Source organism: Ovoidimarina sediminis (assembly GCF_032586175.1).
Lineage (GTDB): Bacteria > Pseudomonadota > Alphaproteobacteria > Rhodobacterales > Rhodobacteraceae > Ovoidimarina > Ovoidimarina sediminis.
Genome location: NZ_JAWHTE010000003.1, coordinates 1 through 110,163, shown reverse-complemented (window position 1 = coordinate 110,163; position 110,163 = coordinate 1). Strand labels below are relative to the sequence as shown.

The following is a 110,163-nucleotide window of genomic DNA, read 5'->3' as shown; positions in this document are numbered from 1 at the left end:
GGATCACCACGTGATCGAGCACCGAGTAGGAATTGGTGTGCACCATGGTGAAAAGCAGCGAATTGCGGATCTCGGTGCCCGAGATGATGCAGCCGCCCGAGACGAGGGAGGACACCGCGCTGCCGCGCCGATCTTTCTGGTCGTGGATGAACTTCGCGGGCGGCACGCTTTCGGAATGCGTCCAGATCGGCCAGTTCATATCCCACAGATCAAGCTCGGGGTCGAAATTGGTGAGGTCGATATTGGCCTTCCAGAAGGCATCGACCGTGCCCACGTCGCGCCAGTAGGCGGGCGCGTCGGCGCTGTGTTTCACGCAGCTGTCGCTGAAGCGGTGGGCCACCGCCTTGCCGTTGGCGACGATGTAGGGGATCAGGTCGCCCCCGAAATCGTGGGTCGAAGCTTCGTCCTCCGCGTCGCGCAGAAGCAGTTCGCGCAGGTAGGACCACTTGAAGACATAGATCCCCATCGAGGCCAGAGTGCGGGTGTCGTCGCCCGGCATGCCCGGCGGATCGGCGGGCTTTTCGAGGAAGGACTTGATCGTCAGATTGTCATCCACATCCATCACGCCGAAGGCCGAGGCCTCTTCGCGCGGGACCGTGAGGCAGCCCACCGTCACGTCGGCGCCGGTTTCGACATGCTGTTCCAGCATGATCTCGTAATCCATCTTGTAGATGTGATCGCCGGCGAGGATCAGGATGTAATCGACGTCATAGCTGTCGACGATATCGATGTTCTGGCGCACCGCGTCGGCGGTGCCCTCGTACCATGTCTTGTCGTCCATCCGCTGCGAGGCGGGCAGGATATCGAGGAATTCGTTCCGTTCCGCGCGGAAGAAGTTCCACCCGCGCTGGCAGTGCCGGATCAGCGAATGCGCCTTGTATTGCGTGGCGATCGCCATTTTCCGGATCCCGGAATTCAGCGCGTTCGACAGCGCGAAATCGATGATCCGCGTCTTGCCGCCGAAATAGACCGCGGGCTTCACGCGCCGGTCGGTGAGTTCCTTCAGGCGCGAGCCGCGGCCCCCCGCCAGGACGAACGCCATGGTGCGCTGCGAAATACGTCGTGAACTGTGCTGCATCCGGTCCTCCCCGACCTCGTCTTATCCCTTGTAGCGTAGGATGATCGTGCCCAGCGGGGGAAGCGTAACCTCCGCGCTGGCGGGCTGGCCGTGCCAGCCCTCATCCCCGGCGGTAACGCCGCCCATGTTGCCCCGGTTCCCGCCGCCGTAGATCCCGGCATCGGTGTTGACCGCCTCTTCCCAGGCCCCGGCCAATGGCAGGCCGACGCGGTAGCCCGTGCGTTCGACCGGCGTGAAGTTCGAGATCACGACGGCGGGCGCGTCGCCCTCGTCGCCCCAGCGGATCCAGGAGAAGGTGGAATGTTGGGCATCCGCCCCGTCGATCCACTGGAACCCTTCGGGCATGGCGTCTTTCACGTGCAGCGCCGGCGTTTCGCGGTAGACGCGGTTCAGATCGCCGATCAGGCGGCGCACCCCGTCATGGAGCGGCCGGCCCGCGGCATCCCAGTCAAGCTGGCCCGCGTGGCTCCATTCCGTGCCCTGGGCGAATTCCTGTCCCATGAACAGAAGCTTCTTGCCCGGATGGCCCCACATGAAGCCGTAATAGGCGCGCAGGTTGGCAAATTTTTCCCACTCGTTCCCCGGCATCTTGGCGAGCATCGAGCCTTTGCCATGCACCACCTCGTCATGGCTGATCGGCAGGATGAAATTCTCCGAAAATGCGTAATGCAGGCCGAAGGTCATCTGGTTGTGGTGGTATTTGCGGTAGACCGGATCCTTCTCGATGTAAGACAGCGTGTCGTTCATCCAGCCCATGTTCCACTTGAACCCGAAGCCAAGCCCGCCCGCGTCGACGGGTTTCGAGACGCCGGGAAAGGCCGTCGATTCCTCTGCCACCGTCATGATTCCGCCAACCTCTCCGTAGGTGGTGGTGTTCATACGCTGAAGCATGGCGATCGCTTCGTAATTCTCGCGTCCGCCATCCTTGTTCGGCACCCATTCGCCGGCTTTCCGCGAATAATCGCGGTAGAGCATCGAGGCCACCGCATCCACGCGCAGCCCGTCGATATGGTATTCCTCAAGCCAGTAAAGCGCGTTCGAGACGAGGAAATTCGCCACCTCGGTGCGCCCGTAATTGTAGATCAGCGTGTTCCAGTCCTGGTGGAAGCCCTCGCGCGGGTCGGCATGTTCGTAAAGTGCCGTGCCGTCGAACCGGCCAAGCCCGTGGGGATCGGTGGGGAAATGCCCCGGCACCCAGTCGAGCAGAACGCCCAGCCCCTTCCGGTGCGCGGCATCGACCAGATCGCGAAACTCGTGCGGCGGGCCGAACCGGATCGTGGGCGCGAAAAGGCCCACAGGCTGATAGCCCCAGGAGCCGTCGAAGGGATATTCGCTGATCGGCAGAAGCTCGATATGGGTGAAGCCGAGGTCCGAGACGTACGTGACGAGTTCTTCGGCGGCTTCCTTGTAGGACAGGGGTCGCCCGCCCTCGTCCCAGCGGCGGCGCCAGGAGCCGAGATGCACCTCGTAGATCGAGATCGGGGCCTCGCGGCTGTTCCGGGGGCCGCGCGCCTTCATCCAGCCCGCGTCTTTCCAGCCATAGCCGCGGATATCGCGCACGACGCTGGCGTTGTCGGGCGCGTGTTCCGAGCCGAAGCCAACCGGATCGGCCTTCAGGGGCTGGATCGTACCGTCGGCGGCGACGATTTCGTACTTGTAGGGCACGCCTTCGCCGATGCCGGGCAGGAAGATCTCCCACACCCCCGTGCCGCCCCGGCGGCGCATCTGGTGGCGGCGGCCATCCCAGAAGTTGAAGGCGCCCACGACCGAGACGCGCGCGGCATTGGGCGCCCAGACCGCGAAATGGGTGCCGCTGGCGCCTTCGTGTTCCATCACATGGGCACCGAGGGTGTTCCAGATCCTCAGATGCGTGCCTTCGCCGAGGAGGTGTTCGTCAAGCTCGCCAAGGACCGGGCCGAAGCGGTAGGGATCCTCGATTTCCCATGTGGCGCCGTCATGGCCGGTGGCGGTGAGGGTGTAGCCCGTGGGCGCCGGAATCGGGCCCGCGAAGGCCCCCGGGGCGTCGGGCACGGGGGCGAGGGGGCAGGTCTCGCCCTTCGCCTCTGCCGTGACGCTTGCCGCGCCGGGATCGAAGACGGTGAGCGTGCATTGCCCGCCGATCTCGTGGGGGCCCATGATGCCGAAGGGATCGTCGGAGCGTCCTTCGACGAAGGCCATAAGCTTTCTGTGGCCCTCGCTCTGGACCGGGTGAATGTCCGTACTGTCGCGCATGGTGTTAAGCCTGAAGTGTCTGTCGGAAAGGTCAAGGGGGGTGGGTTGAACTTATGTATCGGCCGGGGTGGGGCTTTTGTTTCCGGGGCAGGGCGGTGCATAACGCTTTTCGACCCCGCGACCGAGAGGAAAGACCATGGCCGCCCATCCCCCCGTCTGCGATTTCGGCTGGCCCGCGCCGGATTTCACGCTGCCCGCAACCGATGGCCGCAGCTATTCTTTCGCCGATATCGCCGGGCCGAACGGCACGCTGATCATGTTCATCTGCAACCACTGCCCCTATGTGCTGGCGGTGATCGACCGGATCGTGCGCGATGCGCGCGATCTGGCCGAGCTGGGGGTGGGCGTGGCCGCGATCTGTTCGAACGATGCCGTGGCATATCCCGCCGACAGCTTTGAAAACATGGGGAAAATGGCCGATAAGATGGGCTTTCCCTTCCCCTATCTGAATGATGCCGATCAGGCGGTGGCGCGGGCTTATGACGCGGCCTGCACGCCGGATTTCTTCGGGTTCAATGCCGAGGGCGGGCTGCAGTACCGGGGCCGGCTCGACGCCTCGCGGCGGGAGGCGGCGGCGGGGGACGCGCGGCGCGATCTTTACGAGGCGATGCGCCAGATCGCGGAAACCGGCCGCGGCCCGGCGGAGCAGATCCCGTCGATGGGATGTTCGATCAAGTGGAAGGCGGCGTGATGCGGGTGGTGTTCGATCTTGACGGTACGCTGATCGATTCCGCGCCCGATCTGGCGCGGGTGGCGAACGAGCTTCTGGCCGAATACGACCGCGCGCCCCTGTCGGAGGCGCGGGTGCGGGGGTTCATCGGGGAAGGCGTGCCGAAGCTTGTAACCCGGGTGGCGGAGGCGGCGGATCTGCCGCTGACCGAAGCGGTCATCGAGCGTTACCGCGTGCTCTACCGCGCGGATCCTCTCGTGTTAACAAGGCCTTATCCGGGGGTGGCGGGCGCGTTGGAGGCGCTGGCGGAACGCGGTGCGACGATGGCGATCTGCACCAACAAACCCGAGGCGCCGACGCGGGATATCCTCGACCGGCTGGGCTGGGCGGGGTTCTTCGATACTGTGGTGGGGGGCGATACCCTGGCCGTCAGGAAGCCCGACCCCGAACCCCTGCGGCAGGCGATCAACGGGGCGGCGCGGGAGAGCGTGCATTTCGTGGGCGACAGCGAGGTGGACGGGGCGACGGGCGCGGCGGCGGGGGTGCGGTTTCTGCTTTACACCGAAGGCTATCGGAAGGGGCCGGTGGAGGCGATCCCGCATGATGTGCGGTTCTCGGATTTCGGGGTTCTGGGGGATCTTCTGGGGTAGGAACACACGGTGGGTTAACCGGTTGCGGGGCCGGAAACGGCGGTGTGCACCCGGCGTACACCGGGCGTACACAGCGCGTACACAGAAAATCCGCGAAATGGCGATCGGGCGGTTTCTGAACCGGGCGTACGGTCCGGAACTGATAGCGAGTCGCTACTACCGGGCGAGATGATAGCGAGTCGCTATTACTTTCGCCGGCCCGGAATCGAAGCCCGAAGGGCCGCCGGGCCAGCGCATGCCCGTTCGGGCGGGCAGGCGCTTTTGCGCGGTGGTTTTGCCGCTTTAGGTGGCGCGGGGTTGAGAGATAAACTGTGCCGTCCGGAGGTCGCGAGCACCTGCCCACGGGCATGCCCTGGCCCGGCTATGCGCGAGGGAGCGGCGGGGCGGTTTCCGGCCCGGGACAAGGGGCGTGAGCCCCGCCGGGCCAGCGCATGCCCGTTCGGGCGGGCAGGCGCTTTTGCTTGGGGGTCTCTCTGCTCTGGGTCTTTCGGGATTGCGGGATAAACTGCGCCGTTCGGAGGGTGGGCGCGCCTGCCCACGGGCATGCCCTGGCCCGGCTATGCGCGCGGGAGCGGCGGGGCGGTGTCCGGCCCGGGACGAGGCCCGTGAGGGCCGCCGGGCCAGCGGTTCCGAGGGTCCCGCGAAAGGTCCGGTGGACCTTTCGCCCGAGGGACGCCGCCCCCTCGGGCGGACGCTATTGCAACGGTGGCGTCCTGCGTGCCGTCGTTCGGTTTTGAGAGATAAAGTGCTCCGTCGTGATCTTGGCGCGTCCCCCCGGCGGTCGGACGCTGACCCGGCTCAGCGCGAGGGGGGCTGCAGCGCGGGCAGGCGCTCTTGCGCGGGGATTTCTCTGCTCTGGGTCCTCCGGGGTTTCGGGATAAAGCGCGCCGCTCGGAGGTGGAAGGCGCCTGCCCACAGGCCTGCGCCGGCCCGGCTCAGCGCGCGGGATCCGGCGCGCCCTGCCAGGTGACCACCCAATCGGCCGCGCGCCGCTCGGTCACCACGGTGCGGGCGTTGGGCAGGTCGTTGCCTTCGAGCTTCGCCGCGATATCGCCGGGCGTCATGCTGTAGCCTTCCCAGCGCGCCCTCAGGCGGCGTTCGAGTTCCTCGAGCGGCACGTCGAGATAGGCCGTCCGGTCATAGAGCGGCAGAAGATCCGTCCAGGGCGCGCGGTCGAGGAGGAGGTAGTTGCCCTCGGCCACGATCAGGCGCACCGAGGCGGGGATGATGCGGGCGGCCGCGCGCGCGACCTCGAGATCGCGGTCGAAGACCGGCACCGCCACCTCGGGCTCATCATTCGCCCGAAGCCGCGCCAGCATCACGCGAAACCCGCCCACGTCGAAGGTGTGCGGCGCGCCCTTCACCGCCCGGTGCCCGCGCGGGTCCAGCACCCGGTCGTCGAAGTGATAGCCGTCCATCGGCAGGATCGCGGCAAGGCCCGGATCGAGCCGTTCGACAAGGTGTTCGGCCAGCGTCGACTTGCCCGATCCCGGCGCGCCCGCGATCGCGAGCACGCGGCGCTCCCCGTCGGGGATGCGCCGGGCCCAGTCGCGGACGGCGGCGAAAAACGCGTCTCCGTCCATACGGTCTTCTCGGTCAGCCGGAATAGGCGACGGTCCTTTGTTCCTGTTCCCCGAGGTTCTCGATCCCCAGCCGCACCGTCTGGCCCGGCTTGAGGTAGACCGGCGGCTTCTGCCCCAGCCCCACGCCCGGCGGCGTGCCGGTCGAGATCACATCGCCCGGTTGCAGGGACATGTATTGGGACAGGTAGCTCACCAGATGAGGGACCCCGAAGATCATCGTTTCGGTCGAGCCATTCTGGTAGCGGTGGCCGTCGACCTCAAGCCACATCTTGAGGTTCTGGGGGCAGGTTATTTCGTCACGGGTGACGAGCCAGGGGCCGATCGGGCCGAAGGTGTCGGCGGATTTGCCCTTGGTCCACTGCCCGCCATGTTCGATCTGGAAGGCCCGTTCGGAGATGTCGTTGACGACGCAGAACCCCGCGACGTGGTTCATCGCGTCGGCTTCGGAGACATAGCGCGCCTCGTCGCCGATGATGACGCCCAGCTCGACCTCCCAGTCGGTCTTTTCCGAGCCCTTGGGGATGATCGTGTCGTCATAGGGCCCGCAGATCGCGGAGGTGGACTTGGCGAAGATGATCGGCTGGTCGGGCGGCTCGGCCCCGGTTTCGGCGGCGTGATCGGAGAAGTTCAGCCCGATGCAGATGAACTTGCCCACGCGGCCCACGCAGGGGCCGATGCGGGGCGTGCCCTCGACCGCGGGCAGGCTGGCGGGATCGACCCCGGCAATGCGGGCGAGACCGGCAGAGGTGATCACATCGCCCGCGATATCGTCGACGACGCCCGAAAGATCGCGGATCGTGCCCGCGCTGTCGAGGAGGCCCGGCTTTTCCTGGCCCGGGGGGCCGTATCGCAGTAGTTTCATGTCACTCGTTCCCTATGTGTTGGACCACCCGCCGTCGATGGCGATGGCCTGTCCGGTAATGAAGCTCGACCGTGGCCCGGCGAGGAACACGGCGAGGTCGGCAATTTCCTCGGGCGCGCCGATGCGGCCCATGGGCTGGCGGGCAACGAAGGCGGCGCGGGCCGTTTCGTAATCGCCCTGGGCGCGCATGCGGCCCTGAAGAGAGGGGCTTTCCACCGTGCCCGGGCAGATCGCGTTGGCGCGGATGCCCTGCGTCACGTAATCCGCCGCGATGGATTTCGTCATGCCGATGAGGGCGGCCTTGGTGGCGCTGTAGACGAAGCGGTTGGGCGCGGCGATGATCGAGGAGGCGACGGAGGCCACGGTGATGATCGAGCCGCCGCCGTTTTCGAGCATCGCGGGCAGGAGCGCGCGGGTCACCCGGTAGGTGCCCTTAACGTTGAGGCCCATGGAGAAATCGAAATCCTCTTCGTCGCAGTCGAGGATCGTGCCGTGATGGACGAAGCCCGCGCAGTTGAAGAGGATGTCGACCGCGCCCACGCTTTCGGCGAGCGCCGCGACCGCCGCCCCGTCGGTGACGTCGAGGCGGTGGGTTTCGATGCCCTCCCCGGCGAGGGGGGCGAGGGCGTCTTCGCTGATGTCGGTTGCGATGACGCGGGCGCCTTCGGCCCTGAGCGCGCGCGCCGTGGCCAGCCCGATCCCGGCCCCCGAGGCCGTGCAGAACGCTGTCAGTCCGTCAAGCTGCATCTTGTTCCCTACATCACAGCGCCGATCTGCCAGGGCACGAATTCGGCCCCGCCAAAACCCAGCTCTTCACTTTTTGTCCGTGTGCCACTGGCGACGCGGATCAGAAGCTCGAAAATCTCGAGCCCCTTTTCCTCGACGCTCACCCCTTCGGATACGATGTCTCCGCAGTTGATGTCCATATCATCGGACATCCTGGTAAACATTTCGGTGTTGGTGGCGAGCTTCAGCCCCGGGGTCGGCTTGAAGCCCGAAACGGAGCCGCGCCCGGTGGTGAAGGCGATGAGGGTGGAGCCGCTGGCGATCTGCCCGGTGACGGAGCAGGGATCGTAGCCCGGGCTGTCCATGAAGTGGAAGCCGGGTTTGGTGACCGGTTCGCCGAATTGCAGGACGTCGGTCAGGGGCGCCGTGCCGCCCTTGGCGACCGCGCCCAGGGATTTTTCGAGGATCGTGGTGAGGCCGCCGCGCTTGTTGCCGGGCGAGGGGTTGTTGTCCATCTCGCCGCCGTTCCGGCGTGTGTAATCCTCCCACCAGCGGATGCGTTCGATCAGGCGTTCGCCCACCTCGGGGCTGACCGCGCGGCGGGTGAGGAGGTGTTCGGCGCCGTAGATCTCGGGCGTTTCGGCCAGGATCGAGGTGCCGCCGTGGCGCACCAGAAGATCGGAGGCCGCGCCGAGGGCGGGGTTCGCCGTGATGCCCGAATAGCCGTCGGAGCCGCCGCATTGCAGGCCGAGGACCAGTTCGCTGACGGGGGCGGGGGCGCGAGTGGCCGCGTTGGCGCGGTCCGCGAGCGCCGTCACGATCTCGAGCCCCTTGTCGATCGTCGCGCGGGTGCCGCCCGTCTGCTGGATCGTCATGTAGCGGAAGTTGCCGTCTTCGCGCATCCGCGCCTTGCCGATCAGATCGGGGATCTGCATCACCTCGCAGCCGAGGCCTATGAGGAGGATGCCGCCGAAATTCGGGTGCCCGGCATAGCCCGCGAGGGTGCGGAAAAGCGCGGTGTAGCCTTCGTTGGCGTTCGACATGCCGCAGCCGGTGCCGTGGACGAGGGGCACGACGCCGTCGACATTGGGGAAGGCGTCGAGGAGCCCCGATTTCTCGACCGCCTCGGCGATGAAGCGGGCGACGGAGCCCGAGCAGTTCACCGAGGTGAGGATGCCGATGTAGTTGCGGGTGCCGACGCGGCCGTCGGCGCGGTGGTAGCCCTGGAAGGTGCGGGGTTCGTCCACCGCCGGCAGGGGCCGGCATTCGGAGCCGTGGGCGTAATCCTGCGCGTGATCCCCCATGCCGAGGTTGTGGGAATGGACATGGGCGCCGGCCGCGATGGCCTCGGTCGCGACGCCGATGATCTGGCCGTAGCGGAGCACGCTGGCGCCCGGGGCGATGTCGCGCAGCGCGATCTTGTGGCCGCGGTTCACCGGGCCGGACAGCGTGACGCCATCGGCGACCTTGGTGCCTTCGGGAAGATCCTGAAGTGCGATGACGACATCGTCGTCAGGGTGCAGTCGGATCGTGCGGGACGTCTCGTGTGACACGCGCCTGTCCTTTCTTGAGTGCCCGTTTTCTTGACAGGGCAACCGGCATGGCTAGCATTCTAACATGTTACAGAACCCGTCAGACCAAGCGCAAGGGCCGGAACTGCCGCTCAGGCCCCTGTCGGAGTTCGACGGCTCGCTGTCGCAGCGCACCTATCTGGCGCTGCGCGAGGCGATCATGGCGCTGGCGATCCCGCCCGGCGCGATCCTGAGAAAGCCCGAGATCTGCGAGGCGCTGGGCGTGTCGCGCTCGCCCGTCTCGGAGGCGATGGCGCGGCTGGCGGGCGAGGGGCTTGTCGATATCGTGCCGCAGGCGGGATCCTTCGTGTCGCGGTTTTCGATGGCGGAGTTGCGCGAGGGCGCGTTCCTGCGCGAGGCGATCGAGCTTCACGCGGTGGCCCACGTGGCCGGGACGATCACCGACGAGACGCTGACGATCCTGCGGCGGAACATCCGCATCCAGGAGGCGCTGGTGGAAGACGCTGATTTCGCTGGGTTTTATGCGCAGGATGCGGCGCTGCACGCCGTGATCCTGGATGCCACCGGGTTTCGCCGGATCGCGCAGGTGGCCGAGACCGCCTGGGTGCAGGTGAACCGCGCGCGCCAGCTTGTGCTGCCGGTGCCGGGGCGGGTGGCCGAGACGCTGGAGGAGCACCGCGCGATCCTGGCCGCGCTGGAGGCGCGGGATGCGGAGGCCGCGCGGGCGGCGATGGGGCACCACCTGCGGCAGCTGATGACCTTCCTTCAGCCCCTCGAACGCGCGCATCCCGAGTATTTCACGTCAAGCTGAGGAGACGCCTTTGGCCCATCGCCCGAACCGCGCCCGCTACGCGGCCCGCCTGAACGCCTTCAAGCGCGCGAGCGATGCCGCGAAGCCGACGATTGCCGACATGATCGGGGCGGCGGGGCGCGTGGGCGGGCTGGATGCCGCCGACCTGAATTATCCCGATCATTTCGAGGGGCATGGGGCGGCAGAGATCGGCCGGATGCTGGGCGATGCGGGGATGGCGCTGAACGGCCTTGCGATGCGCTATTACACCGATCCCGGGTTCGCCATCGGGGCCTTCACCAATCCCGACCCCGCGGTACGGCAGGCCGCTTTGGACGTGACGCGCGCCGGGCTGGATGCGGTGGCAGAGATGGGCGGAACCCTCATGACGCTCTGGATGGGGCAGGACGGGGTGGATTACGCCTTTCAGGGCGATTACGGGCGGATGTGGGACGATACGATCGCGGCGCTTCAGGCGGTGGCCGATCACAACCCCGATCTGAGCATCGCGCTGGAATACAAGCCCAACGAACCCCGCGCCTTCGCGCTGATGCCCGATGTGGGCCACACGCTTCTGGCCGTGAAGGAGGCGGGGCGGGGGAATATCGGCGTGACGCTTGATTTCGCCCATGTGCTTTATGCCGACGAGATGCCGGCCCATGCGGCGCATCTGGTGGCGCGGCATTCCAGGCTTCTGGGGGTGCATCTGAACGACGGCTACGGCAAGCGCGACGACGGGCTGATGGTGGGGACGGTGCACGCGATCCAGACCGTGGAGCTGTTCGTGGAGCTGGAGCGGATCGGGTATGACGGGGTGATCTATTTCGACACCTTCCCCGATCATGGCGGGCTTGACCCGGTGGAGGAGGCGCGGACGAACATCCGGCTGACCGAGCGGTTGCGCAGCGTGGCGGCGGGGCTGGCCGGGGACGCGGATCTGACGGCCGCGATCGCGCGGCAGGATGCGGCGCTGAGCCAGCGGATCGTGGCCGCCGCGCTTTACGGCGCATGAGCGTTCTGGTTCTGGGCGCGCTGCACCTCGACGTGGTGGTGGATGCGCCGCGCCTGCCCCGGGTGGGCGAGACGCTGATGGGCAGCGCCGTGGATTACCGCTTTGGCGGGAAGGGCGGGAACCAGGCGGTGGCGGCGGCGCGGATGGGCGCGCGGGTGCACATGGCCGGCCGCGTGGGGCGCGACCGGTTCGGGGCGGAGGTGGAGGCGGCGCTGGACCGTGCCGGGGTGGAGCGGAGCCGGGTTCTGCGGGTCGATGCGCCGACGGGGATGAGCGTGGCGATTACCGAGGCGGCGGGGGAGTATGGGGCGGTCGTGGTGTCGGGCGCCAATCTGGAGAATGACGGGGTGGTGGAGGTGCCGGCGGGCGTGCGGGTCTGCGTGATGCAGAACGAGATCCCAGCGGCGGCGAATGCGGCGCTGGCGGCGGCGCTGCCTTCGGGGGTGACGCTTGTTCATAACGCGGCGCCGGCGCGGGCGGGGGCGGGGCTTTCGCCCGGTATCCTTGTGGTCAACGAGATCGAGGCTTCGGACATGACCGGGCTCGCCGATCCAGAGGCGGCGGCGCGCGCCCTGCGCGAGGGGGCCGGGGCGGTGATCGTGACGCTGGGGGCGCGGGGGCTGATCCTCTGCGACGACGCGGTGGAGGCGATGCCGGCGGCGGCGGCGAGGGTCGTGTCGGCGCACGGGGCGGGGGATATGTTCGTGGGGGCCTTGGCGGCGGAGATCGCCCGGGGGGCGGCATTGCGCGCGGCCGCGCGGTTCGCACAGAGGGCGGCGGGGGTGTTCGTGGGGCTGGAGATCGCGGCGCGGGAGGGGATGGGACGGGAGAGGGTGGCCGGGCCCTAGCCGCTGTGCGCCCGGGCGCGAATAGCGGCGAAGCCGCCGCGCGATCCCTTGCCCGGCAGGCGAATTCCTCGGGGACAGGCAGGAGCGCCCGGCGGGGCTGCGCCTTTGGGGGGCGGGCACGGTGACGCGGCTCCCTTGCGCGAATAGCGGCGCAGCCGCCGCGCAATCGCCAGACCGTCCCCCGGGCTGGCGATAGGGTGAGGCTGGGGGCTTCGTTTCCGGGGTGTGCGGGCTTGTGGGATAAAGCGCGTCGTGGCGCCGTCAGGGTCGCCAGCCCACGGTCTGGCGATCGCGCGGCTTCCTCCCTCAGATCCCCAGCCGGTCCCGGAGCGAGAACCATGTCATCGCGAGCGTGAGAAGCGGCGCGCGGAAGGCGGCGCCGCCGGGGAAGGGCTGCGAGGGCACCGTGCTCAGAAGGTCGAAGCGTTCGGCGTGGCCCGCGATGGCCTCGGCCATCACCGTGCCCGCGAAGCCCGAGAGCGCGACGCCCTGGCCCGAGAAGCCGCTGGCGTTCAGCACGTTCTTGCCGACCCGCGCCACGAGCGGCATGCGGTTCATCGTGATCCCCAGCGTGCCGCCCCAGACATGGGTGAACTTCACGCCCTCGAGCTGCGGGAACAGCGCCAGCATCCGGCGGTAGAGGGCGCTTTGGATATCCTCGGGGAAGCCCAGTGAATAGGCCTCGCGCCCGCCGAAGAGAAAGCGGTTGTCCTCGCTCATGCGGTAGTAGTTGACGACGAATTTGCTGTCGCCAACCGCCACGTCCTCGCCCAGCACCGCGCGCGGGTCGTCGAGGGGTTCGGTGGCCGCGATGAAGCTGTTGATCGGCATCACGCGGGCCGCGACATGGGGCACGAGATCGGTCATGTAGCCGTTGCCGGCCATGATCACGTGATCGGCCGTCACGGTGCCTTTCGGCGTGGTCAGGCGGCAGGGCGCGCCATCCTCGAGCCGGGTGACTTCCGTCAGTTCGCAGATCCGCCCGCCCGCGGCCTCGACCGCGCGGGCAAGGCCCAGGACGTAGCGGAGCGGGTGGATGTGGCCGCCGCCCCTGTCCATGATCCCGCCGACATAGCCTTTCGTCTTCACCACCGCGCGCATGGCGTCGGTGTCGAGCATGGTGGCGTCGGTGTAGCCGTACCTGTCGGCGATGAATTCGACCTCCTCGGCAAGCTCGGCGGTTTCCGCGTCGCTTGACGCGGCGGCGACGAGGCCGGGGGTGTAGCGCGCGTCGGGCGCGTGTTCGGCGCTCAGCCGGCGGACCTGGTCCTTGGCCGCTTCCGACATGTCCCACATGGCGCGGGCGGCGTTGCCGCCCAGCTTCGCCTCGACCCATTTGGGCGACTGGCGGAAGCCAGTCCAGACCTGCCCGCCGTTCCGCCCCGAGGCGCCGAAGCCCGCGCGGTGCGCGTCGAGCACGATGACGGAAAAGCCGCGCTTCTGAAGCTCGAGCGCCGCCGAGAGCCCGGTGAAGCCCGCGCCCACCACAGCGACATCGGCGCGCGCGTCGCCGTCGAGCGCGGGGCGCGCGGGCGGGATCTCGGCCGAGGCGGCGTACCAGCTTTCGGGGAAGACCCCCGTCTTGTCGTTCCGGTAGAGAATGCTCATCACACGTTCAGGAGAAGATGCTCCCGCTCCCAGGGGCTGATGACCTGCAGGAATTCGTCGTATTCGGTCTGCTTGACGATCTCGTAGACCTGGCAGAACCGCTCTCCCAGCACCTCGCGGATCGCCTTGGCATCGGCCAGCAGATCGAGCGCCTCGTGCATCGAAACGGGAAGCGTGCTGTCGCTGTCGTCCTCGGCATAGGCGTCGCCCTTGAAGGAGGGGCCCGCCCATTCCTCGTTTTTCAGCCCCAGATAGCCGCAGGCCAGCGAGGCCGCGATGCCGAGATAGGGATTGCAATCCATCCCTGCGAGGCGGTTTTCCACCCGCCGGCTTTCGGGTTCGGAGACGGGGATGCGCAAGCCCGTGGTGCGGTTGTCGCGCCCCCAGGCGAGGTTGATCGGGGCCGCGTGATCCTTCACGTAGCGGCGGTAGCTGTTCACATAGGGCGCCATGATCGCGATCACTTCGGGCAGGTGCTTCTGCAGCCCGCCGATGAAGTTGAAGAACGCATCCGTCTCGCCGCCCTGGGGCCCCGAGAACAGGTTGCGCCCGGTCGCGACATCCGAAATCGAGTGGTGGATGTGCATGGCAGAGCCCGGTTCGCCCGCGATCGGTTTCGCCATGAAGGTGGCGAAGCAATCGTGCCGGAGCGCCGCCTCGCGAATGAGCCGCTTGAAATAGAAGATCTCGTCGGCGAGCTTCACTGGGTCGCCGTGGCGGAGGTTGATTTCAAGCTGGCCCGCCCCGCCTTCCTGGGTGATGCCGTCGATTTCGAACCCCTGCTGTTCGGCGAATTCATAAATGTCGTCGATCACGGGGCCGTATTCGTCCACCGCGCTCATCGAATAGGCCTGGCGTGCCGCCGCGGGGCGGCCGGTGCGGCCCATCATCGCCTCGATCGGCTGGCGCGGGTCTGTGTTGCGGCCGACAAGGTAGAATTCCATCTCGGGCGCCACGATCGGCTCCCACCCTTCCTTGCGGTAAAGCTCGCAGACCCGTTTCAGCACGTTCCGGGGCGCCATCGGCACCGGCTTGCCCTTCTGGTCGAAGGCATCGTGGATCACCTGCACGGTCTTGTCGGTGGCCCAGGGCGCGGCCGTGGCCGTATCGAAATCGGGCTTCAGGATCATGTCGGGTTCGGTGAAGCCCTCGTCGCCCGCGGCCTCGCCCCAGTCGCCGGTGATCGTCTGGTAGAAGATCGAGTTCGGCAGGAAGAAGCGCGACTGGCGGGCGAATTTCGTGGCTGGCGTCGCCTTGCCGCGGGCGATGCCGGGCAGGTCGGAGATGATGCATTCGACCTCGTCGAGGCGGCCGCCGTCGAGATAGTCGCGCACGGCCTCGGGGCATTTTTCAAGCCACGCGGTCATGGGAAGCTCCTTGATTGAAGAACGCGGCGATCCGGCGCGCGAGTTCCGTGTCGTGGTTGGGGTCGTCGATCGTGGTGAGCGCTTCCTCGATCAGCGGCGCGGGCACGACGCCCGGGGCGCGGGTTTCGAGAAGCTTGCGGGTTTCCGACGGCCCGAATTCGGGATGGGCCTGCACCGTCAGCACGGTGTCGCCATAGCCCACCGCGGCGAAGGAACAGAAAGGCGAGGAGGACAGCACGCGCGCCCCTTCGGGCAGCTTCGTGACCTGATCCTGGTGCCAGGCGTTCAGCACGATCTCCTCGCCCTCCCACTCATAGACATGGCGGCCCACCGCCCAGCCGCCGGTGAATTTCTCGACCGTGCCGCCGAGGGCCCTGGCGATGATCTGGTGGCCGAAGCAGATGCCGACGAGCGGCACGCGGGCCGCGACGATTTCGCGGATGAGCGCTTCGAGGGGCGGGATCCAGTCGTGATCCTCGTAGGCGCCGTGGCGCGAGCCGCTGATCAGCCAGCCCGCATGGGCGCGGGGCCCCTCGGGAAAGACGCCGTCGACCACCGGGTAGGCGGTCATCGTGATGCCGTGGGGGTTCAGGAGCCGGCCGTAAAGCTCGGGGTAATCTCCAAGCTCGGCCTGAAAATCCTCCGGCAAATGGCCGGTCTGGAGTAATCCGATGTGCATGACGCACCTGTTATAACATGTATGCCCTCACCTCTAGGCGGGCCCGGCGCCCGGGGCAAGGGGGTCTCTAATGATCCTCAGACGGTGTCGAGGTAGAGATCGATCCGTTCTTCCTCGGACAGTTCGGCGAAATACTGGCGTTCCTGTTTCTTCGTCATGGTGTAGTTGCGGATCAGTTCGCGCGGGAAGATGCGGCGCAGGAGGCCCGAGGTTTCGAACTGCCCGATCGCGCGGCCCCAGTCGTCGGTGACGCGCGGCAGCTCGAGCGCATAGGCGTTGCCGGTCACCGGCGGGGGCGGGGTGAGCCTGTCTTCGATGCCGACAAGCGCGGCGCCCAGGACGGCGCCCATGAAGAGATAGGGGTTCACGTCGCCGCCCGCGACCCGGTGTTCGACCCGGCGCGCCTTGCCGGGGCCGGCGGGCACGCGGATCGCCGCGGTGCGGTTTTCATAGGCCCAGGAGATGCCGGTGGGGGCGTGGGCGCCGGGCACGAAGCGGTCGTAGCTGCTGCCATGGGGGGCGAAGATCAGGGTTTCGTCCTGCATCGCGTCGAGGCAGCCGGCGATGGCGGACCGCAGCGTGTCCGACCCGGCCTCGGTGCCGTCGTCGAAGATGTTGCGCCCGTCCCGGTCGAGAACCGAGAAATGCATGTGAAGCCCGGTGCCGGAATAATCGGCATAGGGTTTGGCCATGAAGCTGGCGGCGAAGCCGTGCTGGCGGGCGAGGCCCCTGACCAGCATCTTGAAAAGCCAGGTGTCGTCGGCGGCCTTCATGGCGGGGCCGTGGCTGAGGTTGATCTCGTACTGGCCCATGCCCGCTTCGGAAATCGCGGTTTCGGCGGGGATATCCATCGCCTCGCAGGCGTCGTAGAGCGCGTTGAAGAAGCTGTCGAAGGCGTCGAGCGCGCGCATCGACAGGATCTCGCCCCCCAGCCGCCGGCGGCCGGAGCGGGGCGAGGGCGGGGGCTGAAGCTCGGCCCCGCTGTCGTCGATCAGGTAGAATTCAAGCTCGGTGGCGCAGATGGGCGTCCAGCCATGGGCGCGGTAGCGCGCGAGGATCGCGTCGAGCGCGTGGCGCGGGTCGCCCATATAGGGCTTGCCGTCCTCGCCATACATCCAGAGCGGCAGAAGGGCCGAGGGCGCCTCGAGCCAGGGCACGGGCAGGAAGCCGCGTTCGGTCGGGCGCACCTCGCCGTCGCGGTCGCCGCTTTCGAAGACGAGCGGGCTGTCTTCGATATCGTCGCCCCAGATATCGACGTTGAGCGCCGAAAGCGGCATCTTCAGCCCGCCTTCCAGCACCTTGTCGATGGCACGGACGGGGATGCGCTTGCCGCGCGCCTGCCCGTTCAGATCGACCATCGCGGCGCGGATCGTCCGCACCTCGGGATGCGCCTCGAGCCAGTCCTTCACGCGCGCCCCCTCCCTTCATTTTGGCAAAAATACTCACACGCGCGCGGGGGCGCGAGCCCCCGCGCGCGGATCGGCGCCGAAGGCGTCGAACCATGCGCTCTCATCGTATGAGCTGCGGTCTGATCTTCATCCGCCCTCGGCGCGCCTCGGGCAGATGCCGGTTGAGCCGCCGGTTCACCAGCCCGAACACCCCGATCACGGTCAGCGTCAGAAGGATGAAATAGCCCGCCACGATCGGGTAGGCCACGAAGGGGTTGAAGGTCTTGTCGGCGAAGTAATTCGCGTAATAGAGCGCGTCGCCGCGCTGCTGCCAGGCCGGGAAGCCCGAGAAGAAGACAAGCGTCGTGGCGTGGAACAGGAAGATCGCCTCGTTCGTATAGGCGGGCCAGGCAAGCCGCAGCATGGTGGGCCAGGTGATCTTGCGGAACTTCATCCAGCCGGTGAAGCCATAGGCATCGGCCGCTTCCATATCGCCCTTCGGGACGGAGCGGAGCGCGCCATAGAAGATCTCGCCCGAATAGGCGGCGGTGTTCAGGAACAGCACGATCGCCGCGCCGAGCCAGGCGGAGGTGAAGGCGTCGAAGGCCGGGTACTGGCTTTTCAGGCTGAGAAACAGGAAATAGGCGAAGAAGAACTGGATGAAGAGCGGCGAGCCCCGGAAAAGGAAGATGAACCATTCCGAGGGTTTGCGGTAAAGCGGGTTTTCCGCCGCCTTGCCCATCGCCACGGTGGTGGCGAGCAGGAACCCCAGCGACAGCGCGATCACCCCGAAATAGATGTTCCAGATCATGCCCGAGCCGATCAGGGTGAAGTGCTGGCAGAGCGTGAAATCCTCGCGCGGCAGAAGCCGCTCGCCGATCCCGATGGAGCGAAGGCCGTAATCGGCGATCGTCTGAAGGCAGCTCATCCCCGGTCCTTTCGCAGAAAGGACCGCGTGCGCGACAGCGATTGCCCCGCAATCGCGTGCAACACCCGGTGAAGATGGGACACCACCATCAGGCCGCCGCCTTTCGCTGGCGTTCGCCGCCCATGGTGGCCTGGCCGTGGGTCAGCTTCAGCATCACCCGCTCCAGCAGGATCTCGGAAACCCGGGTGAAGCCCAGGTAGAAGATCAGAAGCACCAGGAAATACCACATCCGCCAGTCGCCATGGGGGTAGTCGGTGAAGCGCGGGTTCGCCGTGCCGCCGAGTTCGCGCGCCCAGTAGACGATATCCTCGACCCCGAGGAGGAAGAGAAGCGGCGTCGCCTTGATCAGCACCATCCAGAGGTTCGAGAGCCCGGGCAGGGCGAACACCCACATCTGCGGCACGAGGATGCGCCAGAAGGTCTGGCGGTGGGTCATGCCATAGGCCTCGGCGGTTTCGAGCTGCGCGCGGGGCACCGCCCGCATCGCGCCGTAGAGCACGTTCGCTGCGAAGGCGCCGAAGACGATGGAAAAGGTCAGCACCGCCAGGAAGAACCCGTAGGTTTCGTGCACCCATTGCGGCGAGGTCGACAGCGGCAGCTTCGCCTCGGCGCAGACGATGAAATCGTTGCCCTGGCGGATCGGCTCGGTCCAGTCCGGGCATTTCACCTTGTGGCGCAGGAATTCGAACATCTGGTCGAGCGCGATGACGAAGAACAGGAAGAAGGCGATATCGGGCACGCCGCGCACGATGGCGGTATAGCCCTGGCCGAACCAGCGTATGGGCAGGATGTGCGAGCGCGCCGCGATCGCCCCGCCGAAGCCGAAGGCGAGCGCCGTGGGCGCCGTGATGCCCAGAAGCAGGAGCACCGTCCCGAAGGAGACGTAGAAATTCGCGTGCTTGCCCGTCGTCAGGTAGCAGGCGAGCCAGCGCAGCCGGTCAAGCGTCTCGGGATCTGTGCAGAACGAAAATATGATGCGCCATCCGGTTGTTGTTGCGCTGCGGCGAAAAGACTAGCCGATCCGGTGGGATATGGAAGAGGCCCCGTGCAGGGGAGGGTGCGGTTTGTGCTTTCGGTGCCCCGTTCGGGGCCGGGCTCAGGCGGGGGGGCGTTCGGCCTCCACCGCCTCCGCCTCCGCCTCGGCCTGTTCCGCCGCCCAGGCGCCCGCCGCCTCGACCGCCACGGTCGAGGCCGTGGGCAGGACGCCGAGATAGCTTTCGGTTTCCTCCACCGGCGCGATGGCGCGCTGGGTCATCCGGTAGAGCGCGTAAAGCGCGATGGCCGCGAAGGTCGCCCCGAGCACGAGCCAGAAGGCCCCGGGGCCCACGACCTGCATCGTCCAGCCGGTGAGAAGCGGCCCCAGGATCGCGCCCAGCCCGAAGGTGAAGACAAGCCCGCCCGAAGCTGCCGGCATCTCCTCCACCGACAGGAAATCGTTCGTATAGGCCAGGAACAGCGCGTAGAGCGGCGTCGTGACCCCGCCCGCGAGGAAGGCCGCCGCCATCAGCGGCCAGAGCGCGCCGCCGGTGAGCCAGCCCAGCGCACAGGAGGCCCCGCCCGCCAGCGCCGCGCCGAAGATAAGCTGCCGCCGGTCGACCCGGTCGGACAGCCAGCCGATCGGGTACTGGAAAAGCAGCGCGCCGGCGAACAGCATCGCGACGAAGAGCGAGATCTGCGCCGCCGAAAGCCCGATCTGCGTGCCATAGACCGCGCCCATGCCCGATTGCGTGGCGTAGACGCCGCCCAGAAGGAAGATCCCCACCGTGCCGAGGGGCGAGCTTGTGAAAAGCTTGCCGAGCGTCATCGGCCTGGCCACCTCCACCGCCGGGGCGGGGGTGACCGACAGCAGGATCGGCGCGAAGGAGATCGAGACGAGGATCGAGGCCCCGATGAACAGCGCCGCGTTCGCCGCGTCGCCCAGTGTCAGAAGCCACTGCGCCCCGATGATGCCGAGCGTCTGGGCGATCATGTAGGCCGAGAGCACCTTGCCGCGCGTTTCGTTCGTGGCGGCGTTGTTGAGCCAGCTTTCGGCGGCCACGTAGATGCCCGACATGCAGAAGCCGATCAGGATCCGCAGGATCGTCCAGGCCCAGGGTTCGGCCAGAAGGGTGAAGGCGATGAGCCCCGCCGACATGAAGCTGCCCAGTGCCGCGAAGACCCGCACATGCCCGACCCGGCGGATCAGGAGCGGCGTGAGGCGCGCGCCCGAGAGAAAGCCCATGAAATAGCCCGAGGTGACGACGGCGAGTTCGGTGGCCGAAAAGCCCTCGATCCCGCCGCGGAGGCCGATCAGGGTGAAATGCATGCCGTTGCCGAGCATGATCAGCACGATGCCGAGCAGCAGCGCCCAGATGCCGGAGAGGACGTGGATCATGGCGGGGATCCCCCTGTCGTTCGTGCGCGCCGTGCGTGGCCCGTGGTGTCAGGCATCGCATGCTGTGAGCGCAAAGGAAAATGCTGCAGCGCCGCATGAGGGGGCGTTTGCGACGGGGGGGTGGGAGGCGGGTGGGAATGTCGGCTGGGCGGACATTGCCAACACATGCGAAAAGCCGGGCAGGGCCCGCCCGCGGGTGGGCCCGCCGACGCGCGCTCAGTGCGCTTTATCTCTCAAAACCGAACGACACGGCGTTGGTTTGCACCGTGGCAGGAGGGCCCGCCCGGGGGGCGGTCGGGCCCTGCCCGGCGGGGCTGACGCCCCTTGACTCCGGGCAAGAGGGGGAGGCGTGGCGTCCCTCGGGCGAAAGGTCCACCGGGTTTTTCGCGGGGCCTTCGGGACCGCTGTCTGGCGGACCGGGCCCGCCCGGACATGAAAAACCCCGCCGCAGAGGCTGCGGCGGGGCGTTTCCCGGGTGCGTGCCCCCCCTGATCGGTGAGGGCCTCAGAAGGTCGAGGACACTTCCCATTTCTCGATCATCGCATTGAGCGAGCCGTCGTCTTTCATCGACTGGATCGCCGCGTCGAACTTGGCCTTCAGCTCGTTATCGGACTCGCGGATGCCCATGCCGACGCCGCCGCCGAGCGGCACGTCGTCGCCCACGAACATCAGATCGGCTTCCGCCTCGACGATCGGCGCGAGGAAGGATTTGTCGGCCAGAACCGCATCGGCCTCGCCGTTGCGGACGGCGGCGATGGTTTCCTCGGGTGTCGCGAATTCGACGAGCGTCGCGCCCGACTCGGCGATGTAGCCGGCCTGGATCGTGCCGGTCTGCGCCGCGATCACGCCGCCTTCGAGATCGACGCCTTCGGAGGCCCCGACATAGGCCGACGGATCGGGGGGCGTGTAGTTCTGGGTGAAGTCGATGACCTGATCACGCTCGTCGGTGATCGACATGCCCGCGATGATCGCGTCGTAGTTGCCCGAGACGAGGTTGGGGATGATCGAATCCCACTCGTTCGTGACCCATTCGCAGGTGAGTTCGGCGCGCTTGCACAGCTCGTCGCCCAGTTCGCGTTCGAACCCGTCGACCTCGCCGGCGTCGTTGAGGAAGTTCCACGGAGGGTAGGCGCCTTCCGTGCCGAGCCGGACGACCGAGTGGCTTCCGGCGTATGCCACGCCCGCCGCAAAGGCCAGCGCCGCCGTGGAGAGGATCAGTTTTTTCATTTTATGGTCTCCCGAGTGAACGCTCTTTTCATTTGGTCAGGCCGCGACACCTGCGTTCAAGAATTGCCGCAGCCGATCTGTCTTGGGATTGCCGAAGAGTTCGGCCGGGGGGCCTTCTTCCTCGATCTTTCCAAGGTGAAGGAAGACGACATGATCGCTGACGTCGCGCGCCATGTTCATGTCGTGGGTGACGATGATCATGGTCCGCCCTTCGGCGGCCAGATCCTTGATGACGCGCACGACCTCCTGTTCCAGCTCGGGATCGAGCGCGGAGGTGGGTTCGTCGAAGAGAAGCGCGCGCGGTTCCATGCAGAGCGCGCGGGCGATCGCCGCGCGCTGTTGCTGGCCGCCTGACAACTGGGCGGGGAAGACATCGCACTTGTCGCCGATGCCGACCTTTTCGAGATATTCGCGGGCCTTCACCTCGACCTCTGCGGGATCGCGTTTCAGCACCGTCACGGGGGCTTCCATCACATTCTGCAGGATCGTCATGTGGGCCCAGAGGTTGAACTGCTGGAACACCATGGAAAGGTTGGTGCGGATCCGCGTGACCTGCGCCTTGTCGGCGGGGTGGCGGCCGAGGCCCTGCCCGCGCCAGTGCACGGCTTCGCCTTCGAAGAGGATTTCGCCCTGCTGGCTGTCTTCGAGGAGATTGGCGCAGCGCAGGAGGGTGGATTTGCCCGAGCCCGAGGAGCCGATGAGCGAGACGACATGGCCCCGGGGGGCGACGAGATCGACGCCCTTGAGCACTTCGAGCGCCCCGTAGCTCTTGTGGAGATCACGTATTTCGATAACGGGTTTGTCTGTCACGCGCGGATTTTCCCCTCTTCGGGGAAGAGAGTAGGGCCGAGGCTCGCCCGAATGCAACGCTTTTGCCCGATTCTAGGGGCCGTCGGGGCCGATCTGTGGCGCCGGAGCGGGGGGTAAGGGCAAATCATAGGCACTTGTGGGCAGTGAAACGGCGCTGATCATCCTTAAATTTTCCTTATAGAGTGGGGAGAGCCCTGAAATCGCGGTGTTAATTGCCGCGAGGTAAGGCGCGGGATCCTGCCCGGCGCGGGTGATGAAGGTGATTCCGGGCGAGGGTTCGGTGGCGCCGATCACCCTGAGGTTGCGTGTGAGCGTGGTGTGGCGGGCGAGGATGCGGAAGGTCTGGGCGTCGATCGTCGCGAATTCGGCCTGGCCGCGGCTGACGGCCTCGGCAGAGCCCGCGTGGCTGCCGGTCTGGAGGGTGGGGCGGTAGCGGCGGCCGGCGGCGCGCGCCTCGGTCGCCGCCGCGCCCCAGCCCGAGTGGCTGAGCGGTTCGCTATAGGCCATGGTGGCGCCGTCGAGATCCTCGACGGTTTCCGCGGGGTGATCCTGGCGGACGACGTAGAGCGCGCGGTATTCGCCCGGCCCGCAGCCGTCGAGCCCGAAATCGGCGGCCCCGATCAGCGTCACCCGGTCGCGGAACCGGGCGCGGTAGGGCAGGTTGCAGATGTGGCCGAGCACGAGATCGGGGGCGGCCCAGCCATCCATCGGCGGGATATCGTGGGTGAGGGCGTCGGGCGCGTCTATCGCGGTATCGCGGAGCGCGTCGCGGATGCCATCCCAGAGCGCCTCGTACCCCGCGCGCGTCTCGGGAAAGAGATACATCGGCAGGGTGGCGATCACCCCTGCCGCGCCTCGGCCCGCTGGCGCGCATGGGCGGAGTCGCGGTCGTTCACGCCCAGAAGGCTGGCGACGAGCCTGAGGATCGCGTTTTCCTCGGGGTCGCGTTCGCCATCGGCGAGGACGACGGACCAGAGCGCTTCGACCACCGCCTCGCGATCCTCGTAGGCGACCGCATCCTTGATGGCGCGGGTGAAGCGGACGGTATCGGGGGCTTCGGCTTCGAGCGCCTCGGCCTCGCCGCGCAGCTTCGCCGCCTCGAAGGGCGAGAGGCCGAAGCGGCTGGCGGTGATCCGGTCGATGAGCCCGATCTCTTCCGCGGCATAATCGCCGTCGGAACGGGCGATGCGGACGAGCAGGGCGGTGAGGGCGAGCCGGGCGTCGGGATCCGACAGCGGTTCTGGCTCGGGCTGGACGAGGCGGGCAATGAAATCGGCAAACATGCGCCTGATATAGGCGCATGTTCGGGGCTGTGAAAGGCCGCTTAGCCGCCGGTGCGGAACCGCGCGGAGAGACGGCGGAGGATCGAGCTTCTGTCCCGATCCTCGGGAAGCTGCGAGACGTATTCGACATCGCCGCGCGTCACGCCGATGTCGCGCAACACGTGATCGTCGAGATCGAGCATTTCGCGGAAGCCCTGCCGTTCAAGCCGGCGGCGGTCGGCGGCCTCCTGCCGGGCGTGGAGGCGGCGGTAGACTTCGGAGACGTCGAACGGGGCGTAGGGGATGGAGGGAAGCATCGGGTTAATCCTTTGTCTGATCTCAGGTCATGACTGGACAATGGGGGTTGGACGTGGTTCAATCAAACGAATAGATTTCAGCCCAGCTATCAGAAAAACTGAGAGATGCCATGAACGCCCCGTCGACCCCCACCGTGCCGCTTCTGGAGCTTGACCTGCTGCGCACGCTTGTCGCCATTGCCGAGACCGGGAACTTTTCCGCCGCCGCGGAGGTGGTGCACCGCACGCCGTCGGCGGTGTCGATGCAGGTGAAGCGGATCGAGGAGCTTCTGGGCCGCCCCGTCTTTCTGCGCGACAGCCGGTCGGTCACGCTGACCGCCGATGGCGAGGTGTTGCTGGAACACGGGCGGCGGCTTCTGGCGCTGAACCGGGATGTGGTGTCGCGGTTCATCCAGCCGGATCTGGCGGGCGAGGTGCGGCTTGGGGCGCCCGATGACGTTTCGGAGCGGTACCTGGCGCCGATGCTGCGGCGGTTCGCCGAGACGCATCCCTGTATCGCGGTGACGGTGGTTGTCGACGGCACCGACCGGATGATGCAGATGGTGCAGCAAAGGCGGCTTGACCTGTCGATCGTGACGCGGAACGCGGGCTTCATGGGCACCGATGATACCGATGTGCTGATGCGCGAGCCGCTGGTCTGGGCCGTGCTGAAGGGCGGGGTGGCAGCGGAGAAGGAGCCTTTGCCGCTGTCTGTCTGGGAAGAGACCTGCGTCTGGCGGCAGGCGGCGATCGAGGGCCTGAAGGCGCAGGGGCGCGATTTCCGGGTGACGTTCGAGAGCGCCCATATCTCGGGCCAGCGGGCGGCGATCATGGCCGATCTTTGCGTCGCGCCGATCCCGCGGTCGTCGCTGGGCGGCGAGATCATCGAGGCGCCGGCGCATTACGGGCTGCCGCCCCTGCCGGATTACACGCTGGGATTGCTGGTGGGCCAGAACCCGAGCGCGCCGGTGCTGGCGGCGGCGGATCACCTGAGGGCGTCGTTCGCGCTGTGCTGCTGAGGGGGGCATAAAAAGGCGCGCCGGGATCGCTCCCGACGCGCCCACACACACGGCTCACTCTTTACGGTGCCCAATAAGCAGGCAGTCTGCGGCGAGAGCAGGACCGGAATCCTCGCACTCGTGACGTTTTCTGGAACGCGGCGCCTCAGTTCGGGGCGGCGGGGTGCATGGTGCATTTCCCCGATGGCTACAATTCAAAGCGGATTTTGCCGATCTCCCTGAAATGTGGCGGGACTGTCGACGGAGGCGGGACAGTGGCGGGGGCTGAATGTGGCGCGTTTCACAAAGCGGTTTTGCCACATTCTTCGCGGGCGGCGGCGGGAAACTGACTGTTTCCGGTTTGCGGGGCGGCCCCCCCGGTCAGACGAGGCGCGAGACGTCTTTCGCGGCCCGCACGAAATCGGCGAAGAGGGGATGGGGGGCGAAGGGTTTCGACTTGAGTTCGGGGTGGAACTGGACGCCGATGAACCAGGGGTGATCCTTCACCTCGACGATTTCCGGCAGCCGCCCGTCGGGGGACATGCCCGAGAAGCAGAGGCCCTTGGCCTCGAGCCGTTCGCGATACTTGATATCGACCTCGTAGCGGTGGCGGTGGCGTTCCTCGATCACCGTTTCGCCGTAGACCCTGGCGACCTTCGAGCCTTCCGCGAGGTTCGCGGTATAGGCGCCGAGGCGCATGGTGCCGCCCTTGTCGTCATCGACCTTGCGCCTGACCGCGTGGTTGCCCTTCACCCATTCCTTGAGGTGGTAGACGACCGGTTCGAAGCGCTTCTTGCCGGCTTCGTGATCGAATTCCTCGGACCCCGCCTTGTCGAGCCCGGCGAGGTTTCGCGCGGCCTCGATCACCGCCATCTGCATGCCGAGGCAGATCCCGAGATAGGGGATCTTGCGGGTGCGGGCGAATTCGGCGGCGCGGATCTTGCCTTCGGTGCCGCGTTCGCCGAAGCCGCCGGGCACGAGGATGGCGTGGAAGCCTTCGAGCCAGGGGGCGGGATCCTCGCGTTCGAAGATTTCCGCGTCGATCCATTCGGCCTTGACGCGGACGCGGTTGGCGAGCCCGCCATGGGTGAGCGCCTCGGCGATGGATTTGTAGGCGTCTTCAAGCTGGGTGTACTTGCCGACGATGGCGACCTTGACCTCGCCTTCGGCATGTTCGAGCCGGTCCTGCACGTCGAGCCAGCGATCGAGGTTGGGTTTCGGGGCCGGGCTGATGCTGAAGGCATCGAGCACCGCCTGGTCGAGCCCTTCGCGGTGATAGGCGAGCGGGGCCTCGTAGATCGATTTCAGATCGGGCGCCGCGATCACGTCTTCCTTCCGGACGTTGCAGAAAAGCGCGATCTTTTCGCGTTCCTTGTCGGGAATGGGCTTGTCGGAGCGGCAGACGAGCACGTCGGGGGCGATGCCGATGGAGCGCAGTTCCTTGACCGAGTGCTGGGTGGGCTTGGTTTTCAGTTCGCCGGAAGCGGCGATCCAGGGCAGGAGCGTGAGGTGCATGAAGATGCACTGGCCGCGCGGCTTTTCCTGGGCGAACTGGCGGATCGCCTCGAAGAAGGGCAGGCCCTCGATATCGCCGACGGTGCCGCCGATCTCGCAGAGCATGAAATCGACCTCGTCCTCGCCGATCGAGAGGAAATCCTTGATCTCGTTGGTGACGTGGGGAATCACCTGGATCGTCTTGCCGAGGTAATCGCCGCGGCGTTCCTTTTCGAGCACCGTCGAATAGATCCGCCCCGAAGACACGCTGTCGGTGCCGCGGGCATGGACCCCTGTGAAGCGTTCGTAATGGCCGAGGTCGAGATCGGTTTCGGCCCCGTCATCGGTGACGAAGACCTCGCCATGTTCAAACGGGCTCATCGTGCCGGGATCGACGTTCAGATAGGGATCGAGCTTTCTGAGCCGCACCGAATAGCCGCGCGCCTGGAGAAGCGCGCCGAGCGCCGCCGAGGCGAGGCCCTTGCCAAGCGAGGAGACCACACCGCCGGTGATGAAAATGAAACGCGCCATGTGCCTGAACCCCGTGCCCGAACCTTGTCGGAGAGACGTTTGCCTGCCCGGGTTCATGCCCGGACTTTGCGCCTCCCACGGGATTCAAGAACTACCGGATTCGCGGAGGGATGGGAACCCTTGATGCGCAATATGCTGTGGGACGCGGGGGAGGGCCGCGCAAGGTATCGCGATACCTCAGCAATTCGGGGGCTTGCGTTACTCGACCGGGGGCGGTGCGAGCGGATCGCTGTCGGTGGACGGGGGCAGAAGGCTTTCGGCCGGGGGCAGAAGGCCGCTGCCGTCATCGGCCGATCCCGCGGGGATGCCGAGCCGGTCGATCACCGAACTGTCGGAGGCGTTTTGCGCCGCGAAGACCGTGAGCATCAGCGATGTCGCGATGAAGGCGATGGCGAAGCCCCAGGTGAGCTTGTGAAGGCCCGTCATCCCGCTTCTGGCGGAGATCCCGCCGCCGCCGCCGCCCATGCCCAGCCCGCCGCCTTCGGAACGCTGCAGGAGCACCGCCGCGATCAGGCAGAGCGCGAGCAGGAGGTGGACGATCAGAACGACGTTTTGCATCGGGGCGGGTGGCCTTCGGATTGTGACAGCGGGCTATCTATTCCCTCCCGCCCGCCCCCGCAACCCTTTGCGGAAGACCCGCGCCGCGTGGTGCTGTCGCAACCCGCTTTCCACCGCCGTCAGGCCTCGCTATAGGAGGCGCCGGTCTGTGGAAGGGGACAGCATGGCAAATGTCGTGGTTGTCGGCGCCCAGTGGGGCGACGAGGGCAAGGGAAAGATCGTCGACTGGCTGAGCGAGCGGGCGGATGTGATCGCGCGCTTCCAGGGCGGGCACAATGCCGGCCATACGCTGGTGATCGACGGCGAGGTGTTCAAGCTTCACGCGCTGCCCTCGGGCGTCGTGCGGGGCGGCAAGCTTTCGGTGATCGGCAATGGCGTGGTGCTGGATCCCTGGCACCTGGTGACCGAGATCGAGACGATCCGCGCGCAGGGGGTGGAGATCACGCCCGAGACGCTGATGATCGCCGAGAACACGCCCCTCATCCTGCCCCTGCATGGCGAGCTGGACCGGGCGCGCGAAAGCCAGAATTCGGTGGCGAAGATCGGCACCACGGGCCGGGGCATCGGCCCGGCCTACGAAGACAAGGTGGGCCGGCGCGTGGTGCGGGTGGCCGATCTGGCCGATCCCGCGACGCTGGCCACCCGGGTTGACCGGCTTCTGATCCATCACGGGGCGCTGAGGCGGGGCCTTGGCCTGCCGGAGGTGGATCGCGACGGGCTGATCGCCGCGCTGAGCGAGGTTGCGCCCAAGATCCTGCCCTATGCCGCGCCGGTCTGGAAGGTTCTGAACGAGAAGAAGAGCGAGGGCCGCCGCATCCTGTTCGAAGGGGCGCAGGGCGCGCTTCTGGATATCGATTTCGGCACCTATCCCTTCGTGACCTCGTCGAACGTGATCGCGGGCCAGGCGGCCACGGGTACGGGCATCGGCCCCGGATCGATCGATTTCGTGCTGGGGATCGTGAAGGCCTATACCACGCGGGTGGGCGAAGGGCCGTTTCCGACCGAGCTTTTCGACGAGGACGGCCAGCGGCTGGGCGAACGGGGCCACGAATTCGGCACCACGACGGGCCGCAAGCGCCGCTGTGGCTGGTTCGACGCGGTGCTGGTGCGCCAGACCTGCGCCACATCGGGCGTGAACGGGATCGCGCTGACGAAGCTTGACGTGCTCGACGGGTTCGAGGAGCTGAAGATCTGCACCGGCTACGAGCTGGACGGGCGGATGCTCGATCACCTGCCGACCGCCGCCGACCAGCAGGCGCGGGTCACGCCCGTCTACGAGACGATGACGGGCTGGTCCGACAGCACGGCGGGGGCGCGCAGCTGGGCCGATCTGCCCGGCGAGGCGATCAAGTACGTGCGCCGGATCGAGGAGTTGATCCGCTGCCCCGTCGCCCTACTCTCCACCTCGCCCGAGCGGGAGGATACGATCCTCGTGACCGATCCGTTCGCGGACTGACGGAACCCGCAAGGGAGGGCGCGGATGGCGCTCAGCTACAAGGCCCGGCGGCGCTGGGCGCTTTTCATCCTGGTGATCGGCCTGCCGCTTTACATCGTGGTGGCGGTGAACGTGATCGCGCTGTTCGACCGGCCGCCGCTTTGGGTGGAGCTTGCCGTCTACGTGATCCTGGGCGTCGTCTGGGCCTTTCCGCTGAAGGCGGTGTTCAGGGGGGTGGGCCAGCCCGACCCGGACGCGCCGCCGGAAGAGCGCTAGGCCCCCTCACACCCCGATCCCGGCTGTTCATGGCGTTCCGGAACGATGCGTTTGAACCGGTCGAGATATGGGGGTGGCGGCCCGGCGAGCGGGATCTGGAGTTCATGCACGTGCTGTGACCGGCGGGGCCGGATAAAGGGAAACCGCAATTGCCTGCGAAATTAGACACTGCGGCCCTGGCCCGGTTTCGCGATCGCTGAGCGGAATGGGACCGGCATGACACCTCGTCGCAGCGGGATGTCGCGGCGTGTAACAGCCTTGGCATGGCGCTTCGGAAGGGGCCGGGCGGTTTCTTTTCCCGATGAGCCTCCCGTCAAGGCGGGCCTTGCCAGCGATATCGAGGGGTGCCGCTGTTTCACGGCTCTCGCCGGGCGTCTGAACGATCTGCCGGTTAAGGACTGTCTGTCGGCCTTGAAGGAGCTTTCCGACCACTCCGATATCCTGAACGTGGTGGCCGCTGCACTGAATCCGGTCGGCGCCTTTGCAACGGGCCTGCTCAGGTAGCGGCTGACCACCCCCTTCATTTTGGCGAAAATACTCCGGGGTGCGGGGCGGAGCCCCGCGTCGACGCCGGAGATGGGCAGAATCCCGCCGAACCGGGGCACCCCTGCCGCAATTCCGCCCTGATTCCGACCTACCCGCGATCCGGGGCACGACACAAGGCAGCTGCCAGGAGGTACCATGACCAATCCGATTTTTGTCTTCGCCACACCCGTCTTTGCGCCGCCCGATGCGAACGGACCGGCCGGGTTCACGACGCAGTGGCATGGGCACGGTGCGGGACACCAGGCCAACAACGACCCCGGGGATACGGCCGCCGACCGCCACAACTTCGACGCCGCGGTTGCGGGCCGGTCCGACCAGAACCCGACCCAGGGGTCGGCCCAGGACGGGATTTCGGAGGAGACCGGTCTGCCGCTTGTCGCGATGGAGGCCGCGGCCTTCGGTGGCGAGGCGGAAGAGGAGGACGGTTCGGACGACATGCTTGAGGGCATGTTCTGACCGAGCCCCCGACGTGTAGCGATTTCGGGTCGGCCACTGCCGGCCCTTTTTCGTTCCGGGGGCGCATCGCGCGCCGGGATGCCACAGAAAAACGGCGGCCCCTTGAGGCCGCCGTTCGGAACTGTCCCGCGTCGCCCGGGCGTTATTCGCCGGCGATCCGTGCTTCGGGGTTGAAGCGGGTGTCTTCGGTGATCGTGAACTGCCCGCGCTTCAGTTTCTGGATCTTGCCCTGGCGCAGAAGCTGGCCGAAGGAGCGCAGGCCCGCCTCGCGGGTGAAGCCTTCGCCGCCCGGTTCGACATGGGCGACGCGGCGCATCAGCTGGGGCCGCGAGAATTCGCGCTGGCCCTCGACGAAGGCCGAATAGGCCGCCGCCGCTTCCAGAAGATCCGGCAGTTCGGTCGCGCCCATCTTTTCGGCGAAGGCGCGGAAGCCGCCATTGGCCTCGGCCTCGAGCTCGGGGTCGATCGTTTCGCTGGACACGCGGCGCGGGGCGATATCGTCGGCATCGACGCGCTGTTCGGAGACCAGCACCAGCGGCGAGGGCGCTTCGGCGATTTCGGGGCGCGCGTCGCGCGTCGCGTCGTCGCCCGCCTCGGCCCGGCGGGGGCGGACCACCTGCGCGAGATCGTCGCGATACTGGCTTTGCTCTTCCGCCGCCTCTTCCTCGGGCTGGCGCTTGCGCTTCATCAGCCGGTCGGCCTTGGTCGCGGCCACCGCCGCCTTCAGATGCGCGATGGCGGAGCGGCGGCGGTTGCCTTCGCTGTCGTCCATGCGCGAGTTCGTCTGTTCGAGGATGCGGTCGAAGGCCGCTTCGCCGGTTTTCTCGGGCTCGAAGGTGGCGAGGCGCTGGGCGCCGTCGCCCTCGGGCGCGTCGTCGGCATCGTCCTCGTCCTCGTCCTCGTCCGCGTCGTCGTCACGGCCGGTAACGGCCTCGGCGATCATCGCGGCAAGCCCGTCGCGGCCCTGGGCCGCCGGGGTTGCGGCCATGTCGTCGTCTTCGACGGCCTCGTCCGGCGTGGCGGCGGCGGGTTCTTCGGGGGCGTAGGGATCGTCGAGGTCGAAATCGATATCGAGCCCGGCCTCCAACTTGTTGCTGTCGTCGTCGTCGTCGTCGTCCTCGGCGTCGAAATCGTCGTCGAGATCGTCTTCGGACGCGGCCATGCCGGTATCATCGTCGTCCGCGTCGTCCGCTTCGGCGAAGACGCTGTCGAATTCGTCGTCATCCATCAGCGTGATGTCGCGGGCGACGGGGGTGCGGATGTCGTCGAGATCCTCGTCGTCATCCTCGTCCTCCGCCGCGTGGATCGCGGTGTCGTCGCCCATGGCGGCGCGCTTCAGCTGGATGATCCGGGCGGCGAGGCCGAGCTTTTCGTCGTCGAGCCGGGGGCCGTCGTCGTCGTCGTCTTCGTCTGCGGCCGAGAGTTCGGCGCCGAAGGCCGGATCGTCGTCGGCGTCATCCCCGGCCGCGTCTTCCGACACGGGGGCGAAGGCATCCGCCGGTTCGGCCCAGAGGTTGGCCTCTTCTTCTGCAGTGGCGAGGGTTTCGGCCTCGTCCTGCGCGGCGGCGCCCATGCCGTCGAGCGCCATCAGATCGGCGGCTTCCTCGGCCTCGGTCGCGGCGGACATGTCGGCGGCGTGGGTCAGATCGCTTTCGGCGGCTGCCGGCATGTCATAGGCGGGCATCTCGTAGGCCGCCGGTTGCACTGCAGCGGGCGCTGCCGGGGCGGCCGCGTAGGGATCGATCGGGGTTTCGCCGAAGGGGCCGGCATAGGGCGCGGGTTCGGCGGGCGTTTCGGCCAGGGGCGTTTCTTCCAGGGGCGTTTCTTCCGGGGCCGCTTCGGCCACGGGCGCGCCGTGTTCCGGTTCCGCCGCCGCGACCGGTTCGGCCTCGGCTTCGGGTTCGGGTTCGAGTTCCGGTTCCGGCGCGGGCACCGGTTCGGCTTCGGCCGCCACCTCGGCAGTTTCCGATGCGCCCGGTTCGGCGCCGATGTCATCGGCGAGCGCGCGGGCCAGGTTGTCGTCTTCGTCTTCGCCGATATCGGCGAAGGCGTCTTCGATCGGACCGGAGAATTCGGCTTTCTGCGCCTCGGCATTGCCGGAGACGACCGCGCGGATGCGGCTTAGCTTCGCGGCGACCGAGCTGTCGCGGGCCGGGGATGCGAAGGCCGCGCTGGTGGCTTCGGCCTCGTCATCGGCGTCGCCCAGATCGGCGAACATGTTGTCGTCGTCGTCGGCATAGGCCTCTGGCGCGGGTTGTTTGGCGCTGGGCGCGGGCTGGGGATCGGGCTGTTTTTCCACCTGGCGCAGGACGATGCCTTCGTCGCTGACGCGGGCTTCCACCCGGCGTTCCACCTCGGCCTGGGCGATGCGGTGCAGCATCTCGGCATCCGGTGTGGGCGGCTCGGCCCCGAAATAGCGGTCATCCGCCGCCAGATCGCGGAAATACTCGGCGATGCCACGCATCGTCGAAAACGGGTCGTCGAACCCCTCGAGCGTGCACGAAAACGTCCCGTAAGAGACGGTAAGAATTTTGCTCGCGCCAACCATCGTCTTCGCTTTCTCCCCCGATCCAGCAAGAACCTGTTTACCGTGCCATGACTGAAGAATAGGAACAGACTGTGGCAATTCGGTGGATTTATTCGGGGATTGATATTGCTCTGTTTCCAGAACGAGCACAAATCAACACGTGCGGAACATGGCCTTTCACTCCGATTTTCCAGTGACACTTCTGGGTGCTGGCCCGGTATATCCCGGTGATATCAAAGAAATTCTGAACATCGCCCCCGGGCTGGTCGCCGCCGATGGTGGGGCGGCCACGGCGCTGGAGGCGGGGCGGGTGCCCGATCTGGTGATCGGGGATTTCGACTCTCTGCCACATTCGACCGGCGAAAGCCTGCCGAAGGACCGGCTTCTGCACGTGACCGAGCAGGACAGCACGGATTTCGAGAAGTGCCTGTCGCGGATCACCGCGCCGCTGATTCTCGCGCTGGGGTTCACGGGCGCGCGGATCGATCACGAACTGGCCGTCTACAGTGCGCTGGCGCGGCATGTGACCGCGCGCTGCATCGTGATCGGAAGCGACGACATCGTGTTCCGGGTGCCCCGGCGGCTGAGCCTCGGTCTTGCGCCGGGGGACCGGGTGTCGCTGTTTCCGATGGGCCCGGTGCGCGGGCGATCGGAGGGTTTGCGCTGGCCGATCGACGGGATCGATTTCGCGCCGGGGGGCCGGATCGGCACGTCGAATGCCGCGACCGGCCCGGTGCAGCTGGAGTTCGAGGGCGACGCGATGCTGGCGATCATACCGCGGGCGGAGCTGGCGGCGGCGATGGCGGGGCTGTCCGCCGCGCCGCGCGGCGTTCGCGCTCGATGACATAGAGCCCGGCCGCCACCGTCACGCAGATGCCGGTGAGGGCGAGGCCGTTCGGGAAATCGGAGAAGATCAGCCAGCCGAAGACCGCGGCCACGGGGATTTCGAGGTATTGCATGGGCGCGAGCGTGCTGGCGGGGGCGAAGCGGAGGCTCCACGTCATCAGGAGGTGGCCGAGCGTGCCCAGCACGCCGAGGGCGACGAGGAGCCCCGCGACCGTGACGGGCGGTTCGACGAAGCCCAGCTCCGGCACGCCGAAGGGGGCGAGGAGAAGCGCCGGCGGCAGGAGGAGGGCAAGCGCCATCAGCCCGCTGGTGGCCTGCATCGCGATCGGATCGGTGGCGCGGGCGATGCGGCGGGTGACGAGCATGAAAAGCGCGAAGACGACCGCCACGCCGAGGGGCAGGAGGGCGGGGGCGCCCACCGCCTCGAAACTCGGCTGGATCACCATCAGCGTGCCGATGAAGCCGACCAGTGCCGCGCCGATCCGGCGCCCGCCCACGGTTTCGCGAAGCAGCCACCAGCCCAGGAAGAGCAGGATGAAGGGCATGACGAAGGCGATGGCGATGGCATCGGCGAGCGGCAGGTAGCGCAGGGCGAGGAACATCATGCCGATCCCGAGGATGTGCAGCGCGGTGCGCGCCCAGACCAGGCGGTTGATCCGGGGCGTCCACCAGAGCGGCTGACCCGCGCGGCGGGCGAGGGGGTAGAGGAGGAAGGCCTGGATGCCGAAGCGCGCGACGAGAAGCTGAAGGATCGGCACGCGATCGCCGATGAGCTTGGCCAGGCTGTCGGCGAAGGGGGCAACGACGCAAAAGCCCAGCATCAGGGCGATGCCGAGGGTGGGGCGATCGGTCTGCATCCGGCCTATGAACGGCGCGGGCGGCGCCGCGTCAAGCGTGGGCGCGTTCGGCCCAGCGGCGGATCAGCTGTTTCTGCAGCCCGCGGGAGCGGTTCGCCCAGCCGCGCGCGCCCGGCGGGCGTTCGCGTTCCTCGATCCTGATGGCGTCGCGGCGCGGCATGTCGGCGGTGAAGATCGCGAAGGTGAGCGGCGGCTTGCCCGGCGCATCGATATAGCCCGCGAGGGCGGAGACGAAATTGAGCGTGCCGGTCTTGGCCTTCACCGCGATGGCGTCGTCGCCCGCGTTGAAGGATTTCATCAGCTTCGGCAGAAGCGCGCCGCGGCGCGCGGCCTGAAGGAGCGTGACCATGTCGCGCGCGCTGACGCGCGAGCCGTAGCCGAGCCCCGAGTGATCGACGAAGCCGGTGGAGTGGCAGCCGAGCGCGCGGTTGTACCAGAGGTTCATTTCGCGCGCCGAGCGGATCAGGCTGGAGGGCCGGGTGCCCGAGGCGTGGGTCGCGGTGAGCCCGATCGCCTCTGCCGTGAGGTTGGTGGAATAGCGCAGCATGCCGCCCAGCATCTCGTGCAGTTGCGGGCTGACATGGGTGAGAAGCGGCGTGCCGGTCGCGCCATGCACATCCTTGCCGCGGTCGAGCACGATGCCGTGGGAGCGGGCGAGCGTCTGGAACACATCCGCCGTGTAATCGGCGGGCCTTGAGACGGGGAGCCAGCGCGCGCCCTCGTTGCCGAGATGCTGGCGCGCGACCGTCCAGTAGTCGATGTTGCCGTTATCCTCGTAGGTGAAGACGGGGCCGGGCCGATCCTCGACCGTCATCTTCGCCACCGCGGTTTCGGGGCTGTAGCGGCGGGCGCGGGCCTGCATCGACACCTCGTAGCGGCCGCCCGCGCGCTTCCATTTGAAATGCACGCGGTTGAAGTTGAGGTTCAACCCGTCGATCGCCGGGTTGTAGCCCACCTGTTCGGGCTGTTCGGCGTCGATTTCCGGCACATAGGGCAGGGCGGAGGGATCGACGCGGAAGCGCCCCGTCACCTCGAAGATGCCCTGGGCCTTGAGCGCGGCGGCCATTTCGCCCAGCGCATCGCTGTCGAGGATCGGATCGCCGCCGCCCTGGAGGACGAGATCGCCCTTGAGGCGGCCGCCCTCGACCGGCCCCGTGGCGAGCAGCCGGGTTTCGAAGCGGTGCGCCGCGCCGAGGCGGGACAGCGCGTAATAGGCCGTCGCCGCCTTCGCGACGCTGGCGGGGGGCAGGCGCAGATCGGGGTTCAGTTCCTCGACCACCTCGCCCGTGCGTGCGTTGACCACGAGATAGCCGACCGCGCCGCCGAGGCCCGCCTTGCGGACCAGATCGATCGCGGGGGCCGGTTCGGGGGGCGGCGGCGGTTCGGGAACGGTGCCGCGTGCCAGGGGGCGGAGGGACGCCAGCGGCGCCTCGGCAAAAGCCGGCCCGGTTGCGGCAAGGGCCGCAAGCCCCGACAGCACGCTGCGTCGCGACGGTTTACTGCTCATGGCGCGGAGTAAACAGCGCGCGCGGCCACGCGGCAAGCATGCCGTTGATAGAATTGACATGATCGTGACCGCGATCCTACATGCGGCGATGTTGCGGGCGGCGCTGATCCTGATCCTGGGCATGTCGCTCGTGCCGTTCGGCGACAGCGCAGGCAAGCTTCTGGTCGAAGGGCGGGAGGTTTCCCCGCTTTTCGTGGCATGGTCGCGTTTCGCGCTGGGGGTGCTTCTGGTGCTGCCGTTCCTCGGGCCGCATCACCACAGCCGGGCCTATTACACCGACTGGCGGCTGTGGCTGAGGGCCGGGCTGATTGCGGGGGGGATCGTGTCGATCCTGACCGCGCTTCGGACGGAGCCGTTGCCGAACGTGTTCGGGGCGTTCTTCGTGGGGCCGATCGTGAGCTATATCCTGTCGGCGCTGTTGCTGGGCGAGCGGGTGACGCTGGCGCGGAGCCTTCTGGTGGCGGTGGGGTTCGCGGGCGTTCTTCTGGTGGTGCGGCCCGGGTTCGGTATGACGCCGGGGCTGGGCTTCGCGGTGCTGGCGGGGCTGTTCTACGGCTCATACCTGACCGCGAGCCGCTGGCTGAGGGAGGCCGCGCCGCCGCGGTCGCTTCTGCTGACGCAGCTTGTGGGGGGCGCGGTGCTGACGCTGCCTTTCGGGCTGGCCGCCTGGCCGCCGATCGATGCCGCCACCGCCGGGCTGATCGTCTGGAGCGCGGCGGCCTCGATGGGGGGGAACCTGCTTCTGATCCTCGCCTACCGGATGGCGCCCGCGACGCGGCTGGCGCCGTTCATCTACTTCCAGCTTGTCTTCGCGACGCTTTACGGCGTGCTGATCTTCGGGGATGTGCCCGATGCGCTGACGCTGACGGGGCTTCTTCTTCTGATGGGAAGCGGGTTCGCCTCGCTCGTGCTGCGGCGCTGAGGCGGGCTAGCGCGCCCAGTCGCCGCGGGCGCGGATCTCGGTGGAAGAGGTGTTGTCCATCGGCACGTTGACGAAGCACCAGGCGGGCGGATCGGCGAGGACGAGGCGTGGCGCCTCGCGGCCCCGGAGCCGGTAACGTTCATAGCGCCCCGCCGCCACCGACATGCGCGCCGAGACCCGCTGACCGGGCCGGGCGAGGATGCAGACGGGGATGTTTTCCATGATCCAGCGCCAGCGGTCCCAGCGGTGCAGGGAGGCGAAGTTGTCGGCCCCCATCAGCCAGACGAAGCGGACGCCGGGATAGAGCTGGAACAGCCGGTCGAGCGTTTCGGCGGTGTAGCGGGTGCCGATCCGCGCCTCGATATCGGTGATCTCGACCTGGGGGTGGCGCATCACCGTGCGGGCGGCGGCCATGCGGCGCGCCAGTGGCGCGGGCTGCACCGGCTTCAGCGGGTTGCCGGGGGTGACGAGCCACCACACGCGATCGAGCCCGAAGCGCTTCAGCGCCTCGCGGGTGATATGCGCGTGCCCGCCATGGGCCGGGTCGAACGACCCGCCCAGAAGGCCCACGGCCATGCCCGGCCGTGCCCGAGGAAGGTTGGCTCTGTCCATGGCGCCCCCGAGAAACTCCCCGATCCGGTGTCTGACAGAAGCCGGGGCGCGCTGCAACGCGGGGGGCGATGGACCTTGTGCGACTCACGGGGCTCGGCCCAGAGTGATCGGATTGCATCAGACGATATGAAAGGGGCTTTCCCATGCCTGCCCATCTTCGACAGACCACCGCCATTGCCGCATGCGTTCTTCTCGGCCTGACATTGGGGCCCGCGGCCGCCCAGCAATCGACCGATGCGGTGGCGCCCGAGACCGAGCTTGGCGATCTGCCGCCCGCCTTCGAGGGGCTGGGCGAGGGCGCGAAGGCCGCGCTGGCGGCGAAGGCCGCGGGCACGCCCGCGACGGGGGCCACCTGGATGGTGGCCGCCGCGAACCCGCTGGCGGTGGAGGCCGGGGCGCGCGTTCTGGCCGAAGGCGGCAGCGCGGCGGATGCGATGGTGGCCGTGCAGGCGGTGCTGGGGCTTGTCGAGCCGCAATCGTCCGGCCTGGGCGGCGGGGCCTTCCTTGTGTGGTACGATGCGGCGACGGGCAGCGTCACGACGCTGGACGGCCGCGAGACCGCGCCGCTGGCGGCGACGCCGCGGCTGTTCCAGACCGCGGATGGCGAACCGATGGGGTTCTGGGATGCGGTGGTGGGCGGCCGGTCGGTCGGCACACCCGGCACGCCCGCGCTGATGGAGGCGGCGCATGAGCGCTGGGGAACGCTCGACTGGTCGGGCCTCTTCGACGAGGCGATCGCCCATGCCGAGGACGGGTTCACCGTGTCGGGCCGCTTGGCCGCGCTGGTGGCCGAGGGAGAGGAACGGCTGCGCCGCTATTCCGCGACAGAGGCCTATTTCTTCCCCGGTGGCGAGCCCCTTCAGGAAGGCGCGACGCTGGTGAACAAGCCCTATGCCGCCGTGCTGCGGCGGATGCGCGACGAAGGGGCGGAGGCGATCTATAGCGGCGCCATCGCGCAGGACATCGTCTCGACCGTGCGCGGGGCGGAGGACAATCCGGGCGTGTTGTCGGAAACCGATCTGGCGGTTTACCGGGTGGTGGAGCGCCCCGCCGTCTGCGTCGAATACCGCGCCCATGACGTCTGCGGCATGGGCCCGCCATCGTCGGGGGCGCTGACCGTGGGGCAGATCCTGGGGATGCTCGGGGGGTATGACCTGGCCACGCTCGGCGCGGAGAGCGCGGAGGCCTGGCGGCTGATCGGCGATGCCTCGCGCCTCGCCTTCGCCGACCGGGGCCGCTACATGGCCGACAGCGATTTCGTGCCGGTGCCGACGGAGGGGCTGGTGGACCCGGCCTATCTGGCCGAACGCGGGGCGCTTCTGTCGGGCGACGACGCCCTGCCCGAGGTCGCGGCGGGCACGCCCGAATACGATCACGCGCTGCTTTGGGGCGCGGATGCGTCGATCGAGCTTCCCTCGACCTCGCATATCTCCATCGTCGATGCGGCGGGCAACGCGCTGTCGATGACCACGACGATCGAGAATGGCTTCGGCTCGCGGCTGATGACGAACGGGTTTCTTCTGAACAACGAGCTGACCGACTTTTCCTTCCGCACCCATGCGGACGGATGGCCGATCGCGAACCGGGTGGAACCCGGCAAGCGGCCGCGCTCGTCGATGTCGCCGACGATCGTGCTGAAGGACGGGGCGCCGGTTCTGGTCGTGGGCTCGCCCGGGGGGAGCCGGATCATCGGTTATGTGACGAAGACGATCATCGGGCATCTGGACTGGGGGCTTGACGTGCAGGCCGCGGTCGACCTGCCGCATCTGGTGAACCGGTTCGGGACCTATGACCTGGAAGAAGGCACGAGCGCCACGGCGCTCGAGGCGCCCTTGCAGGAGATGGGGTTCGAAACCTCGGTGCGGGGGCTGACCTCGGGGCTCCATGCCATCGCGGTGACGGAGGCGGGCCTTCTGGGCGGCGCGGACAGCCGCCGCGAGGGGATCGCGCTGGGCGACTGAGGGGCCGGAAACTTTCAAGCCTCCGGCGGGAGTATTTTCCGCCAAAATGAAGGGTGTTCTTCATTTTGGCGAAAATACTCATGGCCCGGGGTCTCAGCCCGCGTGTTCGGCCTGCTTCGGGGCGCCCGTGCCGCGAAGGGTGAACATGACCTCGTGGAGGTCGATCTCCGGCGCGCCGACGACCTCGTAGGCCGAGGCGATCGTCTTCGCCAGATCGCTGTCGCGGAAGCGGGCGAGCGCCTCGGGCGTTTCCCAGACCATGATGCCGCCGTAATGGTTCGGCTTCGAAAGCTTCAGGTAGTATTTCTGGATCAGGCCCGGGAAGGCCTCGTAGGCGGCGAAACGGTCATGGCAGGCGGCGATGGCATCGTCATGGGACAGGGCGGTTTCGAACTGGACGAACTGGATGATCATGGGTCTTGCTCCGGTTTGTGTTGCCGTCTGAGGGCAGGATGCAATGACCGGATGCGCAAGGAAATTCGGCGATTTCGCGATCTGAGTTTGCAAAAACGGACAGATGAGGCCAGGCTCCGCCCATGGCGCATGGACAGAGCCAACCCGCGACGCCGGCGGAAACGCTGGAATGGAACGATCTTTCGCTGATCCTCGCGATCTGCCGGGCGGAAAGCCTGTCGGGCGCCGCGCGGCGGCTTGGCCAGACCCACAGCACCGTCTTCCGGCGGATCAACGCGGTCGAGGAGAAGACCGGCGTGCGCTTCTTCGACCGGTTCCGCAAGGGATATGTGATGACCGATGCGGGGCGGGTGGCGATGGAACACGCCGAGCGGATCGAGGCGGAGGTTCTGGCGCTGGGCCGCGAGATCCTGGGCCGGGACACCGCGCTTCGGGGCCGGGTGCGGGTGACCTGCCCGGAGGCCTTCGCCGAAGAGCACGCGCCGGGGATCATCGCGTCCTTCTGTGCGGCCTATCCCGAGATCCAGGTCGATCTGTCGCCGGGGCACGGGGCGGTCGACCTGAACCGGCGCGAGGCGGAGGTGGCGATCCGGGCGACGAAGGCCCCGCCCGAGGCGAGTTTCGGGCGCCGGATCGGGGATTTCCGCTTCGCCTTCTATGCCACGCCGGCTTACCTGGAGGCGACGGCGGGGCAGCCCTTCGCGGCGCACCGCCTTTGCCTGATCGAGGGCACGGCCGCCTGGCTGGCGCCGCTTTTCTGGCCCACGCCGGAGGAGGGGGCGGCGCGCGCGGTGTTCCAGTGCCGCGCCTCGCGGGCGGTGCAGAATGCCTGTGCCATGGGGCTCGGCCTTGCCTTCCTGCCTTGCTACGTGGGCGATGCCGACATCCGGCTGGTGCGGGCCACCGGGCCGGTCCGGGAACTTGACATGGAGCTTTGGGTGCTGACCCATCCCGACCTGCGCGGCACGCGGCGGGTGCGAGCGCTGATGAGCCATTTCTACGAGGCGCTGGGGCGGGAGGCCGATCTCTGGGCCGGGCGGCGGCCGCAGCCGGGGGGCACCGATCTGCGCCCCGCGGGCTGAGCGCGGTCAGCAGTTCGGGATGTTGACCGCGAGCCCGCCGAGCGAGGTTTCCTTGTAGCGCTCGCTCATATCCGCGCCGGTCTGGCGCATGGTTTCGATGCAGGCATCGAACGGCACGAGATGGGTGCCGTCACCCCTGAGCGAGAGCGAGGCGGCCGAGACCGCCTTGATCGCGCCGAGCCCGTTGCGTTCGATGCAGGGCACCTGGACGAGGCCCTTCACCGGGTCGCATGTCATCCCGAGGTGGTGTTCGAGTGCGATCTCGGCGGCGTTTTCCACCTGTTCCGGTGTGCCGCCCATCACCGCCGCGAGCCCCGCCGCGGCCATGGCGGAGGCGGAGCCGACCTCGGCCTGGCAGCCGCATTCGGCGCCCGAGATCGAGGCGTTGTGCTTCACGAGCCCCGCGATGGCGGCGGCGGTGAGAAGGAATTCGCCCACCCGCGAGGGTTTCGCGTCGGGCACGTGATCGAGCCAGTAGCGGATCGTGGCCGGCACCACGCCCGCCGCGCCGTTGGTGGGCGCGGTGACGACCTGGCCGCCGGCGGCGTTTTCCTCGTTCACCGCCATGGCGTAGACGCTGATCCAGTCGTTGATCGTGTGGGGCGGGGTGAGGTTCTTGCCGCGTTCGGCCAGAAGCGCCTGGTGGATGCCCGGTGCGCGGCGGCGGACGTTGAGTCCGCCGGGCAGCGTGCCGCCGGTTTCGAGCCCCCGGTCGATGCAGGCCGACATCACCTGCCAGATCCGGGCGAGGCCGGCGTCGAGCGCGCCCTCGGTGATCCGCGACAGTTCGTTTTCGCGCTTCAGTTCGGCGATGGTGCGACCCGTGGTTTCGCACATCTCGAGCATCTCGACCGCCGATTTGAACGGGTAGGGGACGGGGGGGGCGTCATCGGTGTTGCGACCCGCAGACAGCTCGGCCTCCGTCATCACGAAGCCGCCGCCGACGGAATAGTAGGTTTCCGACAGGATCACGTCGCCCTGGGCATCGAGCGCCTCGATCACCATGCCATTCGCATGGCCCGGAAGCGGCGGGCCGAAATCGAAGGCCACGTCTTCCTTCGGGTCGAAGGCCAGGTCGGGCAGGCCGGAGGGGGCAATGCGATGCGTGTCGCGGATCTCGTCCAGCGCGCGTTCGCCTGCTTCGGCGTCGTAATCGTCGGGGCGGAAGCCCGCGAGCCCGAGAATCACAGCGCGGTCGGTGGCGTGGCCGATGCCGGTGAAGGCGAGCGACCCGTGGAGCCGCGCCCGGAGCCCGGCGGGCGTGAAAGGCGAGGCGCGCAAGGTATCGAGAAAGCGCGCGGCGGCCACCATGGGCCCCATGGTGTGGGACGACGACGGCCCGATCCCCACCTTGAACATCTCGAAAACCGACAGAAACATGTGTGTATCGCCTGTGTATCGCCTGTGTACCGCCCCGGCGCGCTGTTCGCGTGATGTGGGGCCGATCCTAGCGACAGTCCAGCCTGAAAGCGACGCTTTCGCCGCCGTTCGGGCCGTCACAATCCTGCCATGATCCTGCGCGAAGACGGCGGAGGGTGGCGGGTTTCGAAGCAGGACGCGCATCCATGACCCACGCCATAGCGCGCTTTCTTCCCCGCATGACGAGCGAGAGCCGGGCCGATGCCGGGCTGAACCTGGCCGTCTACGGGGCGGCGGCGATCGTCTGCGGGATCAGCCCGCCGGGGGCCTGTGCGATGCTTCTGGGCTGGGCGCTGTGGCGCAAGCGCCGGGCGGCGCGGGAGACGGGCGCGCGGGTTCTGTCGGTGGGCGGGCCGGTGTTTCAGGGGCTCGGCCTGTCGCTTCTGGTGGTGGCGGCGATGATCTTCGCCGTTCTGATGGCGCCCGAGCTTCCGGCCTATTCGAGCCCGATCCTGACCGAGGTGCTGCCGCCCATCGGCGGGTGAGATCAGATCGCCTCGGCCACCGTGATCACGTGGGTGAAGCAGAAGAAGTAGCCGCCCGATGCGACGAGGCGGGCCTGTTCGGCTTCCCAGGCCGCGATCTCCTCTTCCGGCATCGCGTTCCGGCTGCGGGCGAAGGCGGGCATCAGGATCGACATCATGCGGGCGAGCCCGTCGGGCCGGCCTTCGGTATCGACGAAGGTGACGGGGCGGCTTTCGACATGGCGGAGGCCTGCGTCGCGCAGGCGGGGGAGGAGGCCCGCGGGCACCGCGCGGTCGGCGAAATGGCCGTCCCAGGCGTCGACCATCGCCTGCATGCGGGCGGGGCTGTCGGAGTGCCAGGCGAGCGTGTCGAAATGCATATCCCCGATCACCAGCCGCCCGCCCGGTTTCAGCACGCGGCGGCATTCGGCCAGCGCGGGGGAGAGATCGCCGAGGTATTCGAAGACCTGGACCGAGACGATGCCGTCGAAGGTTGCGTCGTCGAACGGCAGGGCGTCGGCCGCGGCGATCCGGGTGGTGACGTTCGGGAGACCTTCGCAGGTGGCGCGCGCCCTTTCCAGCATGTCCTCGCTGAGGTCGATGCCGGTGACGTGGCCGTCGGGCCCGACCGCGCCCGAGAGCTCGGCCAGCATGAGCCCGGTGCCGCAGCCGATATCGAGGAGCCGCGCTCCCGGCGTGGGCTGAAGCGCCGCGATATTGGCGTGGCGGCGGCGCACGAAATCGCGGCCGCGATAGGCGCGTTCGAGGATCGCGGCGGTTTCCGCGTCGAATTCGATCATGACTGTCCCTCCGTTGTGCCGGATCTGCGCTTCTGCACATCCCAGAAGCTGCATTTGTGCACTCGCCCTCAGCCGGGGCTTTCCCTATAACCGGCGCGACCAACGCGGAGCCGACCTGATGACCAAGCCCCTGTCCCCCATCGATACAGCAAAATTCGTCGCGGCCAAACGGGCCTGCGATTACGTGGAGTCGGGCATGCGCGTCGGGCTGGGCACGGGATCGACGGCGGCCTGGCTGGTGCGGAGCCTGGGCGAGATGGTGCGGGATGACGGGCTGGACATCGTCGGCGTGCCGACCTCGACCCGCACCGCCGAGCTTGCGCGGCAGGTGGGGATCAAGGTGACGACGCTGGACGAGGCCAAGTGGCTTGACGTGACGATCGACGGAGCGGACGAGTTCGACGCGGAACTGAACCTGATCAAGGGCGGGGGCGGGGCGCTTCTGCAGGAGAAGATCGTCGCCACGGCATCGGACCAGATGATCGTGATCGCGGACAAGACGAAGCAGGTGGAGACGCTGGGCGCCTTCCCGCTTCCGGTCGAGGTGGTGCCGTTCGGCTGGCAGACGACGAAGGCGCTGATCGAGGAGACGCTCGCCTCGCTCGACGTTCTTGGCGACAGTTCGACGATCCGGATGAACGGCGACGCGCCCTTCGTGACCGACGAGGGGAACTATATCCTCGACCTGCACCTGGGCCGGATCGGCAATGCGCGGCAGTTCGGGATCGTGATCAACCAGATCCCCGGCGTCGTCGAGAACGGCCTGTTCATCGATATCTGCGATGTGGTGGTGATCGGCCATGGCGACGGGCGGGTCGAGGTGAAGGACATCACCAAGGGCACGACCGAGGAAAGCGTGATCGAGTTCGTGGATACCGAGAACCTGTTCAGCGACCTGTCGGACTGAGGCCATGGCATTCGATTTCGATCTTTTCGTGATTGGCGGCGGCTCGGGCGGGGTGCGGGCGGCGCGGACGGCGGCGGCGACGGGCGCGAAGGTCGCCGTGGCGGAAGAAAGCCGGATGGGCGGCACCTGCGTGATCCGGGGCTGCGTGCCGAAGAAGCTGATGGTGTTCGCGTCGGAATTCGGGGCCGAGGCGGCGCTTGCGCGGGATTACGGCTGGTCGGCCGAGCCCGGGGAATTCGACTGGAAGCGGTTTCAGACCCACCTGAAGGGCGAGCTTGACCGGCTGGAAGAGGTGTATCGCAGCCTTCTGAAGCAATCCGATGTCACGATCCATGACAGCCGCGCCAGGGTGACCGGCCCGCAGGAGGTGGCGCTGGCCGATGGCACGACGGTGACGGCCAAGACCATCCTCGTGGCAACCGGCGGGCGCCCCGTGCGGCCCGATATCGCCTGTTCGGATCTTGGCATCGTGTCGGACGACATCTTCGGGCTGAAGACCCTGCCGAAATCGATCCTGATCATCGGGGGCGGGTATATCGCCTGCGAATTCGCCTGCATCCTGAACGGGCTGGGCGTCGAGGTGACGCAGTATTACCGGGGCGCGCAGATCCTGCGCGGCTTCGACGACGAGGCACGCGGCCTTGTCGCGGAAGCCATGCGCGAGCGGGGGATCAACCTGCATCTCGGCACCAATATCGTCGAGATGGCGCGGGCCGAAGATCGCTGGGAGGGCCCGGTTCCGACCGCGAGCGACGCGGCGATGAGCCAGGCGCTGAAAGGCGCCGCCTCGCCCCTGGCCCGGAGAGAGGGCGGGGCGCACCGGCCGGGCGAGGCCGGGCCGATCTGGGTGAAGGGCACGAACGGGCAGCAGGACGTTTATGACCAGGTGCTGTTCGCCACCGGCCGGACGCCGAACACGGAAGGCATGGGGCTTCAGGATGTCGGCGTGAAGGTGAACCGGCGCGGGGCGATCGAGGTCGACGCGTATTCGCAGACCGCGGTGCCCTCGATCTATGCGATCGGCGACGTGACCGACCGGATCCAGCTGACCCCTGTCGCGATCCGCGAGGGGATGGCCTTCACCGAAACCGTGTTCAAGAACAACCCCACCGCGCCCGATCACGAACTTGTGGCCTCGGCCGTCTTCACCCAGCCCGAGCTTGGCACCGTGGGGATGACGGAGGAGCAGGCGCGCGAGCAGGAACCGGTCGAAATCTATTGCACCTCGTTCCGCCCCATGCGATCCGCCTTCGCAGGACGCCCGGACCGTGTTCTGATGAAGCTGATCGTTTCGCAGGCCTCGCAGAAGGTGCTGGGATGCCAGATCGTCGCGCCCGGTGCCGGAGAAATGATCCAGCTCGCCGGAATTGCCGTTAAGATGGGGGCAACGAAAGAGGACTTTGACAGGACGGTTGCCGTTCACCCGACGATTTCGGAAGAGCTGGTAACGATGAAGACCCCGATGCGCACCGCTTGAAAATAGCGCGGAAGCACACAGGTAGCACACCAAACGATGATCCGACCCGAAAAGGAAAGACACCCATATGGCCGGAAATAATGGCGGACCCTGGGGCGGCGGCCCTCGCGGCGGCGGCGGAGGCGGCGACGACGATCGCCGTGGCGGAGGCGGGCGCAGGCCCGGTGGAGACGGCCCGCAGATCCCTGAAATCGACGAGATCGTGAAGAAGGGGCAGGAGCAGCTCAAGGTTCTGATGGGCGGCCGCGGCGGCCGGCCGAACGGGCCGGGCGGCGGATCGGGCGGCCCGGGCTTTTCCAAGGGCACGGTGGTTCTGGGGGTGATCGCGGCGGTCGGCGTCTGGGCGTTTTCGTCCTTCTACACCGTCCGGCCGGAAGAACAGTCGGTCGAACTGTTCCTGGGCGAGTTCAGTTCGATCGGGAACCCGGGCCTCAACTTCGCGCCCTGGCCGGTCGTCACCTACGAGGTTCTGCCGGTCACGCGCGAACAATCCGAGGATATCGGCGTGTCGCGCGCCGGAGGCCGCGGCGGCGACGGGCTGATGCTGACGACCGACGAGAACATCGTCGACATCGATTTCCAGGTGGTGTGGAACATTTCCGACCCGGCGAAATACCTGTTCAACCTGCGCGACGGGCCGCAGACCGTGCGCGCCGTGTCGGAATCGGCGATGCGCGAGATCATCGCGCAGTCGGAACTCGCGCCGATCCTGAACCGCGACCGGGGCCAGATCGAACAGGATGCGTTCGACCTGATCCAGACCACGCTTGACGGGTACGATTCAGGCATCAACATCGTCCGGGTGAACCTCGACAAGGCCGACCCGCCTTCGGCGGTGATCGACGCCTTCCGCGAGGTGCAGGCGGCGGAACAGGAACGCGACCGGCTGGAACGCCAGGCGGATGCCTATGCCAACCGGGTGCTCGCGGGCGCCCGCGGTGAGGCGGCGCAGGTTCTGGAAGAGGCCGAGGGCTATCGCGCCCAGGTGGTGAACGAAGCCCAGGGTGAGGCCTCGCGCTTCCTGGCGGTTCTGGCCGAATACGAACAGGCGCCGGACGTGACGCGGAAGCGTCTTTACCTTGAAACGCTGGAGCGTGTGCTGGGGTCGGTCGACAAGATCATCCTCGACGAAAATGCCGGCGGCGGATCGGGGCAGGGCGTCGTGCCCTATCTGCCTCTGAACGAGCTGCGCCGGTCGCAGCCGTCCTCGGGAGCGAACTGACATGAAACGTGCAGGCTATATCATCCCCGTTCTCGTGGTGCTCGTCGCCGTGGCGCTGTCGTCGATCTTCATCGTCGACGAACGCGAAAAGGCGCTGGTGCTGCAATTCGGACAGATCAAGCAGGTGAAGGAAGAGCCGGGGCTTGGCTTCAAGATCCCGCTCATCCAGGAGGTCGTGCGCTATGACGACCGGATCCTGTCGCTTGACACGCCGCCGATCGAAGTCACCCCGTCGGATGACCGGCGGCTTGTGGTGGATGCTTTCGCGCGCTACCGGATCGCCGATGTCGTGCAGTTCCGGCAAGCGGTGGGTGCCCTGGGCATCCGCGCGGCGGAAGACCGTCTGGCCTCGATCCTGACCACCCAGACCCGGGCGGTTCTGGGTGCGGAAGGCGTGACCTCGAACACGATCCTGTCGCAGGACCGGGCCGAACTGATGATCCGGATCCGCAACCAGAGCCAGGCCCGTGCGCGGGCGCTGGGCCTCGACGTGGTGGACGTGCGGCTGAAGCAGACGAACCTTCCCGAACAGAACCTCGACGCCACCTTCGCGCGGATGCGCGCGGAACGCGAACGCGAGGCGGCGGACGAGATCGCGCGCGGCGAGGAAGCGGCCCAGCGGGTGCGCGCCCAGGCCGACCGGACGGTGGTGGAGCTTGTCTCCGAAGCGCGTCGGGAAAGCGAGATCATCCGCGGTGAGGCGGATGCGGAACGGAACAGCATTTTCGCCGAAGCCTTTACCTCGGACCCGGATTTCTTCGAGTTCTACCGCTCGATGACGGCCTATGAGCGCGCGCTTCTGGGCGAGAATTCCACCCTGGTGATCACGCCCGACAGCGAGTTCTTCGATTTCTTCGGGGGCTCTGGTGCGAATTCGGCGGCCCGCCGGGCGCGGTCGGTGACCGCGGGGTCGGGCGCCGAGGCGCCGGCAGAGGCGGAGGTGACCGAAGGCACCGGCGGTTCCGACGCATCGGATGCTGGCGACGCGCCGGTCGTCAGCCAGTAAGCCATGGGCTGGATCCTGCTTGGCGCGGGTCTGGTCCTCGTGATCGAGGGGCTGGTGTTCGCACTGGCCCCTTCGCGTCTGGAAGAGGCGCTTGAGGCGCTGAAGCAGGTGCCGCCCGAGGCCCGCCGCCTGCTTGGCCTTGCCGCGGTGGCGCTGGGCGTCCTTCTCGTCTGGCTGGCGCGGCAGGCCGGTATCTGACCGCCGCCGTCCCCCCCTTCATTTTGGCAAAAATACTCCGGGGGGCCGCCCGGCACGGGCGGCGGGGCGGAGCCCCAAAAGGGGCCCCGCAGGGGCCGGTCAGTTGCCTTCGAGCGGCGGCACTGTCCGCAAGTAGAGGATCAACGCGGCCACATCGTCTTCGGTCATCCGGGCGAAGTGGTGATAGGGCATGGGCGGCAGCATCTCGGACCCGTCGGGCCGGCGGCCTTCGGTGATCATCGCCGCGATCTCGGCATCCGAATAGCCGGCGAGCCCGTCCGGGCCGTTGGTGATGTTGGCCGCGACCGAGATGCCCCAGGGCCCCTCGAATTCGTAACCGCCGCCGCCGAAATTGTTCTCCCAGTCCGGGCCCTTGCCCGGCAAGAGCGAATGGCATTCGGTGCAATGGGCCACGGGCCCGGCGAGATAGGCGCCGTATTCCACCGTGCGCCCGCGCGGCACCTCTGCCACGCTGTCGACCGGCGGGCCCCAGTTGGGCGGCAGCGGGAAGGGATAGACGGCGGGCGTGAATTCCGTCTCCACCGCCGGGACGCTGCGCAGATAGGCCACGATCGCCGCGAGATCGCCGTCGGAGAGATGCCGGTAGCCGTGGATCGGCATGGGCGGCCCGATCACCGAGCCGTCGGGCCGGATGCCTTCGCGAATCGCGCGGGCGAGTTCCGCATCGCTCCACTGGCCGACGCGGCCGCCGGGGGTGATGTTGTGGGCCGGGATCTCGAGCCCGGCATCGACCAGCACCCAGCCGCTCAGGGGCGCCGCATCGGGGCCCTTCGGCGAATGGCAGTTGCCGCAGCCCGCCGGGCCCTCGACCAGATATGCGCCGCGTTCGAGCGGTGTTTCGGCCCCGGCCGGCAGCCCGGCCATTGCCGCGGCAAGCCCTGCCGCGATCAGTATTCTCTTCATATGTCCCTCGTCGTCATCGTGTTTTTGTGTGTGACGTTCGATCACTCTAGCACGAAGCGGGGCGCATGGATCTTTTTCTGCGCATCCGCCGGCCGCCCGCAGGATCGGGCGCCGGGCACGGGCCGCGCAATGAACTGCGACATGCGATGCAACAAAAACCGTGCTACGCTCACAACCGGTTGAGCAAATGTCAGCAAGTGTTGCGTTGCGGCACCGGGCATCTATCTAGACAAGAGACCTGCAGCGCCCCCCTGCGCAGTCCCGGGGGCCACAAACCCGAAAAGGAGCAAGCAGTGAAGACACAGGCACTCGCCATCCCACGGGGCACCCCTTCGCCCCTGGCGGCGTTCTGGGCGCTCGTGGTGGGGTTCGCCCTCCTGATTGCGCAAGCCCTCGCCGTAGAGGCCCAAAGCCGCCCGAACACCTTCGCCGATCTCGCCGAGAAAGTGAGCCCGGCGGTGGTGAACATCACCACATCGACGACCGTGGCCGCCGGCGCCGGCGGACCGCAGCCGATCGTGCCCGAAGGTTCGCCCTTCGAGGATTTCTTCCGCGATTTCCTGGATCGCAACGATGACGGCCAGCGCCGTCCGCGCCGCAGCCAGGCACTTGGCTCTGGCTTCGTGATCTCGGAAGACGGCTATATCGTCACGAACAACCACGTGATCCAGGGCGCCGACGAGATTCTGATCGAGTTCTTCGAAGGCGGAGAGCTTGAGGCGGAGATCATCGGCACCGATCCGAACACCGACCTTGCGCTTCTGAAGGTCGCCGCAGACGAACCGCTGGCCTTCGTGCCCTGGGGCGATTCGGAAGAATCGCGCGTGGGCGACTGGGTGATGGCCATGGGCAACCCGCTTGGGCAGGGCTTCTCGGTGTCTGCCGGGATCGTTTCGGCCCGGGGCCGGGCGCTGTCGGGCACCTATGACGATTACATCCAGACCGACGCGGCCATCAACCGCGGCAACTCGGGCGGCCCGCTCTTTAACATGCGGGGCGAGGTGATCGGGGTGAACACCGCGATCCTGTCACCCAATGGCGGATCGATCGGCATCGGCTTTGCGATGTCGAGCCGGGTGGCGCAGAACGTGATCGCCCAGCTCGAGGAATACGGCGAAACCCGGCGTGGCTGGCTTGGCGTGCGGATCCAGGATGTCTCTGACGACGTGGCCGAGGCGATCGGACTTGAGAGCACCGCGGGCGCGCTTGTGACCGACGTGCCGGAAGGCCCGGCGGCGGATGCGGGCATCGAACAGGGCGACGTGATCCTGTCCTTCGACGGCCGCGACGTGGCCGATACCCGCGAGCTTGTCCGCCGCGTCGGCAATGCCGAGGTGGGCAAGGCGGTGCGCGTGCGTGTCTGGCGCGACGGGGAAACCCAGACGCTGATGGTGACGCTTGGCCGCCGCGAGGATGCCGAACGGGCGATCCCGGCCTCGGCGCCGGCCAACGAGGAGCCCGCGACGCGCGAGATCCTGGGCCTGTCGATTTCGACCATGACCGACGAGCTGCGCGAGCAGCTTGGCCTTGGGGCGACTGACGAGGGCCTCGTGGTGGAAGACGTGGCCGAAGACAGCGAGGCCTTCGAGAAGGGCCTGCGCCCCGGTGACGTGATCACCGAAGCGGGGCAGCAGCCGGTGGCGACCATCGCCGATCTGGAAGACCGGATCGACGGGGCGCGGGAGGCGGGGCGGAAATCGCTTCTGCTGCTCGTGCGCCGGGCCGGAGACCCGCGCTTCGTGGCGCTGTCGCTCGACGAGGGCTGAGGCAAGACGGACGGTTCTGGCAGAGAGCCTTTTACGGACACGGGCGCGCCTTCGGGGGCGCCCGTTCTCGTTCATGGCCCAGGGTCAGATCCGCCAGGCCGTTGCGACCGCATCCTGCGCCTCGCGGGCGCCGGTTTCGGCGTTCCAGTAGCCGGCCGTTGCGCCAGAGACGGCGCCGAGAATGATCGCCGTCGCCGCGATCCAGGTGATGTGCGATGCCATGGCAGGCTCCCCCATAGGGCCGCCCGGGATCGTCCCGGGCCGGCGCACTTTGCGCGGGAAGCGCCCCTGCGCAAAATCGGGGCGCGGATTGGCGCGGGCCGGGAAACAAAGCCCGGCGCGGCGCGCGGATTGGGCGCGTGTCAGGCGTCGTCGACCGGGGGCAGCCCGTTCCGGGCGGCGATGAAATCGGCCAGCATCGGCACGTAGCGGTCGCCCTCGCCCTCGGCCTCCATCCCCGCGAAGGCGTTGCGGACCGCGCCCTGCACGGGGTTCACCGCCCCCACGGCGAGGGCGAGATTGGCGAGGTAGCGCATATCCTTCGCCGCGTTCCGGATCGAGAAGCGGTGGGCATCCTCGTCGCGTTCGAGCGTGTATTTCATGAAGGTTTCGTAGAAGCCGTTCGAGAGCCGGCCGGGGCGGATCACGTCATCGACCTGCTGGGCGGTGAGGCCGGATTTGCGGGCGATGGCGAGCGCTTCGGAATAGAGCGCGCCGTAGCCCATGGCGATGAAGTTGTTGATGAGCTTCATCTTGTGGCCAAGCCCCACGGGCCCGAGATGCACGATGTTCGCCGCCCAGCAGGCGAGGACGGGACGGATCGCCGCGAAGGTTTCGGGATCGGCGCCGACCATGGTGTCGAGCGTGCCCGCCTCGGCCTCCTTCGGTGTGCGGGCGAGGGGGGCGTCGACGAGGATCATCCCCGCCGCGGCAAGCTCATCCGCGAGTTGCAGCGTGCTGACGGGATCGGAGGTGGAGCAGTCGATGACGATAAGCCCCGCCTTGCCGCTGGCGAGGATGCCGTCGGGGCCGCGGATCACGCCTTCGACCTCGGGGCTGCCCGAGACGCAGATGTGGAGGATGTCGACCGCTTCGGCCATCTCGCGGGGTGTCTTCGCCTCGGTCGCGCCGCGCCCGATCAGATCCTCGACCGGGGCGCGGTTGCGATGCGCCATCACGGTGAGGGGGTGGCCCTTTTCGAGCAGGTTCTTCGCGATGCCGTGGCCCATGAGCCCGACCCCGATGACGCCTGTGTTTGCCTTGTCCATGTGATGACCTCCCCGATTTCAGGTGTTTCCCTTCCGGGTGATACGCGGCGGGGGGACGGGGGGAAAGCGGTTTCCCCGCGCTGGTGCGCGGCGATCCATGTGGGGCGCTGCCCGTCGCCATTGTCGCTCGGACCAATGGCGCTTCAATGACGACCCCGGAGTATTTCCACCAAAATGAAGGGTTATTCGGCGGCGAGCGGTGTCGCGTCTTCGCGGCCGATCGCGGTGATTTCGGCGACGATGCCTTCGATCAGCTGGCGGAAGGATTTGAAGTTGGCGTTGGGGCGGATGCGCGCCTCGTCCATGTAGAGCGAGCGGTCGATTTCGACCTGGATCACGTGCTGCCCGCGGGAGGGGCGGCCGTAGCGCTGGGCCGAGAAGGCGCCCGCGAAGGGGGCGTTGCGGATGACCGAGAGGCCGGCGGCGGCGAAGGCCGCCTCGATCCTGTCCACCACCGCGCCGCCGGCGGCCGCGCCGAACCTGTCGCCCAGCACGATATCGGGGCGGATGCCCTTGGGGTGCACGACGTTTTCCAGCGCCTCGTGAGGCATGGAATGGCAATCGACGAGAATCGCCTCGTCGAAGTGGCGAACCGTGTTTTTCAGGAGCGTGTCGAGCGCCTGGTGATAGGGATACCAGTGTTCGCGGATGCGCTGATCGGCCTCGCGGCGCGAAAGCTTGCCGCGATAGATCGCGCGGCCGTTCGCCACCACGCGGGGCACGACGCCGAGGCCGGAGCTGACGCGCGGGTTGTGGCCGGTGGAGCGGACGTCTTCGATCAGCGCGGGGTCGAGTTCCTCGGCCGAGCGGTTGAAATCGATATAGGCGCGCGGCGAACGCGCCGCGAGCAGCGGCGACCCGAAGCGGGGCGCGCAATCGAAGAGGAGATCGACGAAGGCATCTTCGGAGGAGCGAATCGTCTGCTGGTCGAGGATGCTGCGGCGCAGGAAGGAGGCCGGGTAATCGCGGCCCGAATGCGGGGATGCAAAGAGCACGGAGGTTGTCTGAGCCTCCGGCATCGCCAGTTCGTATGCTGCCAGCATTCCTGTCCTTTCGTCCCTCGCGCGGTGACTATAGACCGAAGCCATGCGCTGCCAAAAGGCCTTGCAGTCACGAAGCCTCTCTTTTATAGACCCGGGCACCGGCGCGGGAAGGGAACTTCGCGCGTCTTGTTCTTTGGGCAGGACCGGGCCTTGGGCCCGACCGGGACGGGCGGTTAGCTCAGCGGTAGAGCACTACGTTGACATCGTAGGGGTCACTGGTTCGATCCCAGTACCGCCCACCATCGAGAGCGCTGCCGGGCGACCGGCGGCAGAGGTTCATCCGAGGCGCGACGCGCCCGCGACTGCAGGAGAAGACCGATGAAGGTTCGGAATTCGCTTCGCTCGCTGAAAAACCGGCATCGCGACTGTCGTGTCGTCCGCCGGAAGGGCCGGGTCTATGTGATCAACAAGACCCAGCGCCGGTTCAAGGCGCGGCAGGGCTGAGGCCCGGTTTCCGCGCCGGTTTAGGCCGGCCAGTGAGAGAAAGGCCGCCCCGTCGAGGGCGGCCTTTTCGGTTTTGGGGGGCGCAACGCCGTCCCGGGCCCGACCCGGGACCTCGCTGCGCGGTCAGAACAGGAAGTCGGTGTCGTCGAGATCGGTGATCGACACCCCGGTCAGCCGGATCTGATCGCCGCCCGCGCCGGTGATCACCGCGTCCGCGCCGTCCTGAGTGAGATGGTTGTTCGACAGATCGTCGAAATCGGTGATCGCGGTCACGCCCGAGAGATCGATCTTCTCGAAGACGTTCAGCGCCTCGAAATCGACGATCGTGTCGGACCCGTGGCCATCGGCGAAAACGAAGGTGTCGGCATTGAAATTGCCGCCCAGATTGTCGTTGCCCGCGCCGCCGAAGAAACGGTCGTTGCCCGCGTCGCCGTAGAGGTTGTCGGCCTGGTTGCCGCCCCACATCTGGTCGTCGCCGTCGCCGCCCCGGAGAAGATCGAACCCGCCGTCGCCCCAGAGCATGTCGTCGCCCGCGCCCCCGAGAAGCGTATCTTCTTCGGTTCCGCCCCGGATGATGTCGTCATCCGCGCCGCCCGAGAGCCAGTCGTCGCCCGCGTCGCCGAAGAGCCGGTCGCGCCCCTCGTCGCCATGGAAGGTGTCGTTGCCGGCACCACCGTAAAGGCTGTCGGCCTGGGCGCCGCCGAAGCCCGTGTCATCGCCCGCGCCGCCGTTGAGCGTATCGAACCCGGCGCCGCCCAGGAGCGTGTCGTTGCCGTCGCCGCCGTTGAGCGTGTCTTCGGCAATGCCGCCGTCGAGCGTGTCGTCGCCCGCGCCGCCCGAGAGCATGTCGTCGCCGCCTTCGCCGAAGATCGTATCGGCGCCGTCCTGCCCGTCGCCGGTGTCGTTGCCGTCGCCGAGCCGCAGGGTGTTGTCGGCCGCGTTGCCCGTCACCGTGTCACTGCCCACGCCCGTCCGGGCCTCTTCGATCACCGTATCGCGGGCGATGACGAGGTTGCCGGTGAGGCCGAGCACATCGGAGACCGCCTCTGACCGGAGGTCGAGCCGCTGCGCGAACGCGCTGTGCGACAGGTCGATCACGTCGCGCCCGCCGCTGTCGAGAAGGGTGAGCGCCGTGGGGGCGGAAAGATCCGTCCAGGTATCGAGATAGGTGCCGGAATTGCCGCCGAGCCCGTAGACGGTATCGCCCGAGCGGGTGGCGGCCACGCCGTAGAGCGACTGGATCGCCAGGATATCGGCGAGCATGGGCGTGACGACATAGGCGAAGCTGGCGTCGACCGCGGTGTTTTCGGCCTGGTCGAAATAGGACATCACGCTCATCTGCCAGCTGTCGTTGGCATAGAGGTTGTCGGCCCCGTAGCTGGCGCCGCCGTTGTAGGGCCCGGCATGGCCGAGGCCGAGGGCGTGGCCGATCTCGTGCAGGTAGGTCTGGAAGCCGTAGCTGTCGATCCGGTCGTTGGTGCCGATCCAGGAGGTGCTGACGTTCACGAAGGAGGAGACGATCGTGCCGTCGCCGTAATAGCTGAACTGTGCGTAGGCGCCGGGGTTGTTGTCGTCGAAGGTGATATGGGCCGTGCTGGTGGTTTCCTGGAAGAAGATGCCGGTGATATCGCTCCAGGCATCAAGCGCGGCTTCGGCCAGGGTGCGGCCGTAGATGTTGAGGCCCGAAAGGTTGACCAGAAGCGTCCCGCCGACCGACACGTTGAACGACAGCGGGCCTGCCCCCCAGTAGCCGGTGGTCAGGTAGGTGGCCACCTGATCGGCCGACCAGACCGCGGTGGACCCGGCGGTTGCGTCGCCGTCGCCGGTGGTCTGCCCGTCCTGCACCGCGTCGCGGTAGGGGCAGGTATCGTCATAGGGGCGGAGCGCCATACAGGTTGTGCACATGGCCTAGCCCTCCGACACGGGGAAACGGGCCGGGCCGGGCCGGTCATGGAAATTGGAGTTTGTCACGCGAAGCTCCCGTCACTCGTTAGATCCGGGTAGCAGGAAGCCCTCAAAGAAGCCTGAATCGTGGCGTGTCCGGCACGATCCGGTGAAGATTGTCTAGAATTTTAGGAAAGCCTCGGCGGCTCGGGGTTTGCGGCTCAGGGTTCGGGATCGAACACCGTCTTCCGGCCCAGCGTGTCGCCGGGTTCGAGTTTCGGGGTGAGTTCGATGTGCTGGCCCGCCGTGGCCGTGCCTTCGGCGATCGAGCCCTTCACGATTTCCGCCGCCGCCTTGCCGATTTCGCGGCGCATCGCGTTCATGGTCGCGAGGCGGGTGGGGAAGCCGTTGAGCATGTTGAGCCCGTTGAAGCCCGCAAGCCCGATCCGGCCCGGGATTTCGAGCCCCTGTTCGATGCACCAGAGCATCCCGCCCAGACCGATCAGGTCGTTCGAGTAGTAGAGGAAATCAAGCTCGGGCGAGCGTTCGAGCATGGTCTGCGTCATCTCGCGGCCCTTCACGAGGGCGGAGCCGCCATCGTAGAATTCCTGGTCCATCACCTCGAGCCCGGCTTTGGCCAGCGCCTCGGTGAAGCCCTCGAACCGTTTGCGGGCGCGGTGGTCGAGCGGCATCTTGGTGCCGAGAAAGCCGATCTTCGTATAGCCGCCCTTCACGATCGCGCGCGCCATTTCGCGGCCCGCGCGGCGGTGGCTGATGCCGACGACGCTGTCGATGGGCCGCCCGTCGGTATCCATGATCTCGACCACCGGAATGCCGGAGGCGGCGAGCATGGCGCGGCTGGCCTCGGTATGTTCGATCCCGGCCACGATGACGCCCGAGGGCCGCCAGGAGAGCATTTCGTAAAGCACCTGTTCTTCGCGTTCGGGCCGGTAATGGGTGACGCCGACGACCGGTTGCAGGGGCCCGTCCTCGAGCCCTTCGCTGATGCCCGACAGAACCTCGGGGAAGACCATGTTCGACAGGCTCGGGATGATCACCGCGACGAGGTTGACCCGGCTGGAGGCGAGCGCGCCCGCGATCTTGTTCGGCACGTAGCCCAGATCGCGCGCCGCAGTCAGCACCTTCTCGCGGGTCGTCGTGCTGACGTCGCCGCGGTTGCGCAGAACCCGGCTGACCGTCATCTCGCTGACGCCGGATGCTTCGGAAACATCCTTCAGCGTCAGGGGTCTGTTCGATTTCCTGGTGAGTTTCTCGGTCATGGGAGGGCCCCGGGCGTGCAGTCTCGTTAACGCTAACGCCCCCATCAATGCACGGCGGCACCAGTTCTTGCAAGAGACCATCGCCCTCGCCGTGCCCCCTTGAACCGGCGCGCGCGGACGGGCAACAAGAGCGTGGCTGGGCCCCGTAGCTCAGGGGATAGAGCAACCGCCTCCTAAGCGGTGGGTCATAGGTTCGAATCCTATCGGGGCCGCCAGCCGATCCGTTCGCCGCCTATTCGGCCGGGCTGAAGCCGGTGATGAGCTGGCGAAGCCCGAGCGCCGCGCCGGCGAAGATCGCGGCGAAGGCGACGGGGGCGCTGTAGGCGAGGACGGAGAAGGCCGCGATGCCCTGGCCGATGCTGCAGCCCACGGCGAGGACGGCGCCGCCGCCCATCAGCACCGCGCCGAAGATCTGGCGGCGAAGCTCGCGCGGGTCTTCGCAGGCCTCCCAGCGGAAATGGCCCTTGGAATAGCTGCCGAGGACGGCGCCGATCACCACGCCCAGCACCGAGCCCACGCTGAAGGAGAGCGCATTGCCGCTGGCCGTCATGCTCCAGAAGATCGTGTCGCCGATGGGCGTGGCGAAGCGGTGGGTTTCGATGGGTTCGTTGCCGAAGCCCGTCTGGGCGATCCAGGCGGTGCCGATCCAGCCCGATACGACGGCGAGGCCGACGACGGTGCCCCAGAAGACATGGCCCGGGGATCTGAGCATGCCGCCGCCCGCCATGGCGACGACGACGAGGGCGCCGCCGATCAGAAGCCCCGTGAGGGTGGGCGAGAGCCCGGCGGAGGTCGCGAGCTGGCTGAAGCCCTGCGGGGTTTCGGGCATCATCTCGACCGGAAAGAGGAAGACGCGCGCATAGGCGAGCGGCCCCGACATCACCACGTAGGCCGAAAGCCCCATCACCATGACGATCACGAGAGAGCGCATATCGCCCCCGCCGAGCCGCGCCAGCGCGCCGTAGCCGCAATTGCCCGACAGCGCCATGCCGTAGCCGAAGGCGAGGCCGCCCAGGACGGTGGCAAGCGGGTTCCAGACCTGATCGAGATAGGCGGTTTCGGCCCCGTCGAGGAGGCCCTGCGCCATCGCCAGATGCGCGCCGATCACCGCCACGCCGACGGCGATCCCCCACATCCGCATGCGCCGGTTGTCCGATGAATACAGAACGTCTTCGATCGCGCCGAGGGTGCAGAATCGCCCTATCCGCGCCGCGAGGCCCAGCGCGATCCCCCCAACGAGCCCGACCAGCGCGGCGGCATTCGCCTCGCCCAGCAGCTCAAGCATGTTCCCCTCCCACACGGGCCGGAGGATTCGTTGCCCCCGGGTGTCAGTCTTCCGACCGGCAGAACAGATCGTAGACGACTTCCATGATCTGTCGCGGACGGTCGTCTGTCAAACTGTAGTAGATCGCCTTGCCGTCGCGTCGCGGGGTCACGAGCCCTTCGAGGCGGAGGCGCGTGAGCTGCTGCGAGACCGCCGCCTGGCGGGCGGAGAGCAGATCTTCAAGCTCGGTCACCGATTTTTCGCCCGAGGCGAGGTGGCAGAGGATCATCAGACGCCCCTCGTGGCTGATCGCCTTGAGGAAGTTCGACGCGCGCTGGGCGTTCCGGACCATCCTTTCCATGTCCTCGCGGCACATGTTTTCGTCGAACACCGGAAGGCGTGACGGCTGGTCGGGGTTTGCGTTGGCGTCGAGAGACATTGGGTTCACCCTGTCGTGTCCAGTGGAATTTCCGCGTCGTCCAGCAGCTTCGTCAGAAGCCACCAGAAGAAATCCTCGCCCGGGTAGCCTTCGATGCGCCCGAGTTCCGCGCCGTCGCGCACGAGGATGAATGTGGGGGTGAACCGGACGCGGGAGGCGAGGGTGACCCCTTCCGGCGTCTCGCTGTGCAGATCGAAGCGTTCGAGCGGTGCGGCCCGGCCTTCGGGCGTCTTTGGATAGATATGGGCGATCTCGGCGTTCCAGCGCGCGCACCAGGTGCAGCCATGTTCCTCGGCCATCAGAAGCCTGACCTCGGCCGAGGCGGCGAGGGGCAGGCTCAGAAGCCCGGCGACGAGAAGCGTCAAAAGTGTTTTCACGACCTTATCCTGATTGACGGACCATACCGCGAAACATAATCTAATAATTGAATATTTCAGCGATGTGGGCATTCGTCAATGTTTGACGTGACTTTTTTCGGCGCCTTCGTCGCCGGCCTCTTGTCGTTCCTGTCGCCCTGCATCCTGCCGATGGTGCCGTTCTACCTGAGCTATCTTGGCGGCGTGGGCATGAACCAGGTGACGGCGGGCGGTGCCGTCACGGGGGCCGTGCGGGCGCGCGCCGTCCTGGCCGCGACGCTGTTCGCGCTGGGCGTCATCACCGTTTTCATGGGCCTTGGGGCGACCGCGACGATCTTCGGGCAGATGGTGCGCGAATGGTTCGACGTGCTGCGCTGGATCGCGGCGGCGATCATCATCGCGATGGGCCTGCATTTCCTTGGCGTGATCAAGATCGGTATCCTCTATCGCCAGTTCCGGTCGGAGGCGGGGGATACGTCGAATGCCGGGCTGCTGGGCGCCTATGTGATCGGGCTGGCCTTCGCCTTTGGCTGGACGCCCTGCGTGGGGCCGGTGCTGGCGGCGATTCTCTTCATGGCCGGCGCGCAGGGCAGCGCGGGCCAGGGGGCGGCGCTTCTGTTCACCTACGGGGTGGGGATGACGGCGCCGTTCATCCTGGCGGCGCTGTTCATCGGGCCGTTCATGGCCTGGATGAAGCGATTTCGGAAGCACCTTGGTACGGTGGAGAAGGCGATGGGCGTTCTGCTGATCGTCTTCGGCATCCTGATCGCGACGAATACGATCAATTACATTGCTTTCTGGCTTCTGGAGACCTTTCCGGTCTTCAGCGCCGTTGGGTGAGAGGAGGAGAGAATGAAACGATTTCTGATGGTGGTGACGGCGATTCTGCTGGCGGGCGGGGTGCAGGCGGCGGAACTGGGGGATGACGGGCTGCACAAGGCGCCCTGGATGCGGGAGACGTTCAAGGATCTGTCGGAAGACCTTGAGGAGGCGCAGGCCGAGGGCAAGCGGCTTCTGCTGATGGTGGAGCAGCGCGGGTGCAGCTATTGCGCGAAGATGCACAAGGAGGTTTACCCCGACCCCGATGTGACCGCGATGCTTCAGGACACGTTCTTCGTGGTGCAGCTGAACCTGCATGGCGATATCGAGGTGACCGATTTCGACGGCGAGGTGATGCCCGAGAAGGACATGATCCGGAAGTGGGGTGTCATGTTCACGCCGACTCTCATGTACATCGCCGAAGATGTGGAGGAAGGGCAGTCCGCGGCGCAGGCGGCGGTGGCGATGATGCCGGGCGCCTTTGCCAAGGGCACCACCATCGACCTGATGACCTGGGTCGCGGAAAAGCGCTATCTTCTTGACGGAGATGAGGATTTCCAGCGCTACCACGCGCGCCGCGTGCAGGAACGCAACGATAGATCGACCGACTGAGCGCGCAACCATGAGGAGCAATAATTCATTTAATTGAATTTGTTGTTGCGTGATCCGGAATGTGTGCCATAGTCTACTGAAAAACGGCCAAGGGAGGACTCATGAAATATCCGGTCGTCGTGGCAACCCTCGTTGCCCTAACCGCCCCGGCCGTCAGTGCCGGGGAGATCAAGCCGACGGAGGTCGTCTTCGAGGACGGCGCCGTCGCAACGTCGCTGAGCGGTGCGCCAGGCAATCCTGCCGACGGCGAAACGATCATGAACAAGGGGTCGGGCAACTGTATCGCCTGCCATGCGGTCAGTGCGCTATCGCACCTGCCGTTTCATGGCGAGATCGGCCCCCCGCTGGATGGTGTGGCCGATCGCTGGAGCGAGGCCGAGCTTCGCGGCATCGTCGCGAATGCGAAGGTGATGTTCGAAGGCTCGATGATGCCCTCGTTCTACCGCACCGAAGGCTATACCCGCCCCGGCAATGGCTTCACCGGCAAGGCCGCGGAAGGGGAAGTACAGCCGCTTCTGACCGCGCAGCAGGTCGAGGATGTGGTGGCCTATCTGATGACGCTCAAGGAAAACTGAGCAGGAGGAACCAATGACATTTACAAGACGTAAACTGATGGCCCTCGGGGCGAGCGCCGCGGCCGCCGCCCTTCTGCCGATCCGCGCTTTCGCGGCGGTCGAAGAGGTGGGTGCGATCGCGGATTTCACCGGCGGCGCGGCCGTGGGTGAAGGCGGCATCACGATCGATGCGCCGGAAATCGCGGAGAACGGCAACACCGTTCCGATCTCGGTCAGCGCGCCGGGCGCGGTTGAAGTGCGGCTTTATGCCGACGGCAACCCGCTTCCGGGTGTCGCGACCTTCCGGTTCGGCCCGCTGTCGGCCTCGCAGACCGCGTCGACGCGGATCCGGCTTGCCGGGTCGCAGAACGTCGTCGCCGTGGCGAAAATGGCGGACGGCAGTTTCATGCAGGCCAGCGTGCCTGTGAAAGTCACCATCGGCGGCTGCGGCGGCTGAGCGAAAGGAGAGGGCGACATGGCAAACAAAGTCAAACCCCGCGTTAAAGTTCCTTCGTCCGCCAGCGCCGGCGAGGCGATCACCATCAAGACGCTGATCAGCCACCAGATGGAATCGGGCCAGCGGAAGGATTCGGACGGGAACGTCATCCCGCGGTCGATCATCAACCGCTTCACCGCCGAGTTCAACGGGCAGACCGTGATCGACGTGGTGCTGGCGCCCGCGATCTCGACCAACCCTTATTTCGAGTTCGAGGCCGTGGTGCCGGAATCGGGTGACTTCACCTTCACCTGGTACGACGACACGGGCGATGTCTACACCGAGACCAAGAGCGTCGAGGTCAGCTGAGACCGGCGGAACGGGAGGAAAACCATGAGAAGACTAACGGGAGGGGTCCTTTCCGCCACTGTGCTTGGCTTCGCGCTTTCGGGTGCGGCCCATGCCCAGCCGGATGACGATTCGCTTGTCGTGAACGACGAGACCGAAATCGCGACGGAAGTCGCGGCACCGGCGCATCTCGACGGGGCGCTTGGCGGCACGATATATTCGGGCTGGCGGTTCCGCACCGACGAGACGCAGGCATTGCAGATGGATGACTTCGACAACCCGTCGATGCTGTTCGTCGATCAGGCGATGGATGCGTTCAACACCGCTGACGGGAGCGAGGGGAAATCCTGCGCGTCCTGTCACGAGGGGCCCGAGGAGTTCAAGGGCCTGACCGCGAGCATGCCGAAGGTGATCAACGGCAAGCTGACGACGATGGAAGACCTGATCAACAGCCACCGCGCCGAGAAGATGGGCGCGGAGCCGTTGAAGTGGTCGGGCGACGAGATGCAGGCCATGGTGGCGCTGATCGGGCTGCAATCCCGCGGGATGCCCATGGATGTCGCGATCGATGGCGAGGCTGCGCCCTACTGGGAGCAGGGCAAGGAGATGTACTACACCCGCTACGGGCAACTCGAACTCTCCTGCGCGAACTGCCACGAGGACAACTGGGGCAACATGATCCGGGCCGACCACCTGAGCCAGGGCCAGATCAACGGCTTCCCGACCTATCGTCTGAAGCAGGCCAAGCTGATCTCGAAGCACAACCGTTTCCGCGGCTGTATTCGCGATACGATGGCCGAGACCTTCGCGGAAGGTTCGGATGAGTTCCGGGCGCTCGAGCTTTACGTCGCCTCGCGGGGCAACGGGCTTTCGGTCGAAACGCCGGCCGTCCGCCAGTAACCTGAGCGCCCGCGCCCCCCGTTTTCCGGGGGCGCGGGCGTTTTCACTTTCATCGCATTCATAAATGCGAATTTGATATGGAGTTGACCCCATGATCTCGCGCCGCGATTTCCTTCAGGTCGGTATGGCGGCCTCGGCCATCGTCGGGGGCTCTGGCTTCGGCAACTGGGCGCGGCTGGCCGCGCAGCAGGCGCTGACCCAGGACCAGCTTCTTCAGTTCGACACGTTCGGGAATGTCTCGCTGATCCACATCACGGACATCCACGCGCAGCTGAAGCCGATCTACTTCCGCGAACCCTCGGTGAACCTGGGCGTGGGCGCGAATGCCGGCGCGGTGCCGCACCTGACGGGGGCGGATTTCCGGCGCTTCTACGGGATCGACGACGGTTCGCCGTCGCATTACGCGCTGTCGTCGGGCGATTTCGCGGCGCTGGCGGATATGTATGGCCGGGTCGGCGGGCTCGATCGCGTGTCGACGGTGATCAAGGCGATCCGGGCCGACCGGCCCGATGCGCTTCTGCTGGATGGCGGCGACACATGGCACGGATCCTACACCTGCTATCACACCGAAGGGCAGGACATGGTCAACGTGATGAACGCGCTTCGGCCGGACGCGATGACCTTCCACTGGGAGTTCACGCTGGGCACCGACCGGGTGACGGAGCTTGTGGAGGGCCTGCCCTTCGCGGCGCTTGGCCAGAACATCTTCGACGCGGAATGGGATGAGCCGATGCTCGACCTCTTCCCGCCCTATACGTTCTTCGAGCGGGGCGGGGCGAAGATCGCGGTGATCGGCCAGGCCTTCCCCTATATGCCGATCGCGAACCCGCGCTGGATGTTCCCCGAATTCACCTTCGGCATCCGCGACGAGAACATGGCCGCGATGGTGGACGAAGTGCGCTCGCAAGGCGCCGATTGCGTTGTCGTGCTGTCGCATAACGGGTTCGACACCGACAAGAAGATGGCCGGGATCGTGCCGGGGATCGATGTGATCCTGTCGGGGCATACCCATGACGCGCTGCCCGAACCGGTGCTCGTGGGGCAGACGGTGATCGTGCCTTCGGGATCGAACGGGAAATTCGTGAGCCGGATCGACCTGGACGTGCGGGACGGGAAGATGATGGGATACAAGCACAAGCTGATCCCGATCTTTTCGGACGTGATCACGCCCGATCCGGAGATGACGGCGATCATCGATGCCGAACGCGCGCCCCATATCGACACGCTGTCGGAAGTCATCGGGCAGACCGACGGCACGCTTTACCGCCGGGGCAACTTTAACGGCACCTGGGACGACCTGATCTGCGAGGCGCTTCTGTCGGAGCGTGATGCCGAGATCGCGCTGTCGCCCGGCGTGCGCTGGGGGCCGTCGATGGTGCCGGGGCAGGAGATCACGAGGGAAGACATCTGGAACGTCACCTCGATGACCTACCCGGAAGCCTATCGCACAAAAATGACGGGCGAATTCCTGAAGATCGTGCTGGAGGACGTGGCCGACAACATCTTCAACCCCGATCCCTATCTTCAGCAGGGGGGCGACATGGTGCGCACCGGCGGCCTTGGCTACCGGATCGATGTGAACAAACCCCAGGGCGAGCGGATCAGCAACATGACGCTTCTGGCGACGGGCGAGGCGATCGACCCGGGCCGGAGCTATGTCGTGACCGGGTGGGCGAGCGTCAACGAAGGCACCGAAGGCCCGCCGATCTGGGATGTGGTGGAGGCCCATATCCGCAAACAGGGCACGGTGACGGTGACGCCCAACACCTCGGTCGAGGTGGTGATGTGAGGCGCGCGAAACGGACTGGACAGAAAGAGGTTTCAGCATGAACGGCAAGACGACACGCCGGGGTATACTGAAGGGTGGGGCGGCGATGACCGCCGGGCTTGCGGCCGGGAGCGCCAGTGCGGCGGAGCCCGATCCCCTGATCACCGAAGTGCAGGACTGGGCGATGTACACCGGAGCGGGTGTCGACGAAGTGCCCTATGGCCTGCCGATCGAATATGAAAGCGACGTGATCCGGCGGAACGTCGAGTGGCTGACGGCGGGGCCGATCTCGTCGATCAACTTCACGCCGATCCATGCGCTGGACGGGACGATCACGCCGCAGGGCTGTGCCTTCGAGCGGCACCATTCGGGGGCGATCTCGCTTCGGAAGGAAGATTACCGGCTGATGATCAACGGGCTTGTGGATACGCCCCTGGTGTTCACCTATGCCGATCTGGAACGCTTCCCGCGCGAGACGCATGTCTATTTCTGCGAATGCGCCGCGAACACCGGCATGGAATGGGCGGGCGCGCAGCTGAATGGCGCGCAGTTCACCCATGGCATGATTCACAACATGGAATATACCGGCGTGCCGTTGAGGACGCTTCTGAAGGAAGCGGGCCTCGATGCGGCGGGCGATCTGGCGGGCAAGTGGGTTTATGTCGAAGGGGCGGATGCCTCGTCGAACGGCCGGTCGATCCCGATGGAAAAGGCGCTGGACGACGTGCTGGTGGCGTTCAAGGCCAATGGGGAGGCGCTTCGCAAGGAGCACGGGTACCCGGTGCGCCTGGTGGTGCCGGGCTGGGAAGGCAACCTTTGGGTCAAGTGGCTACGCCGTGTCGAGGTGCTGGATGCCGCGGTGGAAAGCCGCGAGGAAACCTCGAAATACACCGATGTCATGGAAGACGGATCGGCGCGGAAATGGACATGGGTGATGGATGCCAAATCGGTCATCACCTCGCCCAGCCCGCAATCGCCGATCACCCACGGGCCGGGGCCCCTGGTGATTTCGGGCCTCGCCTGGTCGGGCCACGGGCGGATCACGCGGGTCGACGTGACGACCGATGGCGGCGTCACCTGGCAGACCGCGCGGCTTGGCCGGCAGGGCGATGCGAAGGCGCTGACGCGGTTCTACCTCGATATCGAGTGGGACGGGTCGGAAATGCTGCTTCAGTCCCGCGCGATGGACGAGACGGGATACGTTCAGCCGACGAAGGACCAGCTGCGCGAGATGCGCGGGGAAAATTCGGTCTACCACAATAACGGGATCCAGACCTGGTATATCAATTCGGAAGGAGCGGCTGAGAATGTCGAAATCTCCTAACGTCATCATCCCCGCAATCGGGGGGTTCGCGCTGATGGTCGGGGTCGCCTATGGCGTGGCCTCGCGCGATTACGGCGCGGACAAGATCGAGCGGCTGGAACAACGAGCAGAGGCGGCCGAGGCGCAGGCAGGCGCGGCCGCCGAAGGCGCGAGCGAGGCGGCGGCGCGGGCCGCCGAGCTTGACGCGCGGATTGCCGAGATACAGGCGGAGGCGGAAGTGCGGCTGGCGAGCGGCGGCACCGTCAACGCCCCCGTGCCGGAGCGCGCGGACGGATATGGCCTGGGTCGCGCGGCCCTGCCCGAAGAGATCGCGGCCTGGAATGTCGACGTTCTGCCCGACGGGCGGGGCCTGCCCGAGGGGCGTGGCGACGTCTGGACCGGCGAGGAAGTGTTTTCCGAGAAATGCGCGGCCTGCCACGGCGAATTCGCCGAGGGCGTAGGCAACTGGCCGGTGCTGGCGGGCGGGTTCGACACGCTGGACGACCGCGACCCGGTGAAGACGGTGGGGTCGTACTGGCCGCACCTGTCGACGGTCTGGGATTACGTGCACCGTTCGATGCCCTTCGGCGCGGCGCAGACGCTGACCGATGACGAGGTTTACGCGATCACCGCCTATATCCTTTATTCGAACAACATGGTGGATGACGATTTCGAGCTGAGCCACGAGAACTTCACCGAAGTCTCGATGTACAATGCCGATGGCTTCTTCGTGGATGACCGGGCCGAGACGGAATATCCGGTTCTGAGCCAGGAGCCTTGCATGGAAGGCTGCAAGGAGAGCGTGGAGATCACCAAGCGCGCCTCGTTCCTCGATGTGACGCCCGATACCGAAGAGGCGGCCGCCGAGGCGGAAGAGGTGTTCGAGGAAGCTTCTGCCGCCCCTGCCGCCGAGGCGGACACCGAGATGGCCGCGGCCGGACCGGACCCGGCGCTGGTGGCTGAAGGTGAGAAAGGGTTCAAGAAATGCGCCGCCTGCCACCAGATCGGCGAAGGGGCGAAGAACCGCTCTGGCCCGCATCTGAACGGCGTGATGGGCCGGACGATCGGCGGGATCGACGGGTTCCGCTATTCCGGCACCTTCCAGTCCGCCGCCGACGAGGGCCGGGTCTGGGACGAGGAGAGCCTGTCGGCCTTCCTGGCGGCGCCGCGCGATTACATGAGCGGCACGAAGATGTCCTTCGCCGGGCTGAAAAGCGAGGACGAGATCGAGGCGATGATTGCCTACCTCCGCGCGGCCGGGGGATGAGGGCCCGGGCGGGGGCCCTGACAAGAGGCGCCGCGCTGGCGTTTCTGTCAGGTGTCTCCGCCGCCCATGCCGCCGAGACCGGATCGGTTGAGAACGGCGAGCGCCTGTTCGCCGAATGCGCCGGGTGCCACGAGGTGGGGCAGGGCGCGCGGCACCGGATCGGCCCGCACCTGAACGGCCTCTTCGGCCGCAGGGCGGGGAGTTTGGACGACTTCCGCTATTCGAAAAGCCTCGCCCGGGTGGGGGCGAACGGGATCGAATGGCATGCCGATACGCTGGACGCCTATATCGAGAACCCGCGCACCTTCGCGTCGGGCACGCGGATGAGCTATCCCGGCATGAAGGATGCCGCAGAGCGCGCGGATCTTCTGGCCTATCTGCGGCTCTTCTCGGCCAATCCTTCGGATATCCCCGAGGCCGATCCGACCGCGCGGGGCACCGATCACAGCGTTGACCCCGCGATCCTCGCGCTCGAAGGAGATGCCGAGTACGGTGAGTACCTGTCGTCGGAATGCACGACCTGCCACCAGGCGAGCGGGGGGGATGCCGGCATCCCGTCGATCGTCAGCTGGCCGGAGGAGGATTTCGTGGTCGCGATGCATGCCTATCGCGACGGGGTGCGGCTGAACCCGGTGATGCAGATGATCGCCGGACGCCTGTCGCCGGAAGAGATTGCCGCCCTGGCGGCGTATTTCGAGGGTCTTGGCCCGTAAGTCATTCAGATCGTGGGAGGATATCAATGACACTGGACAGACGGACATTCATCGGAACCGCCGTTGCGGCCTCGAGCCTTGCCGCGCCCATGGTGCATGCCGCCGGGCATGGCACACCGCGGGTCGTCGTGGTGGGCGGCGGCTGTGGCGGGGCGACCGCCGCGCGGTACATCGCGAAGGATTCGGATGGCGAGATCGAGGTGGTGCTGATCGAGCCCACGCGGGTCTATTACACCTGTTTCTTCACCAACCTCTACCTGGGCGGGTTCAAGACGATGGAGGAGCTTGGCCACAGCTACGGCACGCTGGCGGGCGAGTTTGGCGTCAACGTCGTCCATGACTGGGCGGTGGGCGTCGACCGGGATGCGAAGACCGTGAGCCTCGCCGGGGGATCGACCATCGGATATGACAAGCTGATCCTGTCGCCCGGGATCGATTTCGTCGACGGATCGGTCGAGGGCTGGGACGTGACCGCGCAGAACGCGATGCCGCATGCCTACAAGGGCGGGTCGCAATCGGAGCTTCTGAAGGCGCAGCTTTTGGCGATGCCCGAGGGCGGCACCTTCGCAATGGTGGCCCCGCCGAACCCCTATCGCTGCCCGCCGGGGCCCTATGAGCGGATCTCGATGGTGGCGCATTACCTGAAGACCAACAATCCGACGGCCAAGATCCTGATCGCGGATCCGAAGGAGAGCTTTTCCAAGCAGGCGCTGTTCGAAGAAGGCTGGATGGCCCATTACGGCGGGATGATCGAGCGGATCGGGCCGGATTTCGGCGGCGATATCGTTTCGGTCGATCCCGCGGCGATGACGCTGACGATCGACGGCGAGGTGACGGAGGTGGATGTCTGCAACGTGATCCCGGCGATGAAGGCGGGCCGGATCGCCGAGATCGCGGGTGTCACGGACGGCAACTGGGCGCCGGTGAACGCCGCCGACATGTCATCGAAGGCCGATCCGGATATCTATGTGCTGGGCGATTCCGCGCTTCAGGGCGATATGCCGAAATCGGGCTTCTCGGCGAACAGCCAGGCCAAGGTGTGCGCGAATGCCGTGCGGGGCGCGCTGACCGGATCGCGGGTGTTCCCGGCGAAATTCGCCAATACCTGCTGGTCGCTGATCGCGACCGAGGATGGCGTGAAGGTGGGCGCGACCTACGAGGCGACGGAAGAGAAGATCGCCAAGGTCGACGGTTTCGTGAGCCAGACCGGCGAAAGCGCCGAGGTGCGCCGGGCCACCTATATGGAATCGGAAGGCTGGTACACGGGGATCACCACCGACATGTTTGGATAACCCTGCCTTCGGGGGCGCGCGGCTGATCTGTATCAAGGCGCGCACCGCGTTTTCGGGCAAGGGTATGCGTAGAGGAGGATGGACAGAATGCTACGCTCTTTTTTCTTCGCTTGTGCCTTGGGTTTGCCGGTTGCCGCGAGCGCCGGTGAGCCGATGGTGAAACCTTTCGACGGCAGCTTCGAAGACGCGACCTTCGCGGTGGAAAGCGCGATCGTCGGCGCGGGTCTGGTGATCGATTATGTCAGCCACGTGGGCGACATGCTGAACCGGACCGGGGCCGATGTCGGCAGCGACACCGAGCTTTTCAAGGCGGCCGATATCTTCGTCTTCTGTTCCGCCGTGGTCAGCCGCGAGATGATGGAAGCCGACCCGATGAACATCGCCGAATGCCCCTATGGCATCTTCGTCGCCGAGACGGGGGATGGCGTGATGGTGGGGCGGCGCGACTATCCCGACGGGGTGATGGACCGGGTGGAAGCGATGCTTGACGAGATCATCGAGGAGGCCGTGGCCGAATAGGCCGAGGCCCGAGCGCGCACCGGGCGGCGGCTGCGCAGGGGCTGCGGAGATCCGATGCTCGAGGCGCTGATCGATAGTCTGGGGGACGGGGGCACGCTGATGCTCTCCGGGGCCGTTGTCGGCGTGATCTTCGGCGCGGCGGCCCAGCGATCGCGGTTCTGCCTGCGCGCGGCGACGGTGGAGGTGGCCTCGGGCCGGCCGGGCCCGAGCCTTGCGATCTGGCTGATCGCCTTCTTTTCCGCGGTGCTGAGCGTGCAGGCGGCGATCGTCGCGGGCTGGCTTGACGTGGACGAGGCGCGGCAGCTTGCCGCCACCGGCAGCCTGTCGGGCGCGGTGATCGGCGGGCTGATGTTCGGCGCGGGCATGATCCTTGCGCGGGGCTGTGCGAGCCGTTTGCTGGTGCTGGCCTCGACCGGGAACCTGCGGGCGCTGGTGTCGGGCCTCGTGCTGACGCTTGTGGCGCAGGCGGCGTTGAGCGGGGTTCTGGCCCGGCCGCGCGAGGCGCTTTCGGCGCTTTGGACGGTGCCGGGCGGGACGGGGCGCGATCTTCTGGCGATGCTGGGGGCCGGGCACGGGGGCGCGGCGCTGTTTGCGGCCGCGGCCCTGATGCTTGCCGTGGGCTATGCGGCGTTCTGCAGGGTGGAGCCGGGGCGGGCGGTGGCCGGGGCCATCGTCGGGGTTGCGGTGGGCCTGGGCTGGGGGATGACCTACTGGATTTCGCAGGCCTCGTTCGAGATCGTGCCCGTGGCCTCGATCACCTTCACCGGCCCCTCGACCGATACGCTGATGGGCCTTGTCACCGCGCCCAGGATGCCCGCGAGTTTCGGCGTGGGGCTGGTGCCCGGCGTGATGCTGGGATCCTTCGCCATGGCGGTGTTCCGCCGCGAGTTCAGGATCGAGCGGTTCGGCCCCGACACGCCGATGGAGCGTTACCTGCTGGGCGCCTGCCTCATGGGGTTCGGCGCCATGCTGGCCGGGGGCTGTGCCGTGGGCGCGGGCATGTCGGGCGGATCGGTGTTTTCGCTGACCGCCTGGGTTGCGGCCTTCGCGATGTGGGCCGGTGCGATGGTGACGCACCGGCTTCTCATGGGCAGCGGTAGTCAGGCGGTCGTCAGAACGCCCTGAGCCCCGGTCTGAAGCCGGGCGACGGCCCAGCCGCCCGCGATGATGGAGGCGAGCGCGAGAAGCGCCGCGAGGCTGCCCGTCGCGGTGCCCGAAAGGCCCGCGCCCACCGTGCAGCCGCCCGCGAGCACGCCGCCCACGCCCATCAGGACGCCGCCCGAGACATAGCGCAGGGTTTCGGCCGGTGCGCTGAAGCTTTGCAGCTGCAACTCGCCCCGGGCCGCGGCGCTGAGGAAGCTGCCGCCGAGGACGCCGCCGATGAAGCCCACGCCGAAGCCCGCGGGAATCGCGGTGGAGGCGATGACCCAGAACAGGCTGTCGCTCCACGGCAGGGTGAAGGCGGCGGTCTGCACGGGCAGCGGTTCGAATTCGTCGAAGAGAAGCGTGCTTGTGGCCATCCAGCCGCCCACCGCGACGAGGCCCACGACCGCGCCGAGGGCGAGTTGCAGGGGCTTCGCGCCGGAGCGCAGCGCGAGGAACGCGGCCAGCACGGTGGCGGCGGCGGCCAGCGCGGCGAGGCCGAAGGGGATCTCGGCCAGCGTGCCGACGGGCAGATCTACGCTGACCGACCCGATCGTGGTGCGGACCGGGGCCAGCACGCCTTTCAGCGTGGCATGCGCCGTGACTGCGAAGGCCAGAAGCACGGTGACCGCGCGAAGGTTGCCGGTGGCGGAGAGAACCGTGAGCCGCGAGACGCAGCCCCGGGTCAGCACCATCCCCGCGCCGAAGGCCAGGCCACCGAGGGCGATGGCGGCCACGGGGAGGGACGGCGACAGGAAGCGGTGATCGTCGAGCGCGATGACCCCGAAGGACTGTGCGGCGGCGAAGCCCAGGATCGCGGCGGCGAGGCCGGTGACCCAGACGGCGGCCGCCGAGCCGCGTTCTTCCGGGGCGCCCGCGACGGCGCGGCGGAGGCAGAAGCGGGAGATCTGTGCGGCCACGCCGAAGACGAGCCCCAGAAGGAGCCCCGCGATCAGGTGAAGCGTGCGGGTTTCAAGCCCGAGATCCAGTGTTTCCAGCAGCATGTCGCATATCCCATTCGACCAAGCGATTGGGACATGCGTTCTATGTTATGCGTCGTCAAGGGAGGTGAGAAGGACGAAAGACCGCCTGAATTGACTGTTTCGGAATATCATTCCGGTTTTCGACGGGTTCATGAATGCCGTTCCGGCACATCCGCCCCGGGGCGCCCGGGCGTTCCTTTCTTCGGCTGGCGGCCCTATTCGAATTCCATCTGCTCGTAGACGCGGCCCGCGTTCTTCGTGGCCAGTTCCTCGAACGTGTCGAGATGGGCGTAGGGCGACTGATCGACGTAATAGGCGTCTGCCAGATCGCCGCCCGCTTCCAGATGTTCGCCGATCCGCGCGCGCAGGTAGGCGAGGTAATCGCGTGTGTAGCGGCGGACCTGCGCCATGTTCGTCGGGTGGCCGTGGCCGGGGATCACGTAGGTGGCGTTCAGCGCCTCGAAGCGCGTATCCCAGGTGTCGAGCCAGTCGGCGGTGTAGGTGTGTTCGAAAATCGGCAGGAGGCGTTCGTGAAACGCCATGTCGCCCGCGATCACGAGGCTTTCGGCGGGCAGCCAGACGGAGATGTCGCCGGGCGAGTGGGCGGGCCCGAGGTGCAGAACCTCGATCCGGAATTCGCCCATTTCGACGATGTATTCATCCTCGAAGGTGATGGAGGGGCCGGTGAGATCGCTGCCTTCGGCCTTGTCGCGGTTGTAGCGCTTCATGCCTTCGAGGATCTGGGGCCCGTACTCCGCGAACTCCGCCGCCGCGTCGGCATGGGCGAGGATATCGACGCCCTGTTCGGCCCAGTAGGCGTTGCCGAGCATGGCGTGGCCCTGGCCGTTTTCGTTGATGACGAGTTTCACCGGCTGGTCGGTGATCTTGCGGATTTCCTCGTGCAGCGCCTTCGCCAGCACATAGGCCGCGCCCGCGTTGATGACGATCACGCCGTCGCCGGTGACGATGAAGCTGAGGTTGTTGTTGTGGCCCGAGTTTTCATAGGTCGGCGGTGCCGTCGCGCCGATCGCCGACCAGACATGGGGGATCACCTCGACCGGTTTCGAATAGAGGGGCGAGCCCGGGTATTGATCGGGGATATCCTCGCTCGCGACGGCCATGGTCGCGGTGAGGAGGAGGGCGGCGAACCAGCGCATCAGCCCGCCTCCGGCACGAAGCGGAAGCCGTCGCCATCGGGGGTGATGCGGCCCATGCCGCCATCGGGGAGGTGGAAGCCGACAAGGGCCATGTCTTCCGACACCAGCCTGTCGATCAGCCGGAGCCGGGTGGCCGCGGCCATGTCGGGATCCTGATCCGAGCCGCCGGGGGCGGCGGGCATGGCGAGGGCCACGTGATGGTTCACGATCGCATCGCCCACCACCATCGCGCTGTCGCCGCCCGACCGGATTTCGAAGCTCATGTGCCCCGGGGTATGGCCATGGGTGGCGACGGCGGCGATGCCGGGCAGGATTTCCGCGCCATCGTCGAAGAGCACCACGCTGTCTTCGATGAATTCCATCCGCCGTTTCGCGCCCACGGCGAAGAACACGCGGTCTTCGGACAGGGTGTCGGCGGTTGCCGGATCCCACCAGAAATCCCATTCCGTGCGCCCCATCATGTGCGTGGCGTTGTAGAAGAGCGGTTCGTCGAAATCGTCGATCAGCCCCCAGATGTGATCGGGATGGGCATGGGTGAAGACGACATGGGTGATGTCTTCGGGAGCGACGCCCGCGGCGTCGAGGCTGTCGACGATCATGCCAGCGCTGGGCATGAAGGCGGGGCCCGAGCCCGCATCGAAGAGCACCGTGTTCGTCCCGTCCTGGTAGAGGGCGAGGTTGCAGGGCGGGGTCGCGCGGTCGCGTTCAAGCCCGTAGCGGTCGAGGAAGGCCGCCGCGTCGGCCTCGGTCATCGTGTCGAGGATCGGAAGGGCGGGGAGGACGAGGTTGCCGTCGCTTACGGTGGTAAGCGTGCCCGTTCCGAGGCTGCGGGCGTGAACTGCGCGGCCGAAGAGCGGCGCGGCGGCCATCCCGCCAAGGATGTCGCGGCGTGTGAACATGGGCTCTCCTCCCGATCCCCGTGATCTTATTCGCAGATGTGAATATGTCGGGAGAGCGGGCCTATTGCAAGCCTCGTCTTCGGTTCGCGCGGCTCAGCCGGCCTTTTCGAGGAACGCGGTGACGCGCGCGTCCACGGCCTTCCAGTCGGTGAATTCGTGGGTTCCGGCGGAGGCATCGAAGGGCCGCCCGCGCATCACCACGAAGCGCACCACCTGCATCGAGAAGTAATCGTAGTGATCGGTCCTGATGGCGCCCGCGACCAGAAGCGTTTCTGCCGGTTCGAAGCCTGTGCGCATCTTCATCTCGGTGAGGTATTCCCCGGCCTCCTCCAGTCCTTCGGGGAAGGCCGCGCTGAGGCTGACGGACATCATCAGGGTGGGGCAGGCCGCCAGACCTTCGCGCGCGCCCTGCACCAGCGCCTCGAAATGGCGCGGGTGGCGGCGCTGGTGCACCGAGGCGGCGAGGATCACCGCGCCCACCCCGTCGAGATCGACCTCGCTTGTCTCTTCCGCGTTGGTCATGGTGACGTTGTGGCCGAGCGATTTTGCAAGATCCGCCACGTGGGTTGCGATCTTGCGCGTCTGGCCTTCGACCGTTCCGTAGATGATGAGCAGGTTCATGGCCGCCTCCCCTCAGTCTGTCGATCCCTGTTTCCAGGCCCAGCATCGGGCAGGCGGGCGGGGCCTGTCGTTGTTCTATGTCAAGGCCCGGAGGATCAGAGCCTGAGCTGCCCCAGCCGCGACAGAAGCCGCGCGAAGCCGATCGCGAGGAGGAGCGGGGGCAGCATCGAGAGCGCGGCGAGCGCCGTTGCGGGGCCCGAGCCCGAGCCGAGGAAGCCGAGGCCGCGCATTAGCGTCCAGACGCTGCCGTCGATCGAGATGAGGAGGGGCCAGAGATACTGGTTCCATCCGAAGATGAAGGTGATGAGGAGAACGGCCCCGATCGGCGGGCCGGAGAGGGGCAGGGCGAAATCCCTGAGGAAGCGGAGCGGCCCCGCGCCGTCGAGCCGGGCGGCTTCCATGAGTTCGGGGGGAAGCGTTTTGAGGTGCTGGCGAAAGATAAGCGTGCCAAGCGCGAGGGGCAGGATCGGCAGGACCATGCCGAGCGTCGTGCCCAGCAGGCCGAGGCCCGCCGTGATTTCGAAGGTGGGCAGCATCCTCGCCTCGACCGGGAAATAGAGCGTCGCGACGCTGACCCAGAACACCGCCTGCGTGCCGCGGCCCCTGAGATGGGTGATCGCATAGGCCGCGACGAAGGAGACCGCGGTGGTGAGCAGAGCGACGCCGAGGCCGACGGCGGCCGAGGACCAGATCATCGCGTTCACGCCCGGCATGCGCGCCGCGCCGCCGCCGACCTCCCTCAGCCGGTCGAGGTTGGCGCCGAAGCCGGTGCCGGGCCAGAGCGTCAGCCCGCCCGCCCGGTTCAGCCCGCCGTCATGGGTGGCGGAGACGGCCAGCAGCAGGACCGGCCCGCAAAAGAGCAGGACACCGCCCATCAGCACCGCATGATCCAAGATGCGCCGCATCCCCGTGCCCCGCCTGCCTCGTCCTGCGCCTGAGTGGCATGGGCGCCACGGGGCCTGCAACAGGATGTTTGGCAAGGTGGCGGCTTCGGCCGGAAAAGCGATTGATCGTGCCCCGGAACGCGTGCACGGTCCGCCCGGAACGAAAACGGGAGGGTGCCATGGCGGTCAGGTTCGGGGTTCTAGGTGCGGGGCGGATCGGGCAGGTGCACGCCGAGGCCGTGGCGCGGGTGCGCGGCGCGGAATTGGTGGCGGTGGCCGATCCGGTGCAGGCGGCGGCCGAGGCGGTGGAGGCGCGGCACGGCTGCAAGGTGCGGACGATCGACGAGATCGCGGCCTCGCCGGATATCGACGCGGTGGCGATCTGTACGCCGACCGACACCCATGCCGACCTGATCGAACAGTTCGTGAAGGCCGGGAAGGCCGTGTTTTGCGAAAAGCCCATCGATCTGGATATCGCGCGGGTGGAGGCCTGCCTTGCCACTGTCGCGCAGACCGGCGGGACGCTGATGATCGGGTTCCAGCGCCGGTTCGATCCGGATTTTCGGGCACTGAAGGCCGAGATCGACCGGGGCGCCATCGGCGCAGTCGAGATGGTGGCGCTGACCTCGCGCGATCCGGGGCCGCCGCCGGTTTCCTATATCAAGCGGTCGGGCGGGATCTTCCGCGACATGGCGATCCACGATTTCGACGTGGCGCGCTGGCTGGTGGGAGAGGAGTTCGAGACGGTGATGGCCGCGGGATCCGTCCTCGTCTCGCCCGAGATCGGCGAGGCGGGGGATTTCGACAGCGTGAACGTGATCCTGCGCACCGCCTCGGGGAAGCAATGCACGATCACCTGCAGCCGGCGGGCGGCCTATGGCTATGACCAGCGGATCGAGGTTCTGGGATCGGAGGGCGCGATCAGCGCGGCGAACACCCATCGGGCGAAGATCGAGGTTGCGACGGGGGCGGGGTATACGCGCCCGCCGCTGCTTGATTTTTTCATGGAGCGCTACATGGCGGCCTATACCGCCGAAATCGCGACCTTCGTCGACTGCCTGCGCGATGGCATGCCGGTGCCAACGACGGGGCAGGACGGGCTGATGGCGCTTGTGCTTGCCGAGGCCGCGCTGCGCTCGGCGGAGACGGGGCGCGCGATCCCGGTGGCGGAGGTGACGGGGGAGGCGGGCGGTGTTTAGCGTCGATCATCCCTTCTTCCTGCCGCTCTGGCGGCGGATCGTGCTTGTCGTGCTGGTGTTCGCGTGGACGATCTTCGAGATCCGCATGGGATCCTACTTCTGGGCGGCGCTGTTCGTCGCGATCGGGCTTTGGTGCAGCTGGTCGTTCTTCAAGGGCGATTACGTGGAGCGTGTCGAGGCGGCGCGGCGGAAATAGCGCAGGCGGGCCGCGCCCCGGGACGGCGGCGGTTTCAGGAGGCCGAGGCCTCTGCGGCGGGGCCGCGCGGGGCCTGAAGCGGTGCCGGGCGGCCGAAGAGGTAGCCCTGCAGCACGTTGCATCCCATGGTGGCGAGCATTTTGCGCTGATGCTCCGTCTCGATCCCTTCGGCCGTGATGCTCATGCCCATGCGCGTGCCCAGAAGGACGATCAATTCGATCATCTGCTGTGACCTTTCGGTGCTTTCCTCGAGGGCCTGAACGAAGGATCTGTCGATCTTGATGCGGTCGAACCCGTAGCGCCAGAGCGTCGACAGGCTTGAATATCCGGTGCCGAAATCGTCCATCGCGAAGCGGATGCCCATGTCTTTCAGGGCGTCGATCTGGAAGGCGATGCTGCTGTTTTCATCGAGAAGCACGCTTTCGGTGATTTCGAGTTCCAGCCGCTCGGGCGAGAGCCCGGATTGTTCGAGCGCGTCTGACACCAAGTTCACGAGGTCGCCCGAGCGGAACTGTTCCGCCGACAGATTGACGGAGACTCTCACCTGATCGTCGTAGGCCTGGATCTCGCGGGTCGCGGCGAACAGAACCCAGGTGCCGATCGTCTCGATCAGCCCGATCTCTTCGGCCAGCGGCACGAATTCCGACGGGGGGATGGGCGTGCCCTCGGCATCGTCGAGGCGCAGGAGCGCCTCGTAGCCGAGGATTTCGGAGGTTTCCGCATCCACGAGGGGCTGAAAGGCCAGTTCGAATTTCTGCGTCCGGCAGGCGTCGCGCAGGCGCGTTTCCAGGAACCGCCGCCGCCGCGCCGCCGCCCCCATCTCTTCGGTGAAGAAGGAGGCCGTATCGCGCCCCGCCGATTTCGCGTGGTAGAGCGCGATATCGGCGCGCTGCAGAAGGGCATCGAGCGTGTCGCCGCGCCGGGGCTCCGCGACCCCGATGCTGATCGAGGACGAGACCGTCAGCCCGTCGATTTCCACGCCCTCGGAGACCCGCCGCATCAGGCGGGCGACCACGGCCTCCGTCGCCTCCCTGTCCTTGACGGGCAGCACCAGTGTGAATTCGTCCCCGCCCAAGCGCGCCACCAGCGCCGCCGCGCCGCAGATTTCGCGCAGGATGCCGGCGATGTGGCGCAGGAACGCGTCGCCCACCGAATGCCCGTAGGTGTCGTTGATCAGCTTGAACCGATCCACATCGACATAGGCCGCGAAGCCGATCCGCCCGTCGTCGAGCCATTTCTGCGCCTCGGCGACGAAGGCGCTTCTGTTCAGCAGCCCGGTCAGCGCATCGTGGCGCGACAGGTACGTGGCATCGCGCGATGACCGTTCGGCCAGCCGCTTTTGCAGCCAGAAGCCCAGGGCGGGCACGCCGAAAAGCACGACCCCGCACGACAAGAATAGCATGGCGAAGGCCGAAACACCCCGGGCATAGGTCGAATAGATATGGGTCGCGTCCACGACGAAGCCGACAAAGCCGACCCGTGCGCCATCCGCGCCGAGCACGGGCATCACCGGAACCGCGAAACTGCGGGGTGTGCCGTCGGTGCGTTCGATCACGTGGATCGAAAGATACTGGCTTGTGGCACCATCGAACAGCGCGCGCAGTGCACGGGTATTCGGCAGCGTCAGATCGGCGATTTCCGGGTAGCTGAGCGGCAGGTCGAGCTCATGGCCGCCGGAATGCCCGTGCCCCCCGTCGTAATCGCCGCTGGCGGGATTTGCGCCACTGGTCCCCCGGTCCGGCATGGCCCCCCGGTTCGGCATGCCCCCGGGTTCAGCGCCGCCACCAGACGCCGACATCCGGCCCATGACGGTCGTGTCGAGCTGGGTGATCAGCACACCGTCGGTGGAATAGAAGAAGACGGAGGCTACCTGGATCGCATGGGCCATGACGCCGAAATCCCGGAAGGATTCGGGGTGAATGACGCCGCGTACGAGATCCGCGGTCTGGGCCCCGTCCGCTTCGAGCATGTCGACAAGGTGGCTGGTCTTGTCGAGCACATGGACCGAGACGACGCGTTTGACCTCGTTCTCGACAAGCGCGCGGAAGCCGCCCCAGGCAAGCAGGGCCATCGCGGTGAGAAAGACAATGGTACGCAACAGCACCGATCGGGCCATCCCGGTTCGCAACAAGGATGGCGCGGGATAGCATCCCGTGGCTTATGATTTCGTGAATTGCGGGCGGGCCGGTGGCCCGGCCCTCAGTTGCCCGCCAGCATCCTGACCAGGGTTTGCTGCGTCACATAGCCCGTCACCGGCAGGTCGCGCGCCCGCTGATAGCGGCGGATCGCCCGGCGCGTGTCGTCGTCGAACTGGCCGTCGGCATTGCCCGGTTCGAGCCCGAGCTGCGTGAGCCGCCGTTCCACCAGAAGCCGGGTGATCGGGTTCGCGACGACGTTGGCCTCTTCCGCGCGGGCGGCCTCGATCGCGTCTTCGGAGGCGCGGGTGCCCTCGATTTCCTGAAGCCGCCCACGGGCCGCGTCGGCATAGGCGCCGTTCGGGAAGCGTTCGAGATAGCCGCGATAGCCGCGCGCGTCATCCGCCGCCGCCGCCTCGTCCCAGGCCTGCTGATCGGCGGCGCGGACGGAGGAGCGGCGCGCATCCTCGATGTCTTCGAGCCGGTCGCGGGCGAGATCGGAGAACAGCCCGTCGGGGTAGCGGGCCAGGTAATCGCGCAGCCCCGCCTCGGTCTGGCCCTGGCCGGTTTCGCGCCAATAGGCGCTGTCGGCGCGGTCGGCCTCGTCCTGGCGGCGCTGGGCCTCGGCCTCGAGTTCGGCGGAGCGTTGCGTCGCCGCATCCTCGATCTGGGTGATCTGGTTGCCGGTCAGGTAGCCGGTGACCTGAAGCCCCTGCGCGCCCTGCCACTGGCGAATCGCGCTGCGGGTGCCACGGCCGAAGATGCCGTCGATCCCGCGCGGATCGAAGCCGAGGATCGAGAGGTTGCGCTGGATCGAGCGCCGGGCGTCGCGGCTGAGCCTGAGGGAGGCCTCTTCGGCTTCCGCCAGTTCCTCGGGCGAACGTTCCACGGCCGCGAGCCGGGCCCGCGCCTCGCCGGAAAAGCGCCCGTTCGGGTAGGTTTCGAGGAAGTCGACATAGGCCGCTTCGGTATCGATCCGCTGGGCCGCGCGCCAGGCTGTGAATTCGGCGATGGTGGCCTGCAGGTTCGCGTCCGGGGCCTCGGCCGCCGCCGCGCCGCCGCGGGGGAGGTAGCCATAACCTTCAAGCGCGCCGCCGCTTTCGGCCACCGCCGCCCCGACCGGGCGATTGCCGCCATAGATGTCGTCGATCAGAAGCCCCGTCATCGTCGCGCCGTCACCCACGACGACGCTGACGCCCTGCGGCACCTCGCCGATCGAAATGCCGGCGCTGAGGCCCGGCCCCGTCTCGGCGGTGTTTTCAGGCACCAGGAACAGAAGCGCATCGCCGGGCTTTTCGCCCATGATCTGCAGGAGCGCGCCGAGCCTGAGCCCCTGCGCGCCCGCGTCGAAGATATCGACATCGCGCTGGGCATCGGTGCCGAGAAGCCAGGTTTCATCGCCATCGGTCACGAACTGGCCGGCCATGATGAAGATCAGGCGTTCCGCTTCGGTGAGGGACTCGTAGCGCCCCGTGAAGCGCTGGCGAAGCTGGCGCGCGCTGGCATCGTCGAGCCTGAGCACCTCGTAGCCCGCGTCATCCGCCGCCTCGATCACCGCCACGCGATCGATCTCTTCGCTGACATCCGGCTGGCGATCGTAATTGTCGTTCGTCACCACGATGGTGAGCGTTTCCGCCCCCGCCGTTCCGGCGCTGATCACCGCTGCGGCAAGCATGCCTGTCCAAAGTCTCGTCACGTCGCACTCTCCCTGCCCGGCCCCAGCCGTGTTGCCCTGCGCTACCCGTAGTCGCGCGTGTCGTCGATCACCTTGCCGTCGTTGGGGAGGCTGCCCGGGGGCACGAGTTTCACCTCGCCCCTGAGCTTCAGCACCTCGACAACGGCCGATTCATAGCGCTCAGGCTCGCACAACTCGGTTTCGATATTCACTATCATATGATCCGAAGAGCCCTGACGTGTGGCTTCGATGCGAATCCGCCCCGCTTCCGGCAAACGTTTGCCGAGGTCGGCGACCTGTTCGGGGCGCACGAACATGCCCTTGATCTTGGTGGTCTGGTCGGCGCGGCCCATCCAGCCCGCAATGCGCATGTTGGTGCGCCCGCAGGGGCTTTCCCCGGGCAGGATCTTCGACATGTCGCCGGTGGCGAAGCGGATCAGCGGGTAATCGGGGTTGAGTGTCGTCACCACGATTTCGCCCACATCGCCCTCGGGCACGGGATCGCCGGTGCCGGGGCGGAGGATCTCGACGATCACGCCTTCGTCGATGATCATCCCTTCCATCGCGGGGCTTTCATAGGCGACATGGCCCAGATCGGCGGTGCCGTAGCATTGCAGGCAGGTGATGCCGCGCGCCTCATAGGCCGCGCGCATCGCCGGGAAGAGCGCGCCGCCCGAGACGGCGGCCTTGGTGATCTGGAGATCAGCGCCCTCGGCCTCGGCCGCTTCGAGGATGGTGGCGAGGTAATCGGGCGTGCCCGCATAGGCCGTGGTGCCGAGATCGCGCGCGGCGCGGACCTGCAATTCCGTCTGCCCCGTGCCCGCGGGGAAGACCGCGGCGCCCACCGCGCGGGCGGCGTTTTCGAACATGAGGCCCGCGGGCGTCATGTGATAGCTGAAGCAGTTCTGCACGATGTCGCCCCGGCCGATCCCCACCGCATGGACGAAACGCCCGAAGCGCCACCAGTCGCGGGTGGCGTTGCCCGGTTCGTAGATCGGCCCCGGCGACTGGAACACATGGTCGAACCCCGCCGCCGGCCCGGCGAAACCGCCCAGGGGCGCGCCGGGTTTCTGCGCGTCGAGCAGCGCGCCTTTCCTGAGAACGGGCAGGGCGGCGAGCCCGGCGAGATCGCCCAGTGGCCCGGAGATTTCCGCCCCGTAGCCCGGCAAATCCGCCGCCCGCTGAAGCTGTGCGTTCAGGGCGTCAAGCTGTTCCGCCGCGCGCCGGTCGGCGCTGCGTGTTTCGAGGTCGTCAAAGAATTCGGTCATTCCGTTCCGTTCCAGTCAGTGTTCCCGGCGGCTTTCCGCCCTGTTTCCCCCCGCGACAAGACGCGCAGTTGAATGCTGCACTGCAGCATAATAAACCACAACCTGCGCGCGAGGCCCGGATCCCGTCAGGGAACCCGGCGCATGAATTTGTGAGGCCCGAACACCGCCATGCTCGACGACGACCCGGAAATCCAGTTCACGCCCGAGGGCATCGACACCCGCCTTTCCTTCGACGAGGCGCGCATGATCTTCGAGGTCGATCTGGGCCACGTTCATTTCCACAACTCGGCCGATGTGAACGCTTTCTACGACCGGGTGGAAGAGCGGATCGACGCCACTGGCGAGCCATGGTGGTTTTTCCTCATCAACTACCAGGGCTGCCGGATCGATCCCGCCGCCTGGATCGCGTTTTCCCATCGCGGCAAGGCGGTGAACCTCGCCCATTCGATGGGCACCGTGCGTTACGACGCCTCGCCCGAAACACGCGCCCAGATCGAACGCGCGGCGGGCACCGAAGCCTTCGACCCGAACCTTTTCGCCACCCGCGACGCGGCGATCGCGCGGATCGCCGACCTGCCCTCGACCCGCCGCGAGAAGATCGTGCACGAGCCGAATTATGCCCGCGCCGATTTCGAGCCGCGCCTGACCTTCTTCCTCGAAGACGAGGTGATGGAGGCCGATTTCTCGGATTTCACCTTCCACCATTCCCGCGATGTCGACGACTTCTACGATTTCATCGAGGAGAAGATCAAAAAGACCGACCGGAAGTGGTATTTCCTCGTCAATTACAACAACACGCGGATCGAGCCCGCGGCCTGGGTGCAGTTCGCTCGGCGGGGCAAAAACCTCAACATCGCCGCCTCGCTCGGCTCCGTCCGCTATGCCGCGGGGTCCGAGACCGAGCGCGACATCCGCATGCGCGCCGAAAGCCAGGAGTTCCGGCCCAACATCCGCAACACCCGCGAAGAGGCGCTGGCGCGGATCGCCGAGATCAAGGCGGGCGGCTGAGCCGCCGGCGGGGCAGGGGGCGTCAATCCACAAGGCCAAGCTGGCGCGCCACCGTCGCACTGTCGTAGTAATCGCGGCCCTCGACGACCTTGCCGTTTTCAACCCGCATCACGCTGCAATAGCGGGCCTCCATGCGCTTGCCGCTGGGCGGAAACGTCCCGAGGCTCGACTGCAGGGGGCCGGTCTGGGTGCCCCGGTTCAGGAACTCGACGACCGCCCAGTCGCCATCCACGATGACGTTCGTCACCTTCACCTCGCCATCGGGGAAGGCCGTGCGCCAGCGTTCGTAATCGGCCTTGTAGGCCGCCGGGCCGGGCTGTGCCTCGCCGCGCGCGACATCCTCGAACCGGCAGTCGTCGGCGATCACCGCCATGCCGCGCTCGGGGTCGCGCATGTCCCAGCTTTCGTGGAACTGCCGTACGATCCGTTCCGTTTCGCGCATCTCAGACCTCCAGAATCACAGTGCCCAGCTTCTCTCCGGCGGCCACGGTGTCATGGGCCGACGCGGCATCCCCGAGCCCGCCGCCGGGCACGACGGCATGGGAAAGCGCGCCGGCCTCGAGCCAGTCCGTCAGCTGCGCCTCGCCCCGCCGCCGCGTCGCGCCGCGCAGCTGGTAGACGATCAGCATCCGAAGCGTGATGTCGCGGAACATGAAGCCATAGAAGGCGAGCGCAGGTTCGCGCTCCGAGGCGCTGGCATAGGCGGCGAGCGTGCCGCCGGGCTTCAGAAGGGCGAGGCTTGCGGCCTGGTTCGCGGCGAAATCGACCTCGACGATCCGGTCGACGCCTGCGCCGCCGGTCAGATCCATCACAGCCCCGGTGACATCGGTTTCGCGGTAGTTGATCCAGCTTTCGGCCCCGGCGTGGCGGGCCTTCTCGTCCGAGGACACGGTGGTGATGACCCGTGCCCCGCCCAGCGCGGCCATCTGGCAGGCATAGCGCCCCACGGTGCCGGCGCCGCCGGTGACAAGCACGGTCTGGCCCGAAAGATCCGCCCCGTCGCCGTAAAGGGCGTACCAGGCGGTCATCGCCGGAATGCCGAAGCAGGAGGCCTCGGCAAAGCTTGTGCCGTCGGGCAGGGCCACGGCCTGTTCGGCGGGCAGTGCCACGTATTCGGCGGCCGTGCCGAAGGGCCTTTGCCACTGGGCGTTCCAGAGCCAGACGCGTTCGCCCACCCGCGCGCGATCGACGCCTGCGCCCACCGCCTCGATCACGCCCGCGCCGTCGGAATGGGGGATGACGCGGGGAAATTCCATCTGGGCCCCGGGGCGGGCGCCGGCGCGCAGCTTCACATCCGAAGGGTTCACCCCGCTGGCGTGCACGCGCACCAGAACCTCGCCCGGCCCCGGCGCGGGATCGGGCATTTCGCCCAGTTCCAGCACCTCCGCCGCGGGCCCGAACCCATCGTACCAGACCGCCTTCATGCGCCTAGCTCAGCCACCGCTTCCGGCGGCGGTAGCTTCGCACGTCGCGGAACGACTTGCGGCCCTGGTCGGACATGCCGAGGTAGAATTCCTTCACGTCCTCGTTCGCCAGAAGCTTGTCGGCGGGCCCGTCCATCACCACGCGGCCCGATTCCAGGATATAGCCGTAATGGGCGAAGCGAAGCGCCACGTTGGTGTTCTGTTCGGCCAGAAGAAAGCTTACCCCTTCCTGTTCGTTGAGGCTTTTGACGCGCTCGAAGATGTCTTCGACAAGCTGCGGCGCGAGGCCCATGGAAGGTTCGTCGAGAAGGATCGTCTCGGGCCGGCTCATCAGCGCGCGGCCGATCGCCGTCATCTGCTGTTCGCCGCCCGAGGTATAGCCGGCCTGGCTTTTCCGCCGCTCCTTCAGGCGCGGGAAATAGCTGTAGACAAGTTCGAGATCCCGTTCGATCTCGGCCCGCCCGTCGGTGCGGGTATAGGCGCCGGTCATCAGGTTTTCCTCGACCGTCAGGTGTTCGAAGCAGTGCCGGCCTTCCATCACCTGGATGACGCCGCGCTTCACGAGCGCGGCCGGATCGAGATCGGCCACCCGCTCGCCCCGGTAGGTGATCGTGCCTTTCGTCACCTCGCCCCGTTCGGCCTGCAGGAGGTTCGAGATCGCCTTCAGCGTCGTCGTCTTGCCTGCCCCGTTGCCGCCCAGAAGCGCGGTGATGCCGCCTTTCGGCACGCTGAGGCTCACGCCCTTCAGGACGAGGATCACGTGATCGTAGATCACTTCGATGTTGTTCACATCGAGAAGGGTTTCGATCTCTGTCGGGTTTGCATCCAGCATCCTATTCCACCTCCTCGCGGGTGCGCCCCTGGCGCACGTCGCGGTAATAGACCGTCGCCTCGGGGCAGGGGCCGCCGCACCGGCTGACGAAGGCGCGGTAGATCCCGTATTTGAAATACAGGGGGTCGTTTGCGTTCGTCGTCGGCCCGTCATAGCGCCAGGCCGGGCGCCCGTTGATCCAGACCCGGATCAGCCCGTCGCCGCCCCGCGACCATTTCGCCTGCATCATCACGCGCGTCCAGCGCCCGGTCATCTGCGCGGGCGTCGCGAGGTCGACCAGCCGGAAATCGGGCAGGGGGCGCATCGGGTCGTCATCGGGCCGGGTCGGATCCGTCATCTTCAGCAGATACCCGTCGGCCTGATAGGTGAAGAGCAGTTCGGGCCCGCTGGTTCCGAACTGATGAACCTGGCCGAGGGTGTAGGGCGGCCCGCCGCGGGCCGGGCGCGGGAAATCCCCGGGCACAAGAAGGCTCCAGGCATACCAGACCTCGTCCCCGGGGCCGATCCGCGAGCGGCTGTCGAAGAACTCGACCCGCTCCCGGTCGGCCCGGCAATCTCCCGTGGAGGCGGGGCAATCGCCCGGGCGCAGGATGAAACGTTCGGCTTCGGTGCCATCGGGGAAGCGGACCCGCGCATAGGCGTGCCGGCCGCCGGCGGACTGCAACTCCATCCGCGCGAAGCCATCGCCCTGGGATCGCTGCGCCTCGGCGGGAGCGGTGCCAAGAGCGGCAACCGCCGCAAGGCACAGGACCGCGATCCGCTGCAAAGCGCTGCACTCAACTCCCATAACGCGACGCGACCTTCATTTTGGCAAAAATACTCAAAATCCCCCGGCGGCGGGGATGCGCCGCCGGGGAAAGGTTTGGATCAACCGTCGCAGGCCTCGTTCACCGGCCAGGGCGCGTTCGCCGCGGCGTATTCGGCGGCCTTCTCGGCCTCGAGCGGTTCGATCGCCGCGCGGTCGGCCTTCAGGAGGTCGGAGGCCTGTACGAACTGGCTGCCGTCCCATTCGATCATCCAGCCGCCCGAATGCCCGGTATGGTCGGCGCAGGAGGTGGCGAAGGGCGCCATCATGCCCGTGAGCCCGAGCTCATCGATCCGCGCTTCGGTGAAGTTCAGGTTGGCGAGGCCGTCGCGCAGCTGGGCCGCGCTGATTTCGGAGGCGCCGTGCATCTCCTGAGCCACGCGGATGCCTTCGGCGAGGATCGCCGAGATCACGACGCCGCGGCCGTAGAACACCTCGCCCATTTCCTCGGCATCGGCCAGCGAGTCGCCCGCATCGGCCACGTGTTCCTTGATCGCGGCCATCACGGGCGCTTCCGCATTCGGCAGCGACCAGGAGATCGCGCGATAACCCTTGCCGTCCTCACCCACGAGCTGCAGGTCGTCGGAATGGCCCGACCACCAGACACCGATGAACTGGTCCATCGGGTAGCGCGTCTTCACCGCCTCGGTGATCGCGCCGGCATTCATCGCGCCCCAGCCCCACATGATCACGAAATCGGGACGCTCGCGGCGGATCTGAAGCCACTGGGCCGACTGGTTCTGCATTTCCGAGATCCCCACAGGGATCGGCAGCACTTCGAAGCCGTGCTCGGCGCCCATCGCCTCCAGAAGCGGCAGGGGTTCCTTGCCGTAGGGGTGATCGAGATGGAGATGCGCGATCTTCTTGCCCGAGAGGCTCGACAGATCGCCGCCCGAGATGTGCTGCAGGATCATGCTCATCCCGTCCCAGTAGCTGGCGGGCGGGTTGAAGGCCCACTGGAAGGTCTTGCCGTCCGACATCGGGCTGAAGCCGTAGCCCGGGGCGAGGATCGGGATCTGATCGACGTTGGTCTTCGGCAGAACCTGAAGCGTGATGCCGGTCGACCAGGGCTGGGTCACCAGGGCCGAGGCCTTTGTGCGTTCGTAGCATTCCACGCCCTTTTCGGTGGAATAACCCGTCTCGCATTCCTCGAAGTTCACCGGCACGCCGCCGATGCCGCCGTCGCGGGCGTTGAGCATCAGCATGTAGTCGCGCTGGCCGTTCATCAGCGGAATGCCGGTCGCGGCGAAGGGCCCCGTCCGGTAGCTGAGGTTCGGGGTGTAAAGCTCCTGCGCCACCGCCGCAGACCCTGCGACGATGCCGGCAAGCGCCAGTCCGATCAGTTTGTTCATTCTGTTTCCTCCCATTGGGTTCGTTTTGGGCCGCCCCTAGTGCGGGAACGGCCAGAGTATCAGTTTCTCGCGGATGATCGCCCAGAGCCGTGCGAGCCCGTGCGGCTCGACAATCAGGAAGAAGACGATGAGGGCACCCACGATCATCACGTTGATATGCTCCACGGTCGCCGACTTGATGTCTAGGCCCAGCAGGTCGGGCACCGTGTTCAGCACCACCGGCAGGGCGACGATCAGGATCGCGCCGAGGTAGTTGCCGAGGATCGAGCCCAAGCCCCCGATGATCGCGATGAAGAGGACGCGGAACGACAGGTCGATGTCGAAGAGGTTCGGCTCCGCCGCCCCCCGCCAGAGAAAGACGAAGAGCGCGCCCGAGACGCCGACGATGTAGCTTGAGACGGCGAAGGCCAGAAGCTTGGCCTTCAGAAGGTTGATCCCGATGAGTTCGGCGGCGATATCCATATCGCGCACCGCCTTCCACGACCGCCCGAGCGCCCCGCGGGTGAGGTTGATCGCGACGATCGTCAGAAGCGTGACGATCCCGAGGACGAAGTAGTATTGCGAGACGCTTGTCGCCTGTGGGCCCGCGACCCAGACCCCGAACATCTCGACATTGGGCACCTGGATCGCGCCCGAGGCGTTGTTGTTGTAGAGCCAGGGCCACTTCTCGAAAAGCCAGACGAGGAAGAACTGCGCCGCCAGCGTCGCGATGGCGAGGTAGAAGCCCTTGATCCGCAGGGAAGGCAGACCGAAGAGGACGCCGACGCCCGCCGAGAAGACGCCCGAGAGGAGGACGGCGATCACGAGGTTCATTTCCGGGAAGATCGTGATCAGCTTGTAGCAGGCATAGGCCCCCACGCCCATGAAGGCGCCGGTGCCGAGGGAAAGCTGGCCCGCATAGCCCGTCAGGATATTCAGCCCCGTTGCGGCGAGCGCGTAGATCAGCACCGGGATCAGGAGGGTCTGGAAGGCGAATTCCGAGGCCGTGAAGGGCAGGATCGCCCAGGCGAAGACCAGGATCAGGCCCAGAAGGAAGGCATCCTGCCGGATCGGGAACAGCGCCTGATCGGTGCGGTAGGTTGTCTTGAACTGGCCGGACGTTCGATACAACATCCCTCAGCCTCCCCTGCTTCCGCAGTCCCGGGCCTGACCCGGGACCTCTCGCCAAACGCCCGCCGCGCGGGCGCCACCGTTGCCGCGCCGCATCACCACCGGACTCGTCGATTTTGCGGGATGACGATTTTGTAACCGATCCTTGCTAGACCGGTGTGCACCCGGGGGGGAACTGCGACGAGGAGACAGGTCATGTCGCACGATCCCGTTGGAGCCGAAGGTTCCGAAGATCGCGAAACCGCGGGGCCGGTCCGCGCGCGGTTCTTGCGCGTCGTGGCCGAACTTTTCGCAGGTATCGCGATCTGCGCCGCGCTTGTCGCGATGGTGGATGGCTTCGGGCCCTGACACCGGCCTACACCCGCTCAATGATCTTCTCCCCGAACAGCCCCTGCGGCCGGAACAACAGCACCACAAGCGCCAGCACATAGGCGAACCATGCCTCGGTCGACCCGCCGAGAAGCGGCTGGCCCCAGTAGATTTCGAACAGCTTCTCGAGCAGCCCGATCATCAGCCCGCCGACGATGGCGCCGGTGATGGATTCGAGGCCGCCCAGCATCAGGACCGGCAGCGCCTTCAGCGCGATGATCTCGAGCGCGAAGCTGACGCCGGCGCGCGAGCCCCAGGCGATCCCGGTCATCAGTGCGATGATGCCCGCGAGGAACCAGACCAGAACCCAGATCGTGGTGAGCGAGATGCCGACCGAAAGGGCGGCGGTGTGATCGTCGCCCAGGGCCCGGATCGCGCGGCCCATCTTCGACTTGTTGAGGAACAGAAGCAGCGCGCAGACCATCACGATCGCGCCGATCACCACAGTGATGTCGCGGGCTTCGAGCAGCAGGAAGCCATTCCAGGGGTTGAGTTCGATCGAGCCGTCGGGAATGCCGAGTTCATCGGCGATCATCTGCTTGTTCTCGCCGCCGAAAATCGTTTCGCCCGATCCGACGAGGAACAGCGTGATGCCGATTGTCGCCATGAAGAGGATTATGTCGGGCTGGCCAACCAGTGGCCGCAGGACGACCCGCTCCACCACCACCGCAAGCAGGAACATCACCAGAAGCGTGCCCGCGAAGGCGAGCCAGGCGGGCAGGCCCATGGCGTGGAGCCCGACAAGGGTGAGCGCCGCGAAGACGACCATGATGCCTTGCGCGAAGTTGAAGATCCGGCTGGAGCGGAAGATGAGGACGAAGCCGAGGGCAATGAGCGCGTAGAGCACCCCCGAAACCAGCCCCTCCCACAGCACCTGCAACAGGAAATCCGGCGCGGCGATCATATCCGCGAAAGGATCGACGAAGATCTTTCTTAACGTCTCCAAATCAGACCTCCGGTGTACGGGTTGTGTACGCGGTGTGTACGGCTGGTGCGGCCCGGGGCGGCAGGACGCCGCGGTAACGGTTTATGGTGCGGCCGTTGCGCGTTTCCGCCCGCCGGGCGTTGCACCTCAGTCATGCGCCACCCCCAGATAGGCGTCGATCACCTCGGGGTTGGTGCGCACCTCGTCGGGCGTGCCGTCGCCGATCTTCTTGCCGTAATCCATCACGACGACCCGGTCGGAGATATCCATCACCACGCCCATGTCATGTTCGATCAGCGCGATCGTGGTGCCGAATTCGTCGTTCACGTCGAGGATGAAGCGGCTCATGTCCTCCTTCTCCTCGACATTCATGCCCGCCATGGGTTCGTCGAGCAGCAGAAGCTTCGGCTCGGCGGCCAGCGCACGGCCCAGTTCCACCCGCTTCTGAAGCCCGTAAGGGAGCTTCCCCACGGGTGTCTTGCGGATGTGCTGGATCTCGAGAAAATCAATGATTTTCTCGACTTGTTCGCGATGGGCGACCTCTTCACGCTCGGCCTTCCCCCACCAGAGCGCCTGAGAGAGGAGGCCCGCATGCATCATCGTGTTCCGGCCCGCCATGATGTTGTCGAGCGTCGACATGCCCTTGAAGAGCGCGATGTTCTGGAAGGTGCGCGCGATGCCCTGGCGGGCGACCTCGTAGGGCTTCATCGGCGGGCGGCGTTCGCCCCGGAACCAGATTTCGCCCTCCTGCGGGCGGTAGAAGCCGTTGATGACATTGAGCATCGAGGATTTGCCGGCGCCGTTCGGCCCGATGATCGCCCGGATTTCGCCCTCGCGGATGTCGAAGGAAATATCCTGGATCGCCGTAACCCCGCCGAAGCGCAGGGTGATATTGCGCATCTCCATGACGACGGGGCCGATCTGGCGGCCGTCGGGTGTGGTGTAGCCGTCAGCGGACATCTCGTTCATTCCGCCGCCTCCAGGGGCTTGGCCTCGACCGGCACGACGCGCGCGTCGCGGATCGTGAGCGTGGCGGAGATCGCGCCTTTCCGGCCGTCCTCGTAGGTGACTTCGGTCGTGGTGTGGATGCTCTCCGACCCGTCGTAAAGCGCCCCGATCAGATCGGCGAATTTCTCTTCGATGATCCGGCGGCGGACCTTGCGGGTGCGGGTCAGTTCCCCGTCATCGGCGTCGAGTTCCTTGTGGAGGACGAGGAAGCGGTGCACCTGGCAGCCCGCGAGCATCGGATCTTCGGCGAGCGAGGCGTTCACCTCTTCCACATGATGCTGAATCATGTCCAGCACCTGGGCGTTCCCGGCAAGTTCCTGGTAGGAGCCGTAGGAGACGTTGTTGCGTTCCGCCCAGTTCCCCACCGCCGTCAGATCGATATTGATGAAGGCGCAGCACCGGTCGCGGCCGCCGCCGAAGATCACGGCTTCGAGGATGTTGGGGTAGAATTTGAGTTTGTTTTCAACGTATTTGGGGGCGAATAGGCTGCCGTCGGCCATCTTGCCCACATCCTTGGCGCGGTCGATGATGCGCAAATGCCCGGTGCCTTCCTCGAAGAAGCCCGCATCGCCCGTGGCGACCCAGCCTTCGGCATCCTTGGTGTCGGCGGTGCTTTCGGGGTTCTTGTAATATTCGACGAAGGAGCCGGGCGAGCGGTAGAACACCTCCCCCGTCTCGCCGATCTTCACCTCCACCCCCGGCGACGGCACGCCCACGGTGTCGGCCCTGACTTCGCCGTCGGGCTGCTGGGTGATGAAGACGCTGGCCTCTGTCTGGCCATAAAGCTGTTTGAGGTTGATCCCGAGCTTGCGCCAGAATTCGAAGATTTCGGGCCCGATCGCCTCGCCCGCCGTATAGGCCACGCGGACCTTCGCCATGCCGGCGCGGTTGCGGAGCGGGCCGTAGACCAGAAGATCGCCCACGCGGTACTTGACCCGGTCCCAGAACCCCACGGGCTTCCCATCCATCAGCTTCGGGCCGACGACGCGGGCGTGTTCCATGAAATAATCGAACATCTTCTTCTTGAGGGTGCCCGCATCCTCCATCCGGATCAGCAGAAGCGTGATGCGCTGTTCGAAATAGCGCGGCGGTGCGAAGAAATAGGTCGGGCCGATTTCGTGCAGGTTTTCATACATCGTCTCGGCGCTTTCGGGGCAGTTCACGCAGAAGCCGCACCAGAAGGCCTGGCCCATCGAGAAGATGAAATCGCCGACCCAGGCCATGGGCAGGTAGGCGAGGATGCTTTCCTGTTCGGTGAGGTGATCGAATTCGGCGGAGGATTTCGACGCCTCGATGATGTTGCGGTTCGACAGCACCACGCCTTTCGGGCGCCCGGTGGTGCCGGAGGTGTAGAGCATCACGCAGGTGCTGTCATAGGTCAGCGCGGCGGTGCGGCGCGCGAGTTCGGCGTCGAACCGGTCATGGGCGGCGCGGCCGGTGTTCTGAAGATCGGCGATCGCGTTCATGCGGGAATGATCGTATTTCCGCATCCCGCGGCGGTCGTGATAGAGGATGTGCTCGATATGGCCGACGCGCTCCTGGATCTCGAGCACCTTGTCGACCTGTTCCTGATCCTCGGCCACGATGAAGCGCGCGCCGCAATGTTCGAGGACATAGGCCATCTCTTCGGCCACGGCATCCTGGTAGAGCGGCACGGGGATCGCGCCCACAGATTGCGCGGCGACCATCGACCAGTAGAGCGCGGGGCGATTCGAGCCGATGACGGCCACGTGATCGCCTTCCGCCACGCCGATCTCGAGAAGGCCGAGCGCAAGGGCGCGCACCTCCTCGGCGGTTTGCGCCCAGGTCCAGCTTTGCCAGATCCCGTATTCCTTTTCGCGATAGGCGGGACGATCCGCAAAAACCCGGGCATTCCGCGCCAGGAGGGCGGGAATCGAGGTCAGGCCGTCCGGTCCGGCGCTCTGTGCCACCAATACGGTTCCTCCCTATGTGCGGTCTTCGCCGCAGTCATAAAACCGTTCGCGTCCGAGCATAGTGCGGATGACGGCCGGGAGGTCAAACAATTTTTTGAACGAGTGTTCAGTTCGGCGGCGGGGGCCCCTTCATTTTGGCGAAAATACTCCGGGGAGTCCCGGGCGGAGGCCCGGGACGGGGCGGAGCCCCGGAAGGTTACTCCGCCGCGATGCTGTCATCCGCCGCGGGTTCGACCCGGACGGCGCAATACTTGAATTCCGGGATCTTGCCGAAGGGATCGAGCGCGGGGTTCGTCAGCACGTTGGCGGCCGCTTCCACATAGGCAAACGGCATGAAGACCATGTCTTCGGACACCGCCCGGTCGGCGCGCGCCTTTGCGGTGATCGAGCCGCGCCGCGTGGTGAGCGTCACCCGGTCGCCCGGCTTCAGCTCCATCTTCCGCAGGGTGCGGGGATGGAGCGCGCAGGTCGCTTCAGGTTCGAGCGCGTCGAGCACGCTGGAGCGCCGGGTCATCGAACCCGTGTGCCAGTGTTCGAGCTGCCGGCCCGTGGTCAGCACCATCGGGAAGCGTTCGTCCGGCACCTCCGCGGGCGGCGTGACGCGGGCCGGGGTGAACTTCGCGCGGCCCGCCCGGCGCGGGAAACCGTCGCCGAAGACGACGGCCTGGCCCGGATCCTCGTTCGAAAGCGAGGGATAGGTGACGGCGCTTTCGGCCTCGAGCCGTTTCCAGGTGATGTGGTGCAGCGAGCGCATCGACATCTTCATCTCGTCGAACACCCGGCGCGGATCGTCGTAATCCCAGTCGAGCCCGACCCGGTTCGCGATATCGACGATGACGCGCCAGTCCTCGCGCGCCTCGCCCGGTGGATTGACGGCCTTCCGCGCCACCTGGACCTGGCGGTTGGTGTTCGTGACCGTGCCGGATTTCTCGGGGAAGGCCGAGGCGGGCAGGATCACGTCGGCATACATCGCCGTTTCGGTGAGGAAGATATCCTGCACCACGAGGTGATCGAGATGGGCGAGCGCCTTGCGCGCATGTTCCACGTCGGGATCCGACATGGCGGGGTTTTCGCCGAGGATGTACATCCCCCGGATCTCGCCGCGATAGACCCGGTCCATGATCTCGACCACGGTGAGGCCGGGTTTTTCGTCGATCTGCGTGCCGCCCCAGATGTGGCGGAAAAGCTCGCGCACTTCCGGATCGGTGACCGACTGGTAATCGGGCAGAACCTGCGGGATCAGCCCCGCATCGGAGGCGCCCTGCACGTTGTTCTGGCCGCGAAGCGGGTGGAGCCCGGAGCCCGGGCGCCCGATCTGGCCGCAGAGGAGTGCCAGCGAAATCAGGCAGCGCGCGTTGTCGGTGCCGTGGATGTGCTGCGACACGCCCATGCCCCAGAAGATCATCGCCGCCTTCGCATCGGCATAGGCGCGGGCGACGGTGCGGATCGTTTCCGCCGGGATGCCGCAATGGGGCTCCATGCGTTCGGGGGTGAATGCGCGGATATGTTCGCGGAATTCGAAGAAGCCTTCGGTGAAGCCCTCGATATAGTTCCGGTCGTAGCGCTTTTCCTCGACGATCACGTTCATGATCGCGTTCAGGAGCGACACGTCGCTGCCCGGCTTGAACTGCAGCATGTGGCTGGCGTGGCGCTTCAGCGCCTGGCCGCGCGGATCCATCACGATGAGCGTGCCGCCGCGCTTGGCGAATTGCTTGAAGAAGGTCGCGGCGACGGGGTGGTTTTCGGTCGGGTTCGAGCCGATGACGATGGCGAGATCGGCGTTCTCGATCTCGTTGAAGGTGGCCGTCACCGCGCCGGAGCCGACGTTTTCCATCAGCGCCGCGACCGAGGAGGCGTGGCAGAGCCGCGTGCAGTGATCGACGTTGTTGTGGCCGAAGCCCTGGCGGATCAGCTTCTGGAAGAGATAGGCCTCTTCGTTGGTGCATTTGGCCGAGCCGAAGCCCGCGACGGATTTGCCGCCGTAGAAGGAGCGGAGATCGGCGAGCCCGTGGGCGGCGGCGTCGAGCGCCTCGTCCCAGGTTGCCTCGCGGAAATGCGTCCAGGGGTTGGCCGGGTCGACGTTCAGCCCCTTTTCGGGCGCGTCCTCGCGCCGGATGAGCGGCTTCGTCAGCCGGTGGGGGTGGTGGATGTAGTCGAACCCGAAGCGGCCCTTGACGCAGAGCCGGCCTTCATTCGCGGGGCCGTTGATGCCTTCGACATACTTGACCTTGCCGTCCTTCACCTTGACCGAAACCTGGCAGCCGACTCCGCAGAACGGGCAGAGGCTTTCGACCTCGCTGTCGAAATCGGCGCGGTCGCCCACCTGGTTGTCGTCGACCACGGAAGCGGGCATCAGCGCGCCGGTCGGGCAGGCCTGGACGCATTCGCCGCAGGCCACGCAGGTGGAGGCGCCCATCGGATCGTCCATGTCGAAGACGGGGTAGGCGTCGTGGCCGCGCCCCGCCATTCCGATCACGTCGTTGACCTGAACCTCGCGGCAGGCGCGGACGCAGAGGTTGCACTGGATACAGGCATCGAGATTGACGCGCATCGCCACGTGGCTGTCGTCGAGAAGGGGGATGCGGCCCTCTTCGAGCTTCGGAAAACGGCTGGCCTCGACACCCTGGGCCGCGGCCATGTCCCAGAAATGCGCCGATTTGTCGTGCGCGGCGTCCTGCGGCGGCTGATCGGCCACGAGCATTTCCATGACCATGCGGCGGGCCTGGGTTTCGCGCGGTTCGGACGTGGTGACGACCATGCCGTCCGCCGGCGTGCGGATGCAGGAGGCGGCCAGCGTCCGCTCGCCGTCGATCGCGACCATGCAGGCCCGGCAGTTGCCGTCGGAGCGGTAGCCCGGCGCATCCTTGTGGCAGAGATGGGGAATGAGGGTGCCTTCGCGCTTGGCGACTTCCCATATGGTTTCGCCCGCGCGCGCCTCGACCTCCTGGCCGTCGAGCGTGAACCGGATCGTATCTGACATCGCTGGGCACCTCACTTGCGTCAGGCCAAGGTTAGAGCATGGCTGATTTGCGCGGAAGGGGCGGCGCGCGACGCCCCTTGATCCGATTGCGGCAGAGCGGCGTCGCGCAGGGTTGTTCCGCTGCCGGTCTGGGGGTAGGTCGGGCCCATGGGCGAAGTGATCCTGGTCCGCCACGGCCAAGCCAATTCAGATGCGCAGGACGAAGAGAGCTATGACAAGCTGTCTGACCTCGGCCATGTGCAGGCCGCGTGGCTGGGCGCGTGGTTCCGCGACCATGGGGAGCGGTTCGACCGGGTGATCTGCGGCAGCCTCAGGCGGCATCGCGAGACCGCCATGTCGATGGGCTTCGACGACGCGGGCATGACTGTCGATTCGCGGTTCGACGAGCTGGATTACTTCAACCTTGCCCATGCGCTGCACGAGACCCACGGCATTCCGCTTCCGGGACCTGCGGAGTTCGCGGCCCATGCGCCTGCGGTGATGGAGGCCTGGCACCGGGCCGAGATCATGGGGCAGGAAAGCTTCGCAGCCTTCGAGGGCCGGGTGACGGAGGCGCTTCTGGAGGCGGGCGAGGAAGGCCGCCGGGTCTTGTGCATCACCTCGGGCGGGGTGATCGGGATGGTGGTGCGGCACCTTCTGAGGCTTGATCCGACGCGGATGGCGCATGTGCTTCTGCCGATCCGGAACAGTTCGATCCACCGGGTGGAGATCCGGAACGGGCAGATGCTGTTGCAGGGGTTCAACGCGACGCCGCACCTGGATACGCCCGACAGGGCGCATGCGCGGACGACGTATTAGGGCAGGTGCGTCCTAGCGGTCGCGGAAGTGATCTTCGGCATCGGTGACGTCGATGCCGAGGGCCTCGAGGCCCGATTCGAGATAATCCGACAGTTCGGGGATGCCCGAGAGGTAATCTTCGGTGGGGGCCGTCGCCTCGGCGCGGGCGGTGGCCAGCGCCTCGTCCCAGTCGTCGGCGTCGAAGCTGTCGCGGCCGACCCACATGATCGCGACGAGATTTGCGGCCTCGTCCTCGTTCAGGCCCGAGATGTAATCGCGGAGATGCCCGCTTTCCGGCCCGTATTCGCGGGCGAGAAAGATCACGCGGACGACCTTGTTGGTGCTGATCTCTGGCATGGCGTGGTCTTCCCGTTCGTTGCGTTCGCGCCGGGCCAGTCAAGCGCGGCTGGCCGGGCTTGGCAAGCGCCGATCAGCCGCCTTTGCCCAGGGTGCGGTAATAGGCCCAGTCGGGAAGGAACTGGCTGAGCCGGAACATCAGGCTGAAGGCGGTGGGGAAGCTTTTCTTGAAGCGGTCGGTGCGCATGTGATCGACGTATTCGCGGGCGGCGTCGCCCGGCTCCATGATGAACGGCATGGTGAAGTCGTTCTTGTCGGTGAGCCGCGTCTTGATGAAGCCCGGGTTGATCAGCTGGACATCGACGCCGGTGCCGCGCAATTCGGCGTGAAGCGCCTCGGCCATGTACATGCAGCCGGCTTTGGAGGAGCCGTAGCCAATGGCGGTGGCGAGGCCCCGGAAGCCAGAGAGGGAGCCGGTGATCACGATATGGCCCGCACCGCGTTCGACCATGCCGGGCAGGACGGCGCTGACCGCGCGCATGCAGCCGGTGTAGTTGATGTCGGCCATCATCTCGGCCTTGTCCGGTTCCCATTCGGTGGCGGGCATCGGCCAGTAGACCCCGGCGAGGTAGACCATGCCGTCGAGTTCGCCCGCCGCATTCGCCGCGTCCCGAGCGCCGGCGCTGTCGCTGACATCGACGGGGAGCGGGGTGGCGGCGGGGCCGATTTCGGCGGCGAGTTCTTTCAGGCGGTCTTCGCTTCGGGCCGAGACGATCACCTCGGCGCCCGCATCGGCGAGCCGGGTGGCAACCGCGCGCCCGAGCCCTTCGGAGGCCCCGATCAGCCAGTAGCGTTTTCCGGTGAAGCGTCTCACGGCGCCTCCACGCGGCGCATGGTGGCGACGAGTTCGGCCACCTTGATGCCGGCCTTGCGGAATTGGCTTCGGTTGATGATCGTGCCGTTGTCGACGAGATACATCCAGTCGACCGCGTCGAGCACGTGGCCGCCCGACGCCTCGGGCAGGCAGATCTTGTACTTGAGCTGGACGCTTGCGCCCGATTGCTGGCCGGTGCCGGTGCCGACCACGTCGTCGGCCTCGGCCCTGATCGAGCCGTCATTGCCCAGCGTCAGGCGCCAGGCGCGATCCTGCGTGTCGCCGCTGTCGTAGCGGAAGCGTTCGGTCATCACGCCCACGTTGCCGTCCCAGCTGGCGTGCATGTCGGCAGTAAAGCGGGACGAGACCTTGCCCGTCGGCCCGTAGATCACGCCTTCGCAGAGGATCGGGCCCTTGAGGTGTTCGCGAAGTTCGAATTCCGGGCCGGTGCCCGCGAAGTCTTCAGGTGTCTGGCCGAGGAAATCGGCATAGGTGCGGCGGGCCCAGGCGAGGGCGCCGACGGCGGCGGCGCCGAGGAGGAAGTAAAGAAGGCCTTCCATGTCAGGTCTCCTTGATTGGGGTCGCGGCGAGGAGTGCGATCGCGACGAGTTTCAGCGCGCAGGGAACGAGCGCGTAGAGGATCGAAAGGGTGGCGAGGGCGCGGTCGCTGTTCTCGGCCCCGGACTGGAAGCCGACCGCGTCGAGGAGCGGCAGGAGGGTGACGGCCGCGAAGGCCAGCGTGAATTTCGAGACGAAGGACCAGAGGCCGAACGCCTCGCCCGCGTCGGGGGCGACGCGGGCCATGCGGCGGGCGAAGATCGCGGGCAGAAGCGTCATGTCGGCCCCAAGCGCCGCGCCCGAGAGCACGCAGATCACGCCGAAGGCGAGGGTGTCGCCCGCGCCGAGCGTGGCGGCCCAGCCGAAGGAGAGGATGGCGAGGACCATGCCGGCGAGGAGTGCGGTTTTCGCGCCGAAGCGCCCGGCGGCCCAGGACCAAGCCGGGGCGGAGAGCGCTGCGGCGAGGAAGAAGAGGAGGAGAAGCGGCCCTTCGGCGCCCGCGGCCGCGAGGCGGCTTTCGACGAAGAAGAGAAAGAGCGTGGAGGTGACCGCGACGGGCGTCGCGTTCAGAAGCGCGATCAGGAGGAGGCGGCGGGCGAGCCCGTCGGCGAGGATCGGGCGCATGCCCGCGCTCGGCGCGGTGGAGGCGGCGCGCCATTCGCGCCACATCGCGGCGGTGCCGAGGATCACGAGGCCGAGGAACCCCGCGGCGAAAAGCGCGAAGGGCGAGGTGGAGGCCCCGGCGAGAAGCGTGGGCGCGATGGCCGCGCCGCAGACGCCCAGCAGCGCCCCGGTTTCGCGCCAGCCCGCAAGCCGGGTATGGCCATTCGGCCCGAGCCGGCCGGCGGTGCGGACGCCCTGGGCGTAAAAGCAGATGGTGAGGAAGCTGAAGGCGGTGAAAAGCCCCGTGAGCGTGATCCCGAACCAGAGGAGCGGGGCGACGGGGGGCGTGACCGCGAAAAGCCCGTACATGGAGAGGGCGAGGAGAACCGCGCCGCCCGCCACGGCGATCTGGCGCTGGGCGCGGGCGGCCTCTGACACCCAGCCCAGGATCGGATCCTGCACGAAATCGAAGAGCCGGAGCCCGAAGAGCACCGCGCCGAGGGCCGCGAGGCTGACGCCGTATTCGTCGACGTAGAATTTCGGCGCGTGGATGTAGATCGGCAGCCCCGCGCATGCGAGCATGGCCGCGAAGAGCGCGTAGCCGGGCAGGAAGGGCTTCGCGTTCGTCACCGCGACACTTCCTCTGCCGGGGGCGTGGGGCGGGTGTTGAAGGCCGCGCCCTTCCACCAGAGCTTCAGCGCCTGCCAGTGGATCAGCCCGAGAACCCGGCGGGAGCCGAAGGGCCGGGCGAGGCAGGCGCGGAGGATGCCCGTATTGGTCAGCGGCTCGCGCCGCCCGGTGAGGGTGGCGAGGAGGCCGCCATTCCCGGCGGTGTAATCGATCCAGATCCCGATCCGGTCGTCGCGGATGTCGAAACGGAAGGTGTAGCCGCCCTCGACCGCCTGGAAGGGGGAGACGTAGAAGATTTTCGTCGCCTGAAGCGTGCCGTGGCGGGTGATGGGCCGCAGATCGTCGTGGTGGCAGAGGTAGGAATGGCGATCGCCATAGGTGTTCGTGACCTCGGGGATCACGACGCGGAGCGCGCCGCCCCTGTCGTGGACGAGCCAGAAGCTGACCGGGTTGAAGACGTGGCCGAGAACCCGGGGCTGGGCAAGAAGGAGGATCTGGCCGTTCGCCGCGCCGTCGAGCCCGTGCGCCTTCAGGACATCGCGCACCCAGGCGGCGCCGCGCCCGTCGCCGGGCGCACCGCCATGGTCGCTGTCATGAAGCGAGGTCAGGTTGCGGCCGTTCCGCGAGAAGAGTGCGGGCGTGGGCACCCCGGCCTCGGGATCGAGGCAGAGGTAATCCACGCCGTAGCGGAACGCGTTTTCGAGCGCGCCCTTCCGGCCATGGAATGTCTGGCCGCGGATATGTTCGACGCGTCCCGTCATTCGGCGGCGATCGGGAGAACCTGTTCGGTGCGCATCGCTTCGGCCACGTCGACCGCGGAGGCAAGCCCGTCTTCATGAAAACCGTTCTTCATCCAGGCGCCGCAGAACCAGGTTCGGTTCATCCCGTTGATGGCGCGCACGGTTTCCTGGGCCGCCAGGGCCGCGGTGTCGTAGACGGGGTGGCGGAAGGTCGTCTGGTCGTAGATCGTCTCTTCCCGGATCGCCCGGGTGGCGTTCAGGGTGACGAAGAGGGGATCCGACGTCGGGATCGGCTGCAGCGAATTCATCCAGTAGGTGAGGCCGATCCGGCCCGGCACCTCGCCCCGGCCCGAGGAATAGACCCAGCTTGACCAGCAGCTTCTGCGGCGGGGCATCATGCCGGTGTCGCGATGCAGCACCGCCTCGTTCGGCTGGTAGCGGATGAACGACAGCGCGAGCCGTTCGACGCCCGTGGCGTCTGAGAGAAGCCGCAGCGTGTCGTCGGAATGGGTGGCGAAGACAACCTCGTCGAAGCCTTCCCACTCGCCGCCGTCGGCCTTCACCTCGACGCCGAGGCCGGTGCGGCGGACGGCATTCACCGCCGCGCCCGCGCGGATATCGACGCCGCGGGAGAAGAGCCGCGCCGCGAGGCGATCGACGTAGCTGCGCGAGCCGCCCCTGACCGTGAACCACTGGTGCTGGTCGGAATAGTTGAGGAGCGCGTGATTTTCGAAGAAGCGCACCATCGCCTCGGCCGGGAAATCGAGGATCTTGTCGGTGGGGGTGGACCAGATCGCACCCGAGAAGGGGGCGATGTAATGGGTGCGGAACCAGTCGCCGAGCCCGAGCTTGTGGCTGAGTTCGCCGATCGTCATCGAAGGATCGGTGGCCGCCGTCCGAGCGTTCGCGTTGAAATGGACGATGTCGCGGATCATGCGCAGGAATTGCGGTCTTACGAGGTTTCGCTTCTGGGCGAAGATCGTCTTAATGTCGGCAAGCCCGTATTCGATGCGCCCGCCGTCGATGGAGGCGCCGAAGCTCATCTTGCTGGGGGCGGTTTCGACGCCCAGTTCCTCGAACAGCCGCACGAGATTTGGGTAGTTCACGCGATTGAAGACGATGAAGCCGGTATCCACGGGCTGATCGCCCCGGATCCCCGCCGTTATCGTGCGGGCATGGCCGCCAAGCCGGCCTTCGGCCTCGAAGAGAACAACGTGATTGCCATCTGCGAGAAGGTGTGCGGCACCGAGGCCCGATATGCCCGCGCCGATCACGGCGATGCGTCTTGCCGCATCGCGGCCTGTCTCGAACGGCATGTATATTCTCCTGCCCCAGCGTGGTCTTAATTAAGGTACGGTTCACCGCGTAAACCGGATTAGGAAAAAAAAGAGAAACTTCCTGTGATCCGGTCCCGGGCCGCCGCCGTATACCCGGTATGTTGACCAATGCTGCCGTCAGCGAAGAAGTGGATGCACCCCATGCGCATGTTGCCTATGGTGCCGCCACGCAGGCGCGAAAGAGCGCGCCGCCGAGAGGACAGCAGATGGTCGCCGACACAGGGGAATCGGATTGGGTCGCAGTGATGCGGCGAATCCGGGATGACCGGGATCAGGAGGCGTTTGCCGACCTGTTCCGGTACTACGCCCCCCGCGTGAAGGCGTATCTGATGAGAGGCGGGGCGAACGAAAGCCTTGCCGAGGAATGTATGCAGGAGGCCATGGCCACGGTCTGGCGCAAGGTGGAGTTGTTCGATCCGTCGCGGGCGAGCGTGACGACATGGATCTTCACCATCGCGAGAAACCGGCGGATCGACGTGATCCGCAAGGAAAGGCGGCCGGAGCCCGAGGATCTTCCCTGGGGCCCGGAGGCGGAGCCCGACCAGGAGGATGTGGTCGCGCTGCAACAGGAGAGCGAGAGATTGGCGGAGGCCCTCGGGTCGTTGCCGGAGAAACAGAGACTTTTGATCGAGCAGGCCTACTTCGGAGACCTGAGCCACAGCGAGATTGCCGCGAAGACCGGCCTGCCCCTGGGGACGATCAAATCGAGAATTAGACTGGCGCTGGACCGCCTTCGCCACGCGATGAAGTGAGACCGAGAGATGAGCAAGATCAATCACCACCTGACGGACGAGATGCTGTTGTCGTATTCGGCCGGCAGCCTTGCGGAGGCGTTCAGTCTTGTCGTGGCGACCCATGTGTCGATGTGCGACGAGTGCCGGGCGCGGCTTGATGCGTTCGACGCCGTGGGCGGTTCGGTTCTGAACGATTGCGGCGAGGCGGTTGTCGGCGCGGACAGCCTTGATGCGACGCTGGCGCGGATCACCGCCGGCGAGGACAGGCTTCCGGCGCGCAAGACGAAGGCGGATGCGGTGTTTCCCGCGCCCCTGGCCGAATATGTGGATGGCGATCTTGACGCGGTGAAGTGGACGCGTGTGGGCGGCGGCGTGCGCCAGGCGATCCTGCCGACCTCGAAGGGGGCCACGGTGCGGCTTCTGCACATTCCCGCCGGCACCGCCGTACCGGATCACGGGCATAACGGGGCCGAGATGACGCTGGTTCTGAAGGGCGCGTTCCGCGACGAGTTCGACCGGTTCGGCCCGGGCGACGTGGAAGTGGCGAACGAGGATCTTCATCACACGCCAGTGGCGGAAGAGGGCGAGGATTGCATCTGCCTTGCGGCGACCGACGCGCCGCTTCGGTTCAACGCCATCCTGCCGCGGATCGCGCAGCGGTTCGTCCGGATCTGAGGAAGAGATTTGGCCGGGGCGGTTGCCCCGAGTAGAAGGCCCGGGCCGGTGACGCGCCCGGGCCTTTTTCATGGGGTCGTCTCTAGGGGGCCGTTCGGGCGGCGGCGAGGGCGTTCAAGACGTCGTCTTTCAGGGCCGCGCGTTCTTCGGGGCTGAGGAAGGCGCCCAGTTCCACCTCGCGCCCCGCCCCCTTGAGGGTGAGGTAGTTTTCCACCGGTTTGTCGCCGGGGTGGAGGTGGACCGAGACCCAGTAGGGGTTCGCTTCCCAGCGCTTCGTGCCCTTGCGCGGGTCTTCGCGCACAAGCTCCATCCTGTCGTGCGAGATCGTGAGCGTTTCCCTGAGCGCGGCGTCGCGCCTGTTGCGGTTGATCGCGGCCCAGAGCCCCCAGAGCGCCGCCCCGAAGAAGGGCAGGAGGCCCCAGAGGATCGGTGTGCCGAGGACCGACAGAAGCGGGACCGCGATGAAAAGGAGCGTGACGCTCATGAAGGCCACGAACCCCCCCGGCGTCATCGACTGATGCGGGGTGAGCGTGAGGGTGCGGGGATCCTGCGTATCGCTCCAGCGGTAGGGCATGGGCGGCAAGCTATCGCACCGGGCGGCGGCGTAAACGGGCGGAATGCCGCGGGCCAGGCTCAGCGGCCCCGGAGGCGGGAGATCAGCGTCAGGAGGATGCCGAGGATGAGCGCCGTGATCATCAGGACCGAGAGGCCCGCGGCCACGGTAACGGCCGTGTTCAGGCGTTCGAAGTAGAGCGCGAGGGCGAAGGTATCGGCGGTGGGGAGCGATACGAGGCCGGAGACGACCGCGCCGGCATGGGTGGCGAAGACGAGCGCGATCTGGAGGATCCAGGCCACGGCGCGCCATGCCCCGTGATCGAGCTGTCGGGTGAGAAGACCCAGCACGAGGAGGGTGAGCGCCGTGCCGAGAGCGACCTGCACGTGGCTGACGACGTAATAGGTGTCGTGGAGTGCCGAGCCTTGCGGGGCGATGCGGGGGAGAATGTCGGACAGGGGCACCGCCGTCAGCGCCCATTCCACGCAGGCAACGATGGCCCAGGCGAGGCCGGAGACAAGGAGGATGCGCGAGGGCGTGCCGTCCCGCGCCGCGATGGCGGGCAGGAGGATCAGGAAGAGGGGCGCGGCGAGCGAGAGCATCGTGGGCCTCTGTCGGAAAAGAGACGGGCCCCCGCAGGGGTGCGGGGGCCCGGTTCCATCAGCCGTGGCGCGGGGTTAGTGCGCGTGGCCTTTGTCCCAGTCTTCACGCTTGGGCAGGATCTCGAACGTGTGCTCCGGCGGCGGAGACGGCACGGTCCATTCCAGCGTGTCGGCGTATTCGTTCCAGTAGTTCGCTTCGGTCACCCGCGCGCCGCGGGTCAGCGTGTACCAGATCACGCCGATGAAGAAGAGGAACGAGCCGAAGGCGATGAAAGCGCCGATCGAGGAAATCCAGTTCCAGTAGGCGAAGGCCTCCGGATAGTCGATGTAGCGGCGCGGCATGCCCTGGCGGCCCAGGAAGTGCTGCGGGAAGAAGGTGAGGTTCGAGCCGATGAACATCGTCCAGAAGTGCACCTTGCCCGCCCATTCCGGATACTGCCGCCCCGACATCTTGCCGATGTAGAAGTAGATGCCCGCGAAGATGCAGAACACCGCGCCGAGCGACATCACGTAGTGGAAGTGCGCCACGACATAGTAGGTGTCGTGATAGGCGCGGTCGACGCCGGCCTGGCTGAGCACGATGCCCGTCACACCGCCCACGGTGAAGAGGAAGAGGAAGCCGAAGGCCCAGAGCATGGGCGTGCGGAATTCCACCGAGCCGCCCCACATCGTCGCGATCCAGGAGAAGATCTTGATGCCCGTGGGCACCGCGATGACCATGGTCGCGAGCATGAAGTAGGTTTGCTGCGTCAGCGACATCCCCACCGTGTACATGTGGTGCGCCCAGACGACGAAGCCCAGAGCACCGATCGCGATCAGCGCCAGCACCATCGGCAGGTAGCCGAAGATCGGCTTGCGCGAGAAGGTTGCGATCACGTGGGAGATGATGCCGAAGCCCGGCAGGATGATGATGTAGACTTCCGGGTGCCCGAAGAACCAGAGGATATGCTGGTAGAGGATCGGGTCGCCGCCGCCCGCGGGATCGAAGAAGGTCGTCCCGAAGTTGCGGTCGGTCAGAAGCATGGTGATCGCGCCCGCGAGCACCGGCAGGGCCAGAAGAATCAGCCAGGCGGTGACGAAGATCGACCAGGAGAAGAGCGGCACCTTGAAGAGCGTCATGCCCGGTGCGCGCATGTTAAGGAAGGTCGTGATCATGTTGATCGCGCCGAGGATCGACGAGGCGCCCGAGACGTGGACCGCGAAGATCGCGAGATCCATCGAATAGCCGCCTTCCGAGGTCGACAGCGGCGGGTAGAGCACCCAGCCCACGCCCGAACCGAGTTGATCGTTGCCGCCCGGGGAGAGCACGCTGGCCACCGCAAGCGAGGTGCCCGCGACGTAAAGCCAGTAGCTGAGGTTGTTCAGGCGCGGGAACGCCATGTCCGGCGCGCCGATCTGCAGCGGCATGAAATAGTTGCCGAAACCGCCGAAGAGCGCCGGAATCACCACGAAGAACATCATCAGGATGCCGTGTGCGGTGATCAGAACGTTCCAGAGATGGCCGTTCGGCGTTTCACAAGTGCCGTCGGCGAACATGCGCGCGCCTTCGAGGCACATGTACTGAACGCCGGGGTTCATCAGCTCCATCCGCATGTAGACGGTGAAGGCGACGGCGATGAAGCCCACGATCGCGGAAGTGAAGAGGTAGAGGATGCCGATGTCTTTGTGGTTGGTCGACATGAACCAGCGGGTGAAGAACCCCCGCTCGTCGTGACCCTCGTGCCCGTGTACGGCGGCGTCTGCCATGCGATACTCCTGATTGGCTACGACGGGGGTGACTCGCGAACCCCCGCGTTATTTTGAATGTGTTCTAAAGGGCATGGCCGGGAGCGGCAACACGTTCTGCGCCGGGTTCAGCGGGTAAAAATGTCTCAGGGGGCGGAGGCAATAATAAAAGGCCCCGGCAAACGCCGGGGGCTCCCCACACACCCTAGCACCTTTGAAAGCTGCTGGTTCCCCCCCGGAAACCGAACTCCATTCTTGTGTTAAGGCTAGTATAAGCTGTTATGCCACTCGTGTCACAGCGGCATAAGGCCCGGGAAAGGGATGCTATCCATGGTGGTCGTCGCGTCATCGGCGACCGGCGCGGTGGTGTTCCGCGTCGCGAGGGTCGTGGTGTCTGCACATCCTGCAACGGTTGCGGTCACGATAATCACGGCGATCAATCTGGTCATGGTTCAGCCCCTTTTGTTTGCGATCCCGGCCTCTCGTGCTGTTGCGGTGAGGGCCCTGGGCTCGCCGATAATCAGACGCTAGACCGAATCATTGTTGCGATCTGTGAAACGCAGCACAGAGCCCGGATTTTTCCGTTTTTCGGGGACGGCGCCGGTGCCGCGGCGACGGAGAACGCGGCGCCACACTTATATATATAGTGACGGTATGTATCGTGAGCGGGGCTGCGGCCCGGAGAGACCGGGCCGCAGCGATGTGCGTCAGGCCGACCAGTTGAAGCGGACGTCGTAGCCTTCGGGGACCGGGGGCTCTTCGAGGAAGGCGCCCATCTCGGCCCAGAGCGCCTTTACCTTGTCGGCGTTCGCCTCCGAGATCTCCTGCGACTCGACGATCGAAATCACGTAGCCCGTTCCGTCGTCGTTGCCGACATTCAGGAACTGGATCATGCCCGGCAGGCCCATTATCTTGGGCTTGAGTTGCTCGTTCATCGCCGTGGCCCCGTCCATCGCGCCCGGCTTCATCTTGTACTTCGTCACCCGTGCGTACATTTCACTGTCCCTCGTCTTGTTGGAATCGCCGGCTTGTGGTGCCGGCCGGGGCCCAGTGTAGCACGGAATGACCGGCCCATTTCCGGGCTGCGGGAGGACGCGACTCGCGGTGCCCGGCAACAGGCGGCGCGGCGCGCCCGGCGGCTGTTGACAGCCCATCCGACTCCTTCTATACGGCGCCCACTTCGGCACCCGGTTCGAGATTTCCGGCTGTCGGCATACAGGAATGAAGAGGTCAAGATCCGGCCCTTGGGCCCGATCCTCTGGAGACCCACCGCGCAGCACCCGGAAGCGGGCGCGTGCCGCGGGTTTTTTGACGTTCCGGCGGACGCGCCGGGCCGTCGCAAGACGAAACCGGGGCGCGGGTGCCCCACGAGACGATGACGATTGAGCACGGGGACTGAAACCGAATGCCAACGATCCAGCAGCTGATCCGCAAGCCGCGGCAGCCGAAAGTGAAACGCTCGAAGTCGCTGCACCTGGAGGGATGCCCCCAGAAGCGCGGTGTCTGCACGCGTGTTTATACAACGACGCCGAAGAAGCCGAACTCGGCCATGCGGAAGGTTGCCAAGGTGCGCCTGACGAACGGTTACGAGGTGATCAGCTATATCCCCGGTGAAAGCCACAACCTTCAGGAGCACTCGGTTGTCCTGATCCGTGGCGGCCGGGTGAAGGACCTTCCCGGTGTCCGCTATCACATCCTGCGCGGTGTTCTCGACACGCAGGGCGTCAAAGACCGCAAGCAGCGCCGCTCGAAATACGGCGCCAAGCGTCCGAAGTAAGAGGATCAACAGATGTCCCGCCGTCACGCCGCCGAAAAGCGCGAAGTCCTGCCCGACGCCAAGTTTGGCGACCGGGTGCTGACCAAATTCATGAACAACCTGATGATCGACGGCAAGAAGTCGGTCGCAGAGCGCATCGTGTACTCCGCGTTCGATCGCGTCGAGGAAAAGCTCAAGCGCGCTCCCGTCGAGGTCTTCCACGAGGCCCTCGACAACATCAAGCCGTCGGTCGAGGTTCGCTCCCGCCGGGTTGGTGGTGCGACCTACCAGGTGCCCGTCGAGGTGCGCCCCGAGCGCCGTGAGGCCCTGGCGATCCGCTGGCTGATCACCGCCTCGCGCAACCGCAACGAGAACACTATGGAAGAACGCCTCGCCGGCGAACTCCTCGATGCCGTGAACGGCCGGGGCACCGCTGTGAAGAAGCGCGAAGACACCCACAAGATGGCCGACGCCAACAAGGCGTTCAGCCATTACCGCTGGTAATTCAGACTTACGAGGCTAGAGCCCAATGGCACGCGATTATCCCCTCGAGCGCTACCGCAACTTCGGCATCATGGCGCATATCGACGCCGGCAAGACGACGACGTCGGAGCGGATCCTGTACTACACCGGAAAGTCCCACAAGATCGGCGAAGTCCATGACGGCGCCGCGACGATGGACTGGATGGAGCAGGAGCAGGAACGCGGGATCACCATCACGTCGGCTGCGACCACCACCTTCTGGGAGCGCACCGAGGACGGATCCAACCCGCAGACGCCGAAGCACCGCTTCAACATCATCGACACTCCCGGCCACGTGGATTTCACCATCGAGGTCGAGCGGTCGCTGGCCGTTCTTGACGGTGCGGTCGCGGTGCTGGACGCCAACGCGGGCGTCGAGCCCCAGACGGAAACCGTCTGGCGCCAGGCCGACCGCTACAAGGTGCCGCGCATCGTGTTCGTCAACAAGATGGACAAGATCGGTGCCGACTTCTTCAACTGCGTCCGCATGATCAAGGACCGCACCGGCGCCGAGCCGCTGCCGATCCAGATCCCGATCGGTGCCGAGGACCAGCTTGAAGGCATCGTCGACCTGATCACGATGGAAGAATGGACCTGGAAGGGCGAGGACCTGGGCGCGACCTGGACCCGTCAGGAGGTTCGTGACGACCTGAAGGCGACTGCCGAGGAATGGCGCTCGAAGATGATCGAGCTGGCCGTCGAGCAGGATGACGACGCGATGATGGCCTATCTCGAAGGGGAAGAGCCGGATCAGGAAACCCTGCGGAAGCTGATCCGCAAGGGCGTTCTGTCGCTCAGCTTCGTGCCGGTCACCTGTGGTTCGGCCTTCAAGAACAAGGGCGTGCAGCCGCTTCTGAACGCCGTGATCGACTATCTTCCGTCGCCGCTGGACGTGCCTGCCTATATGGGCTTTTCGCCGGATGACGAAACCGAAGAGCGCAACATCGCGCGCTCGGCCGATGACGACCAGCCGTTCGCCGGCCTGGCGTTCAAGATCATGAACGACCCGTTCGTGGGCTCGCTGACCTTCACCCGGATCTATTCGGGCACGATGAAGAAGGGCGACAACCTGATGAACACCACGAAGGGCAAGCGGGAACGCATCGGGCGCATGATGATGATGCACTCGAACAACCGCGAAGAGATCGAAGAGGCATTTGCGGGCGACATCATCGCGCTGGCCGGTCTGAAGGACACGACCACGGGCGACACGCTGTCGGACGCGCAGAAGCAGGTCGTTCTCGAAACGATGACCTTCCCCGATCCGGTGATCGAGATCGCCGTCGAGCCGAAGACGAAGGCCGACCAGGAGAAGATGTCTGCCGGTCTGCAGCGCCTGGCCGCCGAAGACCCGTCGTTCCGCGTCGAAACCGACCTCGAGTCGGGCCAGACGATCATGAAGGGCATGGGCGAACTTCACCTCGACATCCTGGTCGACCGTCTGAAGCGGGAGTTCAAGGTCGAGGCGAATATCGGTGCGCCGCAGGTGGCCTATCGCGAGACGATCTCGAAGCAGGTGAACCACACCTACACCCACAAGAAGCAGTCGGGCGGTTCGGGCCAGTTCGCGGAAGTGGTGCTCGAGATCTCGCCGACCGAAGCGGGCGAAGGCTATTCCTTCGAAAGCCGGATCGTCGGCGGCGCGGTTCCGAAGGAATACGTGCCGGGCGTCGAGAAGGGCATCAAGTCGGTCATGGACTCCGGTCCGCTCGCCGGCTTCCCGGTCATCGACTTCAAGGTCGCGCTGCTGGACGGCAAGTTCCACGACGTGGACTCGAGCGTTCTGGCGTTCGAGATCGCGGCCCGGATGTGCATGCGCGAAGGCATGAAGAAAGCCGGCGCGAAGCTTCTGGAACCGATCATGAAGGTCGAGGTGGTGACGCCCGAGGAATACACCGGCAACATCATCGGTGACCTGACCTCGCGGCGCGGCATGGTGCAGGGCCAGGACAGCCGCGGCAACGCGAACGTAATCAACGCGATGGTGCCGCTGGCGAACATGTTCGGCTACGTGTCCAACCTGCGCTCGATGTCTTCGGGCCGCGCGCAGTTCACGATGCAGTTCGACCACTACGAACCGGTTCCACAGAACATCAGCGAAGAGATCCAAGCGAAGTACGCGTAAGCGACCGCCCGAACGAGACAAACAGGAGGCCAAGACCATGGCGAAGGAAAAGTTTGAACGCAACAAACCGCATGTGAACATCGGCACGATCGGCCATGTTGACCACGGCAAG

At 66.6% G+C, this 110,163-nt stretch carries 111 protein-coding genes and 2 tRNA genes (1 of these 113 only partly in view); 48 read left to right on the top strand and 65 right to left on the bottom strand.

The window, feature by feature from the left end; all coding sequences use genetic code 11:
- Positions 1-1,078, bottom strand: partial view of a glucose-1-phosphate adenylyltransferase gene (glgC, locus tag RXV90_RS05075; RefSeq protein ID WP_316647311.1) — the 5' portion only. 188 nt of this gene lie to the left of the window's left edge; the window shows 1,078 of its 1,266 coding nt (coding positions 1-1,078); the start codon lies at positions 1,076-1,078; the stop codon falls past the left edge of the window.
- Positions 1,079-1,099: 21 nt separating this feature from the next.
- Positions 1,100-3,310: a 1,4-alpha-glucan branching protein GlgB gene (glgB, locus tag RXV90_RS05070; protein WP_410482346.1), complete on the bottom strand. Its 2,211-nt coding sequence runs from the start codon at positions 3,308-3,310 to the stop codon at positions 1,100-1,102.
- Positions 3,311-3,446: 136 nt separating this feature from the next.
- On the opposite strand from glgB, the gene RXV90_RS05065 reads away from it, so the two are divergent.
- Together RXV90_RS05065 and gph are read left to right on the top strand one after the other, a co-directional pair.
- Entirely contained in the window at positions 3,447-4,001 is a 555-nt protein-coding gene (locus tag RXV90_RS05065) for a thioredoxin family protein (protein WP_316647309.1), read from the top strand.
- Positions 3,974-4,630, top strand: coding sequence for a phosphoglycolate phosphatase (gph, locus tag RXV90_RS05060; RefSeq protein WP_316647306.1), 657 nt, complete (start codon positions 3,974-3,976; stop codon positions 4,628-4,630). Before RXV90_RS05065 ends, gph begins: the two co-directional genes overlap by 28 nt.
- A 935-nt stretch (positions 4,631-5,565) precedes the next feature.
- Here gph and RXV90_RS05055 read toward each other — a convergent pair.
- From RXV90_RS05055 to RXV90_RS05040, 4 genes are read right to left on the bottom strand one after another with little or no spacing between them, the layout of a single operon-like run.
- A complete protein-coding gene (locus tag RXV90_RS05055) occupies positions 5,566-6,213 on the bottom strand; it encodes a nucleoside/nucleotide kinase family protein (protein ID WP_316647304.1) in 648 nt (215 codons plus the stop codon).
- Between the two features lie 13 nt (positions 6,214-6,226).
- On the bottom strand, positions 6,227-7,075 hold the full coding sequence (locus RXV90_RS05050; protein WP_316647303.1) for a fumarylacetoacetate hydrolase family protein: 849 nt from the start codon (positions 7,073-7,075) through the stop codon (positions 6,227-6,229).
- Between the two features lie 12 nt (positions 7,076-7,087).
- Positions 7,088-7,822, bottom strand: coding sequence for an SDR family oxidoreductase (locus tag RXV90_RS05045; protein WP_316647302.1), 735 nt, complete (start codon positions 7,820-7,822; stop codon positions 7,088-7,090).
- Between the two features lie 8 nt (positions 7,823-7,830).
- Positions 7,831-9,354 carry a UxaA family hydrolase gene (locus RXV90_RS05040; RefSeq protein ID WP_316647301.1) on the bottom strand — a complete coding sequence of 508 codons (1,524 nt, stop codon included), beginning with the start codon at positions 9,352-9,354 and terminating at the stop codon, positions 7,831-7,833.
- Positions 9,355-9,418: 64 nt separating this feature from the next.
- On the opposite strand from RXV90_RS05040, the gene RXV90_RS05035 reads away from it, so the two are divergent.
- From RXV90_RS05035 to RXV90_RS05025, 3 genes are read left to right on the top strand one after another with little or no spacing between them, the layout of a single operon-like run.
- Positions 9,419-10,144, top strand: coding sequence for a GntR family transcriptional regulator (locus RXV90_RS05035; protein ID WP_316647300.1), 726 nt, complete (start codon positions 9,419-9,421; stop codon positions 10,142-10,144).
- A 10-nt stretch (positions 10,145-10,154) separates the two neighbouring features.
- Positions 10,155-11,135 (top strand): TIM barrel protein, encoded by a 981-nt coding sequence (locus tag RXV90_RS05030; RefSeq protein WP_316647299.1) that lies wholly within the window; start codon positions 10,155-10,157, stop codon positions 11,133-11,135.
- Positions 11,132-11,983, top strand: coding sequence for a PfkB family carbohydrate kinase (locus RXV90_RS05025; RefSeq protein WP_316647298.1), 852 nt, complete (start codon positions 11,132-11,134; stop codon positions 11,981-11,983). The genes RXV90_RS05030 and RXV90_RS05025 overlap by 4 nt, the downstream gene beginning before the upstream one ends.
- A gap of 306 nt (positions 11,984-12,289) precedes the next feature.
- Here the strand turns inward: RXV90_RS05025 and RXV90_RS05020 are convergent, their stop codons facing one another.
- The 12 genes from RXV90_RS05020 to RXV90_RS04965 form a co-directional block, all read right to left on the bottom strand.
- On the bottom strand, positions 12,290-13,591 hold the full coding sequence (locus RXV90_RS05020) for an NAD(P)/FAD-dependent oxidoreductase (protein WP_316647297.1): 1,302 nt from the start codon (positions 13,589-13,591) through the stop codon (positions 12,290-12,292).
- Positions 13,591-14,958: a glutamine synthetase family protein gene (locus RXV90_RS05015; protein ID WP_316647296.1), complete on the bottom strand. Its 1,368-nt coding sequence runs from the start codon at positions 14,956-14,958 to the stop codon at positions 13,591-13,593. The genes RXV90_RS05020 and RXV90_RS05015 overlap by 1 nt, the downstream gene beginning before the upstream one ends.
- Complete coding sequence (locus RXV90_RS05010) at positions 14,942-15,637, bottom strand: type 1 glutamine amidotransferase (RefSeq protein WP_316647295.1); 696 nt, start codon at positions 15,635-15,637, stop codon at positions 14,942-14,944. The genes RXV90_RS05015 and RXV90_RS05010 overlap by 17 nt, the downstream gene beginning before the upstream one ends.
- A gap of 77 nt (positions 15,638-15,714) precedes the next feature.
- Entirely contained in the window at positions 15,715-17,046 is a 1,332-nt protein-coding gene (locus RXV90_RS05005) for a glutamine synthetase family protein (RefSeq protein ID WP_316647294.1), read from the bottom strand.
- 100 nt (positions 17,047-17,146) lie between these two features.
- A complete protein-coding gene (locus RXV90_RS05000) occupies positions 17,147-17,953 on the bottom strand; it encodes an ABC transporter permease (protein ID WP_316647292.1) in 807 nt (268 codons plus the stop codon).
- Positions 17,954-18,041: 88 nt separating this feature from the next.
- Positions 18,042-18,926 (bottom strand): ABC transporter permease, encoded by an 885-nt coding sequence (locus tag RXV90_RS04995; RefSeq protein ID WP_316647596.1) that lies wholly within the window; start codon positions 18,924-18,926, stop codon positions 18,042-18,044.
- A gap of 123 nt (positions 18,927-19,049) precedes the next feature.
- Positions 19,050-20,327 (bottom strand): MFS transporter, encoded by a 1,278-nt coding sequence (locus RXV90_RS04990; RefSeq protein ID WP_316647291.1) that lies wholly within the window; start codon positions 20,325-20,327, stop codon positions 19,050-19,052.
- Between the two features lie 504 nt (positions 20,328-20,831).
- Positions 20,832-21,554 (bottom strand): transporter substrate-binding domain-containing protein, encoded by a 723-nt coding sequence (locus tag RXV90_RS04985; RefSeq protein ID WP_316647290.1) that lies wholly within the window; start codon positions 21,552-21,554, stop codon positions 20,832-20,834.
- A 36-nt stretch (positions 21,555-21,590) separates the two neighbouring features.
- A complete protein-coding gene (locus RXV90_RS04980) occupies positions 21,591-22,364 on the bottom strand; it encodes an ABC transporter ATP-binding protein (RefSeq protein WP_316647289.1) in 774 nt (257 codons plus the stop codon).
- A 72-nt stretch (positions 22,365-22,436) separates the two neighbouring features.
- Entirely contained in the window at positions 22,437-23,207 is a 771-nt protein-coding gene (locus tag RXV90_RS04975; RefSeq protein ID WP_316647287.1) for a phosphate/phosphite/phosphonate ABC transporter substrate-binding protein, read from the bottom strand.
- Positions 23,204-23,647, bottom strand: a complete 444-nt coding sequence (locus tag RXV90_RS04970) for a tellurite resistance TerB family protein (RefSeq protein ID WP_316647285.1) — start codon at positions 23,645-23,647, stop codon at positions 23,204-23,206. The genes RXV90_RS04975 and RXV90_RS04970 overlap by 4 nt, the downstream gene beginning before the upstream one ends.
- Before the next feature lie 41 nt (positions 23,648-23,688).
- The gene (locus RXV90_RS04965) at positions 23,689-23,943 is read right to left on the bottom strand and encodes a DUF1127 domain-containing protein (RefSeq protein WP_316647284.1); all 255 of its coding nucleotides are present in this window, start codon (positions 23,941-23,943) and stop codon (positions 23,689-23,691) included.
- Between the two features lie 110 nt (positions 23,944-24,053).
- On the opposite strand from RXV90_RS04965, the gene RXV90_RS04960 reads away from it, so the two are divergent.
- Complete coding sequence (locus RXV90_RS04960) at positions 24,054-24,941, top strand: LysR substrate-binding domain-containing protein (RefSeq protein ID WP_316647283.1); 888 nt, start codon at positions 24,054-24,056, stop codon at positions 24,939-24,941.
- A gap of 360 nt (positions 24,942-25,301) precedes the next feature.
- Here RXV90_RS04960 and RXV90_RS04955 read toward each other — a convergent pair whose 3' ends face one another.
- Both RXV90_RS04955 and secG read right to left on the bottom strand, forming a co-directional pair.
- On the bottom strand, positions 25,302-26,945 hold the full coding sequence (locus tag RXV90_RS04955; RefSeq protein WP_316647282.1) for a CTP synthase: 1,644 nt from the start codon (positions 26,943-26,945) through the stop codon (positions 25,302-25,304).
- 198 nt (positions 26,946-27,143) lie between these two features.
- Complete coding sequence (secG, locus tag RXV90_RS04950) at positions 27,144-27,503, bottom strand: preprotein translocase subunit SecG (RefSeq protein ID WP_316647281.1); 360 nt, start codon at positions 27,501-27,503, stop codon at positions 27,144-27,146.
- A gap of 163 nt (positions 27,504-27,666) precedes the next feature.
- Between secG and RXV90_RS04945 the strand changes: the two genes are divergently transcribed.
- The 4 genes from RXV90_RS04945 (at position 27,667) to RXV90_RS04930 (ending at position 30,216) form a co-directional block, all read left to right on the top strand.
- A complete protein-coding gene (locus tag RXV90_RS04945) occupies positions 27,667-28,959 on the top strand; it encodes an adenylosuccinate synthase (RefSeq protein WP_316647280.1) in 1,293 nt (430 codons plus the stop codon).
- 24 nt (positions 28,960-28,983) lie between these two features.
- Positions 28,984-29,214, top strand: coding sequence for a DUF2842 domain-containing protein (locus tag RXV90_RS04940; RefSeq protein WP_316647279.1), 231 nt, complete (start codon positions 28,984-28,986; stop codon positions 29,212-29,214).
- Positions 29,215-29,451: 237 nt separating this feature from the next.
- On the top strand, positions 29,452-29,718 hold the full coding sequence (locus RXV90_RS04935; RefSeq protein WP_316647277.1) for a hypothetical protein: 267 nt from the start codon (positions 29,452-29,454) through the stop codon (positions 29,716-29,718).
- 177 nt (positions 29,719-29,895) lie between these two features.
- Positions 29,896-30,216: a hypothetical protein gene (locus RXV90_RS04930; RefSeq protein WP_316647276.1), complete on the top strand. Its 321-nt coding sequence runs from the start codon at positions 29,896-29,898 to the stop codon at positions 30,214-30,216.
- 142 nt (positions 30,217-30,358) lie between these two features.
- Here the strand turns inward: RXV90_RS04930 and RXV90_RS04925 are convergent, their stop codons facing one another.
- A complete protein-coding gene (locus tag RXV90_RS04925) occupies positions 30,359-32,764 on the bottom strand; it encodes a hypothetical protein (protein ID WP_316647275.1) in 2,406 nt (801 codons plus the stop codon).
- 148 nt (positions 32,765-32,912) lie between these two features.
- On the opposite strand from RXV90_RS04925, the gene RXV90_RS04920 reads away from it, so the two are divergent.
- Positions 32,913-33,587: a thiamine diphosphokinase gene (locus RXV90_RS04920; protein ID WP_316647274.1), complete on the top strand. Its 675-nt coding sequence runs from the start codon at positions 32,913-32,915 to the stop codon at positions 33,585-33,587.
- Here RXV90_RS04920 and RXV90_RS04915 read toward each other — a convergent pair.
- Together RXV90_RS04915 and dacB are read right to left on the bottom strand one after the other, a co-directional pair.
- A complete protein-coding gene (locus tag RXV90_RS04915; protein WP_316647273.1) occupies positions 33,514-34,446 on the bottom strand; it encodes a DMT family transporter in 933 nt (310 codons plus the stop codon). The two genes, RXV90_RS04920 and RXV90_RS04915, sit on opposite strands and share 74 nt — an antisense overlap.
- A 31-nt stretch (positions 34,447-34,477) precedes the next feature.
- The gene (gene dacB / locus RXV90_RS04910) at positions 34,478-35,953 is read right to left on the bottom strand and encodes a D-alanyl-D-alanine carboxypeptidase/D-alanyl-D-alanine endopeptidase (protein WP_316647272.1); all 1,476 of its coding nucleotides are present in this window, start codon (positions 35,951-35,953) and stop codon (positions 34,478-34,480) included.
- A 58-nt stretch (positions 35,954-36,011) separates the two neighbouring features.
- Between dacB and RXV90_RS04905 the strand changes: the two genes are divergently transcribed.
- Positions 36,012-36,875, top strand: coding sequence for a DMT family transporter (locus RXV90_RS04905; protein ID WP_316647271.1), 864 nt, complete (start codon positions 36,012-36,014; stop codon positions 36,873-36,875).
- Positions 36,876-36,881: 6 nt separating this feature from the next.
- Here the strand turns inward: RXV90_RS04905 and RXV90_RS04900 are convergent, their stop codons facing one another.
- Positions 36,882-37,487 (bottom strand): nicotinate-nucleotide adenylyltransferase, encoded by a 606-nt coding sequence (locus tag RXV90_RS04900; protein WP_316647270.1) that lies wholly within the window; start codon positions 37,485-37,487, stop codon positions 36,882-36,884.
- A gap of 143 nt (positions 37,488-37,630) precedes the next feature.
- Between RXV90_RS04900 and ggt the strand changes: the two genes are divergently transcribed.
- Positions 37,631-39,448: a gamma-glutamyltransferase gene (gene ggt, locus RXV90_RS04895; protein WP_316647269.1), complete on the top strand. Its 1,818-nt coding sequence runs from the start codon at positions 37,631-37,633 to the stop codon at positions 39,446-39,448.
- Positions 39,449-39,541: 93 nt separating this feature from the next.
- Here the strand turns inward: ggt and RXV90_RS04890 are convergent, their stop codons facing one another.
- On the bottom strand, positions 39,542-39,862 hold the full coding sequence (locus RXV90_RS04890; protein ID WP_316647268.1) for a hypothetical protein: 321 nt from the start codon (positions 39,860-39,862) through the stop codon (positions 39,542-39,544).
- Between the two features lie 122 nt (positions 39,863-39,984).
- On the opposite strand from RXV90_RS04890, the gene RXV90_RS04885 reads away from it, so the two are divergent.
- Entirely contained in the window at positions 39,985-40,944 is a 960-nt protein-coding gene (locus tag RXV90_RS04885) for a LysR family transcriptional regulator (RefSeq protein WP_316647267.1), read from the top strand.
- 6 nt (positions 40,945-40,950) lie between these two features.
- On the opposite strand, the gene RXV90_RS04880 is transcribed toward RXV90_RS04885, so the two are convergent.
- Positions 40,951-42,324: an L-serine ammonia-lyase gene (locus tag RXV90_RS04880; RefSeq protein ID WP_316647266.1), complete on the bottom strand. Its 1,374-nt coding sequence runs from the start codon at positions 42,322-42,324 to the stop codon at positions 40,951-40,953.
- 185 nt (positions 42,325-42,509) lie between these two features.
- Here RXV90_RS04880 and RXV90_RS04875 point away from each other — a divergent pair, with 185 nt between their 5' ends.
- Positions 42,510-42,848, top strand: a complete 339-nt coding sequence (locus tag RXV90_RS04875; protein WP_316647265.1) for a hypothetical protein — start codon at positions 42,510-42,512, stop codon at positions 42,846-42,848.
- Positions 42,849-42,850: 2 nt separating this feature from the next.
- Here the strand turns inward: RXV90_RS04875 and RXV90_RS04870 are convergent, their stop codons facing one another.
- Positions 42,851-43,627, bottom strand: a complete 777-nt coding sequence (locus tag RXV90_RS04870; protein ID WP_316647263.1) for a methyltransferase domain-containing protein — start codon at positions 43,625-43,627, stop codon at positions 42,851-42,853.
- A 118-nt stretch (positions 43,628-43,745) separates the two neighbouring features.
- Here RXV90_RS04870 and rpiA point away from each other — a divergent pair, with 118 nt between their 5' ends.
- The 6 genes from rpiA to RXV90_RS04840 all read left to right on the top strand — a co-directional run bounded on the left by rpiA (position 43,746) and on the right by RXV90_RS04840 (position 48,437).
- Positions 43,746-44,534 (top strand): ribose-5-phosphate isomerase RpiA, encoded by a 789-nt coding sequence (rpiA, locus tag RXV90_RS04865; protein ID WP_316647262.1) that lies wholly within the window; start codon positions 43,746-43,748, stop codon positions 44,532-44,534.
- Positions 44,535-44,538: 4 nt separating this feature from the next.
- Positions 44,539-46,011, top strand: a complete 1,473-nt coding sequence (locus RXV90_RS04860; RefSeq protein WP_316647261.1) for an FAD-dependent oxidoreductase — start codon at positions 44,539-44,541, stop codon at positions 46,009-46,011.
- Between the two features lie 80 nt (positions 46,012-46,091).
- Complete coding sequence (locus RXV90_RS04855; protein WP_316647260.1) at positions 46,092-46,217, top strand: hypothetical protein; 126 nt, start codon at positions 46,092-46,094, stop codon at positions 46,215-46,217.
- Positions 46,214-47,233 carry an FtsH protease activity modulator HflK gene (hflK, locus tag RXV90_RS04850; RefSeq protein ID WP_316647259.1) on the top strand — a complete coding sequence of 340 codons (1,020 nt, stop codon included), beginning with the start codon at positions 46,214-46,216 and terminating at the stop codon, positions 47,231-47,233. The genes RXV90_RS04855 and hflK overlap by 4 nt, the downstream gene beginning before the upstream one ends.
- Position 47,234: 1 nt before the next feature.
- A complete protein-coding gene (gene hflC, locus RXV90_RS04845) occupies positions 47,235-48,239 on the top strand; it encodes a protease modulator HflC (protein WP_316647258.1) in 1,005 nt (334 codons plus the stop codon).
- Between the two features lie 3 nt (positions 48,240-48,242).
- On the top strand, positions 48,243-48,437 hold the full coding sequence (locus RXV90_RS04840) for a DUF2065 domain-containing protein (RefSeq protein WP_316647257.1): 195 nt from the start codon (positions 48,243-48,245) through the stop codon (positions 48,435-48,437).
- A 99-nt stretch (positions 48,438-48,536) separates the two neighbouring features.
- Here the strand turns inward: RXV90_RS04840 and RXV90_RS04835 are convergent, their stop codons facing one another.
- Positions 48,537-49,361 carry a c-type cytochrome gene (locus tag RXV90_RS04835; protein ID WP_316647256.1) on the bottom strand — a complete coding sequence of 275 codons (825 nt, stop codon included), beginning with the start codon at positions 49,359-49,361 and terminating at the stop codon, positions 48,537-48,539.
- Between the two features lie 293 nt (positions 49,362-49,654).
- Between RXV90_RS04835 and RXV90_RS04830 the strand changes: the two genes are divergently transcribed.
- Positions 49,655-51,127, top strand: coding sequence for a DegQ family serine endoprotease (locus RXV90_RS04830; RefSeq protein WP_410482345.1), 1,473 nt, complete (start codon positions 49,655-49,657; stop codon positions 51,125-51,127).
- 84 nt (positions 51,128-51,211) lie between these two features.
- Here the strand turns inward: RXV90_RS04830 and RXV90_RS04825 are convergent, their stop codons facing one another.
- The 3 genes from RXV90_RS04825 to RXV90_RS04815 form a co-directional block, all read right to left on the bottom strand.
- The gene (locus tag RXV90_RS04825) at positions 51,212-51,349 is read right to left on the bottom strand and encodes a hypothetical protein (protein ID WP_316647254.1); all 138 of its coding nucleotides are present in this window, start codon (positions 51,347-51,349) and stop codon (positions 51,212-51,214) included.
- A 140-nt stretch (positions 51,350-51,489) separates the two neighbouring features.
- Positions 51,490-52,395 carry an NAD(P)-dependent oxidoreductase gene (locus RXV90_RS04820; protein ID WP_316647253.1) on the bottom strand — a complete coding sequence of 302 codons (906 nt, stop codon included), beginning with the start codon at positions 52,393-52,395 and terminating at the stop codon, positions 51,490-51,492.
- A gap of 182 nt (positions 52,396-52,577) precedes the next feature.
- On the bottom strand, positions 52,578-53,438 hold the full coding sequence (locus tag RXV90_RS04815; RefSeq protein ID WP_316647250.1) for an N-formylglutamate amidohydrolase: 861 nt from the start codon (positions 53,436-53,438) through the stop codon (positions 52,578-52,580).
- A gap of 167 nt (positions 53,439-53,605) precedes the next feature.
- Here RXV90_RS04815 and RXV90_RS04810 point away from each other — a divergent pair.
- Both RXV90_RS04810 and ykgO read left to right on the top strand, forming a co-directional pair.
- A tRNA-Val gene (locus RXV90_RS04810) sits at positions 53,606-53,680 on the top strand.
- 76 nt (positions 53,681-53,756) lie between these two features.
- Entirely contained in the window at positions 53,757-53,882 is a 126-nt protein-coding gene (ykgO, locus tag RXV90_RS04805; protein ID WP_005850168.1) for a type B 50S ribosomal protein L36, read from the top strand.
- 123 nt (positions 53,883-54,005) lie between these two features.
- Here ykgO and RXV90_RS04800 read toward each other — a convergent pair whose 3' ends face one another.
- Together RXV90_RS04800 and RXV90_RS04795 are read right to left on the bottom strand one after the other, a co-directional pair.
- Positions 54,006-55,787: a M10 family metallopeptidase gene (locus RXV90_RS04800; protein ID WP_316647235.1), complete on the bottom strand. Its 1,782-nt coding sequence runs from the start codon at positions 55,785-55,787 to the stop codon at positions 54,006-54,008.
- A 200-nt stretch (positions 55,788-55,987) separates the two neighbouring features.
- The gene (locus RXV90_RS04795) at positions 55,988-57,046 is read right to left on the bottom strand and encodes a LacI family DNA-binding transcriptional regulator (protein ID WP_316647234.1); all 1,059 of its coding nucleotides are present in this window, start codon (positions 57,044-57,046) and stop codon (positions 55,988-55,990) included.
- A 139-nt stretch (positions 57,047-57,185) separates the two neighbouring features.
- Between RXV90_RS04795 and RXV90_RS04790 the strand changes: the two genes are divergently transcribed.
- Positions 57,186-57,261: transfer RNA gene (locus RXV90_RS04790), tRNA-Arg, on the top strand.
- A 17-nt stretch (positions 57,262-57,278) separates the two neighbouring features.
- Here the strand turns inward: RXV90_RS04790 and RXV90_RS04785 are convergent.
- The 3 genes from RXV90_RS04785 to RXV90_RS04775 are packed head-to-tail and all read right to left on the bottom strand — an operon-like array spanning position 57,279 to position 59,126.
- Entirely contained in the window at positions 57,279-58,331 is a 1,053-nt protein-coding gene (locus tag RXV90_RS04785) for a YeeE/YedE family protein (protein ID WP_316647233.1), read from the bottom strand.
- Positions 58,332-58,374: 43 nt separating this feature from the next.
- Complete coding sequence (locus RXV90_RS04780; protein WP_410482344.1) at positions 58,375-58,749, bottom strand: ArsR/SmtB family transcription factor; 375 nt, start codon at positions 58,747-58,749, stop codon at positions 58,375-58,377.
- A 5-nt stretch (positions 58,750-58,754) separates the two neighbouring features.
- Entirely contained in the window at positions 58,755-59,126 is a 372-nt protein-coding gene (locus RXV90_RS04775; protein ID WP_316647232.1) for a hypothetical protein, read from the bottom strand.
- A gap of 78 nt (positions 59,127-59,204) precedes the next feature.
- On the opposite strand from RXV90_RS04775, the gene RXV90_RS04770 reads away from it, so the two are divergent.
- The 13 genes from RXV90_RS04770 (at position 59,205) to RXV90_RS04710 (ending at position 70,761) form a co-directional block, all read left to right on the top strand.
- The gene (locus tag RXV90_RS04770; RefSeq protein ID WP_316647230.1) at positions 59,205-59,945 is read left to right on the top strand and encodes a cytochrome c biogenesis CcdA family protein; all 741 of its coding nucleotides are present in this window, start codon (positions 59,205-59,207) and stop codon (positions 59,943-59,945) included.
- A gap of 12 nt (positions 59,946-59,957) precedes the next feature.
- Entirely contained in the window at positions 59,958-60,536 is a 579-nt protein-coding gene (locus RXV90_RS04765; RefSeq protein ID WP_316647229.1) for a thioredoxin family protein, read from the top strand.
- Between the two features lie 101 nt (positions 60,537-60,637).
- On the top strand, positions 60,638-61,111 hold the full coding sequence (soxX, locus tag RXV90_RS04760; RefSeq protein WP_316647228.1) for a sulfur oxidation c-type cytochrome SoxX: 474 nt from the start codon (positions 60,638-60,640) through the stop codon (positions 61,109-61,111).
- A 13-nt stretch (positions 61,112-61,124) separates the two neighbouring features.
- Positions 61,125-61,547, top strand: a complete 423-nt coding sequence (gene soxY, locus RXV90_RS04755; RefSeq protein ID WP_316647226.1) for a thiosulfate oxidation carrier protein SoxY — start codon at positions 61,125-61,127, stop codon at positions 61,545-61,547.
- Positions 61,548-61,565: 18 nt separating this feature from the next.
- On the top strand, positions 61,566-61,895 hold the full coding sequence (gene soxZ, locus RXV90_RS04750) for a thiosulfate oxidation carrier complex protein SoxZ (RefSeq protein ID WP_316647224.1): 330 nt from the start codon (positions 61,566-61,568) through the stop codon (positions 61,893-61,895).
- Positions 61,896-61,919: 24 nt separating this feature from the next.
- Positions 61,920-62,774 (top strand): sulfur oxidation c-type cytochrome SoxA, encoded by an 855-nt coding sequence (gene soxA, locus RXV90_RS04745; protein ID WP_316647223.1) that lies wholly within the window; start codon positions 61,920-61,922, stop codon positions 62,772-62,774.
- 91 nt (positions 62,775-62,865) lie between these two features.
- Complete coding sequence (soxB, locus tag RXV90_RS04740; protein WP_316647222.1) at positions 62,866-64,563, top strand: thiosulfohydrolase SoxB; 1,698 nt, start codon at positions 62,866-62,868, stop codon at positions 64,561-64,563.
- 37 nt (positions 64,564-64,600) lie between these two features.
- A complete protein-coding gene (soxC, locus tag RXV90_RS04735; protein WP_316647220.1) occupies positions 64,601-65,866 on the top strand; it encodes a sulfite dehydrogenase in 1,266 nt (421 codons plus the stop codon).
- Positions 65,850-67,112, top strand: a complete 1,263-nt coding sequence (locus tag RXV90_RS04730) for a c-type cytochrome (protein WP_316647219.1) — start codon at positions 65,850-65,852, stop codon at positions 67,110-67,112. Before soxC ends, RXV90_RS04730 begins: the two co-directional genes overlap by 17 nt.
- Positions 67,109-67,825: a c-type cytochrome gene (locus RXV90_RS04725; RefSeq protein ID WP_316647218.1), complete on the top strand. Its 717-nt coding sequence runs from the start codon at positions 67,109-67,111 to the stop codon at positions 67,823-67,825. The genes RXV90_RS04730 and RXV90_RS04725 overlap by 4 nt, the downstream gene beginning before the upstream one ends.
- A gap of 26 nt (positions 67,826-67,851) precedes the next feature.
- Complete coding sequence (locus tag RXV90_RS04720) at positions 67,852-69,117, top strand: NAD(P)/FAD-dependent oxidoreductase (protein ID WP_316647217.1); 1,266 nt, start codon at positions 67,852-67,854, stop codon at positions 69,115-69,117.
- Positions 69,118-69,204: 87 nt separating this feature from the next.
- Positions 69,205-69,636 carry a DUF302 domain-containing protein gene (locus RXV90_RS04715; protein WP_410482343.1) on the top strand — a complete coding sequence of 144 codons (432 nt, stop codon included), beginning with the start codon at positions 69,205-69,207 and terminating at the stop codon, positions 69,634-69,636.
- 54 nt (positions 69,637-69,690) lie between these two features.
- Positions 69,691-70,761 (top strand): YeeE/YedE family protein, encoded by a 1,071-nt coding sequence (locus tag RXV90_RS04710; RefSeq protein WP_316647215.1) that lies wholly within the window; start codon positions 69,691-69,693, stop codon positions 70,759-70,761.
- Here the strand turns inward: RXV90_RS04710 and RXV90_RS04705 are convergent.
- From RXV90_RS04705 to RXV90_RS04685, 5 genes are all read right to left on the bottom strand, one after another.
- The gene (locus tag RXV90_RS04705; protein WP_316647214.1) at positions 70,737-71,783 is read right to left on the bottom strand and encodes a YeeE/YedE thiosulfate transporter family protein; all 1,047 of its coding nucleotides are present in this window, start codon (positions 71,781-71,783) and stop codon (positions 70,737-70,739) included. The two genes, RXV90_RS04710 and RXV90_RS04705, sit on opposite strands and share 25 nt — an antisense overlap.
- Positions 71,784-71,977: 194 nt before the next feature.
- Complete coding sequence (locus RXV90_RS04700; RefSeq protein ID WP_316647213.1) at positions 71,978-72,919, bottom strand: MBL fold metallo-hydrolase; 942 nt, start codon at positions 72,917-72,919, stop codon at positions 71,978-71,980.
- The gene (locus tag RXV90_RS04695; protein ID WP_316647212.1) at positions 72,919-73,818 is read right to left on the bottom strand and encodes an MBL fold metallo-hydrolase; all 900 of its coding nucleotides are present in this window, start codon (positions 73,816-73,818) and stop codon (positions 72,919-72,921) included. Before RXV90_RS04695 ends, RXV90_RS04700 begins: the two co-directional genes overlap by 1 nt.
- 93 nt (positions 73,819-73,911) lie before the next feature.
- Positions 73,912-74,439 carry a flavodoxin domain-containing protein gene (locus RXV90_RS04690; protein ID WP_316647211.1) on the bottom strand — a complete coding sequence of 176 codons (528 nt, stop codon included), beginning with the start codon at positions 74,437-74,439 and terminating at the stop codon, positions 73,912-73,914.
- Between the two features lie 95 nt (positions 74,440-74,534).
- The gene (locus RXV90_RS04685; protein ID WP_316647210.1) at positions 74,535-75,344 is read right to left on the bottom strand and encodes an ABC transporter permease subunit; all 810 of its coding nucleotides are present in this window, start codon (positions 75,342-75,344) and stop codon (positions 74,535-74,537) included.
- A 158-nt stretch (positions 75,345-75,502) separates the two neighbouring features.
- Here RXV90_RS04685 and iolG point away from each other — a divergent pair, with 158 nt between their 5' ends.
- Complete coding sequence (gene iolG / locus RXV90_RS04680; protein WP_316647209.1) at positions 75,503-76,522, top strand: inositol 2-dehydrogenase; 1,020 nt, start codon at positions 75,503-75,505, stop codon at positions 76,520-76,522.
- Complete coding sequence (locus RXV90_RS04675; protein WP_316647208.1) at positions 76,515-76,718, top strand: DUF3329 domain-containing protein; 204 nt, start codon at positions 76,515-76,517, stop codon at positions 76,716-76,718. The genes iolG and RXV90_RS04675 overlap by 8 nt, the downstream gene beginning before the upstream one ends.
- Before the next feature lie 34 nt (positions 76,719-76,752).
- Here the strand turns inward: RXV90_RS04675 and RXV90_RS04670 are convergent, their stop codons facing one another.
- The 3 genes from RXV90_RS04670 to RXV90_RS04660 all read right to left on the bottom strand — a co-directional run bounded on the left by RXV90_RS04670 (position 76,753) and on the right by RXV90_RS04660 (position 81,796).
- Positions 76,753-78,834, bottom strand: a complete 2,082-nt coding sequence (locus RXV90_RS04670; protein ID WP_316647207.1) for a putative bifunctional diguanylate cyclase/phosphodiesterase — start codon at positions 78,832-78,834, stop codon at positions 76,753-76,755.
- 83 nt (positions 78,835-78,917) lie between these two features.
- Positions 78,918-80,549 carry a peptidoglycan-binding domain-containing protein gene (locus RXV90_RS04665; RefSeq protein ID WP_316647206.1) on the bottom strand — a complete coding sequence of 544 codons (1,632 nt, stop codon included), beginning with the start codon at positions 80,547-80,549 and terminating at the stop codon, positions 78,918-78,920.
- A gap of 41 nt (positions 80,550-80,590) precedes the next feature.
- Positions 80,591-81,796 carry a phenylacetate--CoA ligase family protein gene (locus tag RXV90_RS04660; protein WP_316647205.1) on the bottom strand — a complete coding sequence of 402 codons (1,206 nt, stop codon included), beginning with the start codon at positions 81,794-81,796 and terminating at the stop codon, positions 80,591-80,593.
- A 168-nt stretch (positions 81,797-81,964) separates the two neighbouring features.
- Between RXV90_RS04660 and RXV90_RS04655 the strand changes: the two genes are divergently transcribed.
- Positions 81,965-82,804, top strand: coding sequence for a hypothetical protein (locus RXV90_RS04655; RefSeq protein ID WP_316647204.1), 840 nt, complete (start codon positions 81,965-81,967; stop codon positions 82,802-82,804).
- 22 nt (positions 82,805-82,826) lie between these two features.
- Here RXV90_RS04655 and RXV90_RS04650 read toward each other — a convergent pair whose 3' ends face one another.
- The 6 genes from RXV90_RS04650 to RXV90_RS04625 all read right to left on the bottom strand — a co-directional run bounded on the left by RXV90_RS04650 (position 82,827) and on the right by RXV90_RS04625 (position 88,330).
- Positions 82,827-83,246: an ester cyclase gene (locus RXV90_RS04650; RefSeq protein WP_316647203.1), complete on the bottom strand. Its 420-nt coding sequence runs from the start codon at positions 83,244-83,246 to the stop codon at positions 82,827-82,829.
- 1 nt (position 83,247) lies between these two features.
- Positions 83,248-84,228: an NADPH:quinone reductase gene (locus tag RXV90_RS04645; protein WP_316647202.1), complete on the bottom strand. Its 981-nt coding sequence runs from the start codon at positions 84,226-84,228 to the stop codon at positions 83,248-83,250.
- 4 nt (positions 84,229-84,232) lie between these two features.
- Positions 84,233-85,060, bottom strand: a complete 828-nt coding sequence (locus RXV90_RS04640) for an ABC transporter ATP-binding protein (protein ID WP_316647200.1) — start codon at positions 85,058-85,060, stop codon at positions 84,233-84,235.
- 1 nt (position 85,061) lies between these two features.
- On the bottom strand, positions 85,062-85,847 hold the full coding sequence (locus RXV90_RS04635) for a heparin lyase I family protein (RefSeq protein ID WP_316647198.1): 786 nt from the start codon (positions 85,845-85,847) through the stop codon (positions 85,062-85,064).
- Between the two features lie 80 nt (positions 85,848-85,927).
- Positions 85,928-87,217, bottom strand: a complete 1,290-nt coding sequence (locus RXV90_RS04630; RefSeq protein WP_316647197.1) for an ABC transporter substrate-binding protein — start codon at positions 87,215-87,217, stop codon at positions 85,928-85,930.
- A gap of 36 nt (positions 87,218-87,253) precedes the next feature.
- Positions 87,254-88,330: a branched-chain amino acid ABC transporter permease gene (locus tag RXV90_RS04625; protein ID WP_316647196.1), complete on the bottom strand. Its 1,077-nt coding sequence runs from the start codon at positions 88,328-88,330 to the stop codon at positions 87,254-87,256.
- 192 nt (positions 88,331-88,522) lie between these two features.
- Here RXV90_RS04625 and RXV90_RS04620 point away from each other — a divergent pair, with 192 nt between their 5' ends.
- A complete protein-coding gene (locus RXV90_RS04620; protein WP_316647195.1) occupies positions 88,523-88,675 on the top strand; it encodes a hypothetical protein in 153 nt (50 codons plus the stop codon).
- Positions 88,676-88,682: 7 nt separating this feature from the next.
- On the opposite strand, the gene RXV90_RS04615 is transcribed toward RXV90_RS04620, so the two are convergent.
- From RXV90_RS04615 to fdhF, 4 genes are all read right to left on the bottom strand, one after another.
- Positions 88,683-89,600: a branched-chain amino acid ABC transporter permease gene (locus RXV90_RS04615; RefSeq protein ID WP_316647593.1), complete on the bottom strand. Its 918-nt coding sequence runs from the start codon at positions 89,598-89,600 to the stop codon at positions 88,683-88,685.
- 168 nt (positions 89,601-89,768) lie between these two features.
- A complete protein-coding gene (locus RXV90_RS04610) occupies positions 89,769-90,590 on the bottom strand; it encodes an ABC transporter ATP-binding protein (protein ID WP_316647193.1) in 822 nt (273 codons plus the stop codon).
- Complete coding sequence (locus RXV90_RS04605) at positions 90,587-92,563, bottom strand: AMP-binding protein (protein WP_316647191.1); 1,977 nt, start codon at positions 92,561-92,563, stop codon at positions 90,587-90,589. The genes RXV90_RS04610 and RXV90_RS04605 overlap by 4 nt, the downstream gene beginning before the upstream one ends.
- Before the next feature lie 196 nt (positions 92,564-92,759).
- A complete protein-coding gene (gene fdhF, locus RXV90_RS04600) occupies positions 92,760-95,543 on the bottom strand; it encodes a formate dehydrogenase subunit alpha (RefSeq protein ID WP_316647190.1) in 2,784 nt (927 codons plus the stop codon).
- Positions 95,544-95,690: 147 nt separating this feature from the next.
- On the opposite strand from fdhF, the gene RXV90_RS04595 reads away from it, so the two are divergent.
- Entirely contained in the window at positions 95,691-96,341 is a 651-nt protein-coding gene (locus RXV90_RS04595; protein WP_316647189.1) for a histidine phosphatase family protein, read from the top strand.
- Between the two features lie 12 nt (positions 96,342-96,353).
- Here RXV90_RS04595 and RXV90_RS04590 read toward each other — a convergent pair whose 3' ends face one another.
- The 6 genes from RXV90_RS04590 to RXV90_RS04565 all read right to left on the bottom strand — a co-directional run bounded on the left by RXV90_RS04590 (position 96,354) and on the right by RXV90_RS04565 (position 101,338).
- Positions 96,354-96,677: a DUF3775 domain-containing protein gene (locus RXV90_RS04590; protein WP_316647188.1), complete on the bottom strand. Its 324-nt coding sequence runs from the start codon at positions 96,675-96,677 to the stop codon at positions 96,354-96,356.
- Positions 96,678-96,750: 73 nt separating this feature from the next.
- The gene (locus RXV90_RS04585) at positions 96,751-97,491 is read right to left on the bottom strand and encodes an SDR family NAD(P)-dependent oxidoreductase (protein ID WP_316647187.1); all 741 of its coding nucleotides are present in this window, start codon (positions 97,489-97,491) and stop codon (positions 96,751-96,753) included.
- Entirely contained in the window at positions 97,488-98,051 is a 564-nt protein-coding gene (locus tag RXV90_RS04580; protein ID WP_316647186.1) for a DUF3833 domain-containing protein, read from the bottom strand. Before RXV90_RS04580 ends, RXV90_RS04585 begins: the two co-directional genes overlap by 4 nt.
- A gap of 1 nt (position 98,052) precedes the next feature.
- Entirely contained in the window at positions 98,053-99,282 is a 1,230-nt protein-coding gene (locus RXV90_RS04575) for an MFS transporter (RefSeq protein ID WP_316647185.1), read from the bottom strand.
- Positions 99,279-100,043, bottom strand: coding sequence for a DUF1365 domain-containing protein (locus tag RXV90_RS04570; RefSeq protein WP_316647184.1), 765 nt, complete (start codon positions 100,041-100,043; stop codon positions 99,279-99,281). Before RXV90_RS04570 ends, RXV90_RS04575 begins: the two co-directional genes overlap by 4 nt.
- Positions 100,040-101,338, bottom strand: a complete 1,299-nt coding sequence (locus RXV90_RS04565) for an NAD(P)/FAD-dependent oxidoreductase (RefSeq protein WP_316647183.1) — start codon at positions 101,336-101,338, stop codon at positions 100,040-100,042. Before RXV90_RS04565 ends, RXV90_RS04570 begins: the two co-directional genes overlap by 4 nt.
- 227 nt (positions 101,339-101,565) lie before the next feature.
- Here RXV90_RS04565 and RXV90_RS04560 point away from each other — a divergent pair, with 227 nt between their 5' ends.
- Positions 101,566-102,111 (top strand): sigma-70 family RNA polymerase sigma factor, encoded by a 546-nt coding sequence (locus RXV90_RS04560; RefSeq protein ID WP_316647182.1) that lies wholly within the window; start codon positions 101,566-101,568, stop codon positions 102,109-102,111.
- 9 nt (positions 102,112-102,120) lie between these two features.
- The gene (locus RXV90_RS04555; protein ID WP_316647181.1) at positions 102,121-102,768 is read left to right on the top strand and encodes a ChrR family anti-sigma-E factor; all 648 of its coding nucleotides are present in this window, start codon (positions 102,121-102,123) and stop codon (positions 102,766-102,768) included.
- Between the two features lie 82 nt (positions 102,769-102,850).
- Here the strand turns inward: RXV90_RS04555 and RXV90_RS04550 are convergent, their stop codons facing one another.
- The 5 genes from RXV90_RS04550 to RXV90_RS04530 form a co-directional block, all read right to left on the bottom strand.
- Positions 102,851-103,342, bottom strand: a complete 492-nt coding sequence (locus tag RXV90_RS04550; RefSeq protein WP_316647180.1) for a DUF2244 domain-containing protein — start codon at positions 103,340-103,342, stop codon at positions 102,851-102,853.
- Positions 103,343-103,401: 59 nt separating this feature from the next.
- On the bottom strand, positions 103,402-103,923 hold the full coding sequence (locus tag RXV90_RS04545; protein ID WP_316647179.1) for a hypothetical protein: 522 nt from the start codon (positions 103,921-103,923) through the stop codon (positions 103,402-103,404).
- Between the two features lie 75 nt (positions 103,924-103,998).
- Entirely contained in the window at positions 103,999-105,669 is a 1,671-nt protein-coding gene (gene ctaD / locus RXV90_RS04540; RefSeq protein WP_316647178.1) for a cytochrome c oxidase subunit I, read from the bottom strand.
- 272 nt (positions 105,670-105,941) lie between these two features.
- Positions 105,942-106,097 (bottom strand): hypothetical protein, encoded by a 156-nt coding sequence (locus RXV90_RS04535; protein ID WP_316647177.1) that lies wholly within the window; start codon positions 106,095-106,097, stop codon positions 105,942-105,944.
- Between the two features lie 258 nt (positions 106,098-106,355).
- Complete coding sequence (locus tag RXV90_RS04530) at positions 106,356-106,643, bottom strand: hypothetical protein (protein ID WP_316647176.1); 288 nt, start codon at positions 106,641-106,643, stop codon at positions 106,356-106,358.
- 410 nt (positions 106,644-107,053) lie between these two features.
- Here RXV90_RS04530 and rpsL point away from each other — a divergent pair, with 410 nt between their 5' ends.
- Genes rpsL through fusA form a run of 3 tightly spaced genes read left to right on the top strand, consistent with a single transcriptional unit; the run spans position 107,054 to position 110,051 of the window.
- Positions 107,054-107,425, top strand: coding sequence for a 30S ribosomal protein S12 (gene rpsL / locus RXV90_RS04525; protein ID WP_036175706.1), 372 nt, complete (start codon positions 107,054-107,056; stop codon positions 107,423-107,425).
- A gap of 12 nt (positions 107,426-107,437) precedes the next feature.
- Positions 107,438-107,908 carry a 30S ribosomal protein S7 gene (rpsG, locus tag RXV90_RS04520; protein WP_316647175.1) on the top strand — a complete coding sequence of 157 codons (471 nt, stop codon included), beginning with the start codon at positions 107,438-107,440 and terminating at the stop codon, positions 107,906-107,908.
- A 25-nt stretch (positions 107,909-107,933) separates the two neighbouring features.
- Complete coding sequence (fusA, locus tag RXV90_RS04515; protein WP_316647174.1) at positions 107,934-110,051, top strand: elongation factor G; 2,118 nt, start codon at positions 107,934-107,936, stop codon at positions 110,049-110,051.
- Positions 110,052-110,163: the final 112 nt, after the last annotated feature.

What these genes read in the sequence shown, in the direction of transcription:
- RXV90_RS04870 (WP_316647263.1), bottom strand. Translation starts at nt 43,627, where the DNA reads ATGATCGAATTCGACGCGGAAACCGCCGCGATCCTCGAACGCGCCTAT.
- RXV90_RS04855 (WP_316647260.1), top strand. Translation starts at nt 46,092, where the DNA reads ATGGCGGACCCTGGGGCGGCGGCCCTCGCGGCGGCGGCGGAGGCGGCG.
- RXV90_RS04590 (WP_316647188.1), bottom strand. Translation starts at nt 96,677, where the DNA reads ATGCCAGAGATCAGCACCAACAAGGTCGTCCGCGTGATCTTTCTCGCC.
- RXV90_RS04960 (WP_316647283.1), top strand. Translation starts at nt 24,054, where the DNA reads ATGAACGCCCCGTCGACCCCCACCGTGCCGCTTCTGGAGCTTGACCTG.
- RXV90_RS04780 (WP_410482344.1), bottom strand. Translation starts at nt 58,749, where the DNA reads ATGTCTCTCGACGCCAACGCAAACCCCGACCAGCCGTCACGCCTTCCG.
- RXV90_RS04550 (WP_316647180.1), bottom strand. Translation starts at nt 103,342, where the DNA reads ATGCCCTACCGCTGGAGCGATACGCAGGATCCCCGCACCCTCACGCTC.
- ggt (WP_316647269.1), top strand. Translation starts at nt 37,631, where the DNA reads ATGCCTGCCCATCTTCGACAGACCACCGCCATTGCCGCATGCGTTCTT.
- RXV90_RS04670 (WP_316647207.1), bottom strand. Translation starts at nt 78,834, where the DNA reads ATGGCCCGATCGGTGCTGTTGCGTACCATTGTCTTTCTCACCGCGATG.
- rpsG (WP_316647175.1), top strand. Translation starts at nt 107,438, where the DNA reads ATGTCCCGCCGTCACGCCGCCGAAAAGCGCGAAGTCCTGCCCGACGCC.
- RXV90_RS04860 (WP_316647261.1), top strand. Translation starts at nt 44,539, where the DNA reads ATGGCATTCGATTTCGATCTTTTCGTGATTGGCGGCGGCTCGGGCGGG.
- fusA (WP_316647174.1), top strand. Translation starts at nt 107,934, where the DNA reads ATGGCACGCGATTATCCCCTCGAGCGCTACCGCAACTTCGGCATCATG.
- RXV90_RS05000 (WP_316647292.1), bottom strand. Translation starts at nt 17,953, where the DNA reads ATGAGCTGCCTTCAGACGATCGCCGATTACGGCCTTCGCTCCATCGGG.
- RXV90_RS04990 (WP_316647291.1), bottom strand. Translation starts at nt 20,327, where the DNA reads ATGATCCACGTCCTCTCCGGCATCTGGGCGCTGCTGCTCGGCATCGTG.
- RXV90_RS04615 (WP_316647593.1), bottom strand. Translation starts at nt 89,600, where the DNA reads ATGATCGCCGCGCCGGATTTCCTGTTGCAGGTGCTGTGGGAGGGGCTG.
- RXV90_RS04655 (WP_316647204.1), top strand. Translation starts at nt 81,965, where the DNA reads ATGCTCGACGACGACCCGGAAATCCAGTTCACGCCCGAGGGCATCGAC.
- RXV90_RS04920 (WP_316647274.1), top strand. Translation starts at nt 32,913, where the DNA reads ATGGCCTTTCACTCCGATTTTCCAGTGACACTTCTGGGTGCTGGCCCG.
- RXV90_RS04610 (WP_316647193.1), bottom strand. Translation starts at nt 90,590, where the DNA reads ATGAACGAGATGTCCGCTGACGGCTACACCACACCCGACGGCCGCCAG.
- RXV90_RS04685 (WP_316647210.1), bottom strand. Translation starts at nt 75,344, where the DNA reads ATGCGGCGCATCTTGGATCATGCGGTGCTGATGGGCGGTGTCCTGCTC.
- RXV90_RS04915 (WP_316647273.1), bottom strand. Translation starts at nt 34,446, where the DNA reads ATGCAGACCGATCGCCCCACCCTCGGCATCGCCCTGATGCTGGGCTTT.
- RXV90_RS04875 (WP_316647265.1), top strand. Translation starts at nt 42,510, where the DNA reads ATGACCCACGCCATAGCGCGCTTTCTTCCCCGCATGACGAGCGAGAGC.
- RXV90_RS05065 (WP_316647309.1), top strand. Translation starts at nt 3,447, where the DNA reads ATGGCCGCCCATCCCCCCGTCTGCGATTTCGGCTGGCCCGCGCCGGAT.
- RXV90_RS04925 (WP_316647275.1), bottom strand. Translation starts at nt 32,764, where the DNA reads ATGGTTGGCGCGAGCAAAATTCTTACCGTCTCTTACGGGACGTTTTCG.
- RXV90_RS04985 (WP_316647290.1), bottom strand. Translation starts at nt 21,554, where the DNA reads ATGAAAAAACTGATCCTCTCCACGGCGGCGCTGGCCTTTGCGGCGGGC.
- RXV90_RS04765 (WP_316647229.1), top strand. Translation starts at nt 59,958, where the DNA reads ATGAAACGATTTCTGATGGTGGTGACGGCGATTCTGCTGGCGGGCGGG.
- gph (WP_316647306.1), top strand. Translation starts at nt 3,974, where the DNA reads ATGTTCGATCAAGTGGAAGGCGGCGTGATGCGGGTGGTGTTCGATCTT.
- RXV90_RS04565 (WP_316647183.1), bottom strand. Translation starts at nt 101,338, where the DNA reads ATGCCGTTCGAGACAGGCCGCGATGCGGCAAGACGCATCGCCGTGATC.
- RXV90_RS04645 (WP_316647202.1), bottom strand. Translation starts at nt 84,228, where the DNA reads ATGAAGGCGGTCTGGTACGATGGGTTCGGGCCCGCGGCGGAGGTGCTG.
- rpiA (WP_316647262.1), top strand. Translation starts at nt 43,746, where the DNA reads ATGACCAAGCCCCTGTCCCCCATCGATACAGCAAAATTCGTCGCGGCC.
- RXV90_RS04795 (WP_316647234.1), bottom strand. Translation starts at nt 57,046, where the DNA reads ATGACCGAGAAACTCACCAGGAAATCGAACAGACCCCTGACGCTGAAG.
- RXV90_RS04890 (WP_316647268.1), bottom strand. Translation starts at nt 39,862, where the DNA reads ATGATCATCCAGTTCGTCCAGTTCGAAACCGCCCTGTCCCATGACGAT.
- RXV90_RS04835 (WP_316647256.1), bottom strand. Translation starts at nt 49,361, where the DNA reads ATGAAGAGAATACTGATCGCGGCAGGGCTTGCCGCGGCAATGGCCGGG.
- RXV90_RS04570 (WP_316647184.1), bottom strand. Translation starts at nt 100,043, where the DNA reads ATGACGGGACGCGTCGAACATATCCGCGGCCAGACATTCCATGGCCGG.
- RXV90_RS04650 (WP_316647203.1), bottom strand. Translation starts at nt 83,246, where the DNA reads ATGCGCGAAACGGAACGGATCGTACGGCAGTTCCACGAAAGCTGGGAC.
- RXV90_RS04725 (WP_316647218.1), top strand. Translation starts at nt 67,109, where the DNA reads ATGAGGGCCCGGGCGGGGGCCCTGACAAGAGGCGCCGCGCTGGCGTTT.
- dacB (WP_316647272.1), bottom strand. Translation starts at nt 35,953, where the DNA reads ATGAGCAGTAAACCGTCGCGACGCAGCGTGCTGTCGGGGCTTGCGGCC.
- RXV90_RS04635 (WP_316647198.1), bottom strand. Translation starts at nt 85,847, where the DNA reads ATGGGAGTTGAGTGCAGCGCTTTGCAGCGGATCGCGGTCCTGTGCCTT.
- RXV90_RS04595 (WP_316647189.1), top strand. Translation starts at nt 95,691, where the DNA reads ATGGGCGAAGTGATCCTGGTCCGCCACGGCCAAGCCAATTCAGATGCG.
- RXV90_RS05045 (WP_316647302.1), bottom strand. Translation starts at nt 7,822, where the DNA reads ATGCAGCTTGACGGACTGACAGCGTTCTGCACGGCCTCGGGGGCCGGG.
- RXV90_RS04580 (WP_316647186.1), bottom strand. Translation starts at nt 98,051, where the DNA reads ATGGAAGGCCTTCTTTACTTCCTCCTCGGCGCCGCCGCCGTCGGCGCC.
- glgB (WP_410482346.1), bottom strand. Translation starts at nt 3,310, where the DNA reads ATGCGCGACAGTACGGACATTCACCCGGTCCAGAGCGAGGGCCACAGA.
- RXV90_RS05035 (WP_316647300.1), top strand. Translation starts at nt 9,419, where the DNA reads ATGTTACAGAACCCGTCAGACCAAGCGCAAGGGCCGGAACTGCCGCTC.
- RXV90_RS04965 (WP_316647284.1), bottom strand. Translation starts at nt 23,943, where the DNA reads ATGCTTCCCTCCATCCCCTACGCCCCGTTCGACGTCTCCGAAGTCTAC.
- secG (WP_316647281.1), bottom strand. Translation starts at nt 27,503, where the DNA reads ATGCAAAACGTCGTTCTGATCGTCCACCTCCTGCTCGCGCTCTGCCTG.
- soxC (WP_316647220.1), top strand. Translation starts at nt 64,601, where the DNA reads ATGAACGGCAAGACGACACGCCGGGGTATACTGAAGGGTGGGGCGGCG.
- RXV90_RS05010 (WP_316647295.1), bottom strand. Translation starts at nt 15,637, where the DNA reads ATGCACATCGGATTACTCCAGACCGGCCATTTGCCGGAGGATTTTCAG.
- RXV90_RS04640 (WP_316647200.1), bottom strand. Translation starts at nt 85,060, where the DNA reads ATGCTGGATGCAAACCCGACAGAGATCGAAACCCTTCTCGATGTGAAC.
- RXV90_RS05050 (WP_316647303.1), bottom strand. Translation starts at nt 7,075, where the DNA reads ATGAAACTACTGCGATACGGCCCCCCGGGCCAGGAAAAGCCGGGCCTC.
- RXV90_RS04625 (WP_316647196.1), bottom strand. Translation starts at nt 88,330, where the DNA reads ATGTTGTATCGAACGTCCGGCCAGTTCAAGACAACCTACCGCACCGAT.
- RXV90_RS04800 (WP_316647235.1), bottom strand. Translation starts at nt 55,787, where the DNA reads ATGTGCACAACCTGTATGGCGCTCCGCCCCTATGACGATACCTGCCCC.
- soxA (WP_316647223.1), top strand. Translation starts at nt 61,920, where the DNA reads ATGAGAAGACTAACGGGAGGGGTCCTTTCCGCCACTGTGCTTGGCTTC.
- RXV90_RS04815 (WP_316647250.1), bottom strand. Translation starts at nt 53,438, where the DNA reads ATGCTGGCAGCATACGAACTGGCGATGCCGGAGGCTCAGACAACCTCC.
- fdhF (WP_316647190.1), bottom strand. Translation starts at nt 95,543, where the DNA reads ATGTCAGATACGATCCGGTTCACGCTCGACGGCCAGGAGGTCGAGGCG.
- RXV90_RS04555 (WP_316647181.1), top strand. Translation starts at nt 102,121, where the DNA reads ATGAGCAAGATCAATCACCACCTGACGGACGAGATGCTGTTGTCGTAT.
- RXV90_RS04630 (WP_316647197.1), bottom strand. Translation starts at nt 87,217, where the DNA reads ATGAACAAACTGATCGGACTGGCGCTTGCCGGCATCGTCGCAGGGTCT.
- RXV90_RS04955 (WP_316647282.1), bottom strand. Translation starts at nt 26,945, where the DNA reads ATGGCGCGTTTCATTTTCATCACCGGCGGTGTGGTCTCCTCGCTTGGC.
- RXV90_RS05055 (WP_316647304.1), bottom strand. Translation starts at nt 6,213, where the DNA reads ATGGACGGAGACGCGTTTTTCGCCGCCGTCCGCGACTGGGCCCGGCGC.
- soxX (WP_316647228.1), top strand. Translation starts at nt 60,638, where the DNA reads ATGAAATATCCGGTCGTCGTGGCAACCCTCGTTGCCCTAACCGCCCCG.
- RXV90_RS04840 (WP_316647257.1), top strand. Translation starts at nt 48,243, where the DNA reads ATGGGCTGGATCCTGCTTGGCGCGGGTCTGGTCCTCGTGATCGAGGGG.
- RXV90_RS04820 (WP_316647253.1), bottom strand. Translation starts at nt 52,395, where the DNA reads ATGGACAAGGCAAACACAGGCGTCATCGGGGTCGGGCTCATGGGCCAC.
- RXV90_RS05025 (WP_316647298.1), top strand. Translation starts at nt 11,132, where the DNA reads ATGAGCGTTCTGGTTCTGGGCGCGCTGCACCTCGACGTGGTGGTGGAT.
- RXV90_RS04720 (WP_316647217.1), top strand. Translation starts at nt 67,852, where the DNA reads ATGACACTGGACAGACGGACATTCATCGGAACCGCCGTTGCGGCCTCG.
- ykgO (WP_005850168.1), top strand. Translation starts at nt 53,757, where the DNA reads ATGAAGGTTCGGAATTCGCTTCGCTCGCTGAAAAACCGGCATCGCGAC.
- RXV90_RS04970 (WP_316647285.1), bottom strand. Translation starts at nt 23,647, where the DNA reads ATGTTTGCCGATTTCATTGCCCGCCTCGTCCAGCCCGAGCCAGAACCG.
- RXV90_RS04770 (WP_316647230.1), top strand. Translation starts at nt 59,205, where the DNA reads ATGTTTGACGTGACTTTTTTCGGCGCCTTCGTCGCCGGCCTCTTGTCG.
- RXV90_RS04715 (WP_410482343.1), top strand. Translation starts at nt 69,205, where the DNA reads ATGCTACGCTCTTTTTTCTTCGCTTGTGCCTTGGGTTTGCCGGTTGCC.
- RXV90_RS04900 (WP_316647270.1), bottom strand. Translation starts at nt 37,487, where the DNA reads ATGGACAGAGCCAACCTTCCTCGGGCACGGCCGGGCATGGCCGTGGGC.
- iolG (WP_316647209.1), top strand. Translation starts at nt 75,503, where the DNA reads ATGGCGGTCAGGTTCGGGGTTCTAGGTGCGGGGCGGATCGGGCAGGTG.
- soxZ (WP_316647224.1), top strand. Translation starts at nt 61,566, where the DNA reads ATGGCAAACAAAGTCAAACCCCGCGTTAAAGTTCCTTCGTCCGCCAGC.
- RXV90_RS05015 (WP_316647296.1), bottom strand. Translation starts at nt 14,958, where the DNA reads ATGACCGCGTGGCTTGAAAAATGCCCCGAGGCCGTGCGCGACTATCTC.
- RXV90_RS04785 (WP_316647233.1), bottom strand. Translation starts at nt 58,331, where the DNA reads ATGCTTGAGCTGCTGGGCGAGGCGAATGCCGCCGCGCTGGTCGGGCTC.
- soxY (WP_316647226.1), top strand. Translation starts at nt 61,125, where the DNA reads ATGACATTTACAAGACGTAAACTGATGGCCCTCGGGGCGAGCGCCGCG.
- RXV90_RS04905 (WP_316647271.1), top strand. Translation starts at nt 36,012, where the DNA reads ATGATCGTGACCGCGATCCTACATGCGGCGATGTTGCGGGCGGCGCTG.
- RXV90_RS04710 (WP_316647215.1), top strand. Translation starts at nt 69,691, where the DNA reads ATGCTCGAGGCGCTGATCGATAGTCTGGGGGACGGGGGCACGCTGATG.
- RXV90_RS04545 (WP_316647179.1), bottom strand. Translation starts at nt 103,923, where the DNA reads ATGCTCTCGCTCGCCGCGCCCCTCTTCCTGATCCTCCTGCCCGCCATC.
- RXV90_RS04930 (WP_316647276.1), top strand. Translation starts at nt 29,896, where the DNA reads ATGACCAATCCGATTTTTGTCTTCGCCACACCCGTCTTTGCGCCGCCC.
- RXV90_RS04660 (WP_316647205.1), bottom strand. Translation starts at nt 81,796, where the DNA reads ATGACCGAATTCTTTGACGACCTCGAAACACGCAGCGCCGACCGGCGC.
- RXV90_RS04705 (WP_316647214.1), bottom strand. Translation starts at nt 71,783, where the DNA reads ATGCTGCTGGAAACACTGGATCTCGGGCTTGAAACCCGCACGCTTCAC.
- RXV90_RS04825 (WP_316647254.1), bottom strand. Translation starts at nt 51,349, where the DNA reads ATGGCATCGCACATCACCTGGATCGCGGCGACGGCGATCATTCTCGGC.
- RXV90_RS04730 (WP_316647219.1), top strand. Translation starts at nt 65,850, where the DNA reads ATGTCGAAATCTCCTAACGTCATCATCCCCGCAATCGGGGGGTTCGCG.
- RXV90_RS04695 (WP_316647212.1), bottom strand. Translation starts at nt 73,818, where the DNA reads ATGTTCACACGCCGCGACATCCTTGGCGGGATGGCCGCCGCGCCGCTC.
- RXV90_RS04885 (WP_316647267.1), top strand. Translation starts at nt 39,985, where the DNA reads ATGGCGCATGGACAGAGCCAACCCGCGACGCCGGCGGAAACGCTGGAA.
- RXV90_RS04945 (WP_316647280.1), top strand. Translation starts at nt 27,667, where the DNA reads ATGGCAAATGTCGTGGTTGTCGGCGCCCAGTGGGGCGACGAGGGCAAG.
- rpsL (WP_036175706.1), top strand. Translation starts at nt 107,054, where the DNA reads ATGCCAACGATCCAGCAGCTGATCCGCAAGCCGCGGCAGCCGAAAGTG.
- RXV90_RS04690 (WP_316647211.1), bottom strand. Translation starts at nt 74,439, where the DNA reads ATGAACCTGCTCATCATCTACGGAACGGTCGAAGGCCAGACGCGCAAG.
- ctaD (WP_316647178.1), bottom strand. Translation starts at nt 105,669, where the DNA reads ATGGCAGACGCCGCCGTACACGGGCACGAGGGTCACGACGAGCGGGGG.
- RXV90_RS04560 (WP_316647182.1), top strand. Translation starts at nt 101,566, where the DNA reads ATGGTCGCCGACACAGGGGAATCGGATTGGGTCGCAGTGATGCGGCGA.
- RXV90_RS04935 (WP_316647277.1), top strand. Translation starts at nt 29,452, where the DNA reads ATGTCGCGGCGTGTAACAGCCTTGGCATGGCGCTTCGGAAGGGGCCGG.
- RXV90_RS05020 (WP_316647297.1), bottom strand. Translation starts at nt 13,591, where the DNA reads ATGAGCATTCTCTACCGGAACGACAAGACGGGGGTCTTCCCCGAAAGC.
- RXV90_RS04620 (WP_316647195.1), top strand. Translation starts at nt 88,523, where the DNA reads ATGTCGCACGATCCCGTTGGAGCCGAAGGTTCCGAAGATCGCGAAACC.
- RXV90_RS04530 (WP_316647176.1), bottom strand. Translation starts at nt 106,643, where the DNA reads ATGTACGCACGGGTGACGAAGTACAAGATGAAGCCGGGCGCGATGGAC.
- RXV90_RS04535 (WP_316647177.1), bottom strand. Translation starts at nt 106,097, where the DNA reads ATGACCAGATTGATCGCCGTGATTATCGTGACCGCAACCGTTGCAGGA.
- soxB (WP_316647222.1), top strand. Translation starts at nt 62,866, where the DNA reads ATGATCTCGCGCCGCGATTTCCTTCAGGTCGGTATGGCGGCCTCGGCC.
- RXV90_RS04700 (WP_316647213.1), bottom strand. Translation starts at nt 72,919, where the DNA reads ATGCGCTGGTTCGCCGCCCTCCTCCTCACCGCGACCATGGCCGTCGCG.
- RXV90_RS04940 (WP_316647279.1), top strand. Translation starts at nt 28,984, where the DNA reads ATGGCGCTCAGCTACAAGGCCCGGCGGCGCTGGGCGCTTTTCATCCTG.
- hflC (WP_316647258.1), top strand. Translation starts at nt 47,235, where the DNA reads ATGAAACGTGCAGGCTATATCATCCCCGTTCTCGTGGTGCTCGTCGCC.
- RXV90_RS04880 (WP_316647266.1), bottom strand. Translation starts at nt 42,324, where the DNA reads ATGTTTCTGTCGGTTTTCGAGATGTTCAAGGTGGGGATCGGGCCGTCG.